Origin of the sequence: Ruegeria sp. HKCCE4148 (assembly GCF_017872495.1) — a bacterium.
Classification (GTDB): domain Bacteria; phylum Pseudomonadota; class Alphaproteobacteria; order Rhodobacterales; family Rhodobacteraceae; genus Ruegeria.
The window spans coordinates 172,687-287,111 of the sequence record NZ_JAEDOS010000001.1 but is presented as its reverse complement, the minus strand read 5'-3'; the positions used below and the strand labels follow the sequence as shown (position 1 = coordinate 287,111).

Annotated in this window: 112 protein-coding genes, 3 tRNA genes and 1 riboswitch (2 of these 116 only partly in view); of the genes, 56 read left to right on the top strand and 59 right to left on the bottom strand. The window is 57.6% G+C overall.

Annotated elements, in window-relative coordinates; all coding sequences use genetic code 11:
• A protein-coding gene (locus tag I9187_RS01400; RefSeq protein ID WP_171178278.1) for an FAD-dependent oxidoreductase crosses the window boundary here: on the bottom strand, positions 1-732 show its 5' portion. The gene continues 480 nt to the left of window position 1, outside the view; the window shows 732 of its 1,212 coding nt (coding positions 1-732); it begins with the start codon at positions 730-732; its stop codon lies beyond the left edge, outside the window.
• A gap of 99 nt (positions 733-831) precedes the next feature.
• Here I9187_RS01400 and I9187_RS01395 point away from each other — a divergent pair, with 99 nt between their 5' ends.
• The 4 genes from I9187_RS01395 to I9187_RS01380 all read left to right on the top strand — a co-directional run bounded on the left by I9187_RS01395 (position 832) and on the right by I9187_RS01380 (position 2,355).
• Positions 832-1,317, top strand: a complete 486-nt coding sequence (locus I9187_RS01395; protein WP_171178280.1) for a peroxiredoxin — start codon at positions 832-834, stop codon at positions 1,315-1,317.
• Positions 1,318-1,418: 101 nt separating this feature from the next.
• Positions 1,419-1,664 carry a glycine zipper 2TM domain-containing protein gene (locus tag I9187_RS01390; protein ID WP_171178282.1) on the top strand — a complete coding sequence of 82 codons (246 nt, stop codon included), beginning with the start codon at positions 1,419-1,421 and terminating at the stop codon, positions 1,662-1,664.
• 11 nt (positions 1,665-1,675) lie between these two features.
• A complete protein-coding gene (locus I9187_RS01385; protein ID WP_245222904.1) occupies positions 1,676-2,023 on the top strand; it encodes a hypothetical protein in 348 nt (115 codons plus the stop codon).
• Between the two features lie 23 nt (positions 2,024-2,046).
• Positions 2,047-2,355: a hypothetical protein gene (locus I9187_RS01380; RefSeq protein ID WP_171178286.1), complete on the top strand. Its 309-nt coding sequence runs from the start codon at positions 2,047-2,049 to the stop codon at positions 2,353-2,355.
• On the opposite strand, the gene I9187_RS01375 is transcribed toward I9187_RS01380, so the two are convergent.
• From I9187_RS01375 to I9187_RS01360, 4 genes are read right to left on the bottom strand one after another with little or no spacing between them, the layout of a single operon-like run.
• A complete protein-coding gene (locus tag I9187_RS01375; RefSeq protein ID WP_171178288.1) occupies positions 2,352-2,645 on the bottom strand; it encodes a 4a-hydroxytetrahydrobiopterin dehydratase in 294 nt (97 codons plus the stop codon). The genes I9187_RS01380 and I9187_RS01375 overlap by 4 nt on opposite strands.
• Complete coding sequence (locus I9187_RS01370; RefSeq protein WP_209509346.1) at positions 2,642-3,829, bottom strand: GNAT family N-acetyltransferase; 1,188 nt, start codon at positions 3,827-3,829, stop codon at positions 2,642-2,644. The genes I9187_RS01375 and I9187_RS01370 overlap by 4 nt, the downstream gene beginning before the upstream one ends.
• Before the next feature lie 45 nt (positions 3,830-3,874).
• Complete coding sequence (locus I9187_RS01365) at positions 3,875-4,642, bottom strand: glycerophosphodiester phosphodiesterase family protein (protein ID WP_171178292.1); 768 nt, start codon at positions 4,640-4,642, stop codon at positions 3,875-3,877.
• Positions 4,639-5,094 carry a RidA family protein gene (locus I9187_RS01360; protein WP_171178294.1) on the bottom strand — a complete coding sequence of 152 codons (456 nt, stop codon included), beginning with the start codon at positions 5,092-5,094 and terminating at the stop codon, positions 4,639-4,641. The genes I9187_RS01365 and I9187_RS01360 overlap by 4 nt, the downstream gene beginning before the upstream one ends.
• 335 nt (positions 5,095-5,429) lie before the next feature.
• Between I9187_RS01360 and I9187_RS01355 the strand changes: the two genes are divergently transcribed.
• Positions 5,430-6,200: a VacJ family lipoprotein gene (locus tag I9187_RS01355; RefSeq protein WP_171093362.1), complete on the top strand. Its 771-nt coding sequence runs from the start codon at positions 5,430-5,432 to the stop codon at positions 6,198-6,200.
• A complete protein-coding gene (locus I9187_RS01350) occupies positions 6,190-6,789 on the top strand; it encodes an ABC transporter substrate-binding protein (RefSeq protein ID WP_171178297.1) in 600 nt (199 codons plus the stop codon). Before I9187_RS01355 ends, I9187_RS01350 begins: the two co-directional genes overlap by 11 nt.
• A gap of 92 nt (positions 6,790-6,881) precedes the next feature.
• Here the strand turns inward: I9187_RS01350 and fliP are convergent, their stop codons facing one another.
• The 4 genes from fliP to fliF are packed head-to-tail and all read right to left on the bottom strand — an operon-like array spanning position 6,882 to position 10,069.
• The gene (fliP, locus tag I9187_RS01345) at positions 6,882-7,610 is read right to left on the bottom strand and encodes a flagellar type III secretion system pore protein FliP (protein ID WP_209509345.1); all 729 of its coding nucleotides are present in this window, start codon (positions 7,608-7,610) and stop codon (positions 6,882-6,884) included.
• A complete protein-coding gene (locus I9187_RS01340; protein WP_171178301.1) occupies positions 7,610-7,897 on the bottom strand; it encodes a FliM/FliN family flagellar motor C-terminal domain-containing protein in 288 nt (95 codons plus the stop codon). Before I9187_RS01340 ends, fliP begins: the two co-directional genes overlap by 1 nt.
• On the bottom strand, positions 7,890-8,486 hold the full coding sequence (locus tag I9187_RS01335) for an ABC transporter ATP-binding protein (protein WP_171620225.1): 597 nt from the start codon (positions 8,484-8,486) through the stop codon (positions 7,890-7,892). Before I9187_RS01335 ends, I9187_RS01340 begins: the two co-directional genes overlap by 8 nt.
• On the bottom strand, positions 8,486-10,069 hold the full coding sequence (gene fliF, locus I9187_RS01330) for a flagellar basal-body MS-ring/collar protein FliF (protein ID WP_209940044.1): 1,584 nt from the start codon (positions 10,067-10,069) through the stop codon (positions 8,486-8,488). The genes I9187_RS01335 and fliF overlap by 1 nt, the downstream gene beginning before the upstream one ends.
• Positions 10,070-10,187: 118 nt before the next feature.
• On the opposite strand from fliF, the gene I9187_RS01325 reads away from it, so the two are divergent.
• The 5 genes from I9187_RS01325 to I9187_RS01305 are packed head-to-tail and all read left to right on the top strand — an operon-like array spanning position 10,188 to position 14,822.
• Positions 10,188-10,685 (top strand): flagellar basal body-associated FliL family protein, encoded by a 498-nt coding sequence (locus tag I9187_RS01325; RefSeq protein WP_209940043.1) that lies wholly within the window; start codon positions 10,188-10,190, stop codon positions 10,683-10,685.
• Positions 10,686-10,694: 9 nt separating this feature from the next.
• Positions 10,695-11,192, top strand: a complete 498-nt coding sequence (locus tag I9187_RS01320) for a hypothetical protein (protein ID WP_171237939.1) — start codon at positions 10,695-10,697, stop codon at positions 11,190-11,192.
• The gene (locus I9187_RS01315) at positions 11,189-11,773 is read left to right on the top strand and encodes a hypothetical protein (protein ID WP_171178311.1); all 585 of its coding nucleotides are present in this window, start codon (positions 11,189-11,191) and stop codon (positions 11,771-11,773) included. The genes I9187_RS01320 and I9187_RS01315 overlap by 4 nt, the downstream gene beginning before the upstream one ends.
• Positions 11,774-11,817: 44 nt before the next feature.
• Positions 11,818-12,687 carry a flagellar motor stator protein MotA gene (gene motA, locus I9187_RS01310; protein WP_171178313.1) on the top strand — a complete coding sequence of 290 codons (870 nt, stop codon included), beginning with the start codon at positions 11,818-11,820 and terminating at the stop codon, positions 12,685-12,687.
• Entirely contained in the window at positions 12,684-14,822 is a 2,139-nt protein-coding gene (locus tag I9187_RS01305; RefSeq protein ID WP_171178315.1) for a hypothetical protein, read from the top strand. Before motA ends, I9187_RS01305 begins: the two co-directional genes overlap by 4 nt.
• A 225-nt stretch (positions 14,823-15,047) precedes the next feature.
• On the opposite strand, the gene betB is transcribed toward I9187_RS01305, so the two are convergent.
• Complete coding sequence (gene betB / locus I9187_RS01300) at positions 15,048-16,502, bottom strand: betaine-aldehyde dehydrogenase (protein ID WP_171178317.1); 1,455 nt, start codon at positions 16,500-16,502, stop codon at positions 15,048-15,050.
• A 186-nt stretch (positions 16,503-16,688) separates the two neighbouring features.
• Between betB and I9187_RS01295 the strand changes: the two genes are divergently transcribed.
• Entirely contained in the window at positions 16,689-17,018 is a 330-nt protein-coding gene (locus tag I9187_RS01295; protein ID WP_171178319.1) for a hypothetical protein, read from the top strand.
• 3 nt (positions 17,019-17,021) lie between these two features.
• Here the strand turns inward: I9187_RS01295 and I9187_RS01290 are convergent, their stop codons facing one another.
• Together I9187_RS01290 and I9187_RS01285 are read right to left on the bottom strand one after the other, a co-directional pair.
• The gene (locus tag I9187_RS01290) at positions 17,022-17,534 is read right to left on the bottom strand and encodes a potassium channel family protein (RefSeq protein WP_171237936.1); all 513 of its coding nucleotides are present in this window, start codon (positions 17,532-17,534) and stop codon (positions 17,022-17,024) included.
• 65 nt (positions 17,535-17,599) lie between these two features.
• Complete coding sequence (locus I9187_RS01285) at positions 17,600-18,505, bottom strand: rhodanese-related sulfurtransferase (protein ID WP_171178323.1); 906 nt, start codon at positions 18,503-18,505, stop codon at positions 17,600-17,602.
• A 96-nt stretch (positions 18,506-18,601) separates the two neighbouring features.
• On the opposite strand from I9187_RS01285, the gene pncA reads away from it, so the two are divergent.
• A complete protein-coding gene (pncA, locus tag I9187_RS01280; protein WP_171178325.1) occupies positions 18,602-19,195 on the top strand; it encodes a bifunctional nicotinamidase/pyrazinamidase in 594 nt (197 codons plus the stop codon).
• Here the strand turns inward: pncA and I9187_RS01275 are convergent.
• Positions 19,192-19,725, bottom strand: coding sequence for a hypothetical protein (locus tag I9187_RS01275; protein WP_171178328.1), 534 nt, complete (start codon positions 19,723-19,725; stop codon positions 19,192-19,194). The genes pncA and I9187_RS01275 overlap by 4 nt on opposite strands.
• A gap of 164 nt (positions 19,726-19,889) precedes the next feature.
• On the opposite strand from I9187_RS01275, the gene pncB reads away from it, so the two are divergent.
• On the top strand, positions 19,890-21,182 hold the full coding sequence (gene pncB / locus I9187_RS01270) for a nicotinate phosphoribosyltransferase (RefSeq protein ID WP_171178330.1): 1,293 nt from the start codon (positions 19,890-19,892) through the stop codon (positions 21,180-21,182).
• On the opposite strand, the gene I9187_RS01265 is transcribed toward pncB, so the two are convergent.
• The 6 genes from I9187_RS01265 to I9187_RS01240 form a co-directional block, all read right to left on the bottom strand.
• On the bottom strand, positions 21,179-22,630 hold the full coding sequence (locus tag I9187_RS01265) for an aldehyde dehydrogenase family protein (protein ID WP_245222890.1): 1,452 nt from the start codon (positions 22,628-22,630) through the stop codon (positions 21,179-21,181). The two genes, pncB and I9187_RS01265, sit on opposite strands and share 4 nt — an antisense overlap.
• A gap of 34 nt (positions 22,631-22,664) precedes the next feature.
• On the bottom strand, positions 22,665-24,263 hold the full coding sequence (locus tag I9187_RS01260; RefSeq protein WP_171178334.1) for a dipeptide ABC transporter ATP-binding protein: 1,599 nt from the start codon (positions 24,261-24,263) through the stop codon (positions 22,665-22,667).
• Positions 24,260-25,075: an ABC transporter permease gene (locus I9187_RS01255; RefSeq protein ID WP_171178336.1), complete on the bottom strand. Its 816-nt coding sequence runs from the start codon at positions 25,073-25,075 to the stop codon at positions 24,260-24,262. The genes I9187_RS01260 and I9187_RS01255 overlap by 4 nt, the downstream gene beginning before the upstream one ends.
• Positions 25,072-26,019, bottom strand: a complete 948-nt coding sequence (locus I9187_RS01250; RefSeq protein WP_171237934.1) for an ABC transporter permease — start codon at positions 26,017-26,019, stop codon at positions 25,072-25,074. Before I9187_RS01250 ends, I9187_RS01255 begins: the two co-directional genes overlap by 4 nt.
• Before the next feature lie 40 nt (positions 26,020-26,059).
• On the bottom strand, positions 26,060-27,130 hold the full coding sequence (locus I9187_RS01245) for a hypothetical protein (RefSeq protein ID WP_171093137.1): 1,071 nt from the start codon (positions 27,128-27,130) through the stop codon (positions 26,060-26,062).
• A 62-nt stretch (positions 27,131-27,192) separates the two neighbouring features.
• Entirely contained in the window at positions 27,193-28,680 is a 1,488-nt protein-coding gene (locus I9187_RS01240; protein ID WP_171178340.1) for an ABC transporter substrate-binding protein, read from the bottom strand.
• Positions 28,681-28,850: 170 nt separating this feature from the next.
• Between I9187_RS01240 and panB the strand changes: the two genes are divergently transcribed.
• The 3 genes from panB to glpK all read left to right on the top strand — a co-directional run bounded on the left by panB (position 28,851) and on the right by glpK (position 32,086).
• Positions 28,851-29,690: a 3-methyl-2-oxobutanoate hydroxymethyltransferase gene (gene panB / locus I9187_RS01235; protein ID WP_171237933.1), complete on the top strand. Its 840-nt coding sequence runs from the start codon at positions 28,851-28,853 to the stop codon at positions 29,688-29,690.
• Positions 29,687-30,538, top strand: coding sequence for a pantoate--beta-alanine ligase (panC, locus tag I9187_RS01230; RefSeq protein ID WP_209940042.1), 852 nt, complete (start codon positions 29,687-29,689; stop codon positions 30,536-30,538). The genes panB and panC overlap by 4 nt, the downstream gene beginning before the upstream one ends.
• A 69-nt stretch (positions 30,539-30,607) precedes the next feature.
• Positions 30,608-32,086, top strand: a complete 1,479-nt coding sequence (glpK, locus tag I9187_RS01225; RefSeq protein ID WP_171178345.1) for a glycerol kinase GlpK — start codon at positions 30,608-30,610, stop codon at positions 32,084-32,086.
• Here glpK and smpB read toward each other — a convergent pair.
• The 10 genes from smpB to I9187_RS01175 form a co-directional block, all read right to left on the bottom strand.
• Positions 32,083-32,559, bottom strand: coding sequence for an SsrA-binding protein SmpB (gene smpB, locus I9187_RS01220; RefSeq protein ID WP_171178347.1), 477 nt, complete (start codon positions 32,557-32,559; stop codon positions 32,083-32,085). The two genes, glpK and smpB, sit on opposite strands and share 4 nt — an antisense overlap.
• A gap of 58 nt (positions 32,560-32,617) precedes the next feature.
• Complete coding sequence (gene idi / locus I9187_RS01215) at positions 32,618-33,160, bottom strand: isopentenyl-diphosphate Delta-isomerase (RefSeq protein ID WP_171234754.1); 543 nt, start codon at positions 33,158-33,160, stop codon at positions 32,618-32,620.
• Between the two features lie 198 nt (positions 33,161-33,358).
• Positions 33,359-33,772 carry a c-type cytochrome gene (locus I9187_RS01210; RefSeq protein ID WP_171093120.1) on the bottom strand — a complete coding sequence of 138 codons (414 nt, stop codon included), beginning with the start codon at positions 33,770-33,772 and terminating at the stop codon, positions 33,359-33,361.
• A 113-nt stretch (positions 33,773-33,885) separates the two neighbouring features.
• Entirely contained in the window at positions 33,886-34,902 is a 1,017-nt protein-coding gene (locus I9187_RS01205) for a P1 family peptidase (RefSeq protein WP_171178352.1), read from the bottom strand.
• Positions 34,903-34,983: 81 nt separating this feature from the next.
• Positions 34,984-35,730: an SDR family oxidoreductase gene (locus I9187_RS01200; protein WP_171178353.1), complete on the bottom strand. Its 747-nt coding sequence runs from the start codon at positions 35,728-35,730 to the stop codon at positions 34,984-34,986.
• 57 nt (positions 35,731-35,787) lie between these two features.
• Positions 35,788-36,207 carry an alternative ribosome rescue aminoacyl-tRNA hydrolase ArfB gene (gene arfB / locus I9187_RS01195; RefSeq protein ID WP_209940041.1) on the bottom strand — a complete coding sequence of 140 codons (420 nt, stop codon included), beginning with the start codon at positions 36,205-36,207 and terminating at the stop codon, positions 35,788-35,790.
• 263 nt (positions 36,208-36,470) lie between these two features.
• Positions 36,471-37,118 (bottom strand): queuosine precursor transporter, encoded by a 648-nt coding sequence (locus tag I9187_RS01190; RefSeq protein WP_171178357.1) that lies wholly within the window; start codon positions 37,116-37,118, stop codon positions 36,471-36,473.
• Between the two features lie 91 nt (positions 37,119-37,209).
• Positions 37,210-38,094: an esterase-like activity of phytase family protein gene (locus I9187_RS01185; protein ID WP_171178359.1), complete on the bottom strand. Its 885-nt coding sequence runs from the start codon at positions 38,092-38,094 to the stop codon at positions 37,210-37,212.
• A complete protein-coding gene (gene mepA, locus I9187_RS01180; protein ID WP_171178361.1) occupies positions 38,067-38,930 on the bottom strand; it encodes a penicillin-insensitive murein endopeptidase in 864 nt (287 codons plus the stop codon). The genes I9187_RS01185 and mepA overlap by 28 nt, the downstream gene beginning before the upstream one ends.
• Positions 38,927-40,294 (bottom strand): MFS transporter, encoded by a 1,368-nt coding sequence (locus I9187_RS01175; RefSeq protein WP_171178363.1) that lies wholly within the window; start codon positions 40,292-40,294, stop codon positions 38,927-38,929. Before I9187_RS01175 ends, mepA begins: the two co-directional genes overlap by 4 nt.
• A 127-nt stretch (positions 40,295-40,421) precedes the next feature.
• Between I9187_RS01175 and I9187_RS01170 the strand changes: the two genes are divergently transcribed.
• The 3 genes from I9187_RS01170 to yaaA all read left to right on the top strand — a co-directional run bounded on the left by I9187_RS01170 (position 40,422) and on the right by yaaA (position 43,731).
• Entirely contained in the window at positions 40,422-40,709 is a 288-nt protein-coding gene (locus I9187_RS01170; protein ID WP_171178365.1) for a YggT family protein, read from the top strand.
• 78 nt (positions 40,710-40,787) lie between these two features.
• Positions 40,788-42,827 (top strand): DNA helicase RecQ, encoded by a 2,040-nt coding sequence (recQ, locus tag I9187_RS01165; protein WP_171178367.1) that lies wholly within the window; start codon positions 40,788-40,790, stop codon positions 42,825-42,827.
• 133 nt (positions 42,828-42,960) lie between these two features.
• A complete protein-coding gene (gene yaaA / locus I9187_RS01160; RefSeq protein WP_209940040.1) occupies positions 42,961-43,731 on the top strand; it encodes a peroxide stress protein YaaA in 771 nt (256 codons plus the stop codon).
• A 79-nt stretch (positions 43,732-43,810) separates the two neighbouring features.
• Here yaaA and I9187_RS01155 read toward each other — a convergent pair whose 3' ends face one another.
• Complete coding sequence (locus I9187_RS01155) at positions 43,811-46,069, bottom strand: response regulator (protein ID WP_209509343.1); 2,259 nt, start codon at positions 46,067-46,069, stop codon at positions 43,811-43,813.
• 116 nt (positions 46,070-46,185) lie between these two features.
• On the opposite strand from I9187_RS01155, the gene I9187_RS01150 reads away from it, so the two are divergent.
• Positions 46,186-51,612: an alpha-2-macroglobulin family protein gene (locus tag I9187_RS01150; protein WP_209940039.1), complete on the top strand. Its 5,427-nt coding sequence runs from the start codon at positions 46,186-46,188 to the stop codon at positions 51,610-51,612.
• Positions 51,613-51,666: 54 nt separating this feature from the next.
• Positions 51,667-53,685: a penicillin-binding protein 1C gene (pbpC, locus tag I9187_RS01145; RefSeq protein WP_171178847.1), complete on the top strand. Its 2,019-nt coding sequence runs from the start codon at positions 51,667-51,669 to the stop codon at positions 53,683-53,685.
• Here the strand turns inward: pbpC and I9187_RS01140 are convergent.
• The 4 genes from I9187_RS01140 to I9187_RS01125 are packed head-to-tail and all read right to left on the bottom strand — an operon-like array spanning position 53,682 to position 60,359.
• A complete protein-coding gene (locus I9187_RS01140; protein WP_171178375.1) occupies positions 53,682-55,724 on the bottom strand; it encodes a hypothetical protein in 2,043 nt (680 codons plus the stop codon). The genes pbpC and I9187_RS01140 overlap by 4 nt on opposite strands.
• On the bottom strand, positions 55,721-58,483 hold the full coding sequence (locus I9187_RS01135; RefSeq protein ID WP_171178378.1) for a DUF4159 domain-containing protein: 2,763 nt from the start codon (positions 58,481-58,483) through the stop codon (positions 55,721-55,723). Before I9187_RS01135 ends, I9187_RS01140 begins: the two co-directional genes overlap by 4 nt.
• Entirely contained in the window at positions 58,480-59,355 is an 876-nt protein-coding gene (locus I9187_RS01130) for a DUF58 domain-containing protein (RefSeq protein WP_171178380.1), read from the bottom strand. The genes I9187_RS01135 and I9187_RS01130 overlap by 4 nt, the downstream gene beginning before the upstream one ends.
• Positions 59,352-60,359: a MoxR family ATPase gene (locus I9187_RS01125; protein WP_171178382.1), complete on the bottom strand. Its 1,008-nt coding sequence runs from the start codon at positions 60,357-60,359 to the stop codon at positions 59,352-59,354. The genes I9187_RS01130 and I9187_RS01125 overlap by 4 nt, the downstream gene beginning before the upstream one ends.
• A gap of 64 nt (positions 60,360-60,423) precedes the next feature.
• Between I9187_RS01125 and I9187_RS01120 the strand changes: the two genes are divergently transcribed.
• Entirely contained in the window at positions 60,424-60,999 is a 576-nt protein-coding gene (locus tag I9187_RS01120) for a DUF1285 domain-containing protein (protein WP_245222881.1), read from the top strand.
• On the opposite strand, the gene I9187_RS01115 is transcribed toward I9187_RS01120, so the two are convergent.
• Positions 60,982-61,944, bottom strand: coding sequence for a DMT family transporter (locus tag I9187_RS01115; protein ID WP_209940038.1), 963 nt, complete (start codon positions 61,942-61,944; stop codon positions 60,982-60,984). The genes I9187_RS01120 and I9187_RS01115 overlap by 18 nt on opposite strands.
• A gap of 172 nt (positions 61,945-62,116) precedes the next feature.
• Between I9187_RS01115 and I9187_RS01110 the strand changes: the two genes are divergently transcribed.
• Positions 62,117-62,872 (top strand): TIM barrel protein, encoded by a 756-nt coding sequence (locus tag I9187_RS01110; protein ID WP_209940037.1) that lies wholly within the window; start codon positions 62,117-62,119, stop codon positions 62,870-62,872.
• Between the two features lie 62 nt (positions 62,873-62,934).
• Positions 62,935-63,165, top strand: a complete 231-nt coding sequence (locus I9187_RS01105; protein WP_171178849.1) for a DUF2798 domain-containing protein — start codon at positions 62,935-62,937, stop codon at positions 63,163-63,165.
• A gap of 42 nt (positions 63,166-63,207) precedes the next feature.
• Here I9187_RS01105 and polA read toward each other — a convergent pair whose 3' ends face one another.
• The 3 genes from polA to I9187_RS01090 form a co-directional block, all read right to left on the bottom strand.
• A complete protein-coding gene (gene polA, locus I9187_RS01100) occupies positions 63,208-66,006 on the bottom strand; it encodes a DNA polymerase I (protein WP_171178390.1) in 2,799 nt (932 codons plus the stop codon).
• 70 nt (positions 66,007-66,076) lie between these two features.
• Complete coding sequence (locus tag I9187_RS01095) at positions 66,077-66,547, bottom strand: hypothetical protein (RefSeq protein ID WP_171178392.1); 471 nt, start codon at positions 66,545-66,547, stop codon at positions 66,077-66,079.
• 81 nt (positions 66,548-66,628) lie between these two features.
• The gene (locus I9187_RS01090) at positions 66,629-66,805 is read right to left on the bottom strand and encodes a zinc-finger domain-containing protein (RefSeq protein ID WP_170533977.1); all 177 of its coding nucleotides are present in this window, start codon (positions 66,803-66,805) and stop codon (positions 66,629-66,631) included.
• A gap of 87 nt (positions 66,806-66,892) precedes the next feature.
• Here I9187_RS01090 and I9187_RS01085 point away from each other — a divergent pair, with 87 nt between their 5' ends.
• Complete coding sequence (locus I9187_RS01085) at positions 66,893-67,882, top strand: ABC transporter ATP-binding protein (protein WP_171178852.1); 990 nt, start codon at positions 66,893-66,895, stop codon at positions 67,880-67,882.
• On the opposite strand, the gene I9187_RS01080 is transcribed toward I9187_RS01085, so the two are convergent.
• Complete coding sequence (locus I9187_RS01080; protein WP_170785285.1) at positions 67,879-68,343, bottom strand: DUF1203 domain-containing protein; 465 nt, start codon at positions 68,341-68,343, stop codon at positions 67,879-67,881. The genes I9187_RS01085 and I9187_RS01080 overlap by 4 nt on opposite strands.
• A gap of 110 nt (positions 68,344-68,453) precedes the next feature.
• On the opposite strand from I9187_RS01080, the gene I9187_RS01075 reads away from it, so the two are divergent.
• The 3 genes from I9187_RS01075 to I9187_RS01065 all read left to right on the top strand — a co-directional run bounded on the left by I9187_RS01075 (position 68,454) and on the right by I9187_RS01065 (position 72,917).
• Positions 68,454-71,372, top strand: coding sequence for an error-prone DNA polymerase (locus tag I9187_RS01075; protein ID WP_171178394.1), 2,919 nt, complete (start codon positions 68,454-68,456; stop codon positions 71,370-71,372).
• Positions 71,373-71,420: 48 nt separating this feature from the next.
• Positions 71,421-71,834: a group III truncated hemoglobin gene (locus I9187_RS01070; RefSeq protein WP_171178396.1), complete on the top strand. Its 414-nt coding sequence runs from the start codon at positions 71,421-71,423 to the stop codon at positions 71,832-71,834.
• A gap of 144 nt (positions 71,835-71,978) precedes the next feature.
• The gene (locus tag I9187_RS01065; protein ID WP_171178398.1) at positions 71,979-72,917 is read left to right on the top strand and encodes a DMT family transporter; all 939 of its coding nucleotides are present in this window, start codon (positions 71,979-71,981) and stop codon (positions 72,915-72,917) included.
• 9 nt (positions 72,918-72,926) lie between these two features.
• Here I9187_RS01065 and I9187_RS01060 read toward each other — a convergent pair whose 3' ends face one another.
• Complete coding sequence (locus I9187_RS01060; RefSeq protein WP_171178853.1) at positions 72,927-73,640, bottom strand: NYN domain-containing protein; 714 nt, start codon at positions 73,638-73,640, stop codon at positions 72,927-72,929.
• A gap of 109 nt (positions 73,641-73,749) precedes the next feature.
• On the bottom strand, positions 73,750-74,862 hold the full coding sequence (locus I9187_RS01055) for an S-(hydroxymethyl)glutathione dehydrogenase/class III alcohol dehydrogenase (RefSeq protein ID WP_171178401.1): 1,113 nt from the start codon (positions 74,860-74,862) through the stop codon (positions 73,750-73,752).
• Positions 74,863-74,991: 129 nt separating this feature from the next.
• On the opposite strand from I9187_RS01055, the gene I9187_RS01050 reads away from it, so the two are divergent.
• Entirely contained in the window at positions 74,992-75,279 is a 288-nt protein-coding gene (locus I9187_RS01050; RefSeq protein ID WP_171178403.1) for an I78 family peptidase inhibitor, read from the top strand.
• 61 nt (positions 75,280-75,340) lie between these two features.
• Complete coding sequence (locus I9187_RS01045; RefSeq protein ID WP_171178405.1) at positions 75,341-76,993, top strand: DUF6504 family protein; 1,653 nt, start codon at positions 75,341-75,343, stop codon at positions 76,991-76,993.
• A gap of 3 nt (positions 76,994-76,996) precedes the next feature.
• Here I9187_RS01045 and I9187_RS01040 read toward each other — a convergent pair whose 3' ends face one another.
• Entirely contained in the window at positions 76,997-77,722 is a 726-nt protein-coding gene (locus tag I9187_RS01040; protein WP_171178408.1) for an SDR family NAD(P)-dependent oxidoreductase, read from the bottom strand.
• A gap of 192 nt (positions 77,723-77,914) precedes the next feature.
• Here I9187_RS01040 and I9187_RS01035 point away from each other — a divergent pair, with 192 nt between their 5' ends.
• Genes I9187_RS01035 through I9187_RS01015 form a run of 5 tightly spaced genes read left to right on the top strand, consistent with a single transcriptional unit; the run spans position 77,915 to position 82,121 of the window.
• Complete coding sequence (locus I9187_RS01035; RefSeq protein ID WP_171237924.1) at positions 77,915-79,246, top strand: FAD-dependent oxidoreductase; 1,332 nt, start codon at positions 77,915-77,917, stop codon at positions 79,244-79,246.
• The gene (locus I9187_RS01030) at positions 79,200-79,745 is read left to right on the top strand and encodes a hypothetical protein (protein WP_209509336.1); all 546 of its coding nucleotides are present in this window, start codon (positions 79,200-79,202) and stop codon (positions 79,743-79,745) included. Before I9187_RS01035 ends, I9187_RS01030 begins: the two co-directional genes overlap by 47 nt.
• Positions 79,745-80,968 carry an MFS transporter gene (locus I9187_RS01025; RefSeq protein ID WP_171178414.1) on the top strand — a complete coding sequence of 408 codons (1,224 nt, stop codon included), beginning with the start codon at positions 79,745-79,747 and terminating at the stop codon, positions 80,966-80,968. Before I9187_RS01030 ends, I9187_RS01025 begins: the two co-directional genes overlap by 1 nt.
• The gene (locus I9187_RS01020; protein WP_171178416.1) at positions 80,965-81,582 is read left to right on the top strand and encodes a DUF3833 domain-containing protein; all 618 of its coding nucleotides are present in this window, start codon (positions 80,965-80,967) and stop codon (positions 81,580-81,582) included. The genes I9187_RS01025 and I9187_RS01020 overlap by 4 nt, the downstream gene beginning before the upstream one ends.
• Positions 81,579-82,121, top strand: a complete 543-nt coding sequence (locus I9187_RS01015; RefSeq protein WP_171178419.1) for a DUF3833 family protein — start codon at positions 81,579-81,581, stop codon at positions 82,119-82,121. The genes I9187_RS01020 and I9187_RS01015 overlap by 4 nt, the downstream gene beginning before the upstream one ends.
• A gap of 672 nt (positions 82,122-82,793) precedes the next feature.
• Here I9187_RS01015 and I9187_RS01010 read toward each other — a convergent pair.
• Positions 82,794-82,869: transfer RNA gene (locus I9187_RS01010), tRNA-Lys, on the bottom strand.
• Between the two features lie 220 nt (positions 82,870-83,089).
• Here I9187_RS01010 and dapF point away from each other — a divergent pair.
• Positions 83,090-83,923, top strand: a complete 834-nt coding sequence (gene dapF / locus I9187_RS01005; protein WP_171178431.1) for a diaminopimelate epimerase — start codon at positions 83,090-83,092, stop codon at positions 83,921-83,923.
• A complete protein-coding gene (gene mtaB, locus I9187_RS01000; RefSeq protein ID WP_171178433.1) occupies positions 83,920-85,176 on the top strand; it encodes a tRNA (N(6)-L-threonylcarbamoyladenosine(37)-C(2))-methylthiotransferase MtaB in 1,257 nt (418 codons plus the stop codon). Before dapF ends, mtaB begins: the two co-directional genes overlap by 4 nt.
• A 144-nt stretch (positions 85,177-85,320) precedes the next feature.
• On the opposite strand, the gene I9187_RS00995 is transcribed toward mtaB, so the two are convergent.
• The 3 genes from I9187_RS00995 to petA are packed head-to-tail and all read right to left on the bottom strand — an operon-like array spanning position 85,321 to position 88,061.
• Positions 85,321-86,112 carry a cytochrome c1 gene (locus tag I9187_RS00995; RefSeq protein WP_171178435.1) on the bottom strand — a complete coding sequence of 264 codons (792 nt, stop codon included), beginning with the start codon at positions 86,110-86,112 and terminating at the stop codon, positions 85,321-85,323.
• Positions 86,113-86,130: 18 nt separating this feature from the next.
• A complete protein-coding gene (petB, locus tag I9187_RS00990) occupies positions 86,131-87,462 on the bottom strand; it encodes a cytochrome b (protein WP_171093028.1) in 1,332 nt (443 codons plus the stop codon).
• A 14-nt stretch (positions 87,463-87,476) separates the two neighbouring features.
• Positions 87,477-88,061, bottom strand: coding sequence for a ubiquinol-cytochrome c reductase iron-sulfur subunit (petA, locus tag I9187_RS00985; RefSeq protein ID WP_171178437.1), 585 nt, complete (start codon positions 88,059-88,061; stop codon positions 87,477-87,479).
• A gap of 464 nt (positions 88,062-88,525) precedes the next feature.
• Here petA and I9187_RS00980 point away from each other — a divergent pair, with 464 nt between their 5' ends.
• Positions 88,526-88,969, top strand: a complete 444-nt coding sequence (locus I9187_RS00980; protein WP_171178439.1) for a c-type cytochrome — start codon at positions 88,526-88,528, stop codon at positions 88,967-88,969.
• A 22-nt stretch (positions 88,970-88,991) separates the two neighbouring features.
• Here the strand turns inward: I9187_RS00980 and I9187_RS00975 are convergent, their stop codons facing one another.
• Positions 88,992-89,600, bottom strand: coding sequence for a glutathione S-transferase (locus I9187_RS00975; protein WP_171178441.1), 609 nt, complete (start codon positions 89,598-89,600; stop codon positions 88,992-88,994).
• 70 nt (positions 89,601-89,670) lie between these two features.
• The gene (locus I9187_RS00970) at positions 89,671-90,282 is read right to left on the bottom strand and encodes an FMN-binding negative transcriptional regulator (protein WP_171178443.1); all 612 of its coding nucleotides are present in this window, start codon (positions 90,280-90,282) and stop codon (positions 89,671-89,673) included.
• 54 nt (positions 90,283-90,336) lie between these two features.
• Positions 90,337-90,537, top strand: a riboswitch (FMN riboswitch).
• A 71-nt stretch (positions 90,538-90,608) separates the two neighbouring features.
• Here I9187_RS00970 and I9187_RS00965 point away from each other — a divergent pair.
• The 5 genes from I9187_RS00965 to cobO all read left to right on the top strand — a co-directional run bounded on the left by I9187_RS00965 (position 90,609) and on the right by cobO (position 94,581).
• Positions 90,609-91,049 (top strand): 6,7-dimethyl-8-ribityllumazine synthase, encoded by a 441-nt coding sequence (locus I9187_RS00965; RefSeq protein WP_171178444.1) that lies wholly within the window; start codon positions 90,609-90,611, stop codon positions 91,047-91,049.
• 148 nt (positions 91,050-91,197) lie between these two features.
• Positions 91,198-92,298 carry a chorismate synthase gene (gene aroC, locus I9187_RS00960; protein WP_171178446.1) on the top strand — a complete coding sequence of 367 codons (1,101 nt, stop codon included), beginning with the start codon at positions 91,198-91,200 and terminating at the stop codon, positions 92,296-92,298.
• Positions 92,282-92,944, top strand: coding sequence for an HD domain-containing protein (locus tag I9187_RS00955; RefSeq protein ID WP_171178448.1), 663 nt, complete (start codon positions 92,282-92,284; stop codon positions 92,942-92,944). The genes aroC and I9187_RS00955 overlap by 17 nt, the downstream gene beginning before the upstream one ends.
• Before the next feature lie 45 nt (positions 92,945-92,989).
• Positions 92,990-93,925, top strand: a complete 936-nt coding sequence (locus tag I9187_RS00950) for a DMT family transporter (protein WP_171178450.1) — start codon at positions 92,990-92,992, stop codon at positions 93,923-93,925.
• 56 nt (positions 93,926-93,981) lie between these two features.
• Positions 93,982-94,581 (top strand): cob(I)yrinic acid a,c-diamide adenosyltransferase, encoded by a 600-nt coding sequence (gene cobO, locus I9187_RS00945; protein ID WP_171178452.1) that lies wholly within the window; start codon positions 93,982-93,984, stop codon positions 94,579-94,581.
• 35 nt (positions 94,582-94,616) lie between these two features.
• On the opposite strand, the gene I9187_RS00940 is transcribed toward cobO, so the two are convergent.
• From I9187_RS00940 to I9187_RS00920, 5 genes are all read right to left on the bottom strand, one after another.
• Positions 94,617-94,835 (bottom strand): hypothetical protein, encoded by a 219-nt coding sequence (locus I9187_RS00940; RefSeq protein WP_171178454.1) that lies wholly within the window; start codon positions 94,833-94,835, stop codon positions 94,617-94,619.
• 208 nt (positions 94,836-95,043) lie between these two features.
• Complete coding sequence (locus I9187_RS00935; protein WP_209509334.1) at positions 95,044-96,612, bottom strand: alkaline phosphatase; 1,569 nt, start codon at positions 96,610-96,612, stop codon at positions 95,044-95,046.
• 137 nt (positions 96,613-96,749) lie between these two features.
• Positions 96,750-97,115 (bottom strand): hypothetical protein, encoded by a 366-nt coding sequence (locus I9187_RS00930; RefSeq protein WP_171178458.1) that lies wholly within the window; start codon positions 97,113-97,115, stop codon positions 96,750-96,752.
• Between the two features lie 111 nt (positions 97,116-97,226).
• A complete protein-coding gene (locus tag I9187_RS00925; protein WP_171178460.1) occupies positions 97,227-98,177 on the bottom strand; it encodes an AraC family transcriptional regulator in 951 nt (316 codons plus the stop codon).
• Between the two features lie 108 nt (positions 98,178-98,285).
• Positions 98,286-99,152 (bottom strand): branched-chain amino acid aminotransferase, encoded by an 867-nt coding sequence (locus I9187_RS00920; RefSeq protein WP_171178461.1) that lies wholly within the window; start codon positions 99,150-99,152, stop codon positions 98,286-98,288.
• Positions 99,153-99,310: 158 nt separating this feature from the next.
• Here I9187_RS00920 and I9187_RS00915 point away from each other — a divergent pair, with 158 nt between their 5' ends.
• The 6 genes from I9187_RS00915 (at position 99,311) to dxs (ending at position 104,565) form a co-directional block, all read left to right on the top strand.
• Positions 99,311-99,823 (top strand): MarR family winged helix-turn-helix transcriptional regulator, encoded by a 513-nt coding sequence (locus tag I9187_RS00915; protein WP_171178463.1) that lies wholly within the window; start codon positions 99,311-99,313, stop codon positions 99,821-99,823.
• Positions 99,820-100,521, top strand: a complete 702-nt coding sequence (locus I9187_RS00910; RefSeq protein WP_171178465.1) for a response regulator — start codon at positions 99,820-99,822, stop codon at positions 100,519-100,521. The genes I9187_RS00915 and I9187_RS00910 overlap by 4 nt, the downstream gene beginning before the upstream one ends.
• A 69-nt stretch (positions 100,522-100,590) precedes the next feature.
• A complete protein-coding gene (locus tag I9187_RS00905) occupies positions 100,591-101,517 on the top strand; it encodes a histone deacetylase family protein (RefSeq protein ID WP_171178467.1) in 927 nt (308 codons plus the stop codon).
• A complete protein-coding gene (locus tag I9187_RS00900; RefSeq protein ID WP_171178469.1) occupies positions 101,514-101,756 on the top strand; it encodes an exodeoxyribonuclease VII small subunit in 243 nt (80 codons plus the stop codon). Before I9187_RS00905 ends, I9187_RS00900 begins: the two co-directional genes overlap by 4 nt.
• The gene (locus I9187_RS00895; protein ID WP_171178472.1) at positions 101,757-102,623 is read left to right on the top strand and encodes a polyprenyl synthetase family protein; all 867 of its coding nucleotides are present in this window, start codon (positions 101,757-101,759) and stop codon (positions 102,621-102,623) included.
• A gap of 13 nt (positions 102,624-102,636) precedes the next feature.
• Complete coding sequence (dxs, locus tag I9187_RS00890; RefSeq protein ID WP_171237918.1) at positions 102,637-104,565, top strand: 1-deoxy-D-xylulose-5-phosphate synthase; 1,929 nt, start codon at positions 102,637-102,639, stop codon at positions 104,563-104,565.
• Positions 104,566-104,822: 257 nt separating this feature from the next.
• Here dxs and I9187_RS00885 read toward each other — a convergent pair whose 3' ends face one another.
• Positions 104,823-105,641, bottom strand: a complete 819-nt coding sequence (locus I9187_RS00885) for a DUF2189 domain-containing protein (RefSeq protein WP_171178477.1) — start codon at positions 105,639-105,641, stop codon at positions 104,823-104,825.
• A gap of 274 nt (positions 105,642-105,915) precedes the next feature.
• Positions 105,916-105,991, bottom strand: a tRNA-Thr gene (locus I9187_RS00880).
• Between the two features lie 226 nt (positions 105,992-106,217).
• Here I9187_RS00880 and I9187_RS00875 point away from each other — a divergent pair.
• The 4 genes from I9187_RS00875 to arsB are packed head-to-tail and all read left to right on the top strand — an operon-like array spanning position 106,218 to position 110,327.
• The gene (locus I9187_RS00875; protein WP_171178479.1) at positions 106,218-107,051 is read left to right on the top strand and encodes a helix-turn-helix domain-containing protein; all 834 of its coding nucleotides are present in this window, start codon (positions 106,218-106,220) and stop codon (positions 107,049-107,051) included.
• The gene (locus I9187_RS00870) at positions 107,048-108,046 is read left to right on the top strand and encodes an ArsJ-associated glyceraldehyde-3-phosphate dehydrogenase (protein ID WP_171178481.1); all 999 of its coding nucleotides are present in this window, start codon (positions 107,048-107,050) and stop codon (positions 108,044-108,046) included. The genes I9187_RS00875 and I9187_RS00870 overlap by 4 nt, the downstream gene beginning before the upstream one ends.
• On the top strand, positions 108,043-109,308 hold the full coding sequence (gene arsJ / locus I9187_RS00865) for an organoarsenical effux MFS transporter ArsJ (RefSeq protein WP_171178483.1): 1,266 nt from the start codon (positions 108,043-108,045) through the stop codon (positions 109,306-109,308). Before I9187_RS00870 ends, arsJ begins: the two co-directional genes overlap by 4 nt.
• Positions 109,305-110,327, top strand: a complete 1,023-nt coding sequence (gene arsB, locus I9187_RS00860) for an ACR3 family arsenite efflux transporter (RefSeq protein ID WP_171178485.1) — start codon at positions 109,305-109,307, stop codon at positions 110,325-110,327. Before arsJ ends, arsB begins: the two co-directional genes overlap by 4 nt.
• A 28-nt stretch (positions 110,328-110,355) precedes the next feature.
• Here the strand turns inward: arsB and I9187_RS00855 are convergent, their stop codons facing one another.
• From I9187_RS00855 to I9187_RS00840, 4 genes are all read right to left on the bottom strand, one after another.
• Positions 110,356-110,865 (bottom strand): nuclear transport factor 2 family protein, encoded by a 510-nt coding sequence (locus tag I9187_RS00855; RefSeq protein ID WP_171178487.1) that lies wholly within the window; start codon positions 110,863-110,865, stop codon positions 110,356-110,358.
• Positions 110,866-110,924: 59 nt separating this feature from the next.
• Positions 110,925-111,878 (bottom strand): alpha/beta hydrolase, encoded by a 954-nt coding sequence (locus tag I9187_RS00850; protein WP_209509333.1) that lies wholly within the window; start codon positions 111,876-111,878, stop codon positions 110,925-110,927.
• Positions 111,879-111,991: 113 nt separating this feature from the next.
• On the bottom strand, positions 111,992-112,795 hold the full coding sequence (locus I9187_RS00845) for an AraC family transcriptional regulator (protein ID WP_245222878.1): 804 nt from the start codon (positions 112,793-112,795) through the stop codon (positions 111,992-111,994).
• 216 nt (positions 112,796-113,011) lie between these two features.
• Positions 113,012-113,088 (bottom strand) — tRNA-Arg (locus tag I9187_RS00840).
• 115 nt (positions 113,089-113,203) lie between these two features.
• On the opposite strand from I9187_RS00840, the gene I9187_RS00835 reads away from it, so the two are divergent.
• Both I9187_RS00835 and I9187_RS00830 read left to right on the top strand, forming a co-directional pair.
• On the top strand, positions 113,204-114,229 hold the full coding sequence (locus tag I9187_RS00835) for a LacI family DNA-binding transcriptional regulator (RefSeq protein ID WP_171092978.1): 1,026 nt from the start codon (positions 113,204-113,206) through the stop codon (positions 114,227-114,229).
• Positions 114,226-114,425: the beginning of a crosslink repair DNA glycosylase YcaQ family protein gene (locus I9187_RS00830; protein ID WP_171620345.1), read on the top strand. 1,021 nt of this gene lie beyond the right edge of the window; 200 of the gene's 1,221 nt are visible here — the first part of the coding sequence; its start codon is at positions 114,226-114,228; its stop codon lies off the right edge, out of view. Before I9187_RS00835 ends, I9187_RS00830 begins: the two co-directional genes overlap by 4 nt.

The window sequence follows — 114,425 nt, the reverse complement described above, 5'->3', positions numbered from 1 at the left end:
GGTTGCGGGCGCGATGCCGACACCAACCACGACAAAGTCAACCTCAAGCTCGGTGCCGTCGGTAAGCAGGGCCCCCGTCACCTTTCCGTTTTTGCCAATCAGCCGATCCAACCCGACGCCTTCGCGAATGTCCGCACCATACTCGCTGTGCAATGCACGGAAATAGTCGCTGGTCTCGGGTGCTGCAACCCGTTGTAGAATACGGTCTGCCATCTCGACCAGAGTCACCTTGACGCCTCGCTTGGCGCAGACGGCTGCGGCCTCAAGCCCGATATAGCCACCCCCCACGATCAACGCACGAGCACCTTCAGTGACCTTGGGCTCCATATCGTCGATATGCGCCAGATCGCGCACCACATGCACACCTTCCAGGTCACCACCAATTGCCGCGGGCAGACGGCGCGGATCGGACCCGGTGGTCAGCGCCAGTTCGTCGTAAGAAATGACTTCGTCCCCCAACGTCACAGTCTTGGCTTGCGGATCGATGCCCGTGACGCGCTGGCCCAGACGCAGGGTGATGTTGTTCTCGGCATAGAAACTCTCGGGCCGCAGGAACAGGCGCTCCAGCTCCATCTCGCCCAGCAGGTATGCTTTGGACAAAGGCGGGCGCTGATAGGGCAAATGCGGTTCAGCGCCGACAAGGGTGATGTCCCCGTCGAACCCATCCTTGCGCAAACGCGCCACCAAAGATGCACCCGCCTGACCGGCACCGATCACGACAATATGGCTCATGTTTTGCCCACCCTGCAGTTTTCCCGTGGTCTCCGTGTTTGGACCACCTATATTGCGGCTAAGCCCAATTCTGCAAATCCAAACAACAGGAGCTGAAAAATGATTTCAACAGGAGACGCCCTTCCCGAAGCGACACTGACCCAGATGGGCGCGGACGGGCCGGAAGAGGTTCGGATTTCAGAAAAGACCAAGGGCCGCAAAGTGGTGATCTTTGCTGTTCCTGGGGCGTTTACACCGACATGCCATTCCGCGCATGTACCCAGCTTCATGCGGACGAAAGATCAGTTCGACGCCAAAGGCGTAGACGAAATCATCTGCATTTCGGTCAACGACCCCTTTGTCATGAAAGCTTGGGGCGAAGCCACCGGCGCGTCTGACGCCGGTCTGACCATGCTGGCAGATGCCGCATCAGAATTCACCAAAGCCATCGGCATGGATTTCGACGCCCCGCCCGCCGGTCTGATTGCCCGGTCCAAACGCTATGCCATGCTGGTTGAGGACGGCAAAGTCACTGCCTTGAACCTGGAAGAAAACCCGGGCGCATGCGAAATCTCTGCCGGTGAAGGCCTGCTGGACGTCATCTGATAGAGTTCGGCCCCGGTTTTTCGGGGCCATCAAAACCCAAATTAACTTGATGCTCTTCCCTAATGCGCGAATACTTGATCCAGGCGTTTGGGGAGTTCTTTATGACACTTAAGACATTTTCACTTATCCTGACCGGCTCCGCCATTCTAGCATCCTGCGGACCGGCACCCACCCCACAGCAACAAGCCGCGCGCCAACACGAGATCGCGTGCCTGGGCGGAACTTTGGGCGGTGCGTTGATCGGTGGCGCCATCGGCAATCAATTTGGTGGCGGGTCGGGCAAGACAATCCTTACCGCTGCGGGTGCCGCGGCTGGTGGCTTTGAAGGCCAGAGATTTGCATGCTGAAAGGGTCAACCATGACACGCGGAATTATCATACTCATGATCACATTTCTGACCTCGGCAGCCGCCGCCGAAACCGTTGCAGAGCTGCATGAAAAAGAACTGAACGCCATTGATGCGAATAATGACGGGTTCTTATCAAAAGACGAGTTCGACGCATTCTCGGACTATGCATTTCAGGCCATGGATGAAGACAAAAACGGCACCCTGGGCCTGGAAGAGGCCAAACCGTTTCTGGACATCAAGCAGTTTCAGAATGTTGACCGCAACAAAGACAGCTTTATCTCAAGAGCGGAATATGATGCTCAGATGGATGAGGACTTCAACACGGCGGATCAGGATGGCAATGGCCAACTGGATTAAGCCTGTCACGACAGGAGCTTGGTATGAACAAATGGATTGGTTTGGGCGCATTGGCACTGGTCGCGGCCTGTGATGTTCCGCAGGCTACTGTGGTGACGGGACCGGATGGGCAGTCTCGCATTGAAATCAACCTTTCCGGGCTGACCTGCTATCAAAACCGCTGTCTGGACATAAACCCAGCAGCGCGGAGCGTGCGCCAGATTGGCAACAAGACCACCAGGATTCCTGCATCCATAGATGTCAGCGACGGCTATGTCACGCCAGCCGAGTTCAGGCAGATGGCGACCACGGCCTCACTTGCCGGAGGCCAAGGCTCGGGAAATGATCGCTAGCACAGACTGTCCATCTTGCGTGCCAGTTTGGCATCCAATGAGGACAGACCACCTACGTCATGGGTGGACAGAACAACCTCGACCGTGCGGTACACGTTGAACCATTCGGGATGGTGGTTCCATTTCTCGGACCAAATCGCTACCTGGGTCATCCAGCCAAAAGCGGAAACGAAATTGTCGAATATAAACGTTTTTGTAATCGCATCTCGGCCTTCGACCATCGTCCAACCGTTCTTGAACAGCGGATCCAGCAGCGGGCCGCGGGTTTCTGTCGACAAGAGTTCGGTCATTGCTGTTCCTCCGGGTTCGATTTCCTGAACGGACCGTAGTCCGTTAGGATCTCGATCTCTTCTCCCACTGCACGTCCTTCGGCGTCCAGATATTTTTTGACGGCATCAGCAAAACCCGGATCGCCAACCCAGTGCAAGCTATGCGTGCGCGTTGGCAAATAGCCCCGCGCCAACTTGTGTTCACCCTGAGCGCCCGCCTCGACCCGGGCCAGACCATGGGCAATGGCAAAGTCTATCGCCCTATAATAGCACAGTTCGAAATGCAGACAGGCATGATGTTCAACGCAACCCCAATACCGGCCAAAAAGCGTTTCGCGGCCTATGAAGTTCAACGCACCCGCGATGGCAAAGCCGTTCCGTTCCGCCAGCACCAAGGCCATGTCATCCGACATGGTTTCCTGTGCAATATCAAAGAATTGGCGCATCAGGTACGGCGAGCCCCACTTACGCGCGCCGGTATCCTGATAGAATCGCCAGAACGCATCCCAATGTTCCGGGCGCAACGCTTCGCCGGTCAGGGTGCGGATGTCACCGCCAAAGTCATTGGCCTGCGCCCGCTCCTTGCGGATGTTCTTGCGTTTGCGCGATGACAGGGCAGCCAGGAAAGCGTCGAAGTCTGAATAGCCCTCATTCAACCAGTGAAACTGCTGCGAGCCGCGCAACATCAGGCCCATCTGTTCACCGGCCAACGCTTCGTCCTCGGTACAGAAGGTCGCATGAACCGACGAAACCTGATTATCCGCCGCCAGTTGTACAGCGCCCTGCACCAGAGCTGACATGCCGATCCTCTCGTATCCCGGGCGCACCAGGAAACGTCGTCCGGTTGCCGGGGTGAACGGCACTGCGATCTGAAGCTTGGGGTAATAACGTCCACCTGCGCTTTCATAAGCATGGGCCCAGCTATGATCGAAGATATATTCGCCCTGACTGTGCGATTTGGCATACATCGGGGCCGCTGCGATCAGCATACCATCAAGATAAGCAGTCAAATATTGCGGCTGCCAGCCTGTGCCGCGACCAACCGAGCCGCTTTCTTCCAGCGCTAGTAAAAACCGATGGGTTGTAAAGGGATCAAGAGGCCGCCCGCCATCAACGGCTTCGGGGCAAGCGCAGGCATCCCACTCTGCCGCAGAAATCTGCGACAGAGCACCCAATACCTGAATTTCGATCTGTGCCTGATCCATATGTCCTCCGCGCCTGCCCTTTATCTGTGACAGCCTGAAGGAGGTTCAAGCCGAATGCGCAGCCAGATACCCTTCGAAAGTCACATTGTCGGCAACTTTGCGAGCCTCTGCCTCTTGTTCAGGCGATCGGACAGTCCAGCACAGGATTGGCACCCCGCGCGCCTTCAATTCAGCCACGCGGGGGCGCGACAGGTCAGCGGCCTCGTGACTAATGAAACTTGCTCCGACACGATCAAAATCCGGAATACCACGCAGATTGTCGCAAACGCCTTGGGGCAAAAGTTCGACGCTGGGTTCATAGGCGCAAGTGGTGATGCCGCGCGGCAGATGCGGGGCAAGCCGTGCCAGTTCAGCGACCGAGTTGGGATTGAAGGACATCAGGGCCACAGGACCGTCGTAACCCTGCAATGCGCGGACGGTATCCCGCTCCAACGCGCCCACATTGGCACCCATTTCACCGTCCTGATCTTTCAGTTCGATCAGCAGCGGTACCCGACCTGCCACCATCTCTAGGACCTCATCCAGCGTTGGAATGCCATCATCCCCATACAAAAGGGTCGCGCCAGAAGCTGCAGCCGCCGAGACCTGACGGATCGGCCCGGGCTGACCGGTCAGACGCGCCATATCATAGTCATGGAAAACCATGGCCCGGTCATCCGATGTCAGTTGAAGATCGATCTCGATCCCGTAACCCGCGTCAATCGCTGCCTGAATAGCCGCCCGGCTGTTTTCCGGGCGGTTGTCCGATATGTCATGCAGAGCCCGATGAGCAATAGGGACCTGCAAAAACGCGTTTGGCAAAGGTGGTATCATTCGACTTCGAAAATACCTTCGATTTCAACCGCCACACCCAACGGCAGGGACGCCGCGCTGACTGCGGAACGTGAATGACGGCCCGCTTCGCCCAGCGCTTCGACCATGAAATCGGAGGCACCGTTGATCACCTGTGGCTGTGCTGTGAACTCTGCTGTCGAGTTTACAAAACCAGTCAGCTTGATCACACGCACCAGTTTCTCGATATCGCCGCCGCAGGCTGCCTTGACCTGCGCCAGCAGGTTGATCGCGCAAACCCGGGCCGCAGCAGCTCCGGCCTCAACGTCCATATCGTCGCCCAGTTTGCCGGTGATCAGTTCATCAGCTTTCGAGATCTGGCCCGAGACATAAACGATATTGCCCACGCGCACGAACGGCACATAGTTGGCAGCGGGTGCAGGTGCGTCATCCAGCGTGACACCCAGGGTTTCCAGTTTTGCGGCGATGCTCATTGAGAGGGTCCTTCCCTAAATTCGACTCTGCCGGACGCTAACCGGGAAGCTTGGATTGGGAAAGACGGAAACCGGCAATTTCCTGTCTGCCTGCGATCTGAGCGTTTCTTTACTTATTACGAGCTGTTGATCCTGGGTCACTTTACCCGCCCCCAAATGACAGGTTACACGCAAGGTGTTTCATTTAAGACCCGAAACGACTAGTGACAGAACTTGTGCCACCCCAGCACGTGGATTTTGATTGAACGTCCGGCGGACCATGTGTCGGACCATTTTGGGAGAAGCAAACCGTGCCAAGCAGATTGCGCCTGAAACATTTTATTGTCCTGTCATGCATGGCCATTCTGTCTGCTTGCGCTACTACCCCGCCCGAGGGGGCCTCGCGTAGCGATGTTTTTGATCCGTATGAAAACAACAACCGGGCAATCCACAAGTTCAACCTTGGTGTGGACCGATTTTTGTTCCGCCCCGCCTCGAAAGGCTATGTGAAGATCGTTCCTGATCCGATGGTGACCAGTTTCAGCACCTTCGCCGAAAACATCTCGCTGCCGGGGCAGGCCGTTGATTACCTGTTACAGGGCAATCCGAAACAGATGGGCAACGCGTTGCTGCGCTTCGTGATCAACATGACTGTGGGTGGCTTTGGTCTTTCTGCACCTGCGGATGAATTGAATTTGCCACCAGTGGATACCGATTTCGGCGAGACGCTGCATGTCTGGGGTGTGGGCGAAGGCGCATATGTTGAGCTTCCCTTCTACGGCCCATCCACCCAACGAGATGCGATCGGGGTTGTGATCAACTTGTTCTCGAACCCAATCAATTTTTCTCCGGTGCGACCGGTCGACAATATTGGCGTCTACGCCGAGATCGTGCGCCGCATGGGAGATCGCGGCCGGTTCTCGGATACAGTCGACTCGATTCTTTACGAAAGTGCAGACAGTTACGCGCAAGCACGCCTGATCTTTTTGCAAAATCGCCGCTTTGAACTGGCAAGAGATGACGAAGACGCCTATCTGGATCTATATTCTGACCCCTATGCCGAAACCGGGACAGACCCGGTCAGGGACCCCTTTTTAGACCCCTACGAGGACCCCTATGCCGAATAACGAGTTGAACCGCCGTCACTTCATCGCCTCGAGCCTCGCGCTGGCCTTGCTGCCCATGCCTGCCTTGGCGCAGACCGAAGCTGCAGCCAAAGCGCTGGTCAACAGCGTGGTTGCTGACATCAATCGGGTGATCGATTCGGGCAAGTCTGAAAAGGCAATGCTGCGCGACTTCGAAAAAATCTTTGTGCAATATGGTGATGTCCCGATCATGGCTCGCTATGCCCTGGGGGCGGATGCCCGCACGGCAAGCCCCGCCCAGCTGAAAAAATTCACCAAAGCGTTCCAGGGCTATATCTCGCGTAAATACGGCCGCCGGTTCCGAGAGTTTATTGGTGGCGAGGTTGACGTACGCAATGCGCGAAAAATCAAGGCCGGGTACGAAGTTCGGACGATGGTCAAACTGCGCGGCTCCGCCCCGTTTGACGTGACGTTCCTGGTGTCCGACAAGTCGGGCCGGGACAAGTTCTATAATATGTTCATTGAAGGCGTGAACCTTCTGCTGACCGAACGCACCGAAATCGGCGCTATGCTGGATGCCCGGAAAGGCAATCTGGATCAACTGATCAGAGATTTGAACAAAACAGGCTAACCTTGCGGCCGGGTGTGGTAACGCGCCAGATCAAAGTTATTGCAAGTACACAAAAAAGGGTCAGGTTCTTCTGACCCTTTTTTGTTTCGATTTCAGGGCGCATAGCTACGCACCAAAGCGCCTGCAATCAACGCCCAGCCGTCTGCGATGACAAAGAACGCAAGTTTGAATGGCAAGGATACGATTGCCGGAGGTACCATCATCATGCCCATCGACATCAACACCGCTGCAACAACAAGATCGATGATCAGAAACGGCAGAAAAATCAGAAAGCCAATCTGAAAGGCCCGCGCGATTTCAGATAGCATGAAAGATGGCATCAGGACGGACAGCGGCGCTTGTGCTGACAGTTCCATCTCATCCCCACCGGGACGTAGGGCCGCCATGGCGTAAAATGTATCCGCGTCCAACCGGGCTGCCATGAAAGTACGGAACGGGTCCAGCGCCCGTTCCAGTGCGACCTCGACCCCGATCGTTTCCTCCATCATCGGGCGAATGCCGCTTTCCCAGGCTTCAGTGAAGACAGGGTCCATGATGAAATAGGTCAAAAACAACGCCAGACTGACAATCAGCATATTGGGCGGCGATTGCTGCAATCCAATCCCCTGTCGCAGGATCGACAATACTGTAACCAGGAACGGGAAACAGGTGATCATAACTGCCAGGCCCGGCGCTATGCTCAATACAGTGATCAGTAGGATCAACTGGATGGTCCGTGCCGATATAGATCCTCCCTCGCCAAGGGACAAAGTCACATTCTGAGCTGTGGCGAGCGATGGTGTCAGCACAATCGCCAGAGCCAGCCAGATCGCAAAGCGCATCAACCGATCCCGTTTTGAAGGTCGGCAATCTCGGTCAGGCGCACGGCCAGTTGACCGGCCTGGTCGCCATCCATCTCTTCAAGCAGCCCACGTGCCACCAACTGATCCCCGACATAAAGGTCAACCGGATCTTCGATCCTTTTGTCCAGTGTCAGCACCGCATTCTCTCCCATATTGAGCAAATCCCGGATCAATGGGCGGGCGCGGCCGACAGAGACAGTCACCTCGATCGGGACGGATTCAAACGGGTTGGGTCTTTCGGTGTTCGGGGTCTGAGTGTCATTCATTGGACAAAGCCTCTCTTGCCTCAAAGACGTATGCGTCAAAAATCTGTGCAACGGTGGTCAGCAAGGCGCTGCAATCCACTTCGCGCCTGCTGATGCCGACTTGCAGGCGGGCCTGCCCCGGCTCGAGCCCGGGATCTTCGATGACCTCTGGCGCGAGCTGTGCACTTGGCGGCAAAATTGCTGCAACATCTTCAGCACGGCCCGTCGGCACCATGATCTGCATAGGTTGCTCCAGCTGCATGCGCGCCATCTCCGACAGCTGTTCAACAAGAAGGGTGGCCAATCCCCGGTCGACCATCTGCGGTAAGACTGTCTGCACCAGGCTTTCAAACATCGGCTCCAAAGACAGAGTCATCCGGGTCATCGCCTCGTGATAGGTGAATGACATGTCCTCCAGCGATTGCGCGAGCTCTGCCGATACCTTTCCGCGACTTTGCTCCTGCGCCTGAGCGGCATCCTCCCAACCAGCACCATAACCATCCTCAAAGGCGGCAAGCCTCTGTTCTTCTAATGTTTCCTCATCCAGAAGCAGAACCGTGCCGGTGCTGGTCTGAGCGGTGAAATCCTCAAGCAGATGGGCGATCGACATCACACCTGCTCCTCGCCTTCTTCAAGCCAGCTGCGAAGGATCTCGACGGTCTCCTCTTGCTTGTCACCGATCATAGTCCGCAACCGTTCAACCGGGTCTTCGACGGCGTTGACGCCCAGCGCTGGAACGCCCCCGTCTTGGGACAAGGCTGCAAACTCAGCCACGTCATCGGCCGCGATTTCACCGGTCAAAACCGAAGGTTCCACCTCGGCCCCGTCAACAGCGGGCAAAAGCGCTGGTGTCAGTGTCGGCTTCATCAGAATCGGTCGGATCACGAACAACGCCAGCACCAGCGATACCACCGCCAGCACGGCCATTTGGATCAGGGACATGGCGTCCAGATGAATGTTCTGCCACATGGAAGACGAAGCCAGAGTGCCTTGCGGTTCTGTCACAGGCAGATCCAGAGATTTAAGTGTGATCACGTCCCCGCGCGCGGCGTCGAACCCCACGGCCGCAGCCACCAGTTCTTGCAGCGCGTCCAGTTCTGCCTGCGGCAGCGGTGCAAATGTTTCGGCTCCCGAGGCATCCACAGTACGCGTTCCGTTCACCAAAACGGCAACCGTCAGGCGCTTAATCGAACCGGGCGCTGTGTGAACTTCAAGCTCTGTTTCAGAGACCTCATAATTCACCCGCTCACGCGTTTCGGTGGCGGTGGAGTTCGATTCGTCACCACCAGCCCCATCTCCATCGGGCAGGTTGGATGCAACGGTGACATCAGAAGACTGATTGCGGGCGCTGTCCGAACGTTCCTCGACATCCGTACTGATGGCCACGCGGCCTTTGGGGTCAAAGCGCCGCTCGCGGATTGATTCTGTCTTGGTTTCCGTATCCACGCTAACCTCGACCACCGCATTGCCGGGTCCGACACGCGCTTCCACAAGGCGCAGTACACGTTCACGCAGTTGGCGCGATTTATCATCTGCCGTGTCAGCGGCCACCGCAGTGTCTTGCCCACCAATAACAGCCCCGTTCGAATCGATTACAGTCACGTCCTCAGGTGCCAGGCCGCTTACGGCGGAGGCAACAAGGAACCGGATCGCCTTGGCCTGATCACCAGTGATATCGGCACCTGACGGCACCAGATAGACAGAGGCTGTCGGCGCAACGCTGCGCTGGAACGGGTTCGCAGACCCGTTGGCGATGTGCACCCGCGCCTGGCTGACATGCGGACTGCCGACTATGGTGCGCGCCAACTCACCCTCTTTTGCACGCCAGTATGCGGCGTCGAACATCTGAGAGGTGGTGCCAAACCCGCTCAGCGAATCCAGCAGTTCATACCCCCTGTTACCATTTGCGGGCAGGCCTTCACTGGCCAGAGTCATCCGCAACTCGTCCCGCTGCGCGCCGGGTACATAGATTGACCCACCGCGAATCTCATAGGTGATACCGCGCTGATCCAGCGCGCGCACGATGTCCCCTGCCGCGCCGCTTTCCAAGCCTGCATACAGCAGCGTCATAGACGGTGCGGTTGCAAGGCGGGACATTCCGAGAATTCCCAAAAACACCAGCACAACTGCACTGGCGACAATGATTTGTTTACGCCTGTCCAAACTTGCCCAAACAGTTCCGATCTGCTGCACGCTCACCTCCGACTCGCCGACATTCTGCCCGGCGCACCCTCTGTTTGGACGATTGCCCTTAACAATCGGTTAGTTCCTGAGCGGTTATGAAACGACAGAACGGATGAATGAGGACGTCATGACCGACGCGACGGCAGAACAGGCAGAAGCCCCGGAAAAAAGTGGGAAAAAGGGAATCCTTATTGGGTTGATTCTGGCAATTGCAGGGGCCGCGGGCGGATATTTCCTAACCTCATCCGGACTGATTCCGCTGGGCGGCAAAGCTACGCAGGAAACAAGCCAGGACATGGAAAAAGGAAACTCTGTCAAAGCGCTGGAAAACGTTGGCTTCCTCGCACTGCCACCCGTCGTCGTATCGGTGAATTCAGACAGCTCTCGGCATTTGAAGTTTCACGCACAACTCGAAGTTAACGCCCCGTACATGGCTGACGTGGAAAAAATGCAGCCGCGAATCATGGATGTTCTGAACGGATACCTGCGTGCCGTGGAATTGCAGGATCTTGAAGATTCGTTGGCGTTGATGCGCATCCGGGGCCATTTGCTGCGCCGCATTGAAATTGTCGTTGGCGAGGGTCGCGTTCGCGATGTGCTGGTGATGGAATTTGTTTTGAACTAGGAGGCGAAATTGGAGCTGATCGCGGATATTTTGCTGGTTGCCGGTGCGTTGGGCGCGGGTCTTTACTGCTTTGTTCTGTCGCGCCGCCTCAAGCGGTTTACCGACCTTGAAAAAGGCGTTGGTGGTGCTGTGGCGGTTCTTTCACGGCAAGCGGAAGAGCTGAAGAAATCTCTGGACAACGCGCGCAGCGCTTCTGACCAGTCCGGGGACAAGCTTACAACCCTCACACACAGAGCCGAGAGCGTCGCGCAACAGCTCGAGCTGATGATGGCGTCAATGCATGACGTGATCCCCGAAGACGCCTCCAAAACGGAGACGCAGCCAGAGGCTGTTCCGGCAGAGGCTCAGCCACAAGAACCAACTCTTGCAAGGCAAGAGGATGTCACAGAGCCCTCTGACGACGCAGAATCTTCTGAAACTGAAGCACCCAAAACAAAAGAAAACAAAGCGCCAGAGGGTCTGATGTTCTTCCGTCATGATCACAAGCAGGGTGGAACACTGGCATGAACCGCCCTCGCGCAACTCGGCCAAACGCTCGCCCGCGGGCCGGTGTACTTGCTGTCATCTCCTTACTCATGCTTGGTTCAGCCGCAATTCGCATCGGGTTAGAGGCTGGGCCGGCGCTTGCGAAACCAGCCGAACCTAAGGCCGTTGAACACACGCCCAAAGCGTTGGAAACACGCGACGTTCAAGCTCTTTTGACCGAGCTTTTGCGTCGAGAAAAACAGGTCACACAACGTGAAGACGCGCTGCGGGATCAAGAAAAGGCATTGGAAATCGCGGGCCAGGCTATCGAGACGCGGCTGGTCGCGCTTCAAGAGGCGGAAGAGGCTCTGCGTGCCACTTTGGCTGTCGCCGACAACGCGGCCGAGAATGATCTGACCCGTCTGACAGATGTCTATCAAACCATGAAACCCAAAGATGCTGCTGCGTTGTTTGAAACCATGGATCCAACTTTTGCCGCCGGGTTTCTTTCTCGTATGCCTCCTGATTCAGCGGCCGGGATACTTGCTGGTCTCAGCCCCGAGGCAGCCTACACGATCAGTGTTGTCATGGCAGGCCGTAATGCCTCGGCCCCACTGGAATAACCAGTGCCACATTTTCACGCGCATCACTAAGCCGGAGATCTCAAATGATTGGAATTGTTGGAATTGTTGTCATTTTCGTGATGGTTTTCGGCGGCTATCTTGCTGCTGGCGGCAAGATGACCATCATTCTGAAATCGCTTCCGTTTGAAATGATGATGATCGGCGGCGCCGCCGTTGGTGCCTTTTTGATCAGCAATGACATGGGCGGTGTAAAACACACGATCAAAGACCTGGGGAAGGTTTTCAAGGGACCGAAATGGAAACCCGAGGACTATCGTGACCTTCTTTGCCTTCTGTTTTCACTGATCCGCATTGCCCGTGCTAATCCGGTTGAGGTCGAGCAACATATCGAAGACCCTGAAAACTCAAGCTTGTTTTCCACTTATCCCAAGATTCAAGCCGACAAGGAGGCGGTCGATCTGATCTGTGACACTATGCGTTCCGCCGCGATGAACTATGATGATCCGCACCAGGTTGAAGAAGTGCTGGAAAAGCGGATGGAGGCGAATTTTCATCACGCAATGCACTCAAGCCATGCGTTGCAAACAGTGGCGGATGGCCTGCCTGCGCTAGGGATCGTAGCGGCTGTTTTGGGGGTGATCAAAACGATGGGCTCGATCGACCAACCACCCGAGGTTCTGGGCAAACTGATCGGCGGCGCTCTGGTGGGCACGTTCTTGGGGGTTTTCCTGGCGTATGGTCTGGTGGGACCCTTTTCAGGCAAGCTGAAATCCGTTGTCGAAGAAGACAATCACTTCTACCAATTGATCAAAGAGGTTCTGGTTGCAAACCTGCACAACCACAATGCCGCGATGTGTATTGAGGTTGGGCGCCAGAACACACCCACTCACAACCGCCCCGGCTTCTCCGAGCTTGAAGAGGCTCTGAAAGAGCTCAAGCAGGCCGCAGCATGAAAAAGTTCGGAATCCTGTTTGCGGCCCTGATCATGATGGCCACTTCGGCATCCGCACAAAATGTGACGGTGCGATCAGGTGAGCATGATGGCTATACGCGTTTGGTTTTCAATGTACCACCAAACACAGGATGGACACTGGAACAGCGTAAAAACGGTGCTCGCTTAAGGCTGGCATTGGATGCCGCGACCTTTCAGACAAGCGCAGTGTTCAGCCGCTTGACGACCAATCGCCTTGCGTCAATCTCACAACCTGAACCCGGTGGGGCATTGGAATTGGAGTTCGGGTGCGCGTGCGCAGCCTCGGCTTTCCTGTACCGGGATTCTATGATTGTTCTTGATATTGCACCGGGCGCATTTCTGCCCCCGCTGCTGGTTGACATCCCCCCCCCAGTGAAGCGGACGGCCAAAAAGGCCACGACTGAATCGTATAAAGACGCGCAGTTGGCAGCATTGGACCTGCCGCTTCTTGAACACGGGTTGAAGGACCAATTGTCCACGCGTTTTCTGCAAGGGGCCGACCGCAGATTGCTGGGTTTGAACCTAACCCCAGTTGGTCCTCGCAGCTCTGCCCCACCCGACGCAGCGCGCCTGCCAACGGGTTTGTCCGGCAATATTCGACTGACTTCGGTGCTGGACGATTTGCAGGATGTTCTGAATGCCGAGTTGCAGCAGTTCGATAACAAACCAACCTGCATCACGACGTCCGAACTTGGCTTCGCACACTGGTCAGGGGATGAACCCTTTTCTGCGCAAGTGTCTGCTTTGCGTACGGGTCTATTTAAGGAGTTTGACCGTATTGATGAAAACAAGGCTCTCAGACTGGCAAAGCTGTATGCGTTCAACGGCTTTGGGGCCGAAGCACTGGCTGCTTTGGCGCTGTCTGAAGCACCATCTGAAGAACTGGACCGCATCGAGTTTGTCGCTCAGCTCGTAGACGACAAACCAATTAAGCCCCCCCATCCTTTCAGTGGATTGCAGCGTTGCGACAGTGACGCCGCGCTTTGGGCAGTATTGTCCGAAGGCACTCTGGCACCTGACGCGGATGTTGAGGCGATCGAGCAAGCTTATGGTAGTTTGCCGAACCACTTGCGCCGCCAATTCGGAAAACGTCTGTCCGAAATTCTCGTCAACGCACAACAGTTGGAGGCCGCCCGCAGAGTGATACGCTCGGTCGACCGTATCGAACAAAGCACCTCGGCAAGTACCGCACATGCCAAGGCCATAGTTGCTGCGGCAGAGGGGAACGACGTGCGCGAAGAGGAGTTGTTGACGGAGGTTGTTTCATCACCCAAAGCCACGCCGAATGCTCCGGTGGCGTTGGCCCGTTTGGTCGAAAAGCGCTGGGGCGAACGCAGCGCAGTCACTTCGAAAGAACTGGAACTGGCGGCGTCTTTTGCGGTCGAATACCGACGCTCGAACCTGGGCCCAATGATGGCACGCACGCACGCGATCGCCTTGAGCCTGAGCCAGGATTTCGAGCCAGCATTCGACATCATCCTGAACTTGCCAAACGGGCAGGACAGAACCCGCGCGTTCAATCGACATTTTCACCTACTGTCAGAGCGGTCCGACAACGTAACCTTTTTACGCCAAGCGTTCCACGTAATGCAGATGAGCAAGACCCCAGCCCTGTCAACGGACAGTGCAATCGCCGTTGGTGATCGGCTGGCGGCGCTTGGTTTTGCGGATCAAGCCATTGACCTGACAAACCGAGCAGAAGATCAAACGCACAAGACAGAAAGAGCGCGCGTGCGGGCCAAAGCGGCCCTTCTGTCGGGACGTCCGCACAAGGCTCTGATGGAGTTGGACGAAGACAAATCGGACGAAGCCCGCGCCTTGCGTGCACAGGCCCTGGGCAGAATTAGTGACTTTGCAGCAGCAGCTGAGATCATGAAAGATTTGGGGCAAGGCGAGGCAGCAAACCGCTTATACTGGCTGGCAGGGCTGCCGGATGATACCGTTGAACCACAGGGTGGGAAATACGCGGTCCTGAACCAGACAACGCAAGCCCTGTTGGACACCCCGGCACGACAGTTGGAAAAACCCCTAATGGACGCAGAGGGTCTGCTTGAGAACAGTGAAACGACACGCGAACGCATCATTGAGATGCTGAATGCGGTCAATTTAAAATGACAAGTGCGCCTGCTGCTCTTCAGACAATCCAGTGCCAACATGAGAAAACTGCGTTTTGGGGTCAGTATTGCGATAGCGGCTCTCGGATTGGCTTGCGACGCAAACGCCATCAACATCTGGTCGGCGCGAAGAATTGAAAAGCGTTTTCTCAAATGATGCCCCGTTCCTAGGGCTTGGTGCCAGGAACAGGGACAGATTAGGCGCAACAGGCGTAACGCCGACTATTCAGTAGGGTGCCTCGACATCGTTCATCGAGACATAGACGGTTTTCATCTCGCTGAAGTGGTTGATTGCCAGTTTCGAGTTTTCGCGCCCCACGCCTGACATCTTCGATCCGCCAAACGGGGCTTCGACCGGGGCAAGGTTATAGGTGTTGATATAACAGGTGCCCGCTTCGAACCCGGCCACCACGCGGTGGGCGCGTGTCAGATCGCTGGTGAAGACACCGGCGGCCAGACCAAATTCAGTATCGTTGGCGCGGGCCATGACCTCGGCTTCGGTGTCAAAATCCAGCACCGACATGACCGGGCCAAAGATTTCTTCGCGCGCGATGGTCATATCGTCGGTCACGTCGGCAAAGACCGTGGGTTGCATGTAGAACCCGTCGCCATCAAGCCGCGCTCCACCATAGACCAAACGCGCACCCTCGGACTTGCCTTTTTCGATATAGCCCAGCGCGATTTTCATCTGATTTTCGCTGACCATCGGGCCAAAGCTGACATCCTCGTCCATCGGGTCGCCGATTTTGGCGTTGGCCAGACGTTCGGACAGGCGTTTAAGGAAAGCTTCTTTGATACCCTTTTGCACAAACACGCGGGTGCCGTTGGAGCAGACCTGACCTGACGAATAGAAGTTGCCCAAAATTGCGCCTGAAACCGCGTTTTCGACATCCGCGTCGTCAAACACGATCATCGGAGATTTGCCACCCAATTCCATGGTGACATGTTTCATGCCTTCGGCTGCAGCAGCATAGACCCTGCGGCCCGTTGGAACAGAGCCGGTCAGCGAGACTTTGGCCACACGCGCGTCGGTTACCAGTGCAGCACCTACATCCCCGTACCCCTGAATCACGTTGTAAACGCCTTTTGGCGCACCGGCCTCGATGAGGATTTCTGCCACTTTCAACGCCGAGAGGGGCGTGGTCTCCGAAGGCTTGAACACCATCGTGTTGCCGCAGGCCAACGCCGGAGCCCCCTTCCAGCACGCGATCTGAGTTGGATAGTTCCATGCCCCAATCCCGACGCAAACGCCCAAAGCCTCGCGGATCGTATAGACAAAATCACCCCCGCCCAGAGGAATGTGTTCGCCGGTCAGACTGCCAGCCAATCCACCAAAGTATTCCAGCGCATCCGCGCCCGAAGTGGCGTCTGCAACAGTGGTTTCCTGAATGGGCTTCCCGGTGTCATGGGTTTCCAGGACCGACAGATCATAGTTGCGTTCGCGCATGATGTCAGCGGCGCGGCGCAAAACCCGACCCCGCTCGGTTCCCGACATAGCCGCCCAGGCCGCTTGCGCACTTTTGGCACTGTTCAGAGCCTGTTCAACAATCGCCGGAGTTGCCGAATGCAATCGCGCGATCACCTCGCCAGTGGCCGGGTAGATCACGTCGATGGCGGCACCATCTGTATCTTCGACATACGCGCCATCAATGAAATGGCTGGCTTGGGGCTGAAACTTCATACCGTGTCCTCTTCTCTTGCACCCGTCTGAACGGGACAATTGGTTCGTTGAATTCGGCCCTAAAGATTATTGATTGATCAGTCAATAAACTCATTCCAGCGGCGGGAACGTGCCGACTTTACCCCCAAACCTTGAAATTTTTGGCTAATGTTCTATTTATGTTCTACATAGTCAGAGGATAAACCGATGGCCCAGCACGCACGTCAACCTGCCCTGAACGGGCCCAGCAACGACTACCATTTGCTTCCGGTGACAGACCGGCAGATGCGCTATGCCCGCGCAATTGCCGAAAAGTCAGCATTGGAGATACCGGTCGAGGCACAACGTGACCGAAAGCTGCTTTCGGATTGGATTTCAACGCACAAACCGCGCAGCACGTCGCAATTCGACAATTACCCAACAGGCAAGCAAGTTGCCTTCGCCGAGCGGATTTCACGCAGCAAGCGCCGCCCGATCCCTTCTGAGTGTTTTCGCGACAAGAAGATGATGTCGCGCTGGATCGATCACAACAAATAGACCCTACTTAGGGCCTTCATGACTGTGATTGCGCGCATAAAGCGCGACTGCCGCTGCAACAAACATGCCCAGCAAGATGTATCCTGTCACAGCTTCGGACACGGCAAGCCCGCGACACAGGCCGGTTGGGGACATGTCGCCATATCCAACCGTCGTAAAAGTCACATACGAAAAATACAGAATATCACCCGGACCTTTTGCACCGACGACACAATGATCGTTGTATCCAAACGCGCCATATACAGCAGCAAACAGGAACGGGACCACCTGTATGAAAGACACCCCCATCAGGAACAAAAGCCTTCGCGGTGATTTCACTTGGGTCATGTAGTACCAGGACTGCGACACCAGCCAGATCAACAGACCAACCGAAGCGATTGTGCCGATCGTGTCACCTGCGGTCGTTTCGCTCAGGCGAGAAAGGCCATACCAGGCGAGAAAGCTTGCCAGAATCAAACCCAACGCCGCCAGAAAGGTCGACTTCCACTCTTCCAGTGTTGTGGGTTTGCGGCGCATGAGTGCCCCTTCAAGCTGATTTCCAGGTGATCATCTGACCTAAAGCAATAGCCTGCAACCCGAATTCAATCCTGCCGTAAATGCGTCTCACCCCGTTCACGCGCCAGCAGAATCTGCTTTTGCCGCTCGCGAAAGCGCATTTTATCTGCCTCGGACGTCTCATCGATGCACTGGTGGCAAGAAACACCATGTTCGTATTCCGGGCGTTTCATGTCCTCAGGCAAGATCGGTCGGCGGCAACCGTGGCAAAGCATGTGCGGCCCTTCAACAAGGCCGTGACCGACGGATACGCGATTGTCGAACACAAAACACTCACCTTGCCAGGTGCTGTCTTCAGCGGGCGTCTCTTCCAGATACCGCAGGATGCCCCCTTTGAGGTGATAGACATCCTCCACCCCTTGCCCCAGCAAATAATTGGTGGATTTTTCGCAGCGGATACCGCCGGTACAGAACATGGCGACGCGTTTGTTGTGAAAGCGGTCTTTGTTTTCTGCCCACCACGCTGGAAAATCGCGAAAACTGGCTGTTTCAGGGTCTATTGCGCCTTCAAACGTGCCAATCGCCACTTCGTAATCGTTGCGCGTATCAATCACCACAACATCGTCCGAGCGGATAAGGTCGTTCCACTCTTGAGGCTCAACATAGTTGCCAACGCGGGCGCGCGGGTCGACATCCGGCTGCCCCATGGTCACGATCTCTTTCTTCAGTCGCACCTTCATCTTGCCAAATGGCGGATGATCCGAGGTCGCCTCTTTCCATTCGAGATCTGCGCAACCTGGCAAAGCGCGGATATGCGCCAGTACCGCATCAATACCGGCGCGTGGACCTGCGATGGTGCCGTTGATCCCTTCTTGCGCCAGCAGCAAAGTGCCGGTGACAGATTGCTCTCGGCACAGATTCAGCAGCGGATCACGCAGCGCAGCGGGATCCGGGAAACGGGTAAAGTGGTACAAAGCGGCGATTGTGTACATAGGCGCGATTTACCTTTGCAAACCCAAAGTCGCAAGGGAGTGCATTGACGCCTCGTACTGTGATCCCTACCGATAGGATAATCAAGGGAGGCCGCAATGACCCATGCACTGCTCGTCATCGATGTTCAGAACGATTTCTGCCCCGGCGGAGCGCTGGCAGTGGCCGGAGGGGACGAAATCGTCGCCCCGATCAATGCAATGATGGACGATTTCGACGCCGTGATCCTGACGCAAGATTGGCATCCGGCGGGGCATTCTTCTTTCGCCAGCTCACATGATACTAAAAACCCGTTCGATCTGATCGACATGCCCTATGGTCCTCAGGTGCTTTGGCCCGATCACTGCGTTCAAGGATCGCAAGGGGCCGCATTTCACCCTGATCTCCGTGTCGATGGCGATCTGATCCTGCGGAAAGGGTTTCGGCGCGCGATAGACAGTTATTCGGCATTTTTTGAAAACGACCACAAGACACCCACGGGCTTAAAAGGGTATTTGGAAACCCGGGGTGTCAACCGCTTGACCCTGGTTGGTTTGGCAACCGATTTCTGCGTCCACTATTCGGCCGTGGATGCCGCACAATTAGGGTTCGATGTCACTGTTCAAATGGATGCGTGCCGTGCAATTGATATGGATGGCTCACTTGCGGCAGCGGAACGCGCCATGCGCGACGCAGGAGTTACCTTGGGCTAAGGCGCCCCCCCGGCTGCGGCCAGCAGCTTGATAAGCACAAACAAAACAACCGCCAAACCCAAAGCCAAGCCGATGCGACTGGGCACAGTCCGGCGCTTCGGGCTGGACTCTGCGAGTTTCTGTGGCGGCGGTGTGCGTGGCTGACGCGCGCGAACAATCCCAGCCATGGGTTGCGCCGTGCGCACGTAGTTCAGGAAATCCATCAGGTCGAACTCGCCGCAATATTCCCCACGGAGCCCACCGGTCTTAATGTTGGCAAAAAGTGACCTGAGAACCCGCACCCGATCCGTTTGATCTTCTGCCGGGAAAACACCAGGCACGATGCCGCTGTTGCGCGACTCGAGGCTGAAACCAGCATCCAGAAACATCTTGCGGATTTTCGGAGACGTACCCCGCAAAGCGTCCGCAGTTCTGATGTCGCGGAAAACCGCATGCACTTGACGTACCCCATCCTTCTGAGCCCCCGGCATTTCGGGGTCAAAATCATCCGGTGCTACGTTAACAATATCAAAATCGTACTCGAGACCCATTCACAAACTCAGTTCCGTATTTCCATCCCCTCTTCTCACTAACCGGTTAAAACAATGCACAATATGCCGGCATTGTGACGTCAAACTGGCATTGTCACCAAATCAGCGACTCTTGCCATTCCCGTTGTCGATTGATCTAACTACGGAAATCGCAGGAGTTCCCCATGGTCGACATCGCGACCCGAGTATACAATCACAAATGGCAGATTGACCCAATTGTACGATCTTTGATCGACACAGATTTCTACAAACTGCTGATGTGCCAGTCAGTGTTTCGCAATAAGCCCCAAACAAACGTCGTGTTTTCGCTGATTAACCGGTCGAATCACGTACCTTTGGCGAAATTGATCGACGAAGGAGAGTTGCGGGAACAGCTGGATCACATCCGATCACTCAGCCTGAGCCGGGGCGAAAGCACCTGGCTGCGGGGCAATATGTTCTATGGCAAACGTCAGATGTTTCGTTCCGATTTCATGGAATGGTTCGAGAACATGCGCCTTCCTCCCTATCATCTGGAGCGCAAAGGCGATCAGTATGAGCTGACCTTCGAAGGCAAATGGCACGAGGTCATGCTGTGGGAAATCCCTGCGCTGGCGGTGTTGATGGAGCTGCGATCGCGCGCCGTTCTCAACGATATGCGACGGTTCGCATTGCAGGTGCTCTATGCCCGCGCGATGACGCGCGTGTGGGAAAAGATCGAACGGCTGAGTTCGGTCGAAGGTTTAACCATCGCCGATTTTGGAACGCGACGGCGCCATTCCTTTCTATGGCAGGATTGGTGCGTGCAAGCGATGATCGAAGGCTTGGGCGCGTCTTTTACCGGCACATCGAACTGTCTGATCGCCATGCGGCGCGAGGTTGAGGCCATCGGCACCAACGCACATGAATTGCCGATGGTGTATTCAGCGTTGGCAGACACCGACGCCGAACTGGCCCAAGCGCCGTACGACGTCCTTAGCGACTGGCACGACGAACATGACGGCAACCTGCGCATCATTCTGCCCGACACTTACGGCACCAAAGGCTTTTTGGACAATGCGCCCGATTGGCTGGCCGGGTGGACCGGTATTCGTATTGACAGCGGGGATCCAGCGGCAGGGGCAGAAGTCGCCATCGCGTGGTGGAAGTCACGCGGTGAAGATCCGACGCAAAAGCGTATTATTTTCTCGGATGGTCTGGACGTCGAAAAAATTCAGGAGCTGCACGCACAATTCGCTGGCCGCGCCAATATTTCCTTTGGCTGGGGCACTTTGCTGACCAACGATTTTCGCGGACTTGTTCCCAATGACGCGCTGGCACCGTTCTCATTGGTCTGCAAAGCGGTATCCGCCAACGGGCGCCCGACGGTAAAACTGTCAGACAACCCGGAAAAGGCGATGGGACCGAAAGATCAGATCGAGCGCTACAAACGCGTTTTCGGAGTGGGTGCGCAACAAGCGATCGAAGTCGTGGTCTAGCCATGATAGGCTGCGACCGTCTTCAGCTGTGAAAACCCATAAAGGGCCTCGAACCCCTTCTCACGACCGTGGCCGGATTTCCCAACACCGCCAAAGGGCAACTCAACTCCGCCCCCAGCGCCGTAGTTGTTGATAAAAACCTGCCCTGAATGCAGCGCCTTCGCCAACCGCATCTGGCGTGCCCCGTCGCGCGTCCAGATGCTGGCGACAAGGCCGTATTCCGTACTGTTTGCGATTGTCAGAGCCTGTTCTTCGGTGTCAAACGGGATCAGAACCTGAACCGGGCCAAAAATCTCATCCCGGGCCAGCACGTGATCGGGCGATACATCTGCAAACAAGGTGGGCCGGACATAAGCACCTGTTTCAGGTGCCTCACGGACGATACGACCCTGCGCGGCAATGGTCAGATCCGCGCCTTTATCCAGAAAACCGCTAACGATCTGTTTCTGCCGGTCCGAGATCAAAGGCCCGACACGCATATCCTGAATTGCGGGCCCGACGGTCAGTTGTTCATACGCCTCAGACATGCGGGACTTGACCTGATCATACACCCCACGTTGCACCAGAATACGCGACGAGGCCGAACAGGTTTGCCCTGCATTCTGTATACCCGCGTTCACCAAAAACGGCAGCGCCGCATCCAGATCCGCATCGTCAAAGACCAGTTGCGGGGATTTTCCGCCCAATTCCAGCGTTACAGGCACCACATTGCGGCCAGCTGCCTGTTGCACCAGGGCTCCCGTGGCCACCGAACCGGTGAACGAAATATGGTTCACCCCCGGATGTGCTGACAGCGCCGCGCCTGCCTCGGATCCAAGACCGGGCACGACGTTTAACGCGCCGGCTGGCAAACCGGCCTGTTGCGCCAGATGAGCAAAAGCCAGTGCCGTTAAACAAGCTTCCTCTGCAGGTTTCAGAACGCAAGCATTGCCCATAGCTAGCGCCGCCCCAACCGAACGCCCAATGATCTGCATCGGGTAGTTCCACGGCACGATATGGCCCGTCACCCCATGCGGTTCTCGCAGTGTATAAACGGTGTAGCCATCAAGATAGGGGATGGTCTCTCCCATCACCTTGTCCGCAGCACCCCCATAGAACTCGCAATATCTGGCCAGCGCGACAGCGTCAGCCCGCGCCTGCGTCAGCGGTTTACCCACATCCATAGCTTCAAGCTGCGCCAGATCGTCGGCCCGCTCCAGCACCAGCTGACCCAGCCTCGTTAGAATGCGCCCCCGCTCCAGCGCTGTTTTACGCCCCCAATCCCACTGCAAGGCGGTTTGAGCCGCTTGAACTGCGGCGTCGATATCTGGTTCGGAACCACGTGCGATCCGGCAGATTTCGGTCCCGTCCGAGGGGTTGATGAGCGGCAGGGTGCCACCCGAGGCTGCAGGTTTCCATCGTCCCTCGATCAGACAAAGCGTGGGGTCGAACCATATCTTCTGGATCAATTTCGCCTCCATTTCAGGCTCTAATCAGCAGTTATTAGGCCGATATCATCTCAATCTCTGGCAATCGGGGTGCGGCTGCAATCAGAGTTTGTGTGTAGGGGTGTTGTGGTGCCTCAAAGACCTTATCGGTCTCGCCCTGTTCAACGATCTGACCGGACCGCATTACCAACACTCGGTCGGTGACGGTGCGCACAACGCTCAGGTCATGACTGATGAACAGATAAGTCAGGTCATACGCTTCGCAAAGCTCGGCCAACAGATCAAGGATTTGCGCTCGGACCGACACGTCCAACGCCGAGACAGCTTCGTCAAACAGGATCAATTCAGGTCGGATGATCAGCGCCCGCGCGATGGCAATCCGCTGACGCTGCCCGCCCGAGAATTCGTGAATGTACTTACCAGAGTCATCCGGGCTGAGGCCGACCGCTGTCAGCATCTCAGCGATCCGATCCTGACGGTCCGATCCGGTCGGCGGAGTATCTAGCAGATGGAAGGGTTCGGTGATCAGACGCGCCACGCGGTGGCGCGGGTTGAAACTGCCAAAGGGGTCTTGGAAAACCACCTGCATCTTCCGGCGCACCGCAAGGTTGGGTTTGTGACCTGTGAACACAGGCTGCGCGTCCAGTCGAATCTGGCCCGATTGCACCTCTTCCAACCCCAAAATAGCCCGTGTTAGGGTCGATTTTCCGCAGCCAGACTCGCCCACAAGCCCCAAACGTTCTCCTCGGTTGAGGGTAAAGCTTACACCATCCACAGCCCGATGATGACGCGGCCTGTCAAACAAGCCCTTACGGGGCAGGCGATACTCACGCACGACCTGGCTCACCTCCAGTAACGGCTGCGGCTGCGGCGGTTTCGGCAGCGTGACCTGATGACCGGATGCCTCAAACAGCATCCGGGTGTAGGGATGCTGCATGTTGTGTAGCAGGTAACTTGTCGCGCCGCTTTCGACCACTTCCCCGTGACGCATGACGGTAATTTGGTCAGCCATGTCTGCGACCACAGCCAAATCATGGGTGATCATCAACAGACCCATGTCATATTCGCGCACCAGTCCCTTGAGCAAATCGAGGATCTGCGCCTGCGTGGTGACATCCAGCGCCGTTGTCGGCTCGTCCGCGATCAACAGCTTGGGGCGCAAGGCAATGGCCATGGCGATCACCACACGCTGTCGTTGCCCACCAGACAGCTCATGCGGATAGCGGGACAACGGGAACCGATCGGCAGGCAAACCGACGCGGGTCAGAACCTCTTCTGCCCTTGCTCTAGCCTGAGCCAGAGGCATCGCCTTATGGATCAGGATCGTTTCCATCACCTGATCGCCAATGGTTTTAACGGGGTTGAGCGCTGTCATCGGCTCCTGAAACACCATCCCGATGGATGCGCCGCGCAATGCACACATCTCGGCCTCGGACCGGATCAGCAGATCTTCGCCCTCCAGTTGGACCGTGCCGTCTACCTCTGCACCGTTCGGAAGCAACTGCATCACTGCCAAGGCCGTCATGGATTTACCCGAACCGCTCTCACCCGTCACGGCGACGATCTGACCGTGATCGATGGACAGGTCGATCTGTTTCAGGATCGATGTCCCATGGATCGAGAGTGACAGGTTCTTGATGCGCAACAAACTCATGCCCGCGCCACCCTGATCCGTGGATCCAGCCAATCCCGCAACCCGTCGCCCAACAGGTTCAGGCCCAAGACGGTGACGATGATCGCCACGCCTGGAATCAGAGCCAAATGCGGGGCAAAACTGACCATTGTCTGCGCATCCGCCAGCATTCTGCCCCAACTTGGCGTGGGCGGCTGCGCCCCCAGTCCGACGTAGGAAAGACCGGCCTCAGCCAAAATACCTAGGCTGAATTGGATGGTGCCCTGCACGATCAACAAGTTGGCGACATTGGGCAGGATATGCTCGACCGATATCCGCGCCGCCCCTTTTCCCGAAACGCGAGCGGCAAGGATGAACTCGCGCTCCCACAGCGACAGGGCCGCACCTCGGGTGATGCGGGCAAAAACGGGGATGTTGAAAATACCGATGGCAATGATGGCGTTGATCGCTCCGGCTCCAAACACGGCGGTGATGAGGATCGCGATGACCAGTGAGGGGAAGGCAAAAACCAGATCGTTACCACGCATGATGACCTCATCCAACCATGATCCTTTGCGGGCTGCGGCTGTCAGGCCAAGGGGGACGCCCAGCGCCATACCGATCCCCACAGCCACCAAAGCCACCGCAATGGACGTGCGCGCACCGACCATGATCATCGAAAACATGTCACGCCCGAAGTGATCCGTACCGAACCAGTGCTGCGCATTTGGGGGCTGCAGCTTCTCTGGAATGCTCAGTGCTGAATAATCATAGGGGGTCCAGACAAACGAAATCAGCGCGGCCAAAACCACCAGTGAAGACAAAAAAGTGCCCAGGAACAGGTTGCGGCTCATGTCCTGCTCCTCAGCCTCGGATCGACGGCGGCATAAGCCAGATCGACCAGAAAATTCACGGTGATCACGGCAAAGACCAGCAACATGACCACCGATTCAACCACGATGAGATCACGGGCCGAGATGGCCTGAAACACCAAACGACCAAGGCCCGGCAGGTAGAATACCTGTTCGATAATGATCGACCCGGCCAGCAGAAAGGAGAACTGCAGGCCGATGATGGTGAGCACCGGGATCAGCGCATTTCGCACCCCGTGCCGCCAAAGCGCCTGACGGCGGGACAACCCCTTGGCCCGGGCAGTGCGCATAAAGTCCTCACCCAAAATATCCAGCAAGGCTGACCGCATAACGCGAGCGAGGATAGCCGCCTGTGGCAAGGCCAGTGCGATTGCGGGCAGGGTCAGCGAATGCAATCCGGCCCATACGCCGTTGCCCCAACCGACAAACCCGCCCGCGTTGAACCAGCGCAGGTTGATGGCGAAGATCAGCACAAGCATCATCGCAAACCAGAAATTGGGCACGGCAATGCCCAACTGAGTGGCGCCCATTACCGCCAGATCCCCCGGCTTGCCCCGGCGGGCGGCGGCGTAGATTCCGGCGGGAAACGCGATCAAAGTTGACAGTGTCAGCGCGTAAAGTGCCAGCGGCAGCGATACCCATAGCCGGTCTGCGATCATCTGGGACACCGGCGTGCGGTACGTGTAGGACGTGCCAAAATCCCCCACCAGCATTCCGCCGACCCAGTTGAGATACCGGTGCACTTTTGACCCGTCCAGGCCCAGTTCAGCCCGCAACGCGGCAAGTGTATCCTCTTGCGCGTTCACGCCCAGCATGAACGAGGCCGGATCGCCCGGCGCGACCTCGATCACCGCAAAGATGACGACCGAGGCGACAGCCAGGCTGATCAACAGCGAAATCAGGCGTTTAAGGGCATAGCGGAGCATTGGCACCACGTTAGGGTCACATCAGGCACGGGTCCAGCATCTAAGGCACCAGAAGGTAGGCGAAAACCGCGTAGGCCACGATTGCGGCATAGCCCAAAGGATAGATCCACTTGATCGCGTAATTGTCCAGCGTCCGCGCCGCGCCTTCTTTCCCGGACACTTTGAGTTTCCGCAACGCCACATTGAACACAATCAAGGCCCCGGTCATCAGGAACATGCATTGCAGAACAAAATCCAGAAAGGTTAGATATCCAAGCTTTGGCAAATCTGCCGAGATCGCCCAGTTGAATGCAACAAAGACCAGCAGATTGCCGCCCGCAATCTCGATCCTGCGGCGGTATTCATCAAGGAAGAACAGCGCCCAGCCGACCGAAATCAGAACCAGCATCGGCAAGAATACCCGAATGACGTAGTAGGTCAGGTGCCGGTTGCCTTCGAAGACAAGCGCGACCTGATCGCTTTCTCTGCCGGACAAACCTGTGACCTTGGTTGCTTCCAGACGTGCATTGTCCAAAATCCACTCTTCTTCGCCCAACAGATCGCCAAGTCCCGAATAGTCCTCGAGCGGGCGGTATTTCACGTAGTCAGAGGGAAAGATTGATACGACTTCGAAGTGAAACTCCTGCGTATCGAACGGGTATTTACGGAAATCAAAATGCGGTGCCTGTAATGTCAGCGAGGATTTCTCGACATAAACCACATGCCCGTCATACCGCAGGGATGCCGCAGATTCGTGTATCCACTTGTTGGACTGCTGGTTGTGGATGACGAAGGCGGGCAAAACGGTACCGATGTCGGCGGCATGATCCGCCAGATCCGGCGGGCTGAATACTCGGATCTCGCGCCCGATCTCGGCTTGATCAAAAACCATCGCGGGATCCGTCCATTCGACCCGTAAAACCACGACAGCGCCATAGTTTTCCGCCTTTTGGTCGACGCTGGTGATCTGGTCGATGCGGATGCCTATGCCCACCTCAAGCGGGTTCTCCGGTGTGCCAGTCAAGGCATCCAACCGCCCACCCAACGCGTTTTGCGCCGCAGCGATGTTCGGCGCATTCGACACAAGGCCAATGGCTAGCAACAGAAGGTAAAAACTACGAAACACGAACATAACAAGAGACACCCGAAAAGAGCGTAACACCGGGGCCGCGCTAGACAGCCCCGGCATAGGTATCATTCAGACCAACTGATCTGTGTCAGGTCGATCGCCGCAGTGGGTGCGTTTGCCCACAATCCTTGCACACCGGCCTTTGCGACGCCCAGCTTGGCCAATTGGAACAGATAGCCGTTTACATAATCGGTGGAGATCAGACGCTGGGCCTCACCCAGCAGTCGTGTGCGTTCATCGGGATCAGTGGTGGCGTTCAAAGTATCCATCAGCGCCTGAAAATCAGTGCTTTCATACTGAAAGTAATAATCTGGCCGCGCATAAATTCCGATATCCATGGGTTCGGTGTGGCTGACAATCGTCAGGCCAAAATCCTTGCCCCGGAACACCGATTCCAGCCATTGCGCCCATTCGACATTGATGATCTCGGCCGTAATGCCGACCTCGGCCAGTTGCGCGGCAACGATCTCACCGCCCCGGCGTGCATAAGACGGCGGCGGCAGGTGAAGCGTAGTTTCGAACCCATTCTCAAAACCGGCCTCGGCAAGCAGCGCCTTTGCCTGTTCCGGGTCATAGGCAGACTCACCAGTCAAATCGACATAGGCCGGATGATGCGGTGCAAAATGGGTTCCAATCGGCGTGCCATAGCCGAACATCGCACCATCGATAATCGCCTGCCGGTCGATGGCATGAGCCATGGCCTGCCGGACAAGAATGTCGTCAAACGGCGGCTGTTTGTTGTTGGTGGACAGGATCGTCTCACCCTCGGTTGTACCAACCAGAACCTGAAAGCGCGGATCGGCGTCGAATTGCGGCAGGTTTTCCGGCGCAGGGAAGTTGTCAAATACGTCCACATCCTCGGCCATCATGGCCGCAAAAGCGGCGGTTGGATCCGAGATAAACTTGAATGTAGCAGTCTCTAACGTGGGCTGATCGCCCCAATAGTCGCGGTTGCGGTTCAGCGTGATGCTGTCGCCCTGAACCCAGTTGCCAAAGGTGTATGCCCCGGTGCCAACTGGGTTGGTCTTGATGTTTTCGATGCTGTCGGGCGCGACAATGACCGCATCCCCCCAAGCCAGGTTGAACAGGAAATTTCCGTTCGGTTCCGAAAGAGTGACTTTGACAGTCAGCGGATCGACAACCTCAACGCTTTCAATCCCAGCAAACAATGCCTTCTGGGCGTTCGCGCTGTCTTCGGCGGTGGCGCGATCAAGGGTGAACTTGACGTCCTCGGCGTCCATAGTTGTGCCGTCATGGAAGGTCACACCATCGCGCAGTCTGAAGGTATAAACCATACCATCGTCAGAAATCTCCCAGCTTTCAGCTAGGCCGGGCACGACCGAGCCATCGCCCATGAACCGGGTCAGTCCTTCGAAAATGTTTGTATAGACCACCGAGTCAATGGCCTGCGCCGCCGCGCTGGTGGGGTCCAGATGCGGGGGTTCAAGCTGCATCGCGATGGTGATGTCCGATTTGGCAAAAGCCTGCGTGGCAAGCAGACCAACGCCCACCGCCAGGGTCGACGCAAACGTCCTGAACATGAATTTTGTCATGTGAACTCTCCCTACTGAAACTGGTTGTGCCCTTGATTTCAGGGCCGTTTTATCAACAGTTTTCCTGTAAACCTGAGGTCAATCAAGGGAATGTTCGCGCAACCGGGGTTTCTTTGGACCTATCCGGTCTGCTATGCCGCACTGCAACATAATACCTGCAGGAGCGACACATGAGCGCCACCGCCCGCAAGAAAGCCCCGAATGCCGAGGATATTCGCGCCCGAAAAGGTGGCGCGCCTCTGGTCTCGCTGACCGCCTATACCACGCCCATGGCACGTCTGATGGATGCGCATTGCGACTTTGTTCTGGTGGGTGACAGCGTTGGCATGGTGCTGCACGGCCTGGAATCTACCCTTGGCGTCACGATGGAGATGATGATCCTGCATGGGCAGGCCGTCGCGCGCGGTCTGGACAAGGCCATGATGGTCATAGACATGCCCTTTGGCAGCTATGAGCATTCTCCAGCCGATGCCTTCCGCAATGCCGCGCGCCTTATGGCAGAAACAGGTGCTGGGGCCGTGAAGCTGGAAGGTGGTGTTGAAATGGCAGAAACCATCCGATTTCTGGTCAAGCGTGGTATTCCGGTGATGGCCCATATCGGTCTGACCCCGCAATCGATCAACACGCTGGGTGGCTACAAGGTACAGGGCCGTGACGGACAGGCAGAAGCAGTCATGGCCGATGCCCATGCCGTGGCCTCGGCTGGTGCGTTTTCAGTCGTTCTAGAGAAAGTTCCACAAAAGTTGGCCGACCAAATCACCGAAGAGGTTGCGATTCCGACCATCGGCATCGGTGCCTCGGCTGGATGTGACGGGCAAATTCTGGTCGTGGACGACATGGTTGGCTTTTTCACCGCCTTCAAACCCAAGTTCGTCAAACGCTATGCCGAGCTCGGCCCACTGGCCGAAGCTGCCATAGCAGAATACGCCGCCGACGTGCGTGCAAGGACCTTCCCGGCAGACGAACATGTCTTTTCCGACCAGGCTCCGACCAAAGGACCTAAGGCATGACAGCACCGATTTTGCGGTCTCTGGCCGAACTGCGCGCCAAAACCACCGAATGGCACCGCGATGACGAAATGATCGGCGTGGTTCCCACCATGGGTGCGCTGCACGAGGGGCATTTATCGCTGGCACAGGCCGCGAAAGAAGGCTGCGACCGGGTCATCGTGACGATCTTTGTGAACCCCAAGCAGTTCAACAAACCCGAGGATCTGGCAAATTACCCCCGCACTGAACATGAAGACGCCAAAAAACTGGCTCCCTACGAGGTGGACGCGATCTATGTGCCGGACCCGCAGGAAGTCTATCCTGAAGGCTTTTCCACCACGGTTTCTGTCTCTGGCCTGACCGACATGATGGAAGGCCCCTTCCGACCGGGGCACTTTGAGGGCGTGGCCACGGTTGTTGCCAAGCTGTTTCTGCAAGCCCAAGCGGATCGAGCCTATTTCGGGGAAAAAGACTACCAGCAGCTTTTAGTTGTCCGCCGCATGGCGCGCGATTTGGACATCCCCGTTGAGGTTTTTGGCTGCCCGACCGTGCGCGAACCCTCAGGGTTGGCAATGTCTTCCCGTAACCTTCTGCTCTCATCTGACGGGTTGAAGATCGCGGAACATATGCACAAGGTCATGCGACAAGTCGCCCAAAACCTGGCGGAGGGCGGTGATTTCGCAACCTTGGCGCAAGATGCCAAAGCGCGCTTGCTGGCCGCCGGATTTTCCGAGGTTGAATACATTGATCTCCGCTGCGCCGAGACGCTGGAAAGCCTGCCCAATGCCAACAGGCCAGCCCGCCTGTTCGTCACTGCATGGGCGGATGGCGTCCGTCTGATTGACAATATCCCGGTCGATTCAGCCTGATTTCTGCTCTGGCCCCTACGCCGTTGTTTGCGCTAAAGTCCCGCGAAACGAGACCGGGGGAGAGCGGACATGACCTATATTCTGGCAATCGATCAGGGCACGACATCCTCGCGCGCCATTCTTTTTGACGCACAAATGCAGCCGGTAGGCACCGCACAACAAGAGTTTCCCCAGCACTTCCCACAGGAAGGTTGGGTTGAACATGACCCCGAGGATATCTGGTCCAGCGTTTTGCATGTGTGCCGCGAGGTGATGGAGACCACCGGCATTTCCGCCAAACAGATCGCCGGGATCGGGATCACCAACCAGCGTGAGACGACCGTCGTCTGGGACAAACACACCGGCAAAGCGATCCACAACGCCATCGTCTGGCAGGACCGCCGCACCGCCGACATCTGCGCCCGCTACAAACAAGCCGGATGCGAGGATGACGTCACGGCCCAAACCGGCTTGTTGCTGGACCCCTATTTCTCGGGGACGAAGGTCAAATGGTTGCTGGATAACGTCTCTGGCGCCCGCGACAAGGCCGAAGCCGGAGAGTTGCTGTTCGGCACTGTCGACAGTTTCCTGATCTGGCGGCTGACCCAGGGCCGTGTTCATGCCACCGACGCCACCAACGCCGCGCGCACCCTGTTGTTTGACATTCATAAAGGCACATGGAGTACCGAGATCTGCGATCTGCTGGATGTGCCGCTGAACCTTTTGCCCGAAGTGCGGGATTGCGCCTCGGACTTTGGCTCCACTGCGGAGTTCGGTGGCGAAATACCCATTCTGGGCGTTGCGGGTGACCAGCAAGCCGCCACCATCGGGCAGGCATGTTTCCAACCCGGCATGATGAAATCGACCTATGGCACGGGCTGCTTTGCGCTTCTGAACACGGGTGCACAGCCAGTTGAATCGAAAAATCGCCTGCTGACGACAATTGCCTATCAGTTGGACGGTCAGCGCACCTATGCGCTGGAAGGGTCGATCTTTATCGCGGGGGCGGCGGTGCAGTGGTTGCGTGACGCGCTACAGATCATCGAGTCGGCCCCTCAAAGCGGGGATCTGGCAACGCGGGCGGACCCGAACCAACACGTAATTCTGGTGCCTGCCTTCACTGGGCTGGGTGCACCCTATTGGAAACCCGATTGCCGTGGTGCGATGTTTGGTCTGACCCGCAACTCGGGTCGGGCCGAGATCGCTCGCGCCACGCTGGAAAGCATTGCCTTTCAAACACGAGATTTGTGGCATGCAATGCAAGGCGACTGGGGTGCCGAAACCAACGTGACTCTGCGTGTCGATGGCGGGATGAGCGCTTCTGACTGGACCATGCAAGGTTTGTCCAACTGCCTGGGCGCACCAGTGGACCGTCCGGTGATGCAGGAAACAACTGCGCTGGGTGCTGCATGGCTGGCCGGGATGAAAGCCGGAATTTTTCCGGATCAGGCCGGTTTTGCCGAAACATGGGCGCTGGACCGTCGCTTTGAACCGACGCAAGCGCAAGACGAACGCGACGCAACTTACGGCCGCTGGCAACGTGCCGTACAGGCCGCAATGGCGTTCTAGCTGTGGTCTTTCAACAAGCGCTGTTTCTGACGTGACCAATCCCGCTTGGCCTGAGTTTCCCGCTTGTCGTGAATCTTCTTGCCTTTGGCGATCCCGATCTTCAGCTTGGCCCGGCCCTTGTGGTTGAAGTACAGAACCAGCGGCACCAGCGTCATTCCTTTGCGCTGGGTCGCATTCCACAGGTTCGACAATTCCTTGCGTGACACCAGCAGCTTGCGGCGTCGGCGTTCTTCGTGCTTAAACACTTTGGCCTGTTCGTAGGGCGCGATGTAGCTGTTGATCAGCCACAGTTCTCCATCATCGACCGAAGCGTAGCTTTCGGCGATGTTCGACCCGCCTGCGCGCAGGGATTTGACCTCGGACCCTTCCAGGACGATACCGCACTCGATATCCTCTTCGATCGCGTAATCGAAGCGAGCGCGCCGGTTTTCGGCGATTATCTTATAATTCGGGTCTGTCTTCTGTTTGGCCATGACGCGTTGATTTAGGCGGCTTGCGCCGACCTTGCAAGGCAGGGTTTTCCCAACTGCGTCACGATTTGGCAGAAATGATCAGATCAGGGCCAAAAATCGTGTCAGCATATTTGTGCAGATAGATCTTGAGCCATGGCGTGAAACGATCCGGATGGCGGGCCACTTCGGCCAGAAGATCGTGATAATCGATCCAGCGAATGTCCATGACTTCGTCCGGGTTAGGCTCGATTTTCAGTGGGCCGCGAACATGGGCCAGAAAGACGTCGACAACTTCGTTCTCGACCATGTTGTTGCCCACATCTGCATGGTACTCCAGACGGTGCCGGTATTCTGGATAAAGACCCGTTATCCCAAGTTCTTCGCGCAGACGTCGCACGGCACAGGTTGACGAGCTTTCATCCCAATCCGGATGCGTGCAGCAGGTGTTCGCCCAAAGGCCGGGCGTGTGGTATTTGCCCATTGCGCGACGTTGCAGCAGAATTTCCGTTCCGCGAACAACAAACACGGACACAGCCTTGTGCTTGAGCCCTTTTTCGTGCGCTTCGAGCTTGTCCACAGGGGTCAATTGGCCATCGACCCAGGCCGGGATCATAATTCCCATCTGTCCTCTCCCGTTGCCAATCCGTCTGCCCGGCGCTGGTTTGAATTTAGCTGCCATCTGAACAGGCTGGCTGTACGACGCGATTTGACATCTCCCGTCAGTACCAAAGTGGCTTCTATTCACTTGGGTATCAATCGCACCAAAGGCCGCAGGGGCTGCGGCCTTTAGTCCATGTGCTTTAGCACCGTGCGTTAAGGCTTATTCGCCTGAAACGCTGACGATATAGGCATAGACGTCTTCAGCACCTTTTTTCAGCTTGAAGGTCATTTTCGACTTGGCAGCAGTGTCATCCAGATAAGATTTCAGGAATGCTTTGGGATCTTGCGAGTATTCGACAAAGGTCGTCTCGTCCCAAACCAGGCCTTTTTCCCCTGCGGCAACGATGCTGTCACCGTATTTGAAGCCTTCATATGTCCCAGCCGTGCGGCCCGCGATTCCATACAGGTTGGGCCCAGTCTTACCGCCTTTGACAATCACTTCACCTTCCGGGTCAGCGATCAGGTGGCAGGACTTGCATTTGTTGAAGGCTTTCTTGCCGGCTTCGGCATCGCCTTCAGCATAGGCGGGCAGTGCCAGAAGGCCGACAATTGCGGTAGCGAGGATGCGATTCATAGCTTGTGCTCCGATACAAAATGGCTGCACCGAATGGACCTTCGGCGCAAAAAAGAGTCAACGCGCAGATTGCCGCGCGGGCTTACTGTGCCACTGCGACAAAAGGGATGTCCTTAACTTATGTCATGTACCTCGGACCAGCACGGCAAAAGGTCGCCCGCTGCCGGAGTCGCCAGGTACACCGCCCGCGCAATAGCCCGCGCCAGACAAACCGAACCTGCATGACCGATGCGCCCCAGTTCAGCTTCGGTTGATAAGGGTCGAACACCGGTGCTGGCGGCAAAAACCAGATCGCCGTCGCCCGGTGTGTGGGCGGGCACAATCGCACGCGCAATGCCGTCATGGGCGGCAACGGCCATCCTCTGACATTGGGGCTTGGTCAAGGCTGCATCGGTTGCGACGATGGCAATGGTCGTATTTGTCTTAGCCGGGTCTGCAGATTTCATCGCCTGCGCCTTGAGGCTTGCTTGCGGAGTACCAAGAGCGGCATTGGTATCAGGCCCTAAACCGCCAAATTCGTTGCCGATTTCAAAAGGTGCCGCCCAGAAATGTTGATCACCCGGTGTGGTCACACTGCCCAACGGATTGGCTGCAACCAGCGCGCCAACAGTGATGCCACTGTCCAGAATTAACGAAGCAGAGCCCAGCCCGCCCTTTTGCATCGCAGCCAAAGCTCCGGTTCCCGCACCTACTGAACCGAGATCGAAGCGGTCCGAAGCCACCTCGAACGCTGTGCGACCCAGGGCACGATAGGGGTTGTCCTCCCAGTTTTTGTCACCACCGTTGAGCAGGTCAAACAGGATCGCGCCCGGAACTATGGGCACAGTGACGTCGCCGACCGGATAACCCCGCCCCCTTTTGCGCAGCCCGTCTGAGACGCCGGAACAGGCATCCAAGCCAAAGGCAGAGCCGCCAGACAATACAATCGCATCCACATGTGTCACGGCTTTGTCTGGTGCAAGAAGATCGGTTTCGCGCGTCCCGGGTGCGCCCCCCATCACATGGACCGAAGCCACAAACGGAGCCTGCGCCGTCAAGACTGTCGCGCCGGATTTCAGCGTGTCGTCCTGCGCGTTGCCGACCATCAGGCCGGGGATATCGGTGATCAAGTTTTTGGGTCCGGGGGTCATTTTTTGCTTCGATGTTCAGGCCGAAAAGCGCGCAAGCGCGCTGCCTCCGGCGGAGGTATTTTTGGCCAGATGAAGAGCGGATCAGATGCAGCGGCCACCGTCAACCTCAAGCGCTGTACCCGTGATCATGCTGGCCTCGTCCGAGCAGAGGAAACAGGCAGCATTGGCCATGTCTTCCGGTGTGGAGAAGCGGCCCAGCGGGATGGTCGACAGGAATTTGGCGCGAATCTCGGGCGTGTCTTCGCCCATGAAGGATTTCAGCAGCGGTGTTTCTCCGGCCACAGGACAGATCGCGTTTACACGTACACCGGTCGGGGCGAGTTCAACAGCCATGGTCTTGGTTGCCGTGATCATCCAGCCTTTTGAGGCGTTGTACCAGTTCAGGTTGGGACGCGGGGATAACCCAGCTGTTGAGGCCACGTTCAGGATCGCACCTGCCCCGCGCGCTTTCATCGCCGGGACAAATGCGCGGGCGGTCAGATAGACCGATTTCATGTTTACATTGAACAGTCGGTCGAAATCGTCTTCGGCGACATCTTCGAGCGGGGTCGGCAAATGCGTGACACCTGCATTGTTCACCAGAATGTCCAGATTTTCGAACTGACGCCTTGCGGTATCTGCCATGGCTTGAACCGACGCGCCGTCTGCAACGTCAACCTGGTGTCCGATTGCCTGTTCACCCAGGGTGTTTGCAAGATCCAGCGCCGCTTCGCCATTGATATCCGCAATCATGACGCGCGCACCTTCTTCGAGGAATTTTTGCACGATCCCTGCGCCGAACCCGGATGCGCCACCGGTTACGATTGCGGTTTTTCCCTCCAGCCTCATGGCATTACCCTCCTGCCTGTCAGGGGCAGAGTAACAACGCATCGAAAAGATGCCAGATCATTCTTCCGAGACCTTGCCCCGCAGTGTTTTAACGTCGCCGCGCGCCTTCTTGGCCGCCAACCTGCGCTTGACCGACCCATAGGTCGGCTTGGTTGCGATGCGCCGTTTGGGTTTAACGAGCGCACGGGTGATCAGTTCGGCCAGCCGTGCGCGTGCAATGTCACGGTTACGCGCCTGAGAACGGGTTTCTTCACATTGGATGATGATTGCGCCCTCTTTGGTCCAGCGCCGCCCGGCCAGTCGTTTCAAGCGGCTCTTGACCGGATCCGGCAAAGAGGGAGAGCGCGCGGCTTCGAACCGCAGTTCAACTGCGGTCGAGACTTTGTTGACGTTCTGCCCACCGGGACCGGAAGAGCGTACGAAGCTTTCGGTCATTTCCCAGTCTTGCAGGATGATATTGTCGGTGATGCGCAACATGGGCCGGACCTTACAGGGCACGGATGGAAACAGAAAGGGCCGCCCCTTTGGGACGGCCCTTCGAAAGTTCAGGAGGTCGGGTCGGTTAGATCAATCGACCAGCCGGAGCGAGCGCTCCGCCAAGGGCTGCCCTAGCAGGCTTTCCCCCCGGTTGTTCCGACACCTCTCTCCAATCTCTTTCTTGACACTGGATCACCTCCTTTTCTATCTGTTGCGGTTAACTTTGAGCCTGACACAATATGCGCCATTCTCAAAGCACTTTTTTACGCAGGCTGTGCGGCGGTCAGCCGGGCAACAATGACTTTGAACGGGATCAAAGCAATCAGCGCCAGCGACAGCTTCACCAGCCAGTCCGCAAAAGCCAACGTCACCCATAACGGGGCCATCGGGCCGGACAACATGAACGGCACAGGCTCCCACGCCCAGTTGATTGCGGCGTCGGCGTTGGCTCCGAAGAAGGTGACAGAGGCCGAGAATGCGATAGTGAAGAAGATGGCGGTATCGAGCGCCGAGCCCACCAGTGTCGATACCAAAGGCGCGCGCCACCAGCGGCCACCGCGCATGGCGTTGAACACTGTGACGTCGGTCAGTTGCGCGATCAGGAAGGCTGTGCCCGAGGCGACTGCGATCCGCAGTGGAACGGCGGCGTATTCAAACCCGTCGCCTTGCAGCATGATCTGGCTGCCGATCAGCGAACAAATGATGCCGGTGACAAACCCGGCGAACACGACTTTGCGGGCTGGTCCCACGCCATAGACGCGGTTCATGATGTCCGTGACCAGAAAAGCCAGCGGATAGGTGAAAGCACCCCAGGTCAACAGACCGTCAAGGATCAGAAACTGGACCAGGATGTTTGAGGCCACAACAATGGTGGCCATGGCAATGATGCCGGGAATGTAAGCGCGTTGCATGTTTTGATGCCCGTTTTGACAAGGTAGCGGCGACTTGGCCAAGGGACCGTCCCAAGGCAAGCCGTGCGTTTAGACCCTTGGAGGCCCCGAGTCAATCGGGCAGCAGATATTCCACCAATTCGGTCCGCTGCAGGGCCAAAAAGTTGTCATCCGAGATCATCGTAGCCCGCAAACGGCCTTGACCGTCGCGCCAGACTGACACCCCTTCGAGATTGTCATGTATGCCTGCTGCGGTTTCGAACAGGGTTTCTTCGGCGCTGAGAACGTCATCCGTCACCTCCCATCGACGCAGCCGAGAGCGGAACCCGATGAATCCAAGCTTACGCTCCAGCAGGTAAAACTTCCCGTCCGGGCCGAAATCAGCGCCGACTGGTTTGAAACCCGCGCGTTGTGGCAATACAAATGGGATCGACCATGCATCGCCATTCCATCGGTAAACCGGGATGTCCCCGTCAGCGGTACGGTCTTTTTCCGGGATCGTGTAAAGCCAGCCGCGTGCATCAATGGCAAGACCTTCGAACGACCCGTTGTCGGCGAGGTCGTCAAACTCGGGCAACCGAGGCAAAACTCGCGACCTTGCCCCCCGTGCTGCATAATACGCGACCCGGTGCACCCCTTCGAACGAGATGTAAACTCCACCACTTGGCGCCAATGCGAGCCCTTCGGAGTCGCCGACACCACCCTTCATGATGTGCCCTTGGCTGGATAAGATCCGCCACTGATCCAAAACACGAATGTTGGTGATCCGATCACTGTCCCGTTCTATTTGCGCGGTCGCCATCCTGGCCCGGTCGCTCAGCACCAGAATTTGCTGACCATCATCCGAAACCTGCAATGCCGAGAACCCCCCGAACCAGGTTGCCGGATCACGCCACTCGAAGCTGTGCAGATAAGTGGCTGCCTTGATCTCGACCGCGGCGACTGCCGTAGCCACAAACAGAAAGGCGGTTAGTTGGATTGCAAAACAGCTGCGCATTGTTGTGGTAAATCGGCCAGAACATACTCCCGGCGTTTCTTGGGGGCTGGGGCGTTTGGATCAGGTGGCGGCGGATTGAGGATGTTGTTTACCCATTCCTGCGCCTGTGCGCAGCCATCGCCCTTGGGTGGCGGGTCCTGGTTGACGCAGCCTTTCGACCCTCGGGGGCATTTCAGACGGACGTGAAAATGATAATGATGCCCCCACCATGGTCTGATCTTGCGCAGGTAGGCACGGTTGCCTTTTTCGTCGTTGCACATCTGCACCTTGGCACCGGGAAACACGAAGATGCGCGCAACGCGCTTGTCTTTTGCGGCCTCGCGCAAAACTGCATGGTGCTGTTTCGTCCAATTCCCGTTTACAAAGGCACCGTTCGCGCGTCGCAACGAAATGGACGAGATATTCTCGCGCGCTTTGCGGCTGAGGCGCATGTTGTTGCCCGGCAGCATCCAGATATCGATATCCAGACCCAACTGATGAGACCGATGGCCCGACGTCATCGGACCACCCCGTGGCTGGCTGATATCCCCGATATAGAGACCATTCCAACCCGGCTGTCGCGCCGCAAACTTGCTGAGGTCCTTCACGTAATCAATCGCCTCTGGGTGCCCCCAATTGCGGTTCCGAGACAGGCGCATGGCCTGCCACGTTGGTCCGGTTTCCGGCAATTGCACCGAACCGGCAGCGCATCCGCGCGAATAACTGCCGAAGGCTGCTGCTTTTTGTTGTGAACTGACCTTTTGTGCCCCAAACAACTGCTTTGCCAGAGGCTCTGCCGCCGCTGTGCTCGCAATAGTAAGCGCGGCCAAAATTATCAAAAAACGCTGTATAATCATCTGCTCTGATCCCCTTCCGGTCTGACCCAGCGCATCAGGAATAGCCCTAGAATAAACAACAGAATGATCGGTGACACCCCCAGACGCGCACTGCCGGTTGCGGTTGTTGCAATCCCGATCATCAACGGTGCAGCAAAAGCAGTCGCGCGCCCTGACAGGCCATAGAGACCAAAGCTTTCGACCGGCGTCTCCGGATCTGTGTGGCGTACCATCATCGAGCGACTGGCCGATTGCAGAATACCGCCCATACCACCGATCAACACACCGCAGCCGAAGAAAACGATATCCGGCAAGCTTGACCCTTCTTCGAGCTGGATGCCGTAGATTTGCGTCCGATCCATCATGACCACAGTGGCGCATACGAATATCAGAACCCAGATCGCAACGATGATCACGGGTTTGGGGCCGTATTTCTTGTCCAGCTTGCCGCCGAACCAGGAAAATGCCGCCGCTGCCAAAACGCTGACAATCCCGAAGACGCCGATCTTGATCAAATCCCACTCAAGCACGAGCCGCGCATAAACACCGCCAAAACTGTAAAGCCCGTTCAGCGCATCGCGGTAGAACATCGACGAACCGAGGTAGCTGGCCAGACTGACGCGATGACGCAGGTTAGACACTGATTTCGCCAGTAGCCGCAGCGCTTCACCCACACTGCCCGTTTTTTCACTTGGTGCGTCATCGCGCACCCACAGGAAGTAGGGCACCATAAACAGAATGAACCAAGCAGCCGTAAACGGGCCGACAAAACGTGTGCCTTCCCGGGTCGCCGCATCTAGACCCAAGGCAGGCTCCATCCCGATCAGTGTTTTGCCGTTCGCCTGTTCCACAAACAGCGCCAACATGATCGCCAGTGAGATCAGGCCGCCGAAATAGCCAAATGCAAAGCCCGAGCCCGAAATCTCGCCCACTTCACTGTCGTCGCCCAAATCAGGTAGCTGGGAATTGATAAAGATCAGCGCATATTCCGCGCCCACGAAACCCAGCCCAAAGGCCGACAGCATCAGCCACATGTTCGAGCCATCGGGCATCGTGTACCACAACGCACCGGATCCAACCGCGTACATAACCGAAAACGCAAAGATCCACGGAATGCGCCGTCCTGACACATCCGCCATCGCCCCCAGCAAAGGCGCGCCAAAGGCAATGATCAACCCTGTGATCGTCAAACAGTTCGCCCAGACCGTCTGTGCCTGCGCGGCTGCGGCTTCGGCATTCAGCCCACTGTTCGCGTAATACCCGGCTGCCACCCCGGCAAAATATGGGCCAAAGACAAAGGTGACCAACAGCGTGTGATACGGCTGGCTGGCCCAGTCAAAGAACCACCAGCCCCAGATGCGCTTGCGTTTGGAAATCTCTGCCATTTCTGCCTCTGTTATTGTTGTGTTTATAAGACGGGGGTTTGGTTCAATTCGCAAGCGTTGAGTGTCAGGCACTTGCTCTTTGCCGCTGTGGTGCTTAGGTCTCGGCGAACAAGAAAACGGAGAACCCATGCTGTCGCTGATCCAAATCCTGCTGCTGATCCTGGACGTTGTCTGGTTCATCATTCTGGCCCATGTGATCATGAGCTGGCTGATAAACTTTCAGGTGCTCAACTTGCACCAGCAACTGGTTGCGCAAATCTGGTACGGGTTGAACCGCATATTAGAGCCTATTTACGGCCCCATCCGTCGCATCCTGCCCAATATGGGCGGGCTGGATCTAACACCTTTGGTGGTCCTGATCGGGGTCTATGCGCTGCGGATCATCCTGATCAACAATGCACCCTATTTCTACTGACCTCTTGTTCACCAAATCTTAGTATGTGATTGTCCTGTCTTAAGAGCAGACAAACCTTAAAACAGGGCAACCCCGCAGATGTTCGACTCCGCACCCCTGCTGCGAGATGTCTTTGGATTCGATGACTTCCGCCCCGGACAGGAAGAGATTGTCGATTCCGTGACCGCCGGCGAAAACGTGCTTGCGATCATGCCGACCGGGGGCGGGAAATCCCTGTGTTATCAACTTCCTGCCTTGCTGCGCGACGGGGTGACGGTGGTGATTTCACCACTGATCGCCTTGATGCGTGATCAGGTGCGCGGACTGCAGGAAGCCGGGGTTGAAGCCGGGGCACTGACCTCGGGCAACACACCCGAAGAGACCGACGCGGTGTGGGAAGCCTTGGAGGCTGGGCGGCTTAAACTGCTTTACATGGCGCCTGAACGTCTGGCCGCCGGGTCGGCGTTGGGCATGCTGCGCCGGATCAATGTCAGCCTGATCGCCGTGGACGAGGCGCATTGCGTCAGCCAATGGGGTCACGATTTTCGTCCAGATTACCTGCGGATCGGTGAACTTCGGCGCGCGCTGGATGTCCCCCTCGCCGCTTTCACCGCCACGGCGGATGCGGAAACGCAGGATGAGATTGTCGAGAAATTGTTCGACGGCATCGAACCGCGCAAGTTTCTGCGGGGTTTTGATCGGCCTAACATCCATCTGGCCTTTGCTGCCAAGGACGGGCCGCGCAAACAGATCCTCGATTTTGCAGCCGCACGCAAAACCCAATCCGGCATCGTCTATTGCGGCACCCGCAACAAGACCGAAGTGTTGGCTAAGGCTCTGCGCGACGAAGGGCACACAGCCTGCCACTATCACGGTGGCATGGACCCCGAGGATCGTCGCATCGTCGAAACCCGCTTCGCCCGCGAGGACGGTCTGATAGTTGTGGCCACCGTGGCCTTTGGCATGGGCATCGACAAACCCGATATCCGTTGGGTGGCCCATGCTGACCTGCCCAAATCCATCGAGGCCTATTATCAGGAAATAGGGCGCGCGGGCCGTGACGGAGGCCCTGCCGAAACGCTTACCCTGTTCGGCCCTGACGATATCCGCCTTCGGCGATCGCAGATCGACGAGGGGCTGGCCCCGCCCGAGCGTCGCATGGCAGATCATGCCAGGCTGAATGCTTTGTTGGGCTTGGCCGAAGCGCTGGAATGCCGTCGTCAAACCTTACTGGACTATTTTGGTGAACAGGCTGCGCCCTGTGGCAAATGCGACCTGTGCGACACCCCGCCCGAGGTCTTCGACGGCACCACCCCCGTCCGTATGGCCCTTTCCTGTATCCTGCGCACCGAGGAATGGTTTGGCGCGGGCCATCTGATCGATATTCTGCTGGGGAACGAGACCGACAAAATCCGCGCGCGTCGTCACGACGATCTGTCCACTTGGGGCATCGGCAAAGACTGGTCGCGCCCTCAGTGGCAGGCGATTTTCCGGCAGATGATGGGGCATGATCTGGTCCGCCCAGATCCAGAGCGCCACGGTGCATTGCGCATGACCGAAGCTGCCAAGCCGATCCTGAAAGGCGAGGCGCAGATTAATCTGCGCAAAGATACGATCCGAAAAGCCACGCGCCGACCCGCAGTGAAAGCCATGGTATCCGAAGAAGACGCTCCGCTGCTGTCGGCACTTAAAGCGAAACGCCGAGCACTGGCTGAGTCTGCGCGCGTGCCGGCCTATGTCATCTTCCCAGACCGCACTTTGATCGAAATGGCTGAAAACCGACCCACAACACTGGATGACATGGCTCGAATTGGCGGCGTTGGTGCCAAGAAGTTGGAACGCTATGGCGACACTTTCCTTGAAGTCATTGTAGGCGCGGTCGAGGCCGTTCACCCTGCGCGGCGCAAACTGGCCGGGCGCGATCAGGGTGAGATCTATGACCGTTTACTCGAAGTGCAATCTCAGTTGTCGCGTGGTCCCGAGGGGATTGATAAGCCACTGACCTGTTCTGCCTCGCAACTGGCAAAGGTGGCGCAAATGCGCCCCGATGACCCACGCGGGATCGAGACGGTGCTGGGTGATCGACGTCACGAAAGGTTTGGCGCTGCCTTTCTGGACGTGCTGCGTGAGGCGGGCTAGTTCGTTTTACGTTTCAATCGTGTCAAAAGACGCTGCCTCTCCCTATGGTCGACCGCGCCTTTCGACAAATGCTCTTTTGGTAACACGCAAAACGACCTAGATACACAAAAGCAGGTAAGGAAAGAGGGCGGATATGATGGTAGTGATTTCCCCGGCCAAGCGGCTGGACTGGGCAGAGCGGGATGTCGCGGTCACACAACCCGACTTTCAGGATGACGCGATCCGGTTATCTAAAACAGCCCGCAACCTGACACTTGGCGATCTGAAAAAGTTGATGAACCTGAGCGACGATCTGGCACGCCTGAACCGCGACCGCTATCGCACCTTTTCGGATACGCCCGAGGCCGAGGCCACGCGCCCTGCCGCGCTTGCTTTTGCTGGCGACACTTACCAAGGGCTTGAGGCCAGTTCTCTGGATGCCGAGGAACTGGCGTGGGCCCAGGACCACTTGCGCATTCTGTCAGGGCTGTACGGTGTGCTGCGCCCATTGGATGCGATTCAGCCGTACCGGCTGGAGATGGGCGGCAAGCTGAAAACTCGGCGCGGCAAGAACCTGTATGAATACTGGGGCAACCAACTCAGCAAAACGCTGAATACCCAAGGTGCAGAGATTGGAAGTGACTTTCTGATCAACTGCGCCAGTCAGGAGTATTTTGGCGCGGTTGACTTGAAAGCGCTGAAACTGCGGGTCATCACACCGGTGTTTATGGAAGACAAGAACGGGACCCCGAAGATCGTAAGTTTCTTTGCCAAAAAGGCTCGCGGTGCCATGGCGCGATATATCGTTCAGCACCGTCTGACCGACCCAAAGGCCCTGCTGGAATTTGACACTGGTGGGTATGAATACCGTCCTGACCTGTCTGAAGAGGACAAACCGGTCTTTGTCAGGCCCTATACAGCCTGAACATCATTGAAACACCTGGTCGCGGTTGCGGCCACGGAAGGAAGCGAGGGGCCAGCCCCTCGCGCTCCCCGAGGTATTTTTAGCCAGATGAAGCAGGATCCTGTTTTTGATCGCAGCGGTTTGTGATGAACTCTTCGGGTTCGGATTTATCAACAGGTCTCACGTTACTGGGTTGGTGGTTCAAGATCATCTGATGAATGAGGGTTTTGTGCAGCGGTTTGGTCAAATAGTGGTCGAGTCCTGCCGATAATATCCCCTCATCGTCCCCAGCCATCGCGTGCGCGGTCAGGGCAACGATCGGGACGTGTCGGCCGGTTTCAACTTCGAGCCTACGGATTTCGGCAGTGGCTTGTTTGCCGTCCATCTTGGGCATTGAAATATCCATGAAAATCAAGTCAGGCTCGAACTTCTGATAGATATCAACCGCCTCAAACCCATGAGATGCAAATCGTAGGTCAATGTTCAAAGTCTTGAGCATCTTTTTCAGGATCAATTGATTAGTGCGGTTGTCTTCGGCTGCAAGAATCTTCATTCGCCGGAGCGTTTTTGATCCGGAATCCTTTTTATTAGACTCTGACTTTGTCTGCTGCGGCGCTCGATCAGATTGCGGTGAGGCTTTCAGAGTCATCAACCTGGCATACAGCTCTGATCGGGGAATGGGTTTCTGAAGAACGCCACTTACGAGGTCGCGCGCCGGATGGGCGTGGATCAATGCGGGATTTGCGGACATCACAATGATCGGCAAGTCACCCCATCCCCGATCCTTGAGTGAGGTCGCAAGGTCCAGCCCATCCATGTCAGGCAGATCATGGTCACTCAGCACCAATTCTATCTGATCATTCATCAAGGACAGCGCCTCTCTGCCCGACGCGCAGACAGTCACTTCAGCACCCAGCTGGCCTAGCTGTTTCGCCAGAATTGCCCGGTTTACGGCCAGATCTTCGACCACCATCACGTGTTTGACGCAATCTGCCAGATTCGGCGGCTCGGGTTGCTTGCCTTCGGCGGTGGGCAGAGAGATGCGAAACCCGAAACAGGACCCAAGCTCCAGTTCGCTTTCCACCCAAACAGTGCCGCCCATCATTGAAATCAGCCGTTTTGTGATAGCCAAGCCCAGCCCTGTACCTTCGAATTGGCGGTTGCGCTCGTCTTCAACTTGATTGAACTCGCCAAAGATGTGACTGATTTTTTCAGCCTCGATACCGATGCCTGTATCTTCGATGGCAACATGGATGTCGCAGGTCTGTTTATCCGGGTGGGGCACACCCGTGACCCGGATTAGAACATGCCCTTCGGACGTGAATTTGACCGCGTTGCCAACCAAATTGGTCAGAACCTGTCGTATCCGTCCGGGATCACCAACAAACAGAGTGGGCAGGAACAGGTCGTAATCCACCAGTAGTGTCAGGCCCTTGTCGCGCACACTGGGTTGCAAGAGCATCGCAACCTCGAGAATGCAGCGTTCCAGATCGAAATGTTCGGGATGAAGAACAAGCTTGTCCGCTTCGATCTTCGAGTAGTCCAACACGTCATTGATGATGACCAGCAAGGCTTCACCCGAATTGCGGATGGTGTTGACGTACAGACGCTGTTCTTCGTTCAAAGGGGTTTCGTCCAACAGCTCACTCATCCCGACGATACCATTCATCGGCGTGCGGATTTCATGACTCATGTTGGCCAGAAATGCTGACTTTGCGCGGTTGGCCGCCTCGGCACGCTCGCGCGCGGCTGTCAGTTCGGTCTCATGCCGAACCGACGCCGTGATGTTGAGCGCAAGACTAACCACGTCACCACCATTTCCCCGCTGGTCAATCAGGCGGATGTATTGCCCGTTCCACAGTTGCAGTACGATGGGTGGAGGATTAGCGCGTTTCCAGCGTGCCTGCATCCTGGCGCGCCACGCATCAGCCGTGTCATCGCCGATGTCGACAATGCCTTCGGTTGTCAACAATTCTAGAATGCGGGGATATGTTATCCCAGGCACCACCTCATCCAAACCGTCAAAAACACTTAGATAAGCGGTGTTGGCTCCGATCAATCTGCCATCGCCGTCGAAAAAGGCAAACCCGTCCTGAATGGTTTGGATAGAATGCCACAAACGGCGTTCAGCCACCTCGATCTTGGCATTCGCGACGGTCAGGTCGGATTTGACCTTCTCATTCTCGTCGCGGACGGTTTCAACCTCGGCCTGAGTCTCACCAATGCGTTTGGTCAATGCCATCGCATGCTGGCCCAGTTTACGGTTGGCCGCCGAAAGCTCGGCCTGTTTCAAGGCCAGCATACGTTCGGCCGCCAGACGTGCGCGCCGTTCCTGTGCCAGTTTGTGTGCAAGACTCATGGTAATCGATTCCGGGACGTTCCGGTCCCACCATCGCGGCAGAGAATGAAAAACTGTTTAAGCCGTTGCGTGACAGGTACGCGCCATGCAAGGTTGAGCACAAAGAGGAGGGCAACATGCACCGCTTTGTTTTTATTTCAATAACTTATATCTTTTCACTCTTGATCCTGCCCGTCACCGCTCTGGCGCAGAACGCCGTGCCTGACTTCCGCTACATAACCACCCGGGACACGGACTTTTATGGGTCAGATCTGGATGCTCTGTTCGACACAGATCTGAAATCATGCATTCGGGCATGCTCGGCCAATGATCGCTGCACTGCTTTCACCTATAACACGCGATCCGATGCCTGCTTTCCCAAGGACGGGGTGACCCGGCAGGAGGCGTATCAAGGGGCGCTTTCCGCGCAAAAGGTAACGACCTCAGAACAGGCTCTGAAATTGGGCAAAACCCGTGCGGCAGCGTTGAGCGTTCTGGGTTCTGCTGATTTGAAGCGGGCGACAGATCAGGCGCGCAACCTGGGATTCCTGCATCCTGCCGGCGGTTACGACCTGAAAGCTGTGTTGGACGCAGCGCGTAGCGCGGGCAGTGCGACGCAAGCGATGCAATGGACCGGCGTTGCCGTGTCTCTCAGCGATGCGCCGGACCTGTGGGTGGAATACGCGCGACTATTGCTGATTATGAACCCCTCGGGCTGGAGCGAACGACGGGATTTGCGCAATCGTGCATTGAACGCTGCGATCAATGGCTATCTGCGCGCCGAGACCCCGGGCACCCAGATTATGGCTCTGATGACTATGGCAAACGCGCTGGAAGAAGTTGAGCGCGGGCGTGACATGGTTCCAGTGCTGCGCCTGGCCGAGCAAGTGCAACCGCGCGAGGATGTGTTGGCCGTACTCGACGATGCCATTGCAAAATATGGCTTCCGCGTTGTCGATAGCTCGGTCGAAAGCGATGCTGCCGCCCCCCGGATCTGTGTTGAGTTTTCCGAACCCCTGGTCAAGGCCGGCGTGGACTATGATCCGTTTGTGCAGCGTGGCGATGTCGGGTTGGTCGTACAGGCTGAGGATAAACAGCTTTGCGTCGACGGGGTCGCGCATGGCCAGCGATATCGCGTGACACTGCGGCAAGGGTTGCCAGCTGCCTCGGGTGAAGTACTGAACCGAAACGTTGAACTGACCCATTACGTGCGCGACCGAACGCCTTCGGTTCGCTTTCCCGGGCGCAGCTATGTCCTCCCGAAATCTGCGGATGCGGCTTTGCCGGTCGAAACGGTCAACGTCACCGAGCTGGATCTGATCCTGCGGCGGATCAGCGACCGGAACCTGTTGCGAGCCGTGCAACAGGACTTCTTTGGCCGTCCGCTCAGCGAATGGCAGGAAGAGGAATTCTCGGACCAGATTGCCGAGGATATCTGGACCGGCACTGCCGAGGTATCCAATCAGTTGAACCAAACCATGACGGCGCGCCTTCCTATGGCAGAGGCCATCGCTGGTCAGTCTGCAGGCATCTATGCGCTGACAGCCCGTGTTCCGGGGGCTGATCCTTATGACGACCCCGGCGCGACGCAGTGGTTTGTGTTGTCTGATCTGGGGATCAGCACCGCGCTTGGCACCGATGGGCTGCACGTAACGGTGCGCGGCCTCAGCGATGCGGCACCGCGTCAGGACGTCGAGGTTTCGCTGGTCACAAATGCGAACGCGGTCATTGCAACCGCGCGGACCGATGAAACGGGCTATGCCAGATTCGATCCAGGCCTGATCCGCGGAAAAGGGGCCAGTGCGCCTGCCTTGGTGATGGCCTCTGCCGGAGACAGCGATTTCAGCTTTTTGTCCCTCACCGATCCCGCCTTTGATCTGTCGGATCGCGGCGTTGAAGGGCGCGCGCCTGCGGGGCCGGTTGATGTCTTCCTGACCACGGATCGGGGTGCCTATCGTGCCGGAGAGGTCATCCATGTCACCGCGCTGTCCCGAGATGGTGAAGCACAGGCCATTGAAGCGTTGCCACTGACCGCGATCCTGTATCGTCCGGACGGGGTGGAATACCGTCGGTCTGTCTCGGACGGGGGCATTGCCGGGGGGCATGTCTTTGCTTTGCCTGTCGCCATCGACGTACCGCGTGGAGCATGGAAGATTGAGATTAAATCTGATCCCAAAGGCGAGGCACTGGCGCGTCAGACGGTACTGGTCGAGGATTTTCTGCCTGAACGTATCGATTTCGATCTGACCCTACCCGACGCGCCCTTGCGGCCCGGCGATAGCCCACCGCTTTCCATAGATTCGCGCTATCTGTTTGGTGCGCCGGGATCTGACCTGAGCATTGACGGACAGGTCATCGCGCGCGCCGCGGACACCGTTCCGGGGTACGAAGGTTACCGCTTTGGCCGCTACGATGCTGAGGCCGTGATCAAAAGCACTTATTTCGGAAACACGCGCACGGATGCGGCGGGACAGGCCACCGTGGCCGTCGAAATTCCAGTGTTAGAGACTGAAGGAAAGCCCATTGAGGCTGAAATCATCGCACGATTGACCGATGGCTCTGGCCGTCCGGTTGAACGTCGCCTGTCTGCTCCGGTTCTGCCACCGCAGCCGGTGATCGGTGTCAAACCTTTGTTCGAACAGGTTGTTCCCGAAAGTACCGAAGCGGCGTTTCAGATCGTCGCGCTCGCCCCTGATCTGAGCCCGAGTCCGATGCGTCTGCGTTGGACTCTGAACCGGGTCGAGACGCGGTATCAGTGGTATCAGCTGTACGGCAACTGGAATTGGGAACCGACAACCCGCCGCACACGCATTGCCACCGGCGAAGTTGACATCTCGACAGATCCTTTGACACTGGCGCAGCCCGTGGATTGGGGCCGTTATGAACTGGTCGTCCAGCGCATCGACGGCACATATGCCGAAACCGCTGTCGATTTCTATGCGGGCTGGTATCAGGCCGCGGATGCGTCAACCACACCAGACCGGCTTGAGATGTCGCTGGACCGTGACAGCTTTCGCGCAGGCGATACCGCGCAGTTACGGATCGTCCCGCGCATGGCGGGCGTCGCCCAGATCGAAATCCTGTCGAACCGGCTGATCCATCGCCAAATGGTGGACGTGCCGGAAGGTGAAACCGTAATCCCGATCGAAGTGACCGAAGATTGGGGCGCGGGGGCTTATGTCACCGCCTCGGTCATCCGCCCGATGAACGTCGCAGCAGGTCAAAACCCGGCGCGTGCGATGGGCGTGGCACATGCCACCATTGATCCAGCAGATCGCAAGCTGGAAGTCGTTATTGATGTGCCCGAGGTCACATCTCCACGGCAAACGCAAAAAGCCCGTGTTAGGGTCGAAAATGCCTCGGAGAATGATCCTGTCTGGCTAACACTGGCTGCAGTGGATGTGGGCATTCTGAACCTGACTGGATTCGAAAGCCCGGATCCGCAGGAATATTACTTTGGGCAACGTCGTCTTGGCGTGGATCTGCGCGACGTTTACGGGCGCCTGATCGACGGCATGACCGGAGCGATGGGTACCGTCCGTTCCGGTGGTGACGCCGACAACGGCATGCGCCGCCAATCCCCGCCTCCGACGCAAGACTTGATGGCTGTGTTCAGCGGCCCGGTTCAAGTCGGCCCGGACGGAGAGGTTGAGGTGGACATTCCCCTACCCGCCTTCAACGGCACTGTCCGATTGATGGCTGTCGCGTGGTCACCCAAAGCGGTCGGGCAGGCCGAAGCCGATATGATCGTCCGCGATCCGGTGGTCGTCACCGCCAGCCTGCCCCGTTTCCTTGCCCCCGGCGATCAAAGCCGAATGCGGCTTGAGATCGTTCATGCCGATGGCACACCCGGGGACATGGTACTTGGTCTGACGGCTTCCGGTGGATTGAAACTGGGTGAGGCACCGACCAACTTTGTGTTGGAGAACGGTGGCAAGGCGATCTTTGACATCCCCGTCACAGCCAGCGTTGTTGGCGATCCCGAAATCAGTGTCTCGATCACCACACCGGACGGGCGCGACTTGTCGCAAACCCTGCGCATGCCCATACGTGCCAATGATCCGGTGATTGCACAGACAAGACGTTTCGCGTTAGGGGCCGGGGACAGCTTCCTGTTTTCACAGGACGTATTTGACGGGTTCCAGCCCGGTTCGGCCAAGGCCATCTTATCCGCCGGAGCTTTGGCAAAGTTCGACACGCCCGGTCTGTTGGATCAGTTGAACCGTTACCCCTATGGCTGCACGGAACAGATCACCAGCAAAGCCCTGCCGCTGCTTTATCTGTCATCCGTCGCGCAGGCCTCGGGGCTGGGGGACGGTCCGGTGGTGGATCAGCGCATCGCAGAGTCCATTCGCAGCATCCTGACCCGTCAGGCAGCCAATGGTGCCTTTGGCCTTTGGCGTGCAGACAGTGGGGATTTCTGGCTGGACGCTTACGTGACGGACTTCCTGTCCCGTGCGCGCGCACAGGGATACCCTGTGCCGGATCGCGCCTTTGCCCAGGCCATGGATAACCTACGAAATAGGGTCAATTACGCGCCAGATTTCGACGAAGGCGGTCAGGATATTGCCTATGCCCTGATGGTTTTGGCACGAGAAGGCGCGGCATCGATGGGTGATCTGCGCTACTATGCAGATGTCAAAGGGGATGCGTTCGACACCCCATTGGCGGCCGCACAATTGGGCGCAGCACTTGCATCTTACGGCGATCAGACCCGGGCGGACGCGATGTTCAACCGCGCCGCTCGCATGTTGGAACAAGTTCCGGATGAGCAGGAAAATTACTGGCGCGCGGATTTTGGCACGCACCTGCGGGATGCGGCAGGTCTGTTGACTCTTGCCGTGGGCGCGGGCAGTGAGGCCGTCAATCGCGACGCACTGATCCAACGTGTCAGCGCCAGTCGCGCCCCGTTGTCCACGCAAGAGGCAACGTGGTCGCTTTTAGCCGCCCATGCGCTGGTGTCTGATCCGACTGGATCGGGCTTGACCGTCAACGGCTCTCAGGTGTCTGGTCCGTTTGTGCAGGTGCTGCAGTCTGGTCAGGCGGATGAGGTCAACATCACGGCAAGTGACGGCCAAGCCACGGACATCACCCTGACAGTCACCGGGATCCCTGAGGTTCCGCCCGAAGCGGGCGGCACCAGTTATTCGATCGAACGACAATATTACTCGATGGATGGCGATCCGATTGACGCCAACAGCTTTGAAACCGGCGAAAGGTTTGTCACGGTTCTGACAGTGACCCCGTTCGAAAGCGGCGGGGGGCGGCTGATGGTCGATGATCCACTTGCCGCCGGGATCGAAATCGACAACCCCAGTCTGCTGCGTTCAGGCGATGTACGGTCGCTGGACTGGCTGGACCTGTCTGAGGCAACTCATACCGAGTTCCGTTCTGACCGTTTCCTTGCTGCGGTTGATCTGTCCGGCGGTGAAACGGTAACGCTAGCCTACGTGGCGCGCGCTGTTACGCCGGGTATCTTCCATCATCCTGCGGCCTCAGTTGAGGATATGTATCGCCCGCAGAATCGGGCACGCACAGCGACCGGTCGGGTTGAGGTTCATTGATCAGCTTTGCAACATATCAATGCCCGGGTGGCTGTCGTGCCTAGGCCGTCGCGTCTGCTGCTTGCACTGGTCGGTGCCCTCTATTTGACGGCGCTGGCACGGGATGGCGTTGACCAATGGGTCGGCGCCACCGTTTTACCACCTGTTCTGGCCGAAACCTCGGTTGAGATACGAGATCGGAACGGAGACCTCCTGCGTGCGTTCCCGGTTGAGGATGGCATCTGGAGACTGCAGCCAGGCACAGTCGATCCAAATTTCACCTCCATGCTGATCCGGTACGAGGATAAGCGGTTTCGGAGTCACCACGGTGTGGACCTGATAGCGATGCTGCGGGCAGCAGGGCAAAGCCTGTGGAATGGGCGTAAGGTATCGGGTGGGTCTACGCTGACCATGCAGGTCGCGCGGCTGATTGAGGACGGGCCGACGGGACGTTGGAGCGGTAAAATCCGTCAGGTTAGGGTCGCATTGGCGTTGGAGCGGCAACTGACCAAACAGCAAATCCTAAGCCTCTATCTGACACATGCGCCTTACGGCGGTAATCTGGAAGGTATCCGCGCCGGCACCCGTGCGTGGTTTGGCAAAGAGGCAGCCCGGTTGACCCCGGCGCAAGCAGCGCTGTTGGTTGCTCTGCCGCAATCTCCAGAGGCTCGACGCCCGGATCGCCAGCTACACGCAGCCCGAGAAGCACGTGACCGGGTTCTGCGCAGGCTTGAACGTCATGGCGTCCTGACAGCCGCTGAAACACGCGCAGCTCTGACGGAGCCCCTGCCGGATCGGATGAAACCATTTCCGCGCCTGGCACCGCATCTGACCGATCGTGTAAAGCGGCAAACACCCGAAACAAGCGCCTTTGATCTAACCCTTGATGCCGGGTTACAGGCCCGGTTGGAAGCTATAGTCATGCAGGCCGCCACGCGCGCCGGACCACGCGTGTCTGGCGCTCTGATCGTGGCCGATCATCGCAGTGGCGAGGTTCTGGCCTCAGTCGGGTCCGCCGGGTATCAGGATGCCCGACAGGGGTTTGTGGATATGACACAAGCACTGCGGTCGCCTGGATCGACCCTGAAACCTCTGGTTTACGGGCTGGCCTTCGATCAGGGACTGGCCCATCCCGAAACTCTGATCAGCGACAGCCCCGTAATGTTTGGCCGCTACGCCCCGCGCAATTTTGATGGGGCATTCCGTGGCGATGTCCGGGTACGGGACGCCCTGCAATTGTCGCTCAACATTCCGGTCGTGCGTCTGACAAACGCGCTGGGGCCAGCGCGTATCATGGTGGCATTACGCTTGGCCGGATCAGAACCGCGCCTGAACGGTGGCACGCCCGGCTTGGCGATCTCATTGGGCGGTGTGGGGTTAAGTCTGCACGACCTTGTACAAATCTACGCCGCTCTGGCAGGCGGTGGACAAGGCCCGATTCTGCACCACGATGCCTTGGGGGATACGCTGCAAACCCCGCGCGTTATGTCAGAAACCTCTGCCTGGCAGGTTGCCGACATTCTGGCCGGGCTTTCACCACCCGCAGGCGGCGCGACAGGGGCGCTGGCCTACAAAACCGGCACATCTTATGGTCACCGAGATGCCTGGGCCATCGGCTTTGACGGTCAGCACGTCATTGGGGTCTGGTTAGGTCGTGCAGATGGAACGCCCGTTCCCGGCGCGTTCGGAGGCGATCTTGCCGCGCCGCTTCTGGCCGAAGCCTTCAGCCTGCTGAAACCCGCGCTTACCCCGCTGCGCCCGCCGCCGCCCTCGACCTTGTTGGTGGGCGCTGCGCAATTGCCCCAACCCTTGCAACGTTTCCGACCTCGCACGGCGGCTTTCCAAAATGATCACTCCGCTCCGAATCTGCTATTTCCGCCTGAAAGCGCCGTGTTAGAGACACTTGGAGCACCCCTAACGGTCAAACTACGCGGGGGTGTCGCGCCATTTTCAGTGCTGGCGGATGGCGTGCCCGTGCTGACCGGACAGCGGCAACGAGAGTTCGAAATCCCCAATCCGGGGGCCGGTTTCACCTCGCTTGTTGTGGTGGATTCGCAGGGCCAATCGGACCGGGCCGCAATCAGGATTGATTAGCGCCGCCCCTCGCGCAGCCAACCGCCCAGCAGGAACCCTCCTGCCAGTAGCAAAACCAGCCAAGGGGGCAGCAGACCGGCCTGCGTAACATCCCGCGTCTCGTAGGCATCGCGCGGGGTCAGACCGATCCAGCCCCGACCAGCCGCAGGACGCCCTGCGCGTACGTTGCGGATTGATGGCAAACCGTCTTCCAAACGGATCACGCCACCCCGCATACTAGCCAAGGTCGGTTCCAAAACATCATCGGTTGCGATGGTGCGTTCAAACTCTTTCGGTGCGGCGGGGCCAAGGCCAATCACGGCCATATGGTCGCCTTCCTGCAACCGGTACAGACCGATCTCAGGCCCATAGTATTGTGCTTCGAACCGGCCCGGAGAGACCTCTTGCAAAGTGATCTCTAGTGTCTCACCGTTTGGACGCGTTACCGTAACCGGCCCGACCTCGTCTTCCAGCGTCTGGCGAATGATGCGCATGGATTGACCGTTCGCCTCGGCCCATAACGCTTCTTCCTCCAGTTCGGGTTCCTTCATCATCCAATGAGCCAACCTGCGCAGCAGCTCCAGCTGCGGACCGCCACCTTCAAAGCCGCGACTCCACAACCAAGCGTGGTCGGATGCCAGCATCGCAACGCGCCCCTCGCCAACACGGTCCAGAACCAGCAGTGGCCGTTCTTCGATGCCAGTCATCAGAACCTCGCCCGAGCGGTGGTTCACGTCGATCTGGCGCAACCAAGCCCCCCAATCCTCGGAATCGCCCAGATTGGTTGTTACCGGATGCCGTTGCCCCAAGTCGCTGACCATCGGCACATACCGTTCCTCGAACACCCGTGCCGAAGGCTGCGCCGGCAAGATCGGTGCTAAAGGAGATCGGAAGATACTGTCGGCACTGGCGAAATCGGGACCAGCGGCGATCAGAACCGCGCCCCCGTCATTGATGTAACTTGTGACATTGTCCAGATAGATCGCAGGTAAGATGCCACGCCGCTTGTAGCGGTCGAAGATGATCAGATCGAAATCGTTGATCTTTTCCAGAAACAGTTCACGCGTTGGAAAGGCGATCAAGGACAGCTCATCGACAGGCACGCCATCCTGTTTCTCAGGCGGGCGCAGAATGGTGAAATGCACCAAATCGACCGAACTGTCGGATTTCAACAGGTTACGCCATGTGCGCCCACCGGGGTGCGGTTCGCCCGAGACCAGCAAAACACGCAGACGATCCCGAACGCCATTCATCTGGATCAGCGCAGTGTTGTTGCGATCAGTTAATTCACCCTCGGCCTGCGGAACAGAGAACTGGATAACGTTGCGCCCGCCATGGGGCAGCGTGATGGGCAGTTCTACATCACGACCAATGGGAACACTGAACTGCTCCGGCGCGCCGCCATCGACCGAAATCTCTAGTGGCGCAGTCGCCGCGCCCGCAGGTGCCGCACCACTGTCTTCCACCCGAAGGGTCAATGTGACCGGCTCGCCAATAATGGCAAAGGCCGGCGCATTGCGGACGATAAGCCTGCGATCCCAATCACTTTCGCGCCCGGTTTGCAGAAGGTGCATCGGTGCAGGCAGGTCCGGGGCCTGATCGACATCGTGCACAATCCCGTCCGACACCACCAGAATGCCAGCGATCCGAGCGCGGGGTTCTTCGGCCAATGCCTCATTCAGAGCCGCCATGATCTGCGTGCCCTCATCCCCATCCCCGTCGCCAACCTGAATGCGGCGCAGTTCCGTGTTGTTGCGCGCCTCAATCTCAGCAGCAAGTGCCTCGGCTGCCTGTGCAGTTTGTTCAGCCCTGTCCGTAAGCGTCTGGCTGGCGCTTTCATCCTCGATCATCAGGACGATATCTGTCAGCGGTGCGCGATCTTCGATCTGATAGACCGGGCCGGACAGAGCCGCCAGAACCACCAAAGCCGCCAAACCCCGCAGCGCCCAACCCGACAAGCCACGCCACAGGGCCAACACAACCCCAGCCACGGCAATCGCACCCACAGCGGCCAAAATAGGCCAAGGGATCAGTGGGTCGAATATGACGGTTCCGGTCATTGTCCTAACCTGTCCAGAAGGGCGGGCACGTGGACCTGATCGGATTTGTAATTCCCGGTCAGCACATGCATTACCAAATTGACACCAAAACGATTGGCCAACTCGCGCTGACGTTCCCCGGCATAGCCGCGCCCGACAGGCAGCAGGGCCTGCCCATTGCGATCCACAGCCCAGGCCCCAGCCCAATCATTACCGCCGATAACCACCGGAGTCACATTGTCGTTCAGGTTGCGGAACGGCATCCCTTCGATCTGTTCCGCGTCCAGTGGCGCAGCTTCCACCCAGACTTCCGTGCCAGAATAACGGCCCGGGAAATCCTGCAACAGATAGAACGTTCTGGTCAGGACGTGATCACGTGGAATCGGCTCTAACGCAGGGATATTCAGCGGTGCAGCCAGTTGCTGCAACTTGCGGCCATTCGGGCTGGACGCGCCGAAGCCAGCGATATCCGCGTCACGTGTGTCGAACAGGATCATCCCACCCGAGCGCAAATAGGCGTTCAGTTTCGCATAGGCTTCGGCGGAAGGTTGAGGCTGGCTCGGGGAAATCGGCCAGTAGAGCAGCGGGAAGAATGCGAGCTCATCACGTTCAAGGTCCACACCTATGGGGTCGGCCGGTTCGACGGAGGTGCGATAAAACAAGGTTTGCGCCAATCCTCGCAGACCGGCCTGCGCAATCTCGTCCACCTGCGCGTCGCCAGTCAGCACATGGGCTAAGACAAGTTCATGCGTCGCTGCCAAGGCGAACTCAGTGTCCTCCGGCGTCTGCGCCTGAACCTCGGGCACCAGCAGAAACGCCGCCAGAACCCCAGCAGCAGCACGCGCCAAGCCCAATCGGCCAGACAAAGCCAGCGACGCAACCACGTCGATTGTGAGCAAGATCAAAGCAAGGCTAAGCAGCAGACCCGACAGCGGCGTTTCAGTGCTGGCCTCTTGCCCCTTGATCGGCACATTGGCAGGCCAGACCACCGGACGAAGTTCAGTATCCTCGGAAACAACGTTCAGCGCCAGTTTCTGTTTGCCACTTTCATATAGACCCGGACGCAAATCCGGCCCGATCTGTCCCGAAATCAACTGCACACCGTCCACACCAGCCAAAGTGCCAGCGTCTGACAATGTGCCAAACCCGTCCATGATCTGCACTGGCTCCCACGTGGTGCCTTGCAACTGCGCCTCTTGCCGAGACTTCGCAGCAGAGGCCACGGCCAGACGATCCAGCATTTCGACAAACAGACCCGAAAGCGGCAGGCTGGACCATTCCGCATCGGCGGTCACGTGGAACAGCACCACCTGCCCCAATCCCAGCGCTTTGCGCGTCACCAAAGGTGTTCCATCTGACAGCGAAGCAATCACGCGATCCGCAAGATTAGGGTCTGGTTGGGCCATTACCTGAGTCGAAACAACCACATCGCCTGGGATGTCCAAACCATAGAACGGTGAATTCTCGGGGAACGGAGCCAAGGTCTTGGCCTCACCCCAGCTCATCGCTCCACCGACAGATCGCCCGCCGCTGCGCAGCCGCGCGGGCAACAGGGTGTCTTCGGTATCCCGCCCCAGATCGCTGGCTGCCATGCGCGGACCGGCAAACCGCAGCAGCAGGCCGCCCTGTTCGACCCATTCGATCAGACCGGTCTCTTCCGCATCCGACATCTGCGCGACATCCGACAGAACGATCACATCTGGGTTCGCAGGCAGAACCTCAAGCAGACCCCCATCGACAAAATCCGCCGTGGGGATCAGAACCTGTGTCAGATAATGTAGGGGCGACAACAGCTCCAGCCCTTCACGGTTCAGGGTTCCGGCAATCAGCGCAACCTCGCGACGACGCAAGCTGTCATCGGTCAGAGTCACAGTCCCGGCGGATCTTTGGCCCTGAATTTCGAAACGCGTGATGCGCGCGCGCAATTCCGACGGCAGTGCCAGTTCGATCTGCGCCGTGGTTTCCCCGGCATCTAAGGTCAGGTCTACCGAATGCAGCACCCGCGCCGTGCCTGCCGGATCACGCCCCTGCGCCAGAACCGTCACCCGCTCTTCCGGGCCGGGTCCCGCGCGTTGCACGGTCAGTTGGATAAGACCGTCTTGGTAGGCCGCGGGCTGGATCGCAATGGGCCTGGATGCCGCCTGATACACCGTCACATCACCACGTGCCTGCACGGCAGAAACCAAACTGGTATGCTGGGTATAGTCCAAACGGTCGCTAAACCAGTGAGTGTCAAAGCCGCCATCAACTGCATCCAAAGCGGCAATGGCTTGCGAAATCTGATCTGCAGTCGGTTGCCAAGGGTTCGGAGTCAGACCAGGAAGACGCCCACGCCATGCTTCCGCCGCTTGAAAAACAGGTGTTTCCGGCTCGGTCAAACGTATTATGGCAACCGTGCGACCCGCGCGTCCGGCCTCGGTCAGTTGCGTGTCAAGCTGATCCAGCGTGGCCGACCAGCGCGTGGCACCGGCCCAACTGGCATCCAGCACCAGTAGAAGCGGCCCTGTGCCAGTCTCATCACGCGAGGGGTTCAGAACTGGCCCGGCCAGGCCGATGATGATGGCTGCCGCCGCAAGCATCCGAAGCAGCAACAGCCACCATGGCGTACGGTCGGAAACACTTTCGTCATCCTTCAGCCCCAACAACAGCGTAACCGCCGGGAACATCCGGCGGATCGGTGCGGGCGGTACAGCGCGCAGAATCAGCCACAGTATCGGCAGGGTTAGAAGACCCAGCAAAACCCATGGCGCGGTAAAGCCTATGCCCGCAAGAACCGTCATCGCGTGCCCCCATCCAAAGCTCGATAAAGCCACAATAGAGCCGCTTGTGCACTATCACCCGTATGATGCAGGCCCAGTTGCCAGCCGGTTGCACGGCACAACTGCGTCAGGGCATCCTTGCGGCGCGCAAGACGTGCCAAATAGCGGTCCCGCAACTCAGCCGCCTTGAGGGTTTCGTGCCGGACAGATCCTCCGACGCTTTCGAAAATGGTGCGCCCGCGATAGGGAAATGTCTCTTCGCCCGGATCAAGTACTTGCAGCACCACACCGCGCACGCCACGGTCAGCCGCTTTGGTCAGGGCCAATTCAACTTCGTCCATGGGGCCAAGGAAATCCGAGATAAACACGGCGCGGGCATGAGGAATCATGGCACGGTGTTCAGGCGGGGCGTAATCCGTTTGATCATCTTCAGACCAGGCTTGCGCCAAACGGATGATCTGCGCGTTGCCGCGCCGGGGCGGCAAGGTTGTACCTGTAAGACCGACACGTTCACCGCCACGTACCAGCAGGATCGAGGTTGCCAGCCCCAACAGCCGGGCGCGATCCGCCTTTGTCGGCAGCGATTTGTCAGACGCGAACCGCATGGAAGCACCCTGATCGACCCAGAGCATCACCGATTGCGCGATCTGCCATTCGCGCTCGCGCACAAACTGCTGATCCCCCCGCGCTGAACGGCGGTGGTCGATCATCCGGCGGCTATCCCCGATTTGCGCGGGGCGGTATTGCCAGAAATCATCGCCCATACCCGAGCGCCTACGCCCGTGATCGCCCAACAGGACGGTCCCGGCCAAATGCTCGGCCCGCGCCAAAAGCGGCGGCAGCCGGGACGCTTCGGCCTCGGATCTTTCGCGAAGGGTCAGCGCAGCATTCACGCCGCAGCCTCGGTGCGGATCAGACCGGCAGCCGTCGAGTCAATCAGCTCGGCAAGGCTGTCACCGCGCGCCCGCGCCGCAAAGTTCAACGCCATCCGGTGGCTCAGCACCGGGCGCGCCATGTCCAGAACATCCTCGGCATTCGGAGCCAACCGCCCCTGAAGCATCGCACGCGCGCGAACTGTCATCATAAGCGCCTGCGCCGCGCGAGGACCGGGGCCCCAAGCCACGGTTTCTGAAACGCGTTCGGACGCGCCTGCTTCTTCGGGGCGGAACGCGCGAACCAGATCAAGGATCAGTTCGACCACCGATTCACCCACCGGCATCCGGCGCAGCAGGACTTGGGCCGCCAACAGGTCTTCCTTGCTGAAAATCTGGTGCGCGTCTTCCTCTTCCACACCCGTCGTGGCCAGCAGAATATCACGTTCGGTCTGCCGATCCGGGTATTCGACGTCGATTTGAACCAGAAAACGGTCCAACTGCGCCTCGGGCAGCGGATAGGTCCCTTCCTGTTCGATCGGGTTTTGCGTGGCCAATACGTGGAAAGGCGTCCCAAGCGAGCGGTCTTCGCCTGCCACAGTTACCGTGCGTTCCTGCATCGCTTGCAGCAAAGCCGACTGAGTTCGCGGGCTGGCGCGGTTGATTTCGTCAGCCATCAGCAGCTGGCAAAAGATCGGGCCAGAGATAAAACGGAAATGCCGTGAACCGTCATCGGCAGTATCCAGAACCTCGGACCCAAGAATATCTGCGGGCATCAGGTCGGGCGTGAACTGAATGCGGTTGCCGTTCAAGCCCATCACGGTCGAAAGCGTTTCGACCAACCGCGTTTTTCCCAGCCCCGGCAAACCGATCAGCAGGGCATGACCACCGCATAACAGCGCGGTCAGAGTCAGATCCACGACCCTTTCCTGCCCGATGAAGCGGCGGGTGATCGAGGCCTTGGCCTCTTGCAGCTTGTTTTCCAGCGCTTCGATCTCGGCTACGAGGTCGGCAGGTTCGGTCATGACTTTCCCTTCCGTGGACTAATATGATTGAAGTGTATCGCGCTACGAGGAAATGGCAAAAGCAATGAGCGGACAAAAACCTGTGAAACCGTCGCCGGATGGTCTGGCTGCATCAGTCAAAGCGGCCAAAACCAAGGGTTTACCGCCCGTTCACCTTTGGAATCCCCCGTTTTGCGGCGATCTGGACATCCATATCGCAAAAGATGGCACCTGGAGTTATTTAGGCTCGCCTATCAACCGTTTCGAGCTGGTGAAGCTATTTTCCTCAATTCTTAAGAAAGAAGATGGGAAATACTACCTCGTCACACCGGTCGAGAAGGTGGGAATCACTGTTGAAGACGCCCCATTTGTCGCCGTGGATTTTGATCGTGAAGGCGAAGGCGAGCAGCAAAACCTGACCTTTACAACTCATGTAGGCGATCATGCTGTTGCAGGTTCAGATCATCCGATCCGGATCGTTATTGACCCGGTGACAAGCGAACCTTCACCCTACATCATGATCCGTTCCGATCTTGAAGCACGCATAGATCGCAAAAGTTTCTACCGCCTGGTCGAGATTGGCACCCACCATGACGGCTGGTTTGGCGTTTGGTCAGGCCAGGAATTCTTTGGGCTGATCCCGTCAACCGACCTTGGCTGATCCTCGGGACTGTCGAGGCGCACGATCCTGCGCCAAAACAACGGCCACAGCAACAACACCCGCGCCCAGCGCGCGGGTCCAGTTCCAGTCATCCCCCAGCATCAGCATGATCAGCATCACGTAGAACGGTGCGATGTTGATGTGGAACGACGCCAATGCAACGCCCAGTTTACCAACCGAAGCGATGAACAGAACCTGGCTGAGCCCCATGGCAATCAGTGCATAGATCACAAGCATCCCAACTTGCTGCGCATCAACTGACGTACGCGGCATCACGTCCATACCCATTTGCGCAGAAACAAAACACAGAGCACTGGCCATCAGCAATCCGCCGGTAAACGTGATCGTTGTGCGGCCGATCTGGCTGAGCTCGGGAAAGTCCCGTGCCGTCGCCATGCTGGCCCAGCAATACAGACCGGTTGAAGCGATTGCGCAGACCGCGCCCAGCCCCAGTTGTGCCGGTGAACCGGCGCTTGTTGCTATCAATCCACCTACAATCGACACCAAGACACCAAGGGCAAAGTTCCACTTTAAACGGCGCGTGCCAGCGGCATGTTCCAGCAATGTTGCCGCCAGCGGAGCGCAGGACGCAATGATTGCAACGGTAACGGGATCTGTCAGTTTCTGTGCAAGGATCAACAGGAACATACCGATCCCGAAACCGAAACCGCCGATGATCATTGCCCGACCCCATTTGGCCCTCAGTACGCGGCTGGGCCCGTCCAGAATGAACCAAAGCGGCAACATCACAGCCACGGCCATTGCCAGACGCGCAGCCAGCTGTGCGACAGGTGGCCAGCTTTGCAACAGGACCTCAGCGGCAGGGAAACCCGCAGCCCACGTCATCATCGAAGCCACTGCCAGACCATTCCCGGACAGGACCGAGTTACGGCCAGCAGGCAAAGAAACTGCCGCCCCGCGCACGGGTTCAGGGCTCATGGCCATGAGTTTAGACCTTTTTGTTGGTTCAGCGTGAAAAATGATTCGCTGCTACAGCCCGACTGTCCCTGATCCTTTGTCCATGATCTGGCCGATTTTCGACAACTTGTCGTTTTCAGTCCCTTCCCCGGAAACCACTCGACGGTTAGGGTCGAGCTGTCACTACCGAAGATCTCTCATGCCCAGATTTGCCTCCAACCTGTCGTTGCTCTTTACCGAACTGCCTTATCTCGACCGGTTTCAGGCCGCTGCTGATGCGGGATTCACTGCTGTTGAAATCCTGTTCCCCTATGACATAGCCGCTAAAGAAACCCGCCGCGCCTTGCTGGCCAACGGGTTGGAATTCATACTGATCAACGCCCCACCCCCTAATTACACGGGCGGCCAACCCGGTTTCGCCGCGGTCCCGGGGGGCGAGGCCCGGTTTCAGTCGGATATCCGCCGCGTTCTGCGTTATGCGGACATGCTGCGCCCCGGATTCATTCACATCATGTCAGGGTACGCCTCGGGGTTGGACGCTCTGTCGTGTTTTGTTCAAAATCTGCAATGGGCCGCTGATGCTGCGCCTCAACAGCAGTTCACGATTGAACCGCTCAACTCGGTGTCGCAGCCTGAATACTTCCTGAACGACTACGATCTGGCAGCTGAGGTTCTGGATCGTGTTAATCGCCCGAATGTCGGCCTGCAATATGACAGCTTTCATGCTCACATGATCCACGGCGACGCGCAGGCCGTTTGGGATCGATTTCATCGCAGAGTGGCCCATGCCCAGATCGGCGCTGCCCCGGATCGGTCTGAACCGGGTCGGGGACCCACGGATTTCCAAAGCTTGTTTTCGGCTATGCATGCCGCGGGATATACGGGTTGGGTCAGTGCCGAATACACACCTTCGACATCGAAAACCTCCGACAGCCTTGATTGGATGCAGCCCTAGCACTGGCATTTCACAGGCAAATGCTGCAGATCAAAGGCAATACGACCTTCAGGATGCCCGCCATGATTCCAGCCCGCTATGCCCGCGCCGTATTCAGCCTGATCATGTCCGGCCTCATGTCCTGCATCGTCACAGGGATCGCAACAGTGAAAGCCATTGGTTTCGGCCCCAGCACATTCGGAGATTGGTTGGCATCCTGGGCTTTTTGTTGGCCGATAGCCTTCACCGTAATTCTTCTGTTTGGCCCAACCGTGCAACGCATGGTGAACCGCATGGTCAGGCCACAAGACTGACCCGCGACGAAGAGGGTTCGCCGGGCCGGATGAGGCGCGTCGCTAGTGCGCCTCGGCCCAATTCGCGCCTTGCCCGGCATCCACACTCAGCTTGACGTCCAGCTTGATTGCCGGATCCGAGGCACCCTCCATCACGTCGCGTGCCACGCCGATCACCTGATCCACTGAATCTTCCGCCACTTCGAACAGCAATTCGTCATGCACCTGCAACAGCATTTTGGCCGGCAGGCCGTTGATCGCCTCCGGCATCCGCACCATGGCCCGTCGGATCACGTCTGCCGCCGTACCCTGAATGGGCGCGTTGATCGCCGCCCGCTTTGAGAACCCGGCATGAGGTCCCTTGGCGTTAATCTCGGGCGTGTGAATCTTGCGCCCGAACAGGGTCTGGACATAGCCATGTTCTTTGGCAAAGGCGACGGTGTCATCCATATAGGCTCTAATGCCCGGGAAACGCTCAAAGTATCGGTCGATGAAGCCCTGCGCCTCGGCCCGAGGGATGCGCAGGTTCCGCGCCAGACCAAAACCTGAGATGCCGTAGATCACACCAAAGTTGATCGCCTTGGCCTGACGGCGAATATCGGGGGTCATCTCATCCAGCGGCACGTCGAACATCTCGGATGCCGTCATGGCGTGAATGTCCAGCCCGTCCGAGAATGCCTGTTTCAATGCCGAAATATCCGCAATATGCGCCAGAATCCGCAATTCGATCTGACTGTAGTCGAGGCTGACCATGACATTACCCGGCTCGGCGATAAACGCCTCACGAATGCGTCGCCCTTCCTCGGTCCGCACCGGGATGTTCTGAAGGTTCGGATCGGTCGAGGCCAAACGTCCGGTATTCGCCCCGGTGATGGAATAAGACGTGTGCACCCGCCCGGTATCCGGGTTGATATGGGTCTGCAGCGCGTCCGTGTAGGTCGATTTCAGCTTGGACAGCTGCCGCCAATCCAGCACCCGGCGCGGTAGTTCGTGTTCAGTCGCAAGATCTTCCAGAATGTCCGCCCCGGTCGAATATTTCCCGGTCTTCCCCTTCTTTCCGCCCTCAAGACCCATCTTGTCGAACAGAATCTCACCCAACTGCGCAGGTGATCCAACGTTGAAAGTCTCACCCGCCAGCTCGTGAATTTCAGCCTCTAACCCGGCCATTTTCTGCGCGAATGCGTTGGACATGCGGCTGAGCACATCGCGGTCCACCTTGATGCCATGCATCTCCATCTCGGCCAAGACAGGCACCAAGGGGCGTTCCAGCGTCTCATAGACGGTCGTCACTTGGACCTGATGCAGTTGAGGCTTGAACAGCTGCCAAAGACGCAAGGTGATATCCGCATCTTCGGCGGCATAGGCCGTGGCCTCATCAATTGGAACCTTGTCGAAGGTGATTGCGGATTTGCCCGAACCCAGCAGCGGCTTGATCGGGATTGGCGTGTGGCTCAGGTAGCGCTCGGACAGAGTGTCCATCCCATGCCCATGCTCGCCGCCATGCATCGCATAAGACATCAACATCGTGTCATCGATCGGCGCAACTTTGATCCCATGGCGCGCAAAGATCTTGGCATCGTATTTCATATTCTGCCCGATCTTGAGGATCGACGGATCCTCAAGCATCGGTTTCAGCTGGGTTAGAGCCTGATCCAGTGGCATCTGCCCCTCGGCCAATGCATCCGAGCCGAACAAATCGTCCGCCGCACCGTCCCGATGGGTCAGGGGGATATAGCAAGCCTCACCAGCCTCAACACATAGCGAGACGCCGACCAGATCGGCGATCATTTCATTCAGACCAGTGGTTTCGGTATCGACAGCGACCCAACCGCGTTCATAAGCCTGATCGATCCACTTTTGCATGGCCTTGGCGTCGCGCACACACTCGTATTTCGACGCATCAAACGGAATAAGCGCTACCTCTGGTTCTTCAGCCGCAGGGGCAGGCGCGTCAACAATCACCGGAGCTTCGGCCCCCAGCTTATCTGCGATCCGCTTGGTGAGAGTGCGAAACTCCATCTCGGCCAGGAACCCCAGAAGGGTTTCGGCATCGGGGTCCTTTACTTCAAGATCGTCGAGGGTGAAGTCCAGCGGCGTGTTTTCGTCCAATTGCACCAGCTTTTTGGACAGCTCGATCTGGTCTCGTTTTTCCATCAGCGTCTGGCGGCGCTTTGGCTGTTTGATCTCTTCCGCGCGATCCAACAAGGTTTCCAGATCGCCATATTCATTGATCAGCAGGGCCGCCGTTTTCACGCCAATCCCAGGGGCACCCGGCACATTGTCCACCGAATCCCCGGCCAAAGCCTGCACATCGACCACCCGTTCAGGGCCAACACCGAATTTTTCGATAACCCCATCCCGGTCGATGCGCTTGTTCTTCATCGCATCCAGCATCTCAACGCCGTCGCCGACCAATTGCATCAGGTCCTTGTCGGAACTGACGATGGTCACACGGCCTCCGGCCTCACGCGCCTGAACGGCCAGCGTGGCGATGATGTCGTCAGCCTCGTACCCTTCAAGCTCTTTGCAGGCGATGTTGAAAGCCTTTGTCGCCTCGCGCGTCAGGGGCATCTGTGGACGCAAGTCTTCGGGCATCGCCTCGCGGTTGGCCTTGTACAGATCGTAGAGATCATTCCGGAACGTGTGCGAACCTTTGTCGAAGATCACCGCGACATGGGTTGGAGCATCTGGTCCGGCGTTTCCCTCGACATATTTCTGCAGCATGTTGCAGAAGCCCGAGACCGCCCCGATCGGTAATCCGTCGGATTTTCGAGTCAGCGGAGGCAGCGCATGATAAGCCCTGAAAATAAAGGCCGATCCGTCGATCAGATGCAGATGACACCCTTTTCCGAAATTGCTCATGCGCGCTCTCCCTGTCGGTCAGTGATGGTTCTGCCACAGGGGCAGGCGGGTGACCAGTCAGGAACGTGCGTTACCCACCAAAGAGACCGCTGAAAACGTCCGAGAAACTGTTCAGCAGCGCCATGATCACCAGAACTCCGAGGAAGGCGAAGAAAGCGAAGGCGAAGAACTGGAACAGGATTGCGCCGATGCCGACTGCGACACCCGCAATAGCCGGACGCATCCGTTCATGACGCAAAATGCCAATCACCGAGACGACAATTGCCAGCCCGCCCAGCATCGCCACGCCAATTTGAAGGTAATCGTCCAGGTCGCGGGTTTGGGCCACGGGTGCAGGCTGCTCCAGCCCGGCTGCGGCGCGCAGGGTGGATTTGCCAAGCTCTGCCGCCAGTTCACCCAATGAAACGCCGGTGGACTGTTGCGGCGCGAAAGGACCGGCCCAGAACACAAACAACGCGGCGAACAAAGCCATTGCCGCAAGGAAAAACCCGATCCAACCAAAAACCGGGTTGGCCGTGTCAGTGGCAGTCATGTCGGTCATCACACTCACCTATGATGGTTGCACCAACGCACTACCATGAAAATCGCGGCGAGATTTGGGCGAAACCCGGTTAGGGGGCAATCAGCCCTGCTCTGTGCCCTTCAGAACATATTTGCAGTCGCAATAGGGGCACTCGACCCAGCCGGTATCTTCGGGGATTTGCAGCCACACGCGCGGATGCCCCAACGCACCTTCACCGCCATCACAGGCAACACGGGTGGTTTCGACGATCTTGGTTTCCGGCGCTTCGATGGTCACGGCTGGCGATCCTTCTTCGGTTGTCGGCCTCGCGGGCATGTACTAGGTGCGTTTATGAGCGATGAGCAAACCGGGGGCAAGAGCCACATGAGCGATGCCGCAATCAGGATCAAAGGGCTGCGCAAAACCTATCGCGGCGGCAAGGGCCAGCCCGAGAAACACGCGCTGAAAGGCATTGATCTGACCGTTCCGCGCGGGTCGGTTTTTGGGCTGTTGGGGCCGAACGGGGCAGGAAAATCGACACTCATCAACATTCTCGCCGGGCTGGTTGTGAAATCCTCGGGCCATGTATCTATTTGGGGATTCGATCAGGATCAGAACCCGCGCCAGTCGCGTTCCGCCATTGGCGTGATGCCGCAAGAGCTGAACCTGGATCCGTTCTTTTCCCCACGTGGAGCGTTGGAGGTTCAGGCCGGGCTTTATGGCGTGCCAAAGGCGCAGCGCCGCAGCGATGAGATTCTGGAACTGGTGGGTCTCAGCGCCAAGGCCGAGGCGTATGCCCGCACGCTGTCGGGCGGGATGCGGCGGCGGCTTTTGCTGGCCAAGGCGCTGGTGCATCACCCGAAGATTCTGGTGTTGGATGAACCCACGGCAGGTGTGGATATTGAACTGCGTCAGATGCTCTGGACCAATGTGCGCAAACTGAATGAACAGGGCATGACCATCATCCTGACCACGCATTATCTGGAAGAAGCGCAAGAGATGTGCGACGAGATCGCCATCATCAACCATGGCGAAAAGATCGCACAGGACAGCACCGCCAACTTGCTGGGTCGGATGGACAGCCGGACGATGGTGATCGTTCCGGACAACCCTGTGACGAAACTGCCTGCAACAGAAGGGGTCGAAGCCGCGCTGCGCGACGATGGCAGCCTTGTGCTGCAATATCAGGGCAATCAAACCAGCGCCGAGCAGGTGCTGGAAGCCGTCCGTGCCGTGGGTATCCGTATTCGTGACGTGCGTACCGAGGAAGCCGATCTTGAGGATGTGTTCCTTGCACTGACTTCGTCGCGCGCCGAGGAACCTGCAGACGATCAGGACCAGCCGCGCCGGGGAATGCACCGCGTTAAGCTTTAGGCGCGGTCGATCCGCGCCTGATAGCAGTTGTTTCTGGCCGAGCGGACATGGATATAAGCGATATCCGGTGTAGCAAAGATGCCCTTCACCGCTGCGCCGATCTGCTCCATGGGCGTGATCGCCCCGGTGCCATAGACGATCCTGTCATCCGCACCATAGCCCTTGATCAAATAGTCAGGAGAGGTGGTCAGAATCTCGGGCATCTCTTCCCCCTCATGCCGCTCGCACGGTTTAGCACACAGAAAGATCGGGCCGGTTTCCGCATACGGATGCGTCTCTAAAAAGGGGCGATGGGCCAATATCAGCATCTCTTCGCCTTCGGGAATGTTCTGCAGGCAGTGGCGGCATGGATTGCCTGCACCAGTCGAAACGGCGTGTTCGGGCGTTGCGCCATAAGCATCCGGACCACCGGCCTGAAGGGCGCGTACCTCGTTGGTGGGTAATGCAGTAATTTTGAACATATCGGGCCTCCTTTTTTGCCGACCCTGCCGATCTGATCGATCTCAAGCGACCCGTTTCCTGCGCAAAGGACTCGAAAAAGAACAAAACGTGAATATAATAGTGAATCGCCATGTATGCCGAGCTGTCGATCACATCGAACTTCACCTTCCTCACCGGGGCCTCGCACCCCGAGGAGTATATGGAGCGTGCCGTCACCCTGGGCCTGCCCGCTATTGCGATTGCCGATGACAACTCGGTCGCCGGGATTGTCCGCGCCCACACCCAGGCGCGCGAGATTGCCCGCAAGGTCCGCGAACGGCTGGAGTGGGAAGCGCAGAGCACCTCCATCGGCCCACCCTGCCCTGACCACATCCCCAAACCGCCCTCGTATCCGATTCACGCAGTGCCGCGCCTGATCCCAGCCGCGCGGCTGATCTTTACCGACGCACCTACCGTCACCGCCTTGCCGCTGAACCGACAGGGTTGGGGCAACCTATGCCGTATCCTGTCCACTGGCCGCCTGCGTGCCGAGAAAGGCGACTGCATCCTGCACCTGTCCGACCTTTTGGAGTTTTCCGACGGCCTCCACCTGCTGCTCTGGCCACAAGCGGACCGATCCCAAGGCGGCGCGAGCGCATGGAGGACACACGCGCAACAACTGACGCGCCGCTTTGCCGGGCGGATAAACCTGTTGATGCACCCTCGATACGATGGCGCAGACAGCGCATATTTCTCTTTGTTAGAGACTGAATCAAAGCAACTGGGCATCCCCACACTCGCCAGTGCCACACCGATGATGCATCACGGGGCCCGTCGTAAGCTGGCCGACGTTCTGACCGCCATCCGCCTGCGCCGTAAGGTGGATGATCTGGGCCGCGAGGCATTGGCCAATGGCGAACAGCGCCTGCGCTCCGAGACCGAGATGTTGCGCATCTTTAAAGGTCACGAGGGCGCTGTTGCCCGCGCCCATGAGCTGAGCGAGCAACTCACATTCTCGCTCGACGAGCTGCGCTATGAATATCCCAGCGAGGGCAGCGAACAGGAAACTCCGACCCAACGCCTGCACCGTTTGGCACATGAGGGGTTGAAATGGCGCTATCCGGCAGGCGCGTCAGAGAAAGCTCAGAAGATGTTGGCCCATGAGCTCGCCCTGATCGGCAAACTGAAATATGAACCCTATTTCCTTACCGTCCGCGACATCGTCCATTTCGCCCGATCACGGGGCATCCTGTGCCAGGGGCGCGGCTCGGCGGCCAATTCGGTGGTCTGTTTCTGCCTCGGCATCACCGAAGTCAGCCCCGAGATGGGTACGATGGTGTTCGAACGCTTTGTCTCTGAGGCGCGCGATGAACCGCCCGACATTGACGTGGATTTTGAACACGAACGCCGCGAAGAGGTGATCCAGCACATCTATGATCGTTATGGCCGCGAACGCGCGGGGCTGTGCGCCACGGTCGTGCATTACCGCGGCAAGCGCGCCATCCGCGAGGTGGGCCGCGTCATGGGGCTGACCGAAGACACGATCTCGGCGCTGTCCTCGCAGCTTTGGGGTTTCTTCTCGACCGCCGGGCTCGAAGCACACAGGATGCGCGAGATCGGCCTCGACCCCGAGGACCGTCGCCTGAAACAGACTCTAATGCTGGTGTATGAGATTGACGGCTTCCCCCGTCATCTATCCCAGCACGTCGGCGGCTTTATCATCACCGAGAGGCGTTTGGACGAACTTGTTCCCATCGAGAACGCCACGATGGAAGACCGCACGGTCATCTGCTGGGACAAGGATGACATCGACTCTCTTGGCATCCTCAAGGTCGATGTTCTCAGCCTCGGGATGCTCACCTGCATCCGCAAGGCATTCGATCTGATCGGTCAACACCATCAGACCAGCTATACACTAGCAACCCTGCCGCCCGAGGATCCGGTGATTTATGACATGCTGTGCAAAGCCGACAGTATCGGCGTGTTTCAGGTGGAATCACGTGCGCAGATGAACTTCCTGCCCCGGATGCGGCCACGCAATTTCTATGATCTGGTGATCGAGGTCGCCATCATCCGCCCCGGCCCCATTCAGGGCGACATGGTTCACCCCTATATCCGCCGCCGGAACGGAGAGGAGGAGGTCAGCTTCCCCTCGGACGAACTGGGTGAGGTGCTGGGTAAAACGCTGGGCGTACCGCTGTTTCAGGAACAGGCGATGCAGATCGCCATTGTGGGTGCGGGTTTCACCCCGGAACAGGCCGATCGGCTGCGACGGTCGCTTGCAACCTTCAAAAAGCATGGCAATGTCAGCGAATTTCGCGCGCTATTCCTGCGCGGAATGAAGCGCAACGGGTATGATGACGAGTTTGCCGAGCGCTGCTTTTCACAGATCGAAGGGTTTGGGTCCTATGGCTTCCCTGAAAGCCATGCGGCCAGCTTTGCCTTGCTGGTCTATGCCTCGGCCTGGATAAAATGCCACCATCCCGGGATTTTCGCCTGCGCGCTGCTGAACTCACAGCCCATGGGGTTCTATGCGCCCGCCCAGATCGTACGCGATGCGCGCGAACATGGGGTGCAGGTGCGCCCGGTCTGCATCAATGCCAGCTTCTGGGACAATGTGATGGAGCCTGACGGCCATGGTGGGCTGGCCCTGCGGTTGGGGTTCCGTCAGATCAAAGGCCTCAGCGAGGAAGACGCCAGCTGGCTGACCGCTGCGCGCGGCAACGGCTACCATCAGGTCGACGATGTGTGGCGTCGCGCGGGTCTGGGGCCGTCAGTGATCGAACGCCTGGCCGAGGCCGATGCCTTTGCTGCCTGCGACCTGACACGACGCGAGGCCTTGTGGCAGGCCAAGGCGATTGCGACCGCCAAGCCCTTGCCTCTGTTCTCGCAAGATCTGGAAGGTGAGGCGCTGGACGAGCCCGAAGCCTATCTGCCGCAAATGACATTGGGTGAGCAGGTGGTCGAAGATTACGTCGCCACCCGTCTTAGCCTGCGGGCGCATCCGGTGGCCTTGCTACGGCATATCCTGACGCCCGAGCCGCGCGACAAAACCACGCCTGTTGCATGACGGTTGAAGGGGATATTGCTCCGAGACAGAGTCGAATTTGGTGACCTCATGTCCAGACCCACCCTGCCGCCGCGCTTTCCGGCGACACCCCACCAGATCAATGCGCAGGTTCACGCCTTCTATGCCCGCGTACGAGAAGACGCTGTGCTGGGTCCGGTCTTTGCCAACCATGTCACCGACTGGCCCGCGCACGAGGACAAGATCGCCGCGTTCTGGCGCAACGCCATCTTGTTTGAACGCAGCTACGACGGCAATCCACAGCGGGTCCATATAGAACGGCCCGATGTGAAACCCGAGATGTTTGCCCACTGGCTGGACCTGTTCGAAGAGGTTGCAACCCAGACCTTGCCGCCCGAAACCGCAGTCCCTTGGGTCGCGCTGGCCCGACGTATCGGCGTGGGGATGAAGGCTGGCGTGCAATCGGCCCGTCAACCCAAAGACGCGCCACCGATCCTGCGTTGATCCCTCTGCATGGCGGCTTTGTCATGTTAGCGGTAAAATAGGGACTATGCGGACCGCAAAAATGGGGTTACTCAGGGGCAAGACAGCCCCTTTGCGCTGCGACGGCACAGTGCCACCACACCGACATCGCCCGAGGCCATATCGATGAGCACTCAAAACACCACCCTCAGGGGCCTTGGTTTCGCGTTTGCGGGATTCGCGGTCTTTGCCAGCCACGACGCGCTGATCAAGGTGCTGGGCGGGACGTATTCGGTGATGCAGATCATTTTCTTCGCCACGCTGTTTTCCTTTGTACCGATGGCGGTGACGATCCTGACCGACCGGACCACGGGCAACTTCCTGCCGCACCATCCCTGGCTGGTGCTGCTGCGCTCGGCCCTGATGGTCACATCCATGGTCTGCGCCTTCTATTCGTTTTCGGTGCTGCCACTGGCCGAGGTCTATTCGCTGCTGTTTGCTTTCCCCCTGTTCGTTACGGTTCTGTCGATCCCCATATTGGGGGAGGTCGTCCGCGCCCAACGCTGGGCCGCCGTCGTCGTTGGTCTTATCGGCGTTCTGATCGTCCTGCGCCCCGGCACGACGGACATCACCCTCGGTCACCTTACCGCCCTGACAGCTGCGTTTTGCAGCGCGTTTGGCTCTGTTCTGGTGCGAAAGATCGGGAATGAGGAACGTTCGGCCGTGCTCATCCTCTATCCGATGCTTCTAGCCATCGTGGTGATGAGCCTTGCGCAACCTGCCGTCTATCAGCCGCCCTCGCTGCTGCATCTGGCTATGATGGCGCTGGTTGGCGTGTTCTCGGTCATCGCCCAGCATTTGATCATCCTCGCCTACCGTGCCGCGCCTGCAGGGGTCGTGGCCCCCAGCCAATACAGTCAGATCATTTGGGCCACACTGTTTGGCATGATCTTCTTTGGTGAACGCCCGGACGGCTGGGTCGCGGTCGGGGCCAGTGTCATCATTGCATCGGGTGTGTTCGTGGTGTGGCGCGAGAGCCGGGCCAATACTTCGTCGGTCAACACGCCAGTATTGCGAGTGCGGTCTCCGCGGTCGGATACGGGAGCAACGAGGCCGGGGGGCTGAAGCAAGGCTTCAACTGTCCTTACACCTGATCTTGAGACCCCCGTTGATATCACCTTCTTCAAAGCGGCCAATGGCGCGGACCAAATCGCCTAGCCTTTTGTGGCCGTAAGTGCGAGAGTCGAAATCCGGATACATCTTACCAAGTTGGTTACCCACAAAGGAAAGACTGGCCCACCCGTCCGCCTCGTTTGTGTTCAACACAACATTCCGGATCAATTGATACGCATGGTTCAATCCATGTTTCGATTTTGCGTCTTTGTTTTCTTTTGAAGTATTTGCTCCGCACTCCGGCTTGTGGATGTTTTCAATGTAGATAAACCTGTTGCAAGCATTCACGAACGCTTTGGGAGCCTTTCGTTCTTCACCAATGCCGAATACCTTCAACCCCTGCTCGCGGATGCGGCTGGCCAAGCGGGTAAAGTCACTATCGGATGATACCAACACAAACCCACTGAACCGACTGCTGTGCAAGATATCCATAGCATCAATGACCAAGGCAATATCGCTGGAGTTCTTTTTGGACGCATTGGCAAATTGCTGTTGGGGAACAATTGCGTATTCCGCCAATGATCCAGAGCTCCATCCCTGCGGCGACCCGTTCGAAAAATCTCCGTAGATCCGCCTTAGGCTTGCCTCGCCCAAAGTGGCGATTTCTTCAAAAATCTCCGGCGCGTGTTTTGCCGGTACATTCTCTGCATCAATAAGGACCGCCAAGCGATCCATGCCTGCTGTTGTCACTGTAATTCCTCAAAACAAAACTAATTCGCATTGCGGAATGTAGTAACAAAAAAGGGCGAGCAAAAGCCCGCCCTTTAAGATTATTTGAGTTTTATCAGTACTCTACAACCGACCGGATACTCTCACCCTTATGCATCAGGTCGAAGCCGTGGTTGATGTCGTCCAGACCCATGGTGTGGGTGATCATCGGGTCAATCTCGATTTTGCCTTCCATGTACCAGTCGACGATCTTGGGCACGTCGGTCCGACCACGTGCGCCGCCGAAGGCTGTGCCGCGCCATGACCGGCCGGTGACCAGCTGGAACGGACGGGTCGAGATCTCGGCCCCAGCAGGCGCCACGCCGATGATGATCGATTCACCCCAGCCTTTGTGCGCCGATTCCAGTGCGTCGCGCATCACGCCGACGTTGCCGGTGGCGTCAAAGGTATAATCCGCGCCGCCCTTGGTCAGGTTGACCAGATAGGGAACCAGGTCGCCTTCGACCTCTTTGGGGTTCACAAAATCGGTCATGCCGAATTTCGTGGCCATCTCGACCTTCGATGGGTTCAGGTCAACGCCAACGATCTGATCCGCCCCGGCCAGACGCAGACCCTGAATCACGTTCAGGCCAATGCCACCCAAGCCGAACACGATGGCCCGGCTGCCGATTTCGACCTTGGCGGTGTTGATCACAGCGCCGATGCCGGTGGTGACGCCGCAGCCGATATAGCAGATCTTGTCGAAAGGCGCGTCTTCACGCACTTTGGCCAGCGCGATCTCGGGCAGAACCGTGTGGTTCGAGAAGGTCGAGCAGCCCATGTAATGCAGTATCGGATCACCATCCAAAGTCGAGAATCGCGAGGTCCCGTCGGGCATCAAGCCTTTGCCTTGGGTTTCCCGGATCGCCTGGCACAGGTTGGTTTTGGGATGCAGACAGTATTCACACTCGCGACATTCAGGAGTGTAAAGAGGGATCACGTGGTCACCCGGCTTCAGGCTGGTGACGCCGGGGCCGACCTCAACCACGATGCCTGCGCCTTCATGGCCCAGAATGGCCGGAAACAGGCCCTCGGGGTCGGCACCCGACAGGGTGAATTCGTCTGTATGACAAATGCCGGTGGCCTTGATTTCCACCAGTACCTCGCCCGCCTTGGGGCCTTCGAGATTCACATCCATCACTTCCAAAGGTTTGCCCGCCTGAACGGCGACGGCGGCACGGGTGCGCATATCACTGTCTCCCTGTCTTCTTTGACCCGACCCTGCGTCAATTGCAGGGTGTTTTCAACTGTGCTTTCATGACAGACTTGCTAATTGTTTGATATTGCAGAAACGACATTGCCGGAATGAGGAACGCCAATGCACCGATTTATCCCGATTCTGATCCTTCTGGCCGCCTGCGCCGAGACCCCTGCCCCCGAAGAAGCACGCCTTGCGCCCGAGAACGCGCCGGTTGATCTGGCCTTTTGTCAGGGCGAAGCATTTGCCGACTCGGTAGGCCAGCCGGTTTCGTCCATTCAGGCCGATTTGCCGGAACGCACCCGCGTGTTGGGGCCCGATGACATTGCAACGCAGGATTACCGGATCGACAGGCTGAACGTCTTTGTAAACGGGGCCGGTGTTATTCAGCGCCTGACCTGCGGGTAAGCGTGGACTCGGGCGTTGATTCTCAGATAAGAACAAAGTGGGAACATTTTGATGTCTGCCGATGCCAAAACGCCGAATACTTTCACTGTGGTTTCCCCGTCTTGGGGCTGAACGGCTGATCCGCGCCGCGCGGGGGCTGCATGCCGGGCCGTTGGCTGTGGTCACTGAGCAGTCGAACATGCAGGTCATTACCTCATTGAATACTGAGGCGCAGGCCGCCGGGCTGCGTGTGGGCCAGCCCGTGCGCGATGCCCATGCCATGTGCGCCAGCCTGATCACACGGCACCGCAACGCCCCGGCCGAGACTGCGTTTCTAACCGCGCTGCGCCGCTGGGCGGGCAAGTTCAGCCCTTGGGTGGCCGAAGAAGCTCCGGATGGGCTGATCGTTGATCTGTCGGGTTGCGCGCATCTGTTTGGCGGGGAAGAGACGCTGCTGAGCGTGCTGGAAACCGACTGCGCTGATATGGGCCTCAGCGTACAAATGGGCATTGCCGACACGCTGGGCGCAGCCTGGGCTTTGGCACGCTATGCAGGTCAAGAGGCCACATCCGACCGCAATGGCGACGCCATCAGCCAAGAGGCCCGCGCCACCCGCGCCCGGGCAGGCAAGCGGCGACACTGGACCAAAGGCGGGGCTGCACCACAAGTGATGGCCCTGGGTGGTGGCGCGCGTATTGCAGCGCCGGGGCAATCCTATGGTGCGCTCAGCCCCCTGCCCATCGCGGCGCTGCGACTGGACGACCCGGTTGTGACGCAGTTGAACCGGCTGGGCCTGCGCCGGATCGGCGATCTACTGGGCCAGCCGCGCGCGTCGCTGGCGCGCCGCTTTGGGCGCGGGCTGGTGCTGCGGCTGGATCAGGCCATGGGCAGCGCACCCGAGCCGGTCTCGCCCGCGCGTCCGCCGCATCAGTTCGCGGTGCGCATGACGCTGCCCAATCCGATCGGTTTGATCGAGGATGTGATGGCTGCGGTTGATCGGGTGCTGCCCACGCTCTGCGCCAAGCTGGAGGAGAAAGGGCGCGGGGTGCGGACATTACGGCTTGAGGCGCACCGTGCTGATCAAGCCGCCGAGATCATCGAGGTCGGCCTGGCCCGCCCGACCTATGACAAACATCGTATTCGACCTTTGTTAGAGATGAAAATCGACAAGATCGATGCAGGCTATGGCATCGACATGCTGCGGCTTGAAGCGATCCAGACCGAGCCCATCCACGCCCGCACCATCGCCGGTCATGCCGAGGCACGCCGCGTGGCTCGTAACCGGCTTGAGGGCAATACAGCCGTGGATGACCTGATCGGCAAGCTGGGTGCGCGTGTTGGGCTGGAGGCGATCACAAGACGGCACCCGGCCGCCTCTCATATCCCCGAGAAAACGGCACAGACGCTGGCGGCTGCATGGTCGGAACCCGCGCGCGACTGGCCTGCACCGCCGCGCCCCCGGCCCTTGCAGATGTGGCAGCCCGAGCCGGTGATGGCACCGGAAACCCCAGATGTCCCAACCGCATTCCGCTGGCGCGGACGCGACTGGCAACTGGCTCAGGCCACCGGCCCGGAACGGATCGCACCGGAATGGTGGCTGGATGACCCCAACTGGCGCAGCGGCGTGCGCGATTACTGGGTGGTGGTGACGGAACAGGGCGAACGCCTATGGCTGTTCTACGGGCACGGAGGCACCATGTCTGCAGGCTGGTTCTGTCAGGGACAGTTTTGTTAGAGTCTATTTTCCGCGATAAACCAGCAGATCCGGCAGGTAGTCAATCAAACGAATAAACCACGAGAATGGTGCCGGGAAATCGGTACGGAACCGGCGGCGCGACATCGCTTTGACCACGCGCTCTGCCGCGTCCTCAGCTGTCATCAGCATCGGCATCTTGAAACTGTTCTTGTCGGTCAGGCGGGTCTTGATGAAGCCGGGATTGACAATGCGCACCGTCACACCGGTGCCCGCCAGATCATGCCGCATCGTTTCGGCCAGCGAAATCAGCGCCGCCTTGCTGGCCCCATATCCGATAGCGGCAGGCAAACCGTGATATCCGGCCAGCGACCCGATCAGAGTGATCTCTCCTTGACGCGCCTGAACAAAGCCCGGAACCGTTTCACCTAATACCCGCAACGCCCCCGAATAGTTCACATCGCTAATCCTGAGCGAAGCCTCGGTATCCCATTCGCCCGAGCGCATGGGCTCGTAAGCGCCTGCATTGTAAACCAGACCGTCGATCTGACCTGCCTCGGCCACGGCATTGCGTACAGAGTCTAAATCGGTCACATCACACGGAATCGCGCGTGCATTTGGAAGCTTGGAACAGATTTCATTCAAACGCGCGGCGTTGCGTGCAGACAATATCAGATGCGCGCCCTTACCGCTCAGTGCCTCGGCCAAGGCACGGCCCAAGCCTTCGCTTGCGCCGATGATCCAATAGGTTTTTCCGTCAAAGCTGCTCATACCCGCGCCGTTTCGTTGAAGTTACACTTTTTACGGCCCTGCACCCGCAGTGGATCATAGGGTGACGCAAGGAAGCGGGCGCTGAAACCCGAAGTCACAAGATAGTGCATCTGTTAAAAACTTCTATCCGGATTGATCCAGCACGGCATACCCTGCGTATCTCATTGTAAAATGTCACATAACGAGGCTGGAATGTTCGACGAAACCCGGGGTGTACGGAAGAAAATTGCGATTGTAGGTGCAGGCGTTTCGGGTCTCTCTGCCGCGTATTACCTTTCAGAAAACAACGACGTGACGGTGTATGAAGCCGAACCCAGGCTGGGTGGTCATGCCCGCACGGTGATGGCTGGCAAAAACGGCGACCAGCCGGTCGACACCGGCTTTATCGTTTTCAACTACGCAACCTACCCTTACCTGACGCAGCTTTTTGACGAGCTGAACGTACCCGTCACCAAAAGCGAAATGAGCTTTGGCGCGACCATCGACAATGGCCGCATCGAATACGGGTTGAACAATCTGCGCACGCTGACGGCGCAGAAACGCAATCTGGCGCGCCCTGCCTACTACAAGATGATTGCAGACATCATACGCTTCGGCAAAGAAGCGCCCGAGGCCGCCAAGGACGACGACACAACGATTGGTGAACTGGTCGATCAACTGCGTCTGGGTCACTGGTTCCGGCACAACTATCTGATGCCCATGTGCGGCGCGATCTGGTCCACGCCGGTTGAGTTCGTAGATCAGTTCCCGGCCCGTTCGCTTGTGCAGTTCTTCCGCAACCATGCGTTGCTGGCGAGTGGGCGTGCCAATCAGCATCAATGGTATACAGTCAGCGGCGGTAGCATCGAATACGTCCGCCGCATAGACGCCGCTCTGCGCGCACGTGGCTGCGACATCCGACTGGCCGCCCCGGTTCAACACGTTCATCGCGACGACATGGGCGTCAGCGTCACCAGCCAGGGGCATACGGATCAATTCGACGAGATCATCCTGGCGACCCACTCGGACCAGTCCCTCGCCATTTTGGGCGAAGGCGCAACCCCGGCCGAGGCCGCAGCTTTGGGCGCGATCCGCTATCAACCCAACACCGCCATACTGCACTGCGACCAACGCCAAATGCCCAAGCGGCGCGCGTGTTGGTCCAGTTGGACCTATCGCTCGCAAGCCGGAAATGTGGGCGTGACATATTGGATGAACAGGCTTCAGAACATCCCGGACAGCGATCCCCTGTTTGTGACGCTGAATGCTTCATCAGAAATTCCCGCGGACAAAATCTATGATCAGGTCGAATTTGCCCATCCGGTATTCGACAAAGCCGCCCTGAAGGCACAAGGGCAAATCCGCGAGATGCAGGGACAGAACCGAACTTGGTTTGCCGGTGCTTATAACCGGCACGGATTTCACGAAGACGGGATTGCCAGCGCGATGCATGTCGTTGCGCAAATTAATGGCACCCCGCAAACCATCGGAGCTGACAATGGCATTTCTGGGAAAGACCCGGCCATCCCCGTGGCCGCCGAATAAGGGAATTTTGCGTGCAGCGTTACTGACCGTGTCGCTACTGGCCCCATCAGCAGCGCTGGCGTCGCCCGTGAACGAAGAGTTGAAGGACGCGCAACTGCGTGGCTCAGCGACTTTTCGATATCTGGGTCTGCCGCTCTATGACGCCAAACTCTATACCCCCGGCGGCGCTCCGTTTAGTTGGAGCGAAGACATCGGCCTGCAACTGACCTACCGCAAGAACTTCAAGAAGAAAGCGCTGGTCAACTCGACCCTGGACGAGATGGACCGGATCGGACGCTCTGCCCCGGTACGCAACCAATTGGACCAGTGTTTCAAAGCCGTGACCAAGGGGGACAGCTTTCTCGCGGTGTCCAACGGGCCGGATAACGTAAGCTTCTGGCTGAACGGGCAAAAAACCTGCACTATGTCCTATCCGGGCATCAAGCGTAGTTTCATGTCCGTGTTTCTGGGGGACAACACGCGATCGGCGTCGTTCACGCAGAAACTGCAGGGGCGCTGATGCTTTATCCTCGGGTCAGCCTGTATGCGCTGATGCTCGCTGCGGCGGGCATCCCGCTTTATATCCACCTGCCGCGCTTTGCGGCGGTGAATTTAGGTATTGGCCTGGGTGTAATTGGAACTGTTCTTCTGGTGATCCGCCTTGTTGATTTGGTTCAGGACCCGTTGATTGGCTGGGCAATCGACAAGTGGCCAAAGGGCCAGCTTGTATTTGCCTCTCTAGCGGCGTTGGGGTTGGCGGTCGGTTTCCCTTTGCTCTTTAGCTTGCCGCAGGGTGTCAGTGTCGCCGCGCTGATCGCGGTTTTGATCCTGCTGTTCTCGGCTTACAGCCTGGGAACCATCCTTTTGTACGGGCGCAGCGCAACTTTGGCGAAACGTCCAGACCCGCAAGAACTGATGACCTTGGCCGCCTTTCGCGAAGGCGGGCAACTGACCGGCGTGGTCATCGCTGCCAGCGCTCCAGCGCTTTTGGTTGCATTTGGCGCGCAAGCCCAAGGCTATCCTGCTTTTGGAGTGTTTCTGGGGCTGCTGTCAGTTCTGACCCTGCTGCTGACTATTCCGATCTGGAGGCGCACGCCAATCACCGGCACCGGTCTGTCTTTTGCAGGGCTGGGTCAGGCCGGAGGGTTGCGCCTGCTGGCGCTTGCCCTGGTTAACAGCCTGCCCGTAGCCATCACCTCGACCCTGTTTTTGTTTTTTGTTGAAGATCGGTTGCAACTGCCGGGCAAAGCAGGCCCGCTGTTGATCCTGTTCTTCCTCAGCGCGGGCGCAAGCGTGCCGCTTTGGGCCAAACTCTCCAACCGGATTGGCCCGAAACAGACTCTGATGATTGCCATGCCCCTCTCAATCGCAGGGTTTATCGGTGCCGCCACCCTGAGCGCTGGGAATCTAACCGGGTTTGCCGTGATCTGCCTTGCCTCGGGCGCTGCCTTAGGTGCAGATATGGTCGTGCTGCCCGCTATGTTCTCGGTCGTCTTGACCCGGGCCGGGCTGAACGCCTCTGCGGCGTTTGGCATCTGGTCTTTCGCAGGCAAGCTTGGCCTCGCCCTGGCTGCCTTTTTCACCTTGCCACTGCTGGAACGCAGCGGCTTCACCCCCGGTCAAGCCAATTCTGCTGTCGCGCTAGAGACACTCAACCTTGCTTATGCGGTGCTGCCCTGCATCCTCAAGCTCGGCGCGTTTGGAATGGTCTTGACCCTGCCCACCGAGGTCACAAGCAAATGAACGCTATCGCCATCATCCTGCTGGTCCTTTTGATCGCAGTTTTCATCCGCGCCCGTCTGCTGAGCTTTCGCGCGCAATCTCCATCCGACTACTCGGGAACCGGACCTGCCTTTTCACTGAAAGAGCATCTGAACGGAGAAATCCTGTCCGAAGGGCTGATTTATGGCCCCAATGGGAAGATGTCGAACAGCTTTGTCGCGCGCATGGTCGGCGAATGGAGCGGAAATTCGGGCACGCTGTCGGAATACTTCACCTATTCCAACGGCAAACAGATGAACCGAAAGTGGTATCTGACACTGGGCACCGGCAACACGTTCACCGCAACGGCGGACGATATCGTCGGTGAGGGTCAGGGCGTCATCTCAGGCTCAACCGTCAAACTGACCTATCGGATCATCCTGCCCGAAGATGCGGGGGGGCACACTCTGGACGTCACAGACTGGATGTATCTCACGGAACACGGCGTCATCATGAACCGATCCGAGATGCGCAAGTTCGGCCTCAAGGTTGCTGAACTGGTCGCTACGATGCGCCCTGCTCCCGATTTGAAAACCACGCACGTGCCAGGTGCAAACGGGTATGATGCGACATCCGAAGGGAAACCACTGCAATGAGTGTTTTCCGTACCCTTCTCACCTTTCTTGCCATAGCAAGCCTTGCGCTTTTGGCGGCCTGTTCCAGCAAGCCGAAGGTGCCCAAGACCTTCTTGTCCGACCGGCAACTGAATCTCGAAGAGTTCTTCGAAGGCAAAACGGTGGCCTACGGTCAGTTTCAGGATATTCTGGGCAATATCCCCCGCAGATTTACGGTGGATATCGACGGGACATGGGATGGTGAAACCCTGACGCTAGTCGAAGATTTCGTTTATGACGATGGCGCCACCGAACAGCGTATCTGGACGCTGACGAAAACCGGTGAGGATACCTGGACCGGTACAGCCCCCGGCGTGTTGGGCACCGCCAGCGGGATTGAGCGCGGTGATACGTTCAACTGGAAGTACAAGATCGACCTGCCGATCAAGGACGGGACGATGCGCGTCAAATTCGACGATTGGATGTGGTTGTTGGATGATGATCGGCTTCTTAATCGCGCCTACGTCTCACGCTATGGCGTACGTCTGGGCGAAGTGATCCTCTTCTTCGAAAAGCGATAGCCGAAGCGGGATCAACCGGTCTTCCGGAATCAGTAGAAAATAAACTCGTCTACCGGGGCTTGCACTGTTCGATTTTTACTGCCGTTCCTGTTCATGCCTGACCCATCCGGAACGGTTCCGTCAGAAGGAACTGTGTTCTCCAAATTTAGACGCGCTCGTTCAATCTGGCCCCAAAGGAAAAACAGACCATCCCGTTTGCCCACCATACCTGCAGGCACACTCGCCCGCACAACACGTTTTTTCGCCTGTCGCATTTGCGCTCTCACTGCCCCCGGTGTTGACCACCTTTTTCAAAAACCTATCGGGTTTGTTAGTCAAAAGCAATTTTACATAGGCAAAATAGCGCCCGGCGGCCTCTCCGACGTGGTCCTGTTACGAAAGCACCATTTAAAGGACCATTTGTTTTTGTCCTTACATGGGCGCCCAACGTGGTCTACCGAAGGTTGGAGGCCTCACGCAGCGATGGACCGATGGCGCAAAACCGCATTAGTAATAGGTTCGTGGCTGTACGAAATTCGCGCACGACCCGCAAAGGCTTAACGATCGCGCCTGACCCGCTTTCAAGAGACTCAAATCACGCCCAAGTCGCACACGCAGCTTGGTGAGCCATACATATAGGCCCGGTCGTCTTCGCACCAAACCCGCTTACTGAACGCCTTAATTTTAAAAAAGTGGTGAGCCGTGCAGGATTCGAACCTGCGACCCACTGATTAAAAGTCAGTTGCTCTACCAACTGAGCTAACGGCCCACTCTTTTGCTGGATCTTCCTGATCCGTGGCGCTCTTTAAGACAAATCCCTGATCGGGTTCAAGTCCTTATTTTGCGCCTCGTTTCACCGATACATCTTATGTTTCCGGCGACCCGATAGGCGGCCTAATTAGGCAGGTGTCGCAGGGGGGTCAACCCCTTTTTTCACGATTCTGCGCAACAGGGTGGATTCATGTTCGGACCGGGGTTATATCGCCGCCATGCAACAGAGACTCGATACCGGTTTGCCCTTCATGAAGATGCACGGGCTGGGAAATGACTTTGTCATCGTGGATGCGCGCGGGTGCGATTCCCAGATTACACCGGCTCTCGCAAAGGGAATCGGCCATCGGCAGTTTGGGGTGGGTTTCGACCAATTGGCTGTAATCGAAAACGGCCAGGCGGACGCACATCTGGTCTTCTACAATTCCGATGGATCTACCTCGGCCGCATGTGGCAATGCAACACGCTGCATCGCGCGGTTTCTGATGGATGAGACCGGAAAGTCCGAACTGGCCCTGACAACCGAACGCGGTGCCCTCTTTGCAAAAGATGTCGGCAATGGTCTGACCTCGGTGAATATGGGACAGCCTCAACTGGACTGGCAGGACATACCGCTGGCGGAGGAGATGGACACGCTGGAGTTACCGATCGAAGGTGCGCCTACGGCAACCGGTATGGGCAATCCGCATTGCACTTTCTTTGTCGAAGACGCCGAGGCAATTCCGCTGAACGAGTTTGGCGCGCGTTACGAACACCATCCACTCTACCCAGAGCGCACCAACGTTCAAGTCGCACAAGTGACTGGCACGGACAGCATCCGTATGCGTGTTTGGGAGCGTGGTGTCGGGATCACATTGGCATCTGGCTCATCCTCCTGCGCGACGGCGGTTGCAGCCGCAAGACGCGGTCTCACGGGGCGCAAAGTTCAGATCGAGTTGGATGGCGGCACGATCTGGATCGACTGGCGCGAGGATGGAGTCTGGATGACCGGCCCGACAGCGCATGTCTTCTCGGGCACCATCACCCCTGAGTTCTTGGGGTCTTTGGGATGAACCCGCCCAAGTTCACCACTTTGGGCTGCCGCCTGAACGCCTATGAGACCGAGGCAATGAAAGAGCTGTCACAGCAGGCAGGTCTGACCGATGCTGTGGTGGTGAACACATGCGCGGTGACGGCTGAGGCCGTCCGCAAAGCCCGGCAAGAGATCCGCAAATTGCGGCGCGAAAACCCCAACGCCCGTCTGATCGTCACCGGATGCGCCGCCCAAACTGAACCCGAGACCTTTGCCCAAATGGAAGAGGTCGATGCGGTCATCGGCAATACCGAGAAAATGCAGCCCGCAACCTGGAAAGGCATGGCCGCCGATTTCATTGGCGAGACCGAGGCCGTTCAGGTTGATGACATCATGTCCGTGACCGAAACGGCGGGCCACCTGATCGACGGCTTTGGCACACGCTCACGCGCCTATGTGCAGGTTCAAAACGGCTGTGATCACCGCTGCACCTTCTGCATCATCCCCTATGGCCGCGGCAACTCTCGCAGCGTCCCTGCGGGCGTTGTTGTGGATCAGATCAAGCGGCTTGTGGACAAGGGCTACAACGAAGTGGTTCTGACTGGGGTCGATCTGACCTCGTGGGGGGCCGACCTGCCCGCAGAACCCAGGCTTGGCGATCTAGTGATGCGCATCCTCACACTGGTGCCAGACCTGCCGCGCCTTCGGATCAGTTCAATCGATTCGATCGAGGTCGACGAAAACCTGATGCAAGCCATCGCGACCGAGCCGCGCCTGATGCCACACCTGCACCTCTCGCTTCAGCACGGGGACGACCTGATTCTGAAACGGATGAAACGCCGCCACCTGCGCGACGACGCGATCCGATTTACCGAAGACGCCCGAAAGCTGCGCCCTGACATGACGTTTGGTGCCGATATTATCGCGGGGTTTCCTACGGAATCCGAAGAGCATTTCAAAAACTCGCTCAGGCTGGTCAAAGACTGCAATCTCACGTGGCTGCACGTCTTCCCATACTCCAAGCGTGACGGCACGCCTGCCGCACGAATCCCGCAGCAAATCAATGGAACGGTGATCAAAGACCGCGCGGCCCGACTGCGCGCGGCCGGGGATGCTCAGGTCTCAAAGCACCTATCGGAACAGATCGGCAAAACCCATCATATCCTGATGGAAAACCCCCATATGGGCCGGACCGAGCAATTCACCGAAGTGTCCTTCGCCACACCTCAGCCCGAAGGTCAGATCGTTACGGCTGCAATCACCGGACAGACTTCAAACCAACTCACTGTCTGATCCGCCCTTCATCTGGCCCAAAATACCTCGGGGATGAATTGGCCAAAGGCCAAGAAGGGGCTGGCCCCTTTTTAGCTAGTTCCCAAAGAAAACCCCCGCAACCGGGTGGGCGCGGGGGTTTCGATTTCTAATTCCGAAAAAGGATCAATCCTCTGGACGGAGCTTGCCCTTATGTGGTGCCCAGAGGCGCTTGTTCACCAGATACAGCAGGACTGACAGAATAGACAGGAAGATTACGCCAACAAAACCGGCGTTCTTGCGATCCATCAGCTTGGGCTCAGCCGCCCACATCAGGAAGGCCGCAACGTCTTCCGACATATGCTCGACCGAGTTCGAGTGACCATCAGCAAACTCGACCTGTTCGTCTGCCAGTGGCGGGCCCATCGAAATCCAGCCGCCCGGAAAAGCGGTGTTTTCGTACAGGATGGTGCCTGCCTCTTCCTTTTCCTTGCCGGTGTAGCCATCCAGCAGCGAGGCGATGTATTCCGCGCCACCCATGCCCTTGACCAGCTGGTTGATGCCCAACCCGTAAGGGCCGTGGAAGCCTGCACGCGCCTTGGCCATCAGGCTCAGGTCGGGTGCGCCGACGGCAGTATTGGCCGGGAAGTGATCGGTCGGGATCGCCGGGCGGAAGTCGTCCAATTCAGGATCGAAAACTTCAAAATTGTCCGCCGCATAGGTGATGACCTGCTCTTCGTTGTAACCCAGCGCTTCCAGATCACGCAGGGGAACATATTGCAGGCCGTGGCAGGCTGCGCAAACCTCGGTATAGATTTGCAGACCGCGTTGCAGCTGGTTTTGATCCCAGGTGCCAAACGGACCTTCGAACGAAAAGGCGAAATCTTCGATATGCTGATCGCCACCACCTGCCGCAAAAGATGCAGCAGGGGTCAGGGCCAGAGCAAACGCAGCGCCGATTGCAAGTTTCTTGAACATGGTATCCGGTCCCTCTTCTTACTCGGCCGGCGTGGCTTCGGCGTCAGCCTTGCCATAATGCGCGTTGAAGTCTTCTTCGATGGTCTCCGGTGGGGTCAGCGGTTTTTCGATAACACCCAGGATCGGCAAGATAACGAAGAAATAGGCGAACCAGTAGGCAGACGCGATCAGCGAGAAGGTCGCATAGGGCTCTTCCGCGGGCATCGCACCCAGCCACATCAGGGCAAAGAAGTCGATGATCAGCAGGTAGAACCACCATTTGAACATCGGACGGTATTTACCCGAACGCACGCTCGATGTGTCCAGCCAGGGCGCCAGCGCCATGGCCAGGATCGCACCAAACATCGCAATCACACCGAAGAACTTGGCGTCTATGATGCCACCGGTGATAAAGCTGGCGAACTGAACAACCCAGACCTCACCGGTGAAGGCACGCAGGATCGCGTAGAACGGTAGGAAATACCATTCCGGAACGATGTGCGCAGGTGTGACCAGCGGGTTGGCTTCGATGTAGTTGTCCGGGTGGCCCAGGTAGTTCGGCATAAAGCCGACGATTGCCCAGAACACGACCAGGATTACGGCCAGCGCAAACAGGTCCTTGATCACGAAGTAGGGCCAGAACGGCAATGTGTCTTTCTCGGCCTCGGCTTTTGAACCACGGCGCACTTCAACGCCCGTGGGGTTGTTGTTGCCGGTGGTGTGGAAAGCCCAGATATGCACGATGACCAGCGCCGCGATGATGAACGGCAGCAGGTAGTGCAGCGAGAAGAAGCGGTTCAGCGTGGCGTTGTCCACGGCGGGTCCGCCCAACAGCCAAGTCTGGATCGCTTCACCCACAAACGGGATCGCACCAAACAGGCCGGTAATCACTGTCGCGCCCCAGAAGGACATCTGGCCCCAAGGCAGAACGTAGCCCATGAACGCGGTACCCATCATCATCAGGTAGATGAGCATACCGATGATCCACGTGATTTCACGCGGGGCTTTGTACGAGCCGTAATACAGGCCGCGGAACATGTGAATGTAGACCGCAACAAAGAACAGCGATGCGCCGTTCATATGCAGATAACGGATGAAGTAGCCGCCATTCACGTTACGCATGATGTGCTCGACGCTGGCAAAGGCCAGATCGACATGCGGGGTGTAGTGCATCACCAGGATGATGCCGGTAACGATTTGCAGCGCCAGGCAGAACGCCAGGACGATACCCCAGATCCACCACCAGTTCAGGTTCTTGGGGGTCGGGATCATCAGGGTGTCATACAGCAGGCCGACGATGGGAAGGCGGCTGTTCAGCCACTTTTCGCCGTCTGACTTCGGCTCGTAATGATCGTGGGGAATTCCGGACATAAACTGGGTCTCCCTTAGCCGAGTTTGATGGTTGTTGCGTCGACCCACTCTGCGGGTGGAACAGGCAGGTTCTCAGGAGCGGGGCCTTTGCGGATCCGGCCAGCAAGGTCGTAGTGCGAACCGTGGCAGGGGCAGAACCAACCGCCGAAATCGCCAGCGTCGCCCAAGGGGACACAGCCCAAGTGGGTGCAAACGCCCATCTGAACAATCCACGCGCCCTCTGCCTCGCCTTCGGGCGACGGCATAACACGGTTTGCATCAGTCGCGGGCGCATCCGCGTTCAGGTTGAAGTTCCGTGCCAACGGATCAGGCAGGCTGCCAATGGCTTCCTCATCCTGCTGCTGCGCTTCGGCAATCTCAGCACCAGTGCGGTGACGGATAAAGACGGGTTTTCCCAGCCACTTGACGGTCAGCTGTGTACCCGGCTCGACCCCGCTCACATCCGTGCGGATCGACGAAAGCGCCTGCACGTCTGCTGACGGGTTCATTTGGTTGATCAGGGGCCATACGGCTGCACCCGTCGCAACGACACCTGCGCCGCCAGCGACGTAATACAGGAAATCTCTGCGGGTGCCTTCGTGGTCTTCTGCGTGGGACACGAGGTTATCTCCGATTGTCTGGCGCCCGCGGACGGGCAAAAAGCTCGCGCACCGCGTGAAAGCGGCGTCTTAAACGCGCTTACTATCGGGGAGAATAGTGTTCGTCCAGCGTTCATAAACGCGCAATACGCCGCATGTGCCGCTTCATTTAGGGAACGAGGCCGTTTTTTTGGTGAATCTTGCGCTCAACTTTGTTGATCAGGTCGAATCAGGCTGCTTTGATTCGATTGCCAGCAGACACCAAAGACGACGCCCAGCAGGCGCGGGGCGTTCCAGCCATGTAACGCTGAATTGCGCCTTGAATGTTCACAATCCAACCGGCGGGAACGGGATTGTTTTCTGCAAAATCATATTCCCCAAATAGATGATTTAAATTGCAAATTGTGCAGGTTTACCCCGTTGCACTTTTTGCGCGAATACAGGACAGCGGGCAAAACGCGCGAACTCCTGTCAGGAGACCCCCTATGTCAAAAACCCTGTTGACCACAGCTTTACTTACACTGGCGCTGTCCACTCAGACCCTTGCCGCAGGTGACCCCGAAAAGGGAAAGGCGATCTATAACCGCTGCTCGTCATGCCACGCGATCATCAAAGACGGAAAAGTTCTGGTCAAAGGCGGAATCACCGGACCGAATCTTTATGGTGTCATCGGACGAGTCGCCGGGTCCGAGAACGATTACCGTTATGGCAGCGAGCGCCTACCCATCGGAATGTTCACCGACGACATGATCCGCGCCGGTGAAGAAGGTCTGGTCTGGACCGAAGAAAACATCGCCGCCTATTCCAAAGACCCCATCGGGTTCATCAAGGATTATCTCGACGATGACACCGCCCGCCCGAACATGAGCGTCAAGCTCAAGAAAGGTGCGGAAGATATCGCTGCTTATCTGGCGACGTTCAGCCAGTAACGCAGATGCGGCTGAGGATGCCTTAGCCCTGAGGGCGGGTGGCCACCATGCTGGGTCGCTCGCCAAACTCCGCAAACCACTTGGCAAGTGCGTCATTACCCTTGCGCCACCCCCGCGCGTCATGGCGCAGATCCAGATAACCCAGCGCACAGCCGACGGCGACCTGCCCCATATCCAACGGGCCGGACAAATGCGCCATCCACCGTTGGTTCAGTACAGCACAGGCCCGGTCAATCTTGACCCACTGCGATTCAATCCAGGCATCCCACTTTTTGTCGTCGGGACGCAGGCGGTCTTCGTAAGTCATCAAAAGGGCTGCATCCAGAATGCCGTCAGCAAGCGCTTCGAGTGTAAGAACATCCCAGCGACCTGCGCCCTCGGGATAAAGCTTTCCACCGGCACGGGCATCCAGAAACGCACAGATTACCCGACTGTCGAACAAGGTAGGCCCATCCGGGCGCTCCAGCGCCGGAACTTTTGTTAACGGTGCTTTGCTAACCAGTGGCTCAGCCGGTGAGATCGGTGTTCCGGCCACGGTCTCCAGCTCAACATCTTCAAGCTGTTCTGTTTCATGCAGCAATACCATGACTTTGCGTACATAAGGCGAGGTCAGACTGTGGTAGAGTTTCATCGGCGGGCTCCCTGTTTGAGCCGACCTTACAGAAGGCCTGCAAAAACAAAAGCCCACACTTTGCCGAGGGCTAGGCGTTGCGCATTAGCTCTTGCAGAACATTCAATTCGGACCCGATCCCTGACGCAATCTGTTCAGACGCCCGCAAGCGCACATCATCAGGCTTGTTCTGGCTCAACTTCCATGTGCCCTGAACATCCTCGACCTGCATTCGACACGGCACGATCATCCGCATCATTTTGGTCAGAGCCTCATCTGACATCTTTCCTGTGGCCCATGGAGGTTTAGGTTGCAGGCGCTCTTCATAGAAGGCCGACTGCCGGTTCAACAGATCCAACAGCTCTTCCTGCGGGCGCAACTCCAGCTCCCCGGTCAGATGCACAGCCACGTAGTTCCAGGTTGGAACCTGATCCTCAACCTCATACCAATCCGGAGAGATATACCCATCCGGCCCCTGTACCGCGATCTTCGCCGCTTTCGGCTTTTCCAAGGCGCGCACGATGGGATTGGAGCGGACAAGATGCAGTTCAGCCACCCTGCCGTCGTCCGACAGAAGAATCGGCACATGGCTCAACAGCGGGGCACCATCTGTCGACAAGACCAATACACCGAATCCTCGGTCACGGGCGAACTCAATATGGCGCGCGCGCTCCTCGGCGCAAAAGGCGGGGTTCGGGTGCATGGTGATCCTCCTGCCAAATCTCTTGCAGACGAGGCCCAAGATATGCAAGGACCGTCTTGTTCTCAGGGCGGGGCGAAATTCCCCACCGGCGGTATGCGGGCGACGACCCGTAAGCCCGCGAGCGGCCCAAAAGTGTCCACGATCCGAAAAGTGGGAACCGGTTTTCGGACAAAGTGTAGAAGCGCCAGAGGGTGACAAGCAGATCTGGTGAGAAGCCAGAGCCGACGGTTACAGTCCGGATGAAAGAGAACGTGCAACACGCCGGCAATCGGTGTGCTTGTTCGTGATCGCCTTGGGTGACGTGTCTGTTACGAAAGGAGATCACGATGACACACACCCGCTATGCTTTTGTCAAAGCCAACTGGCATTCCGATATCGTCGACCGCGCACTTGACGGCTTCCTCGAACTCATCCCCGCCAAGCAGGTCGATGTCTTCGACGTCCCCGGCGCGTTCGAAATGCCCTTGTTGGCCCGCGACCTGGCCCAAACCGGCAACTACACCGTCGTAGCGTGCGCCGCCTTTGTTGTGGATGGCGGCATCTACCGCCACGACTTCGTCGCGCAGGCAGTGGTCGATGGCCTAATGCGAGCAGGAATGGATACCGGCGTTCCTGTCCTGTCTGTCTCGCTGACGCCGCACCAGTATCAAGAGACCGAGCACCACAACGCCATCTACCGCGACCACTTCGTGCAAAAGGGCCGCGAAGCCGCTCAAGCCGCGCTCGGCATCACCCAGATCCGCACAAAAATCGCAAGCGCAGCTTGATCGCTTCTTCTTGTCCCAAATACGGCAGGGGTGAATTGAGCCGCAGGCTCAAGAGGGGACGACGTCCCCTCCACCACCTCCAAAACGCAATTCCGCTTGAGGCCAGGACCCGCGCCCGCTAATCACGACCCGCAAAGGAGCACGCCCCATGTCGATGAACAGTTTTGGACACCTCTTCCGCGTCACCACCTGGGGCGAAAGCCATGGTCCCGCTTTGGGCGCTACGGTCGACGGCTGCCCTCCGGGTGTTCAAATCGACGAAGCCATGATCCAGCACTGGCTGGACAAGCGCAAACCGGGTCAGAACAAGTTCACCACGCAGCGGCGCGAACCGGACCAGGTAAAAATCCTCTCGGGAGTATTCGAAGGCCAGACCACCGGCACTCCGGTGCAATTGATGATCGAGAATACCGATCAGCGTTCAAAAGACTACGGCGATATCATGGACAAGTTCCGTCCGGGCCACGCCGATATCACCTATTGGCAGAAATACGGCATCCGCGACTATCGCGGAGGCGGGCGCAGCTCGGCGCGGGAAACCGCATCACGTGTCGCCGCCGGAGGGCTCGCGCGTGAGGCGATCAAACAGATCGCGCCGAATGTGCAGATCACAGGCTACATGACGCAAATTGGACCGCACAAAATCGACCGTGCAAATTTCGACTGGTCCCAGATCGAACAGAACCCGTTCTGGACACCCGATGCACAAGCTGCCGAGGACTGGGCCGCGTATCTGGACGATCTGCGCAAGTCCGGCAACTCGGTCGGCGCTGTGGTCGAGGTCGTCGCGCGCGGTGTTCCAGCAGGAATCGGAGCGCCCGTATACGGCAAATTAGATACTGATCTGGCCGCTGCGATGATGTCGATCAACGCCGTCAAAGGTGTAGAAATTGGCGAAGGCATGGCGGCCGCGGAACTGACCGGCGAAGCCAATGCGGATGAGATCTTCATGGGCCAGAACGGCCCGCAATACAGCTCGAATCACGCCGGTGGCATTCTGGGCGGTATCTCAACCGGACAGGACATTGTGGTACGCTTTGCCGTGAAGCCTACGTCATCGATCTTGACCACACGCAAAACGATCACCAAGTCGGGTGAAGAGACCGAGATCATCACCAAAGGCCGCCACGACCCCTGCGTCGGCATCCGCGCGGTTCCGGTTGGCGAAGCGATGATGGCCTGCGTGATCCTCGACCACCTGCTTCTGCATCGCGGTCAGATCGGAGAGAACCGTGGACGGATCGGCTGATCTGCGCACGCGCCTACGTGCGGTGGTCGCGCATCGCATGGAAACGGATCCAGCCCATGATCTGGCCCATCTGGATCGGGTCTGGACCAACGCTCAGGCCATCGCAGATGATCAAACCGATATGTCCGTGCTGCTGGCCGCAAGTTATCTGCATGATCTGGTAAATCTACCCAAGGATGATCCTGATCGGCATCTGGCATCTCGCAAATCCGCAGTGGAATCAGAGCCTATTCTGCAGGATTTGGGGTATAACTCGAACCAGATCCGAGCCATCCAGCATGCGATCGAAGCCCATAGCTTCTCGGCCGACATTACTCCGAAAACAGCCGAGGCGCGTGTCCTACGCGATGCAGATCGGCTTGATGCTTTGGGTGCCATTGGTATTGCGCGCAACTTTTCTGTTTCCGGAGCACTGGGGCGTACTCTTTATGACGCGGCAGATCCCTTTGCCCAAAACCGGCCATTGGACGACCTGCATTTCTCGCTCGACCATTGGAAAGTCAAACTGCTGGGGCTGCCGGGCGACATGCTGACCCAGACCGGCAGACAGATTGCGGAACAACGCACCACGCGTATGATCCGCTTTCTTGAAGAATTCGGCGAGGAAATCGGCAATTCTCTGCCTCAATCCTGGGTGAATGACTAAACCCACCCGTTGATCTTTGTCCTCCAAAGGCGCAGGTTCGCGCCGATGACAAAACCCTTAACATCGCATCGACCTATGCTGGCAGTGACGCTGAAACTGGGCGCGCTGTTCCTGTTCACGTCGATGTCCGCCTTGGTCAAAGCTTTATCGGATGAATTCCCGCCGGGCCAATTGGTTTTCTTCCGGTCCCTGTTCGCGATTCCCGTCATCATTCTTTGGCTCATCGCGCGCGGGGAATTATCCAAGGGCTTTGTGGTCAAAAAACCCATGGGCCATTTCTGGCGCGGCGTCCTGGGCACCAGCGCCATGGGGCTTACCTTTACCGGCCTCAGCTTGCTGCCCCTGCCCGAGGTGACGGCAATTGGCTACGCCACACCGATCTTCACCCTGATTCTGGCCGCCGTGATGCTGGGCGAACGCATTCGTCTGATCCGTATCGGCGCGGTGGCTCTTGGTCTGTTGGGGGTCCTGATCATGATTTGGCCACGCTTGGGCAGCACCCAGATGGAGGTCGCCGCAACCATCGGCGCTCTGTGCGTTTTGGGGGCCACCATCGCGCGCGCCTTTGTGCAGATTCATATCCGGCAGCTTGTCAAAGTCGATCACCCGGCTGCGATCGTCTTCTATTTCTCGATGACCGCAACCTTACTGTCGGCGCTGACCGCGTCCTGGGGATGGACGATGCCGACGTGGAATCAGGCTCTAATACTGATCATGATGGGCCTGATCGGCGGGGTTGCGCAGATATTGGTGACGTCTTCTTATCGCTTTGGTCAGGCTTCGATGCTTGCACCTTATGATTACGCGACCATGCTGTTTGCGATTGTGATTGGCTATGTCTGGTTCGACGAACTGCCAACGCTTGCAATCCTGATTGGGGCCGCTTTGGTCATCGCAGGCAATGTTGTTGTGATCTGGCGCGAACACCAGTTGGGGCTCGAGCGTGGCAAAGCCCGGTCAGTCACAGACCCCAAAGCGTGACTTTACCTTTTGTAATCTTCCCCTAGGTTGGGCCGGACAATCAAAGAGGTTCCCCCATGAGCGACGCGCAGGATCACAAGGAAAAGATGCAGCAGGTGCAAGCCAAGCACCGCAAGAAAGTGTCCGAGGCGGTGGACCCCGGTCGCGGTCTGGTTCTAATCAACACCGGCAAGGGCAAAGGCAAGTCATCCGCCGCTTTTGGCGTGGTTATCCGCGCGCTGGGCTGGGGCCAGAAAGTCGCCGTGGTTCAGTTCATCAAGGGCAAGTGGAAAACAGGCGAGCGCCGTTTTTTTGAAGAACGTGATCTGGTGACATGGCACACGATGGGCGAAGGTTTCACCTGGGACACGCAGGATCGCGAACGCGACATCGCTGCCGCAAACGCCGCCTTCGACAAGGCGCGCGCCCTGATGTCCAGCGGCGAGTACGATCTGGTCGTGCTGGACGAGATCAACATCGCGCTGCGGTACGAGTATCTGTCTGTTGAGCAGGTCATCGACGGCCTGAACGCGCGTTCGGACAAGACCAGCGTGTTCCTGACCGGCCGCGACGCGCCCCAAGCGCTGCGTGATTACGCCGACTTGGTTACTGAGATGACTGAGGAAAAGCACCCGTTCCAAGCGGGGATCAAGGCGCAGCGCGGCGTGGATTTTTGACAATTGGCTGACGTAGGCCTCACGGCCTACGTCACTCAGCCAAAACGGCTCAGGGTCGCTTCAACAATCTCTCGAAGCGAGGCGCGTGGGGTAAGATCGTCAGGTTTTGATCTTACAGGCGGCATCGCTTCGGTTTGTTTGCGGCGCGGCTTTTGGCAATCGACATAGGCGCAATAGTCACTGTCGCAACAGGTGCATCCACACACAGCCAGCGCGTCATGGCGTGCCATAATTTCATCTAGCGACTCGCTCATTTCGGCCTCGTTCTGTTTAGACAGGTTCGTTTCCGGAGCGGCGGCAAGCTATCACCAAAGTCATGCCAAACCTGCAAACCGCCCCGAAACCATGAGCTTGATGGTACAACATCTGGCGTTGCGAATAATCTGACTATTTAAGTCGGGATTTTCAAGCCCTAAAACACCCCGAGGATTGCTCGGGGTGCAAACACGTCGTTACAAGAAATCAGAGCGCGCGATCCTGCGGGTCCAACGTAACCGACCAGAGTTCGGTATCTGCCCGATCCATCAGCCGAACCGTCATCTGTTCGGTCACTCCGTCAATGTCCACCAGACCAAAGAACTGCAGCCCTTCACTTGGAGGCAAGTTCACCCCTTGCCCCTCGGCGGGTGCTTTGACGAACTTGACCTCAGGACCAAAGGTCCCATCCAACGCGTTTGGACCAAATGTCCCTGCGTGCAGCGGACCCGAAACAAACTCCCAAAACGGTTCAAAATCCTGGAATTGTGCTTTGTTAGGGTCGTAGTAGTGCGCGGCAGTGTAGTGGACATCTGCTGTGAACCAGACCGTGTTGGTGATGCCAGCCGTTTTGATGAAACGCAGCAGATCCGCGATCTCCAACTCGCGCCCCTTGGCCGGCCCGCTGTCGCCGTTCGAAATTGCCTCTGCTCCGGCCTGTTCCTTCCAGTTGTCCCAGACGATCAATCCGATCGGCATGTCCGAGGCAATCACTTTCCAGGTCGCTTGAGATCCTGCCAGCTCTTGCTTGAGCCATGCCAGTTGTTCCGCGCCCAGAATGCGGGATTGATCCGTGATTTCATCCTCCATCGACGGGCCGTTCGGTCCACGATAACTGCGCAGGTCCAGGAAGAAGACGTCCAGCATCGGACCATAGGAAATCTTGCGATACACACGCCCTGGCTCTGCCGGCGTAATGCGCAACGGTGTCATCTCATGGAAAGCACGCCCGGCGCGTGACTGAAGAACATGCACCGACTTCTCGGTATACCGGTCGTCTGAAATCAGGTCTTTTGCGTCGGACCAGTTGTTCACAACCTCATGGTCATCCCACTGGAAAAAGGTGGGACAAACGGCGTTCATGGCCCGCACATGCTCGTCCATCATGTTGTATTTCCACTGGGCGCGGAATTCATCCAGCGTTTCGGCCACCTTGCGTTTCTCGTCGATCAGGGTTGTGTTCTTCCAGATCAGCTGGCCGTCTTTCTCGACCTCATCCTGCATAGGACCGTCGGCATAGACGGTGTCACCGGAATGTATGAAGAAGTCCGGCTTGTGCTGCGCCATGGTCGCGTAGGTGCGCATACCTTCGTCATCAATACCCCATCCCTGACCGGCCGTATCACCTGACCAGGCAAACCGAATGTTACGACGCGAGGTCGGTGCGGTGCGAAATTGCCCAGTAATAGGCTCTGTTACGGTGTGGATGTCACTCAGATCAGCGGCGACGAATCGGTAGAAGATGTCTTGATCCGATGGCAGCCCCTCGACCAGACATTTCACTGCAAAATCGCTGTTGGGGATGGCATCCATCGGCGGGAGTGTGCGGGCGTCTGCGAAGCTTTCTGTGGTCGATACTTCCATCATCACGCGAGAGGGACGATCCGTGCGCGTCCAGATCATGCCCGATGTCGTATCGACGTCACCGGACTGAACGCCATGTGTGAACACGGGGCGCGATCCGGCGCGGCTGATGGCTGGCATGGCCAGCGAAGCGGCAAAGGCAGTGCTGCCTGCCAGAAACGAACGACGGTTTGGGCGTAAGATCTTGGTCATAGTGAGGCTCTCCTGTCTGGTGATCGATTCTCCGACCACGCGATTGGTGCGCCGATATGAGCCGCCAGTTTGTAAACCCCGCGGCTCAGTTTCTTGACAGTATCATGATGATACCATGACAGATGTGGATAACGCCGTCAGGCTGCGACTTCCTGCTCGGGCGCGCTGAGCGAGATGACCAGCACCACAGCCGCGCCATTCAGCCAGTAGAACGCCGCATCCAACCCCGAGAACCCCAGAATGCTGGGTGCAAACAGAAAGGTGATGCCGACCAACAAGTCTACGGCCAGGTGAACCTTGTAGGGCAAAACCCGCCAGATCCCCAGATGGTGATCGGTCAGAACCGTCAGAACAAAGGCGGCCACCCCGGTCGCAACAGACAACCACAGGGCCAGCGGATTGGAATGACCCAGCCCCAGAAGGAACGGCAAGGTCATCAGGGCAACGGCGACCGGGTAATCCAGATAGGCGTGGACAGAGCGGGTTACAAAACGCAGGGACATAAGGTTTTCCTTTCCTCAACCAGTGATGAAAGGAAGTTAATCTGGTGATCCCGGACGCTGAATTCCTGAGCGTTTACGATATAATGCAGATCGTTCAAAATTAGCGGAGTATCAGTGCATCGCCCTGTACGCAGCCGGTGACAGGCCAACCTGTTTTTTGAATACACGCGAGAACGCGGCTTCCGAGGCGTATCCGACTTCGGCTGCCGCGTCCGCCACGTTCCAGCGCGCCTCGGTCAGACCATGGCAGGCGATCTGCATCCTCCAGTCTGTGAGGTATTGCATCGGCGTCGTTCCCATTTTCTCGGCAAAAAGCTGAGCAAAGGCAGTGCGAGACATACCGGCCTCTCGCGCCAAAGATGCGACGCTCCAATCCTCAGCCGGGGCTTGATGGAACGCGGTCAGCGCCCGCGAAATGCGCAAATCGGCAAACCCGGCCAAAGCCGAATCCTGCGGACTCTGGCGTTCCAGATAGGCCCGGATTGCCTGCGCGAACAGAACTTCGGACAATTTCATCGCGATCAGGTCGCCGCCAATTTTCGCGCCAGAAACCTCGGAACCAATCATACGCAGAGTCGATTCCATCCAGGCCCCGGCTTCTTCGCCGTAGTTTTCGATAAGGATGTAGGGCGGCAGACGGTCGATCAGCATGTGCCCAGTGCCCTTCCGCCCGGCAGGACCTGTGAAAGAAAAGTGACCGCAGATCAGCTGCGTATCTCGGTCTTCGTCAGAGCCACCGTATACCAGCACACCGTCGCCTGTGTAGCCAGCCACCTCAAGCACCTCTTCCAAAGGCAACGCATCCAAAGGCTTGACCTCGGCACAGAGCAACGCGTGCGGCGCACCGTGGGGAATCAGGATCAAGTCACCCTGTCGCAGCCTCAGTGTCTCGCCAGTCGTTGAGACATGCACCTTAAGCTCACCACGCTGCACAAAATGAAACCGCGCGACGTTTTCATAGCCCGGCACCTGAATGCCGAAGGGCGGTGTGAACGATGTGCGAAAGTAGAATGTGCCACGCAGGGACAGGCGCGTGAGAATATCGCTGAGAAGATCTAACATGCGCCAAAAATACGCTTTCCATACAAGCCGTCCAGATTGCTGGACGCATTGCATGGATATTTGCACTTTCTGCAATGAAAAACCCCCGCCGGAGCGGGGGGCTGAAGCTTACGAGCGGACCAGCTTTTCGTAGTCTTCCGCAATCTCGCGGGTCAGGTCGCCCACCTCGAATGTGTACTCCCCAATCTGCCCGACCGGAGTAACCTCAGCTGCGGTACCGGTCAGCCAGCATTGTTCGAAATCGGCCATTTCCTCGGGCTTAATACGGCGCTCATGCACGGTGATGCCTTTGTCTTTCAACATCTGGATCACCGTCTGGCGCGTGATGCCGTTCAAAAAGCAATCGGCCAGCGGCGTGTGAACCTCTCCATCTTTGACGAAAAAGACATTCGCGCCGGTCGCTTCAGCCACATATCCACGCCAGTCCATGAACAAGGCATCCGAGCAGCCTTTGGCTTCGGCTTTGTGTTTCGAGATGGTGCAGATCATGTAAAGGCCTGCGGCCTTGGCGTGAACCGGGATGGTTTCAGGGCTGGGGCGTTTCCATTCGGCAATGTCCAGCTTAGCGCCCTGCATTTTCGCGTCGCCGTAATAAGCACCCCAGGGCCAGACCGCGACGGCCATGCGCACCGGATTCTTGGCGGACGCCACGCCCATATCTTCGCCCGAGCCGCGCCAGACCAGAGCACGCACATAGGCGTCTTGCAGGCCGCTGGCTTTCAGCGCCTCTTCCTTCGCAGCTTCAATTTCGTCGACCGAATAGGGCATCGGCATATCCAGCGCCTCGGCCGATGCGATCAGTCGCTCGGAGTGCTCCCGGCTTTTGAAGATCTTGCCGTTATATGCGCGCTCGCCTTCAAACACGGACGAGGCATAGTGCATGGCGTGGGTCAGAATATGGACATTGGCCTCACGCCAGGGCACCAGCTTGCCATCCATCCAAATGGTACCATCACGATCATCATACCCCGCCATGCGAAACCTCCTGAACCGGGTGAATTTTCGATTATTGCGCCAATTAAGTCCGATACGAACATATTATTGCGCAAAAACTGCGATTCGATACCGCTCTACCCTTGGAATGTCAATAACGCTGACATAAACTCGGCCCCGAGTAACGAATGAGGCGCACCATGTCCGACATCCGCCCGGCCCCGCGTTATGGGGGCGAAAGCCTGTTGTTTTTGACCGATGAGCAATTACGGCAGGGGATTGAGGCCATGTTTTTCGCCTATCGCGGCTTTACTGCGGACCCTGATCGCATCCTAACCGAAATGGCATATGGCCGCGCCCACCATCGGGCAATCCATTTCATCAACCGTGCACCTGGGACTACGGTCAACAACTTGTTAGCGATCCTTGGTGTCACAAAACAGTCTCTAAACAGGGTTTTACGAACCTTGATCGAGGATGGGCTGGTGGAAAGCCGTGTCGGCACGGTGGACAAACGCGAACGCCACCTATTTCTGACTGAGAAGGGGCAAGCTCTGGAGACGACGTTGTCAGATGCGCAACGCTCCAGGATGCGCGCCGCTTACAAGGATGCCGGTCCCGAAGCTGTGGCCGGATTTCGCAAAGTGCTTGAAGCAATGATGGATGCTGATATGCGTCATGCCTATACGAAACTTCGGGATACGACCTCATGAGCGATATGGACGCCCATCTGCTGATTGTTGACGATGACGAACGCATTCGCGATCTGCTCAAGAAATTCCTGATGCGAAACGGGTTCTTGGTCACTGCAGCTCGGGATGCTGCCCATGCGCGGCGGGTCTTGTCAGGGCTGGATTTCGACATGATTGTCATGGATGTCATGATGCCGGGCGAAGATGGTGTCAGTCTGACAAAATCGCTGCGTGAGACGCACAGCACTCCCATCCTGCTTCTAACCGCCAAAGGGGAAACCGAACACCGGATTGCAGGGCTTGAGGCCGGGGCAGATGACTATCTGGCGAAACCCTTCGAGCCAAAAGAGCTGCTGCTGCGGATCAACGCAATTCTACGCAGGATGCCGGAAACGCCAGCCGAGGAAACAGCCGCGAAGATCCTGTACCTCGGCCCGATCCGATATGACATCGAGCGGGGAGAGATGTGGCAGGGCGAAGATCCCGTGCGCCTGACCGCAACGGAAAGCCAGTTGATGAAGATCTTCTCGGCACAGCCCGGCGAACCGATCAGCCGCGCAAAACTGGTAGAGGATCTTGGGCGCGACAAAGGCCAAGCGCAGGAACGTGCAGTGGACGTGCAGATCACGCGCCTGCGGCGCAAGATCGAGCAAGACCCGAAACAGCCCAGATATCTGCAAACCGTCCGCGGCGCAGGCTATATGCTGGCACCGGATTAAGCGTGCCGCTGCGCGGCGGTTTTGTGCCTTCGGCGAAGGTATTTGTAGCCAGATGAACAGGGGATCCCGATGACAACTGCCCTTTTGACCCATGCTGATTGCCTGGGCCATATCACGCCTGAGGGTCACCCCGAACGGGTGGCGCGGTTGGAGCATGTTCTGAACGCCCTGGAAGGGTTGGAACTGAAACGGATGACCGCTCCGTTGGCGGCTGATGACGATCTGCTTCGGGTGCATCCGGAAGGTTACATTCGCGATATTCGATCCACGCGCCCGTCAGATGGGTTTGCGCAGATTGACGGGGATACGTTCATGTCGCCGGGCTCGGTGGACGCAGCCTATCGAGCCGCAGGCGCAGTGGTGCGAGCGGTCGATCTGGTACTGAGCGGAGACGTAACGAATGCGTTCTGCGCCATTCGCCCGCCGGGGCATCATGCGGAAACAGACACTGCAATGGGGTTTTGCCTGTTTGGCAATGCGGCCTTGGCGGCGAAACATGCGCTGGACCATCACGGGCTTAGCCGCGTTGCCGTTGTTGATTTTGACGTTCATCACGGCAATGGAACACAGGATTTGCTGTGGGACGAAGCGCGTGCCCTGGTGATCACCAGCCAGCAGATGCCCCTTTGGCCCGGTTCGGGACGCCCGGATGAGACAGGGGTTCACGACACGGTTCTTAATATCCCGCTGGCTCCGGGCAGCGGTGGGGCTGACATGCGCGCAGCGTACGAGTCCCAGGCGTTTCCGCGCCTGCGGGCGTTCAACCCCGATCTGATCATCATTTCCGCCGGGTTTGACGCCCATCAGGACGACCCGCTGGCCAATCTGAACTGGTCCACTGGCGACTTTGCCTGGATCACAGCCGAGCTGTGCAAAATCGCCGATGAGGTTTGTGACGGTCGTATCGTCTCGACTCTGGAAGGCGGGTATGATCTGAACGCATTGGCCGCGGCCACACGCGCCCATGTGGAAGAATTGATGAAGGCAGCACCATGACCGATACCCCAGTTGAGCAGATGACATTCGAGCAGGCCATGAAAGAGCTTGAAGCCGTTGTGGGCCAGCTTGAACGCGGCGACGTGGCATTGGATCAATCGATCGCGCTGTATGAACGCGGTGCGGCCCTGAAGAAACGGTGCGAGGACGAGTTGAAGCGGGCTGAAGAGAAAGTGGCCGCGATCACTCTGGATGCCACAGGGCAACCCACCGGGACCACATCTGTCGACGGTCAGTAAATGTTTCGCGAAAGACTGGCGCAGGATGCAGCGCGCATTCAGGCGCATTTTGACCTGGTTCTAGGCGCACTGGACGATGTCGACGTAACGCGGGCCATGGCCTATGCCACGCAAGGTGGTAAACGGTTGCGCGGGTTTTTGGTGCGGGAAAGCGCGCGCTTGCATGACGTGGATGAGGCCCGCTCGATCTGGCCCGCAACGGGGATCGAAGCGCTGCACGCTTATTCTTTGGTCCATGATGACCTGCCCTGCATGGATGATGATGATTTGCGCCGAGGGCGGCCCACTGTTCATGTGAAATGGAACGAAGGGACCGGGGTGTTGGCCGGTGATGCGTTGCAGACCTTAGCATTTGAACTGTGCACTCGGCCCGAAGTTGGCGATGCCCAAACGCGTGCAGAATTGGCTCTGACTCTGGCCCAAGCCAGCGGGGCGCAAGGCATGGTTCTGGGTCAGGCGCTGGATATCGCAGCCGAAACAGCGGCCACGCCTTTGACACTGGAACAAATCACCCGGTTGCAGGCGGGCAAGACAGGTGCGTTGATCGAATGGTCTGCTTGTGCGGGTGCGCGGCTGGCGCAAGCCGGTCCGACCCCTCTGCGCGATTATGCGCAGGCTCTTGGGCTTGCCTTTCAAATTGCTGATGACATCTTGGATGTAGAAGGCGATGTGGAAAAGGCAGGAAAACGGCTGCAGAAAGACGCAGATGCGGGCAAGGCAACCTTTGTTTCGCTTTTGGGTCTTGAGGCGGCCAAAACCCGCGCGACAGATCTGGTTGAAACGGCCTGTGCTGCGTTGGACGGGTACGGTGCGTCAGCAGAAACCTTGAAGGACGCCGCCCGCTTCGTTATTGCCCGGGACAGCTAAGCCAGGAATTCCAATGTCTGACCGCCCGAACACGCCCCTGCTGGACCTTGTGAACCGCCCTGCGGATCTCAAGCAGTTCTCGGACGCGCAGCTGCATCAGGTGGCGCAGGAATTGCGAGCCGAGACAATCTCGGCCGTGTCCGTCACCGGCGGGCATCTGGGCGCAGGTCTGGGTGTGGTCGAGCTGACCACGGCGCTGCATGCCGTGTTTGACACGCCACGCGACAAGATCATCTGGGACGTGGGTCATCAGTGCTATCCGCACAAGATCCTGACCGAGCGGCGCGATCGTATTCGCACATTGCGGATGAAGGATGGTTTGAGTGGTTTTACGAAACGCAGCGAAAGCCCCTATGATCCGTTCGGTGCGGCACATTCCAGCACCTCGATCAGTGCAGCACTTGGTTTTGCCGTGGCGCGCGATCTGGGTGGTGTCACACCCGAGGGTTTGGGCGATGCGATTGCTGTGATCGGCGATGGCTCAATGTCTGCAGGCATGGCATTTGAAGCGATGAACAATGCGGGCCATCTGGGCAAGCGATTGATCGTCATTCTGAACGACAACGAGATGAGCATTGCGCCACCGGTGGGCGCCTTGTCCAACTATCTGTCCCGTATCTATGCGGAAGAGCCGTTCCACGATCTGAAAGCCGCCGCAAAAGGCGCGGTTTCGCTGCTGCCCGAGCCCTTCCGCGAAGGGGCCAAACGCGCCAAGGAAATGCTGAAAGGTATGGCCGTCGGCGGCACGCTGTTCGAAGAGCTTGGTTTTTCTTACCTAGGCCCCATAGACGGACATGATCTGGACCAGTTGCTGCCGGTGTTGCGGACCGTCAAGGCACGAGCGACCGGCCCGATCCTGATTCACGTTCTGACCAAGAAGGGCAAAGGCTATGCACCCGCAGAGCAAGCCCGAGACAAAGGACACGCAACAGCCAAGTTCGACGTCGTGACAGGCGAACAGAAGAAAGCACCTTCCAACGCGCCTTCTTACACCTCGGTCTTTGGCAAAACGCTGGTCGACGAAGCCGCGCGAGACGACAAGATCGTTGCCGTGACCGCCGCCATGCCGGACGGTACCGGCCTAAACCTGTTTGCCGAACGCTACCCGTCGCGCTGTTTCGATGTTGCGATCGCCGAGCAGCACGGGGTGACATTTTCTGCCGCGCTTGCTGCGGGCGGGATGAAGCCATTCTGCGCCATTTATTCGACCTTTTTGCAACGTGGCTATGATCAGGTCGTTCACGACGTGGCTATCCAGCGTTTGCCCGTGCGATTTGCCATTGACCGCGCAGGTTTGGTGGGTGCCGATGGTGCCACCCACGCCGGATCATTCGACATTGCGTATTTGGCCAACCTGCCAGGCATGGTTGTCATGGCCGCCGCAGACGAAGCTGAACTGATGCACATGGTGGCAACCGCTGTTGCGCATGACGAAGGGCCTATTGCATTCCGCTACCCGCGTGGTGAAGGCGTTGGCGTCGACTTGCCGGAACGCGGTGAGGTGCTTGAGATCGGCAAAGGCCGCGTGATCCAGAAGGGCGCGCGCGTGGCACTACTTTCGTTCGGTACCCGATTGTCTGAGGTGCAGAAAGCCGCCGAATCCCTTGCGGGCAAAGGCATCAATCCAACCATTGCCGACGCCCGCTTTGCCAAACCTTTGGACCGCGACCTGATCCTGGACCTGGCAGCAAACCACGAGGCTCTGATCACCATCGAAGAAGGCGCGATTGGCGGTTTTGGCAGCCATGTCGCACAGTTTTTGGCCGAGGAAGGCGTTTTTGATCAAGGGCTGAAATACCGTTCGATGGTCTTGCCCGATACGTTCATCGATCAGGCCAGCCCAACGGACATGTATGCCGTGGCCGGCATGAACGCCGAACAGATCGAAGCCAAAGTTTTGGACGTTCTGGGCGTTGCATCAATAGGGGAAAAGCGCGCCTGAGCTGCGCGCATCGGTCTGGTGACTTCCTCCGGCGCACTTGGGATGCCTGTGATGAGGATTTTGTTCGCTTTAAATGTTCTTAGTGGAAGGAGTATGGGCGTTCCCGTTTCGGCAGCCGAAATTGCTTTGCTGCACAAAAACAAACCTAAGCCGTACCATATCGGATACAGGCGCTAGAAAAGCAGCTTTATCCTCTTCGTTGTCAGTACAAAAAATGTGTGCCGCCGTTCGACTATCGCAGACGCCTTACCGTTAAATCACACCTCGTCCGGCGGCACCGCCCGCTGGTAAAGATGCCACGTGGTGTGACCAAGGATCGGTAGAGTAAAGATCAGGCCCAAAAATGCGGGAACCAGCGATATCAGCATGGTAAACGAGATGATTGCCGCCCAAGTGAGCATGACCACAGGGCTTTCCCTGACAACGTGGACAGAGGTGAGCATCGCGGAAACGAAATTGGTTTCCCGGTCCAGCAACATAGGCATGGCGACAACGGTTACTGTGAACAGGGCTGCTGACAGAAAAGCGCCGACGCACGTGCCAATAGCCAGGAACGTCCAGCCTTGGGGCGTAAATAGCACTGTGTTCAAGAACCCGTCGAAATCGGAAAAGGATGCATTCTGCAGGATGATCGCCAGCCAAAGCCGCACCTGATAAACCCACACCCAGAAAATGAACAAGGTCACAAAGGCCATCCAGCCCATTTCCCGCTTGCGTTGGTTGGCCATGACGGTGAGGATCTCGGACCACCCAAAACTCTCCCCTTTTTGCAAGCGACGCGACATTTCATAAAGCCCGGCGGCGGCAAAAGGCGCGACCAGCGGAAATCCTACAATTGCAGGAATGATCATCCAGATCTTGCCGAGCCAAACCAAGGCCCAAACCAACAGTATTCCGAAAACCGCATAGAACAGGCCGAAAAAACCGCTCATGACGGGGCGCGCCAGAAAATCGGAAAACCCAGCCTTTAGTGCGGCGGTGATATCATCCGCTGTCACTTTGTTGACCTCGGGCACGGCCTGTTGTGGCGGTGTCAGGTTGTCTGGTGGTGTGGAACCTGCGGTCTTGGATGTCATGACAAACTCCTCCCAAAGCATGGCGCCGCGCTGATCCGTTGACCGACAAACCCGACGGTGAACAGATACTCTTCCTGCGGAAGCAAGCATGCCTCAGGCAAGGCATTGGGGCAAGGTCGGGATACGGTCGACACTCGCGCGCAGACCGCCTTTGGGCATTGCGAAATGTGTCTTGTTGGAAAGAACGTCAAGTCGACGCCTGTGCAACGGGCACACTTAAAATTTGAAAGTACATTCGAATTCAACGCGAATTTTTTCAGAAAAGCGAGATGTGTGGTGCCTCAAGAGGGACTCGAACCCCCGACCTTGTCCTTACGAAGGACCTGCTCTACCAGCTGAGCTATTGAGGCAACTTATGGCAGCCAGAACTGGTTCTTTCTGGGTGCGATGGATCGTTTAAACTGTCGGTCTGTTGCCTGCAAGCCCAGTTGAGCTTTTTGCGGCCGACCTGCCTGAATGGGGTCTTCTTTTGAGCCGGCAACCGACTCTGCCTGCGGCAGCTTCCGTATGTGAATTTTTTGTAACGCCAACGGGTTGAAATTGACTCCCGGTCATTAATTCAATATTTCATGAAATATGATAGAAGAAGTAATCGACCAGCTGGCCATTCTGGGTCACCCGCAACGCATCACCGTGTTTCGCATGTTAATGCGACGGTTTCCTGACACTGTTCCCGCAGGCGAGCTGGCGGCAGAGTTAGGTATCAAACCCAGCACAATGTCGAACTATCTGAATGCGTTGCAGCGGTCAGGGCTGGTCAAGCAGGAGCGATCCGGGACGTCTCTTCTCTATTCGATTGAAATGAAAAACGTGCAGCAAATGCTCGATTTCCTTATTGTGGACTGCTGCCGTGGCCGACCTGATCTTTGCATGCCTTCAACCAAAGGAAGTGACACCATGACTGACCGGAAGTTCAATGTGTTGTTCATTTGCGTGGGCAATTCCGCCCGCTCGATCTTTGCTGAATCTCTGCTGCGCGAGATAGGCGGCGATCGGTTCAATGTCTATTCGGCAGGAACATGGCCGTTTTCCGAACTGAACCCGTTTGCGATGCAGGTTTTGCAAGACAAGGGCCATGACACGTCAGTCCTGCGGTCAAAGAATGTGTCCGAGTTTTCGGGGCCGGATGCGCCTGACCTGGATTTTGTTTTTACGGTCTGCAACCAGGCTGCGAACGAAGAATGCCCGGCCTGGGAAGGTCAACCGATCAGTGGTCACTGGGGTATGGTTGACCCGGTCAAGACAGAAGGCACCGACGCAGAAAAAAGCCTTGCGTTTCAAAACGCTTACGGCGCGCTGAAGCGTCGGATCCAAGCCTTTACGTCGCTGCCGGTCGAAAGTCTTGACCGGATCGCACTGCAATCCGCTGTCGATGACATCGGGCGAGCATCTTTTGAGGACACGAAATGACGACCTACGCTCTGAACGGCCTTGGCCGGATGGGAAAACTTGCGCTGAAACCCTTGCTGGAACGGGGCGCAAAAATTGCATGGATCAACGACGCTGTTGGTAATCCCGAAATGCACGCGCATCTGCTGGAATTTGACACAGTGCACGGACGTTGGGATGCAAAGTTCAGCCACGATGCCGACAGCATCACTGTGAGTGGCACGCGCCTCCCCTTTGTTGGGACAAAAGACCTTTCAGCTCTGCCGTTGGACGGTGTCGATGTAGTGATCGACTGTACTGGCGTCTTCAAGACCGAAGCCAAGCTGGCACCCTATTTCGATGCAGGCGTGAAAAAGGTTGTTGTCTCCGCCCCCGTCAAAGACGGCCCGACAGCCAACATTGTTGTGGGTGTGAACGATGATACTTATGACCCTGCGACCCATAACATCGTGACAGCGGCCTCCTGCACCACCAACTGTCTGGCACCGGTTGTCAAAGTCATTCACGAAAATCTGGGCATTCGCCACGGGTCGATGACCACAATCCATGATGTGACCAACACCCAGACCATCGTGGACCGCCCCGCCAAGGATCTGCGCCGCGCGCGTTCGGCCCTGAATTCCTTGATCCCGACCACCACTGGCTCGGCTACGGCGATCACTTTGATCTATCCCGAACTTAAGGGACGTCTGAATGGTCATGCGGTGCGGGTGCCTCTGCTGAACGCATCGCTGACTGACTGCGTATTCGAGGTTCAGCGCGAAACCTCCGCCGAAGAGGTCAACGGCTTTTTCAAAGCTGCTGCCGAGGGTGAGTTGAAGGGCATTCTTGGCTATGAGACGCGCCCGCTGGTTTCGACCGATTACACCAATGACGAACGCTCTTCGATTGTCGATGCGCCGTCGACCATGGTGGTGAACGGGACGCAGGTTAAAATCTATGCCTGGTATGATAACGAGATGGGCTATGCGCATCGGTTGGTGGATGTGGCTTTGATGGTCGGATCGTCGCTGTGACCCAACGGCCCGAAGGATTGTCGGCCTATATCGCGGTTACGGCGGCCTATTGGGCCTTCATGCTGACCGACGGGGCGCTCAGGATGTTGGTGCTGTTGCACTTTCACACCATGGGCTTCTCGCCGGTTCAGTTAGCTTATCTTTTTGTGCTCTATGAGATCGCCGGGATTGTCACCAACCTGACCGCAGGCTGGATCGCAGCGCGGTTCGGATTGACCTCGACCCTTTATGCAGGGCTGGGGCTGCAAGTTATTGCGTTGCTTGCCATGACGCAGCTTGACCCGAACTGGACCGTCGCAGCGTCGGTCACATTCGTGATGATGGTGCAAGGCGCCAGCGGAGTGGCCAAGGATCTGGCCAAAATGTCTTCGAAATCGTCGGTCAAACTTCTGGCCCCTGCCGAGGGCGGCGGGTTGTTTCGTTGGGTGGCCCTGCTAACGGGGTCGAAAAACGCAGTCAAAGGTCTGGGCTTTTTGCTGGGCGCGACCATGCTGGCCACAATGGGCTTTATGACAGCAATTCTGGTCATGGCAGCCGTACTGGCGGTGATCCTGTTTGCAGTTATCCTGTTCATGCCAGCAGGCTTGCCGAAGGGACGCAAAGGGGCGAAGTTCTCCGAAGTTTTTTCGAAGTCCGCCAATGTAAACTGGCTGTCAGCAGCGCGTGTCTTTCTGTTCGGCGCCCGTGATGTCTGGTTTGTGGTCGGCATCCCAATCTATTTCTACGCCGTGCTCTCAGACGGTACCGAGGCGGGCAACCGATCTGCGTTCTTCATGATAGGAACTTTCATGGCGGTGTGGATCATCCTCTATGGTGTGGTGCAAGCCAACGCGCCAAGGATACTTCGCGCCTCGGATCGAACCGAAGGTGATCTGATCCGTGCTGCGCGCAGCTGGGCAGTGATCCTTTTCTGCATTCCTGCGGCTCTAACATTGGCCACTTGGCTGTCAAACGAGCCTGAGACCTGGCTAACCACGACACTCGTTGCTGGCTTGCTGGTCTTTGGAGCGGTCTTTGCCGTCAATTCGGCACTGCATTCCTATCTTATCCTGGCCTTCACCAAGTCCGAGCGTGTGACGATGGATGTCGGGTTTTACTACATGGCGAATGCAGCAGGTCGGCTGGTCGGCACCGTTTTGTCTGGCCTCACCTATCAGGTCGGGGGATTGCCGATGGTCCTCGGTACCGCGTCCGCTATGGTTGCCCTCGCCGCACTGACCTCTGGTAAACTCACAGATCAGACTTCCGAGGCGCTTTCATGAGCATTTTCGAACGATATCTCACAATTTGGATCGCGCTCGCCATGATTGGCGGTGTTCTGATCGGACAAGCCGCGCCAGGACTGGTTCAACTGGTTGCAGGGGCCGAAATCGCCAGCGTCAATCTGGTTGTAGCCGTACTGATCTGGGCGATGGTCTATCCGATGATGGTCAACGTCGATTTCCGCGCAGTCGCCGGGGTTGCCCGCCAGCCACGCGGTCTGATCGTGACGCTGGTGGTGAATTGGTTGATCAAGCCCTTCACCATGGCGCTGCTCGCCGTATTATTCTTTGACTATATCTTTGCACCCTGGATTGCACCCGAAGACGCTGCCCAATACACAGCTGGGCTAATTTTGTTGGGGGCAGCCCCCTGCACCGCCATGGTGTTTGTGTGGTCGCAACTCACCAAAGGCGACGCGACCTATACGCTAGTTCAAGTCTCGGTCAACGATCTGATCATGGTCGTGGCATTTGCCCCGATCGTCGCCTTTTTGCTGGGTGTCACCGATATTGAAGTGCCCTGGCAGACGCTGGTTCTGGCCACGGTTCTTTACGTGGTGTTGCCGCTGATTGCCGGGTTGATCACCCGTAACAAACTAGGCTCTAAACAGGCAGTTGAGGCGTTTTCTACCCGCGTAAAACCTTGGTCGGTTATGGGGTTGATTTCAACTGTGGTTATTCTGTTCGGACTGCAGGGTCAGACCATTTTGTCCAAGCCAATGGTTATCGTGCTGATCGCGGTGCCTATCCTCATCCAAAGCTACGGAATTTTTGCTATAGCGTATGGCGCTGCCTATGCACTGAAAGTACCCCATCGGATCGCAGCCCCGTGTGCCATGATCGGAACATCAAACTTCTTCGAACTGGCTGTGGCCGTTGCTATCAGCTTGTTTGGTCTGAACTCCGGCGCGGCGTTGGCGACCGTTGTAGGCGTTCTGGTCGAAGTCCCAGTGATGCTGTCCCTTGTTGCTTTCGCCAACCGCACACGCACGCGTTTTCCAGAACCAGGAACAAGGTAGACTTGGCGACCTCGGCTCACCACTTGGTTCAATTGGACTGTTGCGCGCGCTCGGCCGCGATTGCCACAAGACCACGATCACCGGTTTCCCAAAGCGCTGTCATGGTCAGTGATGTTACAACCCAACTATCCTCGGATTTCTCAAGGATATAGTCATATCGGCCGCCCAGCACCCACAAGCCATCCGCGATACGGTGGGTAGCAGTGAAATCAGCCTGCGCTGTGGCCTGGGTTTCGGACAGCGATCTGACGGTATGGTTGGTGACCATGTGATGTGTGCTTTCAAACCCAGGCAGGAATGCGGACCAACCTGCTATAAGGTCGTCAGCCGGTTGCGTGACTGGGTCACCGCCCCAAAGGCTGGTGTAATCGGTTGTCACCGTATCGGCAAAAGCGCCGCGCACACGAGTCCAGTCATGGCGGTCAGCTCCCGCTGCGATATCGGTGATTGCTGTCGAGATATTGGTGTGTTGCTCGGCAAACGCCGCGCTGCCAATCATTGTGACAGCTGCAAGTGTGGCGGTAAGGTTCTTGGGCATCGGTTTACTCCAGGGTAAGGGGCAGGCGCTGAAGACAACTTCGACGCCTGATCGAGAATTCAGCTGTCTAGGCCAGCACTGAAATGGTCGGCCACGGTATCCGCTGCTCGGGTCACGTCTTCGGGATTGTCGTAGAAATCGAACTGCGTGACATCTTCCAGCCATTGGGCTGTCGCTTCGCCTGCAAACCCTGCGAGAAAGGCCTGCACACCCTGAGGTATGGCCGCGCTTTCCGAGTGAACAATGGCGAGCGGCTTGTCCAAACGCTGCGGGTTGTCCGCAGGGTGATAGGTCAGCCAGCCTTCCCAGCCCGCATTGTTCCACTTGTCGTCATACTCGGGGATCGCGCCACGGTCGGCCTCGTAATAGTACCCACCGATCGGCATCAGAACGCCTTCGGCACCTTCCGGCCCTGCCGCAGGGATGATTTGCCCACCCACGGCTTCGGCAGCATGGGACACTTCCATCAGCCCGGCAACGCCATCCTTGCCGCCATAAACGGCCTCGACGATCTCTTCATTTTGAAGCCAGGGGGCGACAAGCCCAACACGTTGCACCAGCGGATTTCCGGAAACAGCGTCGACCATGTAACCGGCCGAAGCGCAGATACCCAGCCCGTTGATGTGGTCGGCATCCACTTCAGGCAGGGTTGCGACATATTCGAACGCGGCTTTGATGTCCGACGTCTTGGCCTTTGGGCTTTCGACAAAACGTACATTGTCAGGCAAATCGCCCGACTTGCCCCAACCGCGAAAATCGAAGGTGAATGCAGCAAATCCGCGTGCCGCCATTTCATGTGCATAGTTAGCGGGCATCTGTTCCTGCACCGAGGTCCAGGCACCGGTGACAACAACCGTGGGCAAAGGCGCGTCACCGCGTTCTTCCGGCAAATACAGCGTGCCGGACATGATGGTGCCTTCATTTTCAAAGGTCACGGTGCGGGTTTCGACCTGAGCTATCGCGGCAGTCGATGCCATTAGCGCAGCGGCGGTGTTCAAAGCGAGGGTTTTCATGGAGGTATCTCCCAAAATCTGTCAGGTTGGGCACAGGCCCGATGACATGAAAGATACGACGTCAGCGCCTGTGAAAATTGCACCATGCTGCCCGGTTTTTGAAAGATTCTGCTTCAACCGTTCAGCGCAACGCGAAAAGCACGTGGGGTCTGACCGGTCACTTGCTTGAAGCTGCGGGTGAAATGCGCCTGATCGGAAAACCCGCAAGCCAAAGCAATGTCCCCTAAGGGCCGCCTTGGATCTTCGATCATCTTCATCGCCTGCTCGATCCGAAACGACATGACATATTGCATAGGCGTTGAACCAAGCGTTTCCTTGAAGACACGGGCAAAATGCGACGCGCTCATTCCAGCCTCGGACGCCAGTTGGTCAACGGTGATCGTGCGATCCAGGCGCTTTTGTACATAGGCCAGGACACGTTGGTAATGGCGAGAGGTGAACCGCGATGACAATTCAGCATCTTCGGCGCGCCGCTTTCCGTATTTCTGCAGCAGCTTGACCAGAAAAACCCGACTCATGGCCTCGAACATAACGGCCGAGGACATGTCTTCAGTCTCCAGCGCATCCCGCAAGATGACACCGGCCGCGCAAAGGTCAGGGTCGGAAAACTGCGGCAAGTCCTTAAATTGTTGGGGATCGAGTAACATCCCAAGCTCAGACTGCGCGAAACGGTCCACCTTGTGCGGTTCTAGGGTAATGACGATCACGTCAGACGGCGCGAACCACCGCCAACCTGACCGCACGCCAGCGGGCGTTACAATGACCTCGTCCTTGCAGAAGGTGAAATCCCGCAATGTGCCGTCACGCCAATTTTGAACGCGATGCGGACTGTCCTGCAAATTTAGCAATACGTGGTGTTCCGCGAACACGTCCTCGGGCATTTCGTCCGGTTCCGCCTGAAAATATCGTACAGACATCAGTGCCGCTGCCGAAGGACGCTCCATCGAGTCGCTGTTGAGCAGTGGTTCAGAGGGGTAAATGTCTGCGTATCTGAGCGGCACTCGGATGGTCCCATGGAAAGTTTGCCCAATTTTTGCAGGTAAATGTGGATCGAACAACGTATTTGATGCGCATTCAGGGACCAATCTTGCCGCGTTTCAGCGCGCGTCGATTGACGGAAGACCATGAGAAATTGGCGACCCCGGCAGGATTCGAACCTGCAACCTGCCCCTTAGGAGGGGGCTGCTCTATCCAGTTGAGCCACGGGGCCGTGTGTGGCCTTCTGTAACCGGGATTTTCCGGGTTGTCATCGGCTTTGCACAATTGTTGTACACGCAGACTTGTTCACGCTACCATCGGGCAAAACAACAACACAGGTGCCTCCCGTGAACAGTGAATCCAAACGCCCGCTTACCCTTCGCGATGTGTCCGAGGCTTCTGGAGTATCCGAGATGACGGTAAGCCGGGTTTTGCGGAACCGGGGGGACGTGTCAGACGCCACCCGCACCCGCGTTCTGGCCGCCGCAAAAGAGCTTGGCTATGTGCCCAACAAGATCGCGGGCGCTCTGGCGTCCAGCCGGGTCAATCTGGTCGCGGTCATTATCCCGTCGCTATCGAACATGGTTTTTCCTGAGGTTCTGACAGGTATCAATCAGGTGCTGGAAGACACGGAATTGCAGCCAGTTGTGGGCGTGACCGACTACCTGCCCGAAAAAGAAGAAAAGGTGCTGTACGAGATGCTCTCGTGGCGGCCTTCAGGCGTGATCATTGCAGGGCTGGAACATACTGAAGCCGCACGCGCCATGCTGGATTCAGCGGGCATTCCTGTGGTCGAGATCATGGATACCGACGGCAAGCCTGTGGATGCGATGGTCGGCATCTCGCACCGCCGCGCCGGGCGCGAGATGGCGCAGGCGATCCTGAAGGCCGGGTATCAGCATATTGGCTTCATGGGCACCAAGATGCCTCTGGATCACCGCGCCCGGAAGCGTTTCGAAGGCTTCACCGAGGTATTGGGCAAGCACGGGATCGAAATCGAAGACCGCGAGTTTTATTCCGGCGGCTCGGCCCTTGCGAAGGGGCGCGAGATGACGCAGGCGATGCTGGAACGTTCTCCCGATCTGGATTTTCTGTATTACTCCAATGACATGATCGGTGCGGGTGGCTTGTTGTACCTGCTGGAGCAAGGCATCGACATTCCAGGGCAAATCGGGTTGGCCGGCTTCAACAATGTCGAACTGTTGCAGGGTCTGCCGCGCAAACTTGCGACGATGGATGCCTGTCGGCTTGAGATTGGTCGTCATGCCGCCCAAATCATCGCCGAGCGTTTGAAAGATCCCGACTCCGAGATTGAAACGCGCGCGACACTGACTCCCAAGATCAGCTTTGGCGACACCCTGAAGCGGCGATGACGGCACCCCTCAAACGGCTCGACAACCAAACAGCGCGGGCCGTTTTCATGGATCGCCACGCGCTGGCGGAACTGCCATCGGGTGAGGCCAAGGGCGGTGCGCTTCTGAATCTGATCCAGCGGTTGGGGTTTGTGCAGCTCGACAGTATCAACACAGTTGCACGCGCCCATGACTTAATCCTGTTTTCGCGCAGGCC

Coding starts and splice junctions, on each gene's coding strand:
- I9187_RS00930 (WP_171178458.1), bottom strand. CDS start 97,115: ATGTCCCTGCGTTTTGTAACCCGCTCTGTCCACGCCTATCTGGATTAC.
- I9187_RS00895 (WP_171178472.1), top strand. CDS start 101,757: ATGTTTCGCGAAAGACTGGCGCAGGATGCAGCGCGCATTCAGGCGCAT.
- I9187_RS01260 (WP_171178334.1), bottom strand. CDS start 24,263: ATGAGTTTGTTGCGCATCAAGAACCTGTCACTCTCGATCCATGGGACA.
- I9187_RS01025 (WP_171178414.1), top strand. CDS start 79,745: ATGCTTTATCCTCGGGTCAGCCTGTATGCGCTGATGCTCGCTGCGGCG.
- I9187_RS01325 (WP_209940043.1), top strand. CDS start 10,188: ATGACCGACGCGACGGCAGAACAGGCAGAAGCCCCGGAAAAAAGTGGG.
- I9187_RS01315 (WP_171178311.1), top strand. CDS start 11,189: ATGAACCGCCCTCGCGCAACTCGGCCAAACGCTCGCCCGCGGGCCGGT.
- I9187_RS01020 (WP_171178416.1), top strand. CDS start 80,965: ATGAACGCTATCGCCATCATCCTGCTGGTCCTTTTGATCGCAGTTTTC.
- I9187_RS01105 (WP_171178849.1), top strand. CDS start 62,935: ATGATTCCAGCCCGCTATGCCCGCGCCGTATTCAGCCTGATCATGTCC.
- arfB (WP_209940041.1), bottom strand. CDS start 36,207: ATGTTGCGCATCACCGACAATATCATCCTGCAAGACTGGGAAATGACC.
- I9187_RS01140 (WP_171178375.1), bottom strand. CDS start 55,724: ATGACCGGAACCGTCATATTCGACCCACTGATCCCTTGGCCTATTTTG.
- I9187_RS01120 (WP_245222881.1), top strand. CDS start 60,424: ATGAGCGGACAAAAACCTGTGAAACCGTCGCCGGATGGTCTGGCTGCA.
- I9187_RS00995 (WP_171178435.1), bottom strand. CDS start 86,112: ATGTTCAAGAAACTTGCAATCGGCGCTGCGTTTGCTCTGGCCCTGACC.
- I9187_RS01155 (WP_209509343.1), bottom strand. CDS start 46,069: ATGAGTCTTGCACACAAACTGGCACAGGAACGGCGCGCACGTCTGGCG.
- I9187_RS01125 (WP_171178382.1), bottom strand. CDS start 60,359: ATGACCGAACCTGCCGACCTCGTAGCCGAGATCGAAGCGCTGGAAAAC.
- I9187_RS00940 (WP_171178454.1), bottom strand. CDS start 94,835: ATGAGCGAGTCGCTAGATGAAATTATGGCACGCCATGACGCGCTGGCT.
- I9187_RS01355 (WP_171093362.1), top strand. CDS start 5,430: ATGGCCATTCTGTCTGCTTGCGCTACTACCCCGCCCGAGGGGGCCTCG.
- fliP (WP_209509345.1), bottom strand. CDS start 7,610: ATGCGCTTTGCGATCTGGCTGGCTCTGGCGATTGTGCTGACACCATCG.
- panC (WP_209940042.1), top strand. CDS start 29,687: ATGACAGCACCGATTTTGCGGTCTCTGGCCGAACTGCGCGCCAAAACC.
- I9187_RS01380 (WP_171178286.1), top strand. CDS start 2,047: ATGAACAAATGGATTGGTTTGGGCGCATTGGCACTGGTCGCGGCCTGT.
- I9187_RS00870 (WP_171178481.1), top strand. CDS start 107,048: ATGACGACCTACGCTCTGAACGGCCTTGGCCGGATGGGAAAACTTGCG.
- I9187_RS01015 (WP_171178419.1), top strand. CDS start 81,579: ATGAGTGTTTTCCGTACCCTTCTCACCTTTCTTGCCATAGCAAGCCTT.
- I9187_RS00920 (WP_171178461.1), bottom strand. CDS start 99,152: ATGGCGGGGTATGATGATCGTGATGGTACCATTTGGATGGATGGCAAG.
- I9187_RS00900 (WP_171178469.1), top strand. CDS start 101,514: ATGACCGATACCCCAGTTGAGCAGATGACATTCGAGCAGGCCATGAAA.
- I9187_RS01115 (WP_209940038.1), bottom strand. CDS start 61,944: ATGGCCATGAGCCCTGAACCCGTGCGCGGGGCGGCAGTTTCTTTGCCT.
- pncB (WP_171178330.1), top strand. CDS start 19,890: ATGGTCGACATCGCGACCCGAGTATACAATCACAAATGGCAGATTGAC.
- I9187_RS01250 (WP_171237934.1), bottom strand. CDS start 26,019: ATGCTCCGCTATGCCCTTAAACGCCTGATTTCGCTGTTGATCAGCCTG.
- I9187_RS01370 (WP_209509346.1), bottom strand. CDS start 3,829: ATGGATCAGGCACAGATCGAAATTCAGGTATTGGGTGCTCTGTCGCAG.
- I9187_RS01190 (WP_171178357.1), bottom strand. CDS start 37,118: ATGCAACGCGCTTACATTCCCGGCATCATTGCCATGGCCACCATTGTT.
- I9187_RS01065 (WP_171178398.1), top strand. CDS start 71,979: ATGAGCACTCAAAACACCACCCTCAGGGGCCTTGGTTTCGCGTTTGCG.
- panB (WP_171237933.1), top strand. CDS start 28,851: ATGAGCGCCACCGCCCGCAAGAAAGCCCCGAATGCCGAGGATATTCGC.
- petB (WP_171093028.1), bottom strand. CDS start 87,462: ATGTCCGGAATTCCCCACGATCATTACGAGCCGAAGTCAGACGGCGAA.
- I9187_RS01240 (WP_171178340.1), bottom strand. CDS start 28,680: ATGACAAAATTCATGTTCAGGACGTTTGCGTCGACCCTGGCGGTGGGC.
- I9187_RS01035 (WP_171237924.1), top strand. CDS start 77,915: ATGTTCGACGAAACCCGGGGTGTACGGAAGAAAATTGCGATTGTAGGT.
- I9187_RS01390 (WP_171178282.1), top strand. CDS start 1,419: ATGACACTTAAGACATTTTCACTTATCCTGACCGGCTCCGCCATTCTA.
- I9187_RS00915 (WP_171178463.1), top strand. CDS start 99,311: ATGTCCGACATCCGCCCGGCCCCGCGTTATGGGGGCGAAAGCCTGTTG.
- recQ (WP_171178367.1), top strand. CDS start 40,788: ATGTTCGACTCCGCACCCCTGCTGCGAGATGTCTTTGGATTCGATGAC.
- I9187_RS00935 (WP_209509334.1), bottom strand. CDS start 96,612: ATGACCAAGATCTTACGCCCAAACCGTCGTTCGTTTCTGGCAGGCAGC.
- idi (WP_171234754.1), bottom strand. CDS start 33,160: ATGGGAATTATGATCCCGGCCTGGGTCGATGGCCAATTGACCCCTGTG.
- I9187_RS01360 (WP_171178294.1), bottom strand. CDS start 5,094: ATGAGCATCGCCGCAAAACTGGAAACCCTGGGTGTCACGCTGGATGAC.
- I9187_RS01295 (WP_171178319.1), top strand. CDS start 16,689: ATGGCCCAGCACGCACGTCAACCTGCCCTGAACGGGCCCAGCAACGAC.
- I9187_RS01050 (WP_171178403.1), top strand. CDS start 74,992: ATGCACCGATTTATCCCGATTCTGATCCTTCTGGCCGCCTGCGCCGAG.
- I9187_RS01085 (WP_171178852.1), top strand. CDS start 66,893: ATGAGCGATGCCGCAATCAGGATCAAAGGGCTGCGCAAAACCTATCGC.
- I9187_RS01080 (WP_170785285.1), bottom strand. CDS start 68,343: ATGTTCAAAATTACTGCATTACCCACCAACGAGGTACGCGCCCTTCAG.
- aroC (WP_171178446.1), top strand. CDS start 91,198: ATGTCGATGAACAGTTTTGGACACCTCTTCCGCGTCACCACCTGGGGC.
- I9187_RS00885 (WP_171178477.1), bottom strand. CDS start 105,641: ATGACATCCAAGACCGCAGGTTCCACACCACCAGACAACCTGACACCG.
- glpK (WP_171178345.1), top strand. CDS start 30,608: ATGACCTATATTCTGGCAATCGATCAGGGCACGACATCCTCGCGCGCC.
- I9187_RS01205 (WP_171178352.1), bottom strand. CDS start 34,902: ATGACCCCCGGACCCAAAAACTTGATCACCGATATCCCCGGCCTGATG.
- I9187_RS01075 (WP_171178394.1), top strand. CDS start 68,454: ATGTATGCCGAGCTGTCGATCACATCGAACTTCACCTTCCTCACCGGG.
- I9187_RS01210 (WP_171093120.1), bottom strand. CDS start 33,772: ATGAATCGCATCCTCGCTACCGCAATTGTCGGCCTTCTGGCACTGCCC.
- I9187_RS01365 (WP_171178292.1), bottom strand. CDS start 4,642: ATGATACCACCTTTGCCAAACGCGTTTTTGCAGGTCCCTATTGCTCAT.
- I9187_RS00970 (WP_171178443.1), bottom strand. CDS start 90,282: ATGCACCCGAACCCCGCCTTTTGCGCCGAGGAGCGCGCGCGCCATATT.
- dxs (WP_171237918.1), top strand. CDS start 102,637: ATGTCTGACCGCCCGAACACGCCCCTGCTGGACCTTGTGAACCGCCCT.
- I9187_RS00965 (WP_171178444.1), top strand. CDS start 90,609: ATGACACACACCCGCTATGCTTTTGTCAAAGCCAACTGGCATTCCGAT.
- pncA (WP_171178325.1), top strand. CDS start 18,602: ATGACCCATGCACTGCTCGTCATCGATGTTCAGAACGATTTCTGCCCC.
- I9187_RS00910 (WP_171178465.1), top strand. CDS start 99,820: ATGAGCGATATGGACGCCCATCTGCTGATTGTTGACGATGACGAACGC.
- I9187_RS01175 (WP_171178363.1), bottom strand. CDS start 40,294: ATGGCAGAGATTTCCAAACGCAAGCGCATCTGGGGCTGGTGGTTCTTT.
- I9187_RS01245 (WP_171093137.1), bottom strand. CDS start 27,130: ATGTTCGTGTTTCGTAGTTTTTACCTTCTGTTGCTAGCCATTGGCCTT.
- I9187_RS01290 (WP_171237936.1), bottom strand. CDS start 17,534: ATGCGCCGCAAACCCACAACACTGGAAGAGTGGAAGTCGACCTTTCTG.
- I9187_RS01055 (WP_171178401.1), bottom strand. CDS start 74,862: ATGCGCACCCGTGCCGCCGTCGCCGTTCAGGCGGGCAAACCTTTGGAA.
- dapF (WP_171178431.1), top strand. CDS start 83,090: ATGCAACAGAGACTCGATACCGGTTTGCCCTTCATGAAGATGCACGGG.
- I9187_RS01375 (WP_171178288.1), bottom strand. CDS start 2,645: ATGACCGAACTCTTGTCGACAGAAACCCGCGGCCCGCTGCTGGATCCG.
- betB (WP_171178317.1), bottom strand. CDS start 16,502: ATGAAGTTTCAGCCCCAAGCCAGCCATTTCATTGATGGCGCGTATGTC.
- smpB (WP_171178347.1), bottom strand. CDS start 32,559: ATGGCCAAACAGAAGACAGACCCGAATTATAAGATAATCGCCGAAAAC.
- I9187_RS01200 (WP_171178353.1), bottom strand. CDS start 35,730: ATGAGGCTGGAGGGAAAAACCGCAATCGTAACCGGTGGCGCATCCGGG.
- arsB (WP_171178485.1), top strand. CDS start 109,305: ATGAGCATTTTCGAACGATATCTCACAATTTGGATCGCGCTCGCCATG.
- polA (WP_171178390.1), bottom strand. CDS start 66,006: ATGAGCAATTTCGGAAAAGGGTGTCATCTGCATCTGATCGACGGATCG.
- I9187_RS00875 (WP_171178479.1), top strand. CDS start 106,218: ATGATAGAAGAAGTAATCGACCAGCTGGCCATTCTGGGTCACCCGCAA.
- yaaA (WP_209940040.1), top strand. CDS start 42,961: ATGATGGTAGTGATTTCCCCGGCCAAGCGGCTGGACTGGGCAGAGCGG.
- I9187_RS01135 (WP_171178378.1), bottom strand. CDS start 58,483: ATGACGGTTCTTGCGGGCATAGGCTTTACCGCGCCATGGGTTTTGCTG.
- I9187_RS01285 (WP_171178323.1), bottom strand. CDS start 18,505: ATGTACACAATCGCCGCTTTGTACCACTTTACCCGTTTCCCGGATCCC.
- I9187_RS00850 (WP_209509333.1), bottom strand. CDS start 111,878: ATGAAAACCCTCGCTTTGAACACCGCCGCTGCGCTAATGGCATCGACT.
- I9187_RS00855 (WP_171178487.1), bottom strand. CDS start 110,865: ATGCCCAAGAACCTTACCGCCACACTTGCAGCTGTCACAATGATTGGC.
- I9187_RS01340 (WP_171178301.1), bottom strand. CDS start 7,897: ATGAATGACACTCAGACCCCGAACACCGAAAGACCCAACCCGTTTGAA.
- I9187_RS01385 (WP_245222904.1), top strand. CDS start 1,676: ATGACACGCGGAATTATCATACTCATGATCACATTTCTGACCTCGGCA.
- motA (WP_171178313.1), top strand. CDS start 11,818: ATGATTGGAATTGTTGGAATTGTTGTCATTTTCGTGATGGTTTTCGGC.
- I9187_RS00975 (WP_171178441.1), bottom strand. CDS start 89,600: ATGAAACTCTACCACAGTCTGACCTCGCCTTATGTACGCAAAGTCATG.
- I9187_RS01350 (WP_171178297.1), top strand. CDS start 6,190: ATGCCGAATAACGAGTTGAACCGCCGTCACTTCATCGCCTCGAGCCTC.
- I9187_RS01305 (WP_171178315.1), top strand. CDS start 12,684: ATGAAAAAGTTCGGAATCCTGTTTGCGGCCCTGATCATGATGGCCACT.
- I9187_RS01185 (WP_171178359.1), bottom strand. CDS start 38,094: ATGCGCAGCTGTTTTGCAATCCAACTAACCGCCTTTCTGTTTGTGGCT.
- I9187_RS01070 (WP_171178396.1), top strand. CDS start 71,421: ATGTCCAGACCCACCCTGCCGCCGCGCTTTCCGGCGACACCCCACCAG.
- I9187_RS01040 (WP_171178408.1), bottom strand. CDS start 77,722: ATGAGCAGCTTTGACGGAAAAACCTATTGGATCATCGGCGCAAGCGAA.
- I9187_RS01170 (WP_171178365.1), top strand. CDS start 40,422: ATGCTGTCGCTGATCCAAATCCTGCTGCTGATCCTGGACGTTGTCTGG.
- I9187_RS01335 (WP_171620225.1), bottom strand. CDS start 8,486: ATGTCGATCGCCCATCTGCTTGAGGATTTCACCGCTCAGACCAGCACC.
- I9187_RS00980 (WP_171178439.1), top strand. CDS start 88,526: ATGTCAAAAACCCTGTTGACCACAGCTTTACTTACACTGGCGCTGTCC.
- I9187_RS01110 (WP_209940037.1), top strand. CDS start 62,117: ATGCCCAGATTTGCCTCCAACCTGTCGTTGCTCTTTACCGAACTGCCT.
- I9187_RS00950 (WP_171178450.1), top strand. CDS start 92,990: ATGACAAAACCCTTAACATCGCATCGACCTATGCTGGCAGTGACGCTG.
- mtaB (WP_171178433.1), top strand. CDS start 83,920: ATGAACCCGCCCAAGTTCACCACTTTGGGCTGCCGCCTGAACGCCTAT.
- cobO (WP_171178452.1), top strand. CDS start 93,982: ATGAGCGACGCGCAGGATCACAAGGAAAAGATGCAGCAGGTGCAAGCC.
- I9187_RS01095 (WP_171178392.1), bottom strand. CDS start 66,547: ATGACCGACATGACTGCCACTGACACGGCCAACCCGGTTTTTGGTTGG.
- mepA (WP_171178361.1), bottom strand. CDS start 38,930: ATGATTATACAGCGTTTTTTGATAATTTTGGCCGCGCTTACTATTGCG.
- I9187_RS01030 (WP_209509336.1), top strand. CDS start 79,200: ATGGCATTTCTGGGAAAGACCCGGCCATCCCCGTGGCCGCCGAATAAG.
- I9187_RS01150 (WP_209940039.1), top strand. CDS start 46,186: ATGCACCGCTTTGTTTTTATTTCAATAACTTATATCTTTTCACTCTTG.
- I9187_RS01255 (WP_171178336.1), bottom strand. CDS start 25,075: ATGAGCCGCAACCTGTTCCTGGGCACTTTTTTGTCTTCACTGGTGGTT.
- I9187_RS00905 (WP_171178467.1), top strand. CDS start 100,591: ATGACAACTGCCCTTTTGACCCATGCTGATTGCCTGGGCCATATCACG.
- I9187_RS01395 (WP_171178280.1), top strand. CDS start 832: ATGATTTCAACAGGAGACGCCCTTCCCGAAGCGACACTGACCCAGATG.
- I9187_RS01275 (WP_171178328.1), bottom strand. CDS start 19,725: ATGGGTCTCGAGTACGATTTTGATATTGTTAACGTAGCACCGGATGAT.
- I9187_RS01060 (WP_171178853.1), bottom strand. CDS start 73,640: ATGGATCGCTTGGCGGTCCTTATTGATGCAGAGAATGTACCGGCAAAA.
- I9187_RS00845 (WP_245222878.1), bottom strand. CDS start 112,795: ATGTCTGTACGATATTTTCAGGCGGAACCGGACGAAATGCCCGAGGAC.
- I9187_RS01045 (WP_171178405.1), top strand. CDS start 75,341: ATGCCAAAACGCCGAATACTTTCACTGTGGTTTCCCCGTCTTGGGGCT.
- I9187_RS00925 (WP_171178460.1), bottom strand. CDS start 98,177: ATGTTAGATCTTCTCAGCGATATTCTCACGCGCCTGTCCCTGCGTGGC.